This window comes from Campylobacter concisus (genome assembly GCF_002912895.1).
Classification (GTDB): Bacteria; Campylobacterota; Campylobacteria; order Campylobacterales; family Campylobacteraceae; genus Campylobacter_A; species Campylobacter_A concisus_G.
This window is the reverse complement of the sequence record NZ_POZX01000065.1, coordinates 1-83,281: the sequence shown is the minus strand read 5'-3', so window position 1 is coordinate 83,281 and position 83,281 is coordinate 1. Positions and strand designations below refer to the sequence as shown.

Below are 83,281 nucleotides of genomic sequence, written 5' to 3'. Positions count from 1 at the left end.
ATTTTGATTGATATTTCTTGTCAAAGAATTTTAAAAATAAGAAATTTTCTTTATTTGGCAATATTGCTATTATCTATTATAATTCATGAAGTAGCCGGGTTTTGGCTATTTCAAGTAAAACCTAATGGAATGTTCTTTTTAACGAGCATAAGGTAGAAGTTATAAATACATTTGTGGGCGAAAAATATATCCAGCACAATCCTGGCTTTAAAGATGGTATGGATATCATTTCTAATTTGTAAAAAAAGTAAAATTTTCAAATAAGTAAAAAATGCAAGTAAAGCGAAAAATATACAAATCTTTTCAATACGAGAAAATGAGACATAGCTTGCGAGCTAGATTGCCCTTTTTAGTCGTAGCAATCGTGATTTTAGCAATCGAAATTTATATCGCAGCTTTTGTTAAAGGTGGCTTTGTACGTCATTATTTGGGTGATGTGTTAGTTACGGTGATGCTTTACGCATTTGGACGAGCCGTGTTTAAAACCGCACCAAAAATTTTAGCGTTTGAAATATTTGCTTTCTCACTATTTATAGAAATTTTACAATACTTTAAAGTACTTGAAATTTTAGATATTCATAATTTAATAATACGCATAGTCTTTGGCGGAACATTTGACGTTAGCGACATCGTATGTTACGCGTTGGGCTGCTTGCTGGCTTATTTGGCTGATGCCATTTGCTTTTTACAAAAGTATAAAAATTCAAAGATGTAGCGATAAACTACTACTTTATTTTTAAGTATAAAGCAGGAGCTAATCATATTAAAAGCTCCAGCAAAATTTATCCGTTTATTTTAGCTCACCCCAGTTTTTAGCGATATTTAGCGATGTTTTAAGTGGCACATTTAGCGTGTAAATTTCCTCCATCGTCTTTTGCGTCGCCTTGCCAAATTCCTGCGCAAATTCGTCTTTTACTTCAAAAATCAGCTCGTCGTGGATCTGAAGCAACATTTTTGCATTTTCATCTAAATTTGCTCTAACTTTTACCATCGCCATCTTGACTAGATCTGCCGCAGAGCCTTGAAAGACCGTATTTACCGCCTCACGCTCAAACATGGCTATTTGCATAGGTGTGGCACTTTTAAAGTCAAAATAGCGTCTTCTGCCAAGAAGTGTTTGCACAAAGCCGTCATTTTTAGCTGAAATTTTTATGCTCTCCAAAAACTCCTTGATCGTCTCAAACGCCTTAAAATAGCGCTCTATATACTCTTTTGCCTCGGCTCTTGTGATATTTACTTGATTTGCCAGCTTGCTTGAGCCCATGCCGTAAATGAGGCCAAAATTTATACTCTTTGCCACGGCTCTATTTTGCCCGTCACTGCTACCAAATATGCTAATAGCCGTCCTTGCGTGGATATCCTCGTCATTTTTAAACGCCTCAAGCAGCGCAGGATCACGGCTAAAGTGAGCTAGCAGCCTAAGCTCGATCTGGCTGTAGTCAAGCCCCACAAAACTATACCCTTCGCGCGCCTCAAAGCACTCTCTAACATCCTTTGCGAGGCTGCCACGAGCTGGGATATTTTGTAAATTTGGATTTTTACTTGAAAGCCTGCCAGTACTCGTGCCAGTTTGTAAAAAGCTCGTGTAAATTCGTGAGCCCTCATCCTTTTTCGCAAGCGCTAAAAGCGGCTCGCAGTAGGTGCTTTGCAGTTTATATAGCTCCCTATAGGTTAAAATTTTCTCAATCACTGGATGAGCGTCTATGAGCTCAGCAAGCACGCTCTCATCAGTGCTGTATCCTGTTTTTGTCTTCTTTTTGGTTGGAAGCTTTAAGTGCTCAAAAAGTATTACGCCAAGCTGCTTGACTGAATTTATGTTGAAATTTTCGCCGCTTAGCTCGTAAATTTCACTTGTTAGCGCCTTTAGTTTGGTATCGTTTTCAAGGATGAGCTTTTGCATTTTAGCTTCGTTTATCTTGATGCCGTTTTGCTCCATGTCAAAGAGCGTGAGGATAAAAGGAAACTCGTGCGTATCGGCAAGGGCTAGTAAATTTTTATCAAGCGTATTTAAAAAAGTTTTATAAAATTTAAGCGTTATCCAAGCGTCCTCACTCGCGTATTTGGCTACATTTTCTAGAGGCACATCGCCAAAAGTTTGCCCCTTTTTGACCACATCTTCAAATTTTATCGTGTCGTAGTCATAGAGCCTCTTTGCCAGTGCGTCCATGCCGACACTTGAGTTTGGATCGCTAAGCCAAGCAAGTATCATCGTGTCTTTAAAATTTGCTGGGGGATTAAGTCCAAGGTTGTTTTTCACGATCTCAAAGTCGTACTTTAAATTTTGCCCGATCACGCAGCCTTTATAAATTTGCCCTACCGCCCAAGTGGCAAATTTTAGGTCTATTTGCTTTGGCGCGCCTAGGTAGTTGTGGGCTACTGGCACGTAGTAGGCGTCCTCATCGTTAAAGCAAAAGCTAAATCCAACGATCTTTGCACTCCTGCTATCAACGCCTGTGGTTTCGGTGTCGAAGGCGACGATGGTCTCTGGCGTGACGTCTGATAAGAGCTTTTCTATGCTAGCCTCATTAAGGAGTAAATTTGCTCTAAAGCCAAGCTTAAATTCAGCATTTTCCTCTTTTTGCAAGCTCTTAAGAAGCCTATTTAGATCGTACTCTTTTAAAATTTCTGAGATGTTTATCAAAGGATTTTGCTCTGGAAATTTGGACTGCTCTAGATCAAGCGAAGTGATCGCGTCATCAAAGAGCGTGGCTAGTTTTTTGCTCAAAAATGCCTCGTCCCTTGCAGCTGCTAGCATATTTTTGGTGCGCTCGTTTCTAAGAAGGGCTAAATTTTCATAAATTCCCTCTAAGCTACCATACTCGGCCAAAAGCTTCTTAGCTCCCACTGTACCGATACCTTTGACACCTGGGATGTTGTCCGAGCTATCGCCTGCGATCGCTAGAAAGTCCCTTACTTGTGCTGGATAAACTCCATACTTTTCAAAGCAGCTTGCACTATCATGATCGATCTTGCTTTGCGGGCTGTAGATGCTCACTTTGCCGTCCTCTATGAGCTGGTAAAGGTCTTTATCATGGGTGACTATTCGCACAAATATATCTTTGTCTTTACAAAATTTAACCGCACTTGCGATGATGTCATCGGCCTCGTAGCCCTCGCGGCTAAGGCTGTAAAGTCCCATTTTTTCTATCATATCTATGCAAACTGGAAGCTGTTCTTTTAGCTGAGCTGGTGGCTCGTTTCTGTTTGCTTTGTAATCACCTAAAATTTCGTGACGTAAGGTCTTGCCTTTGCTATCAAGTGCGAAGATAAGGTAGTCGCTTTGATACTCATCCTTAAGGCTTGCTATAAAATTTGCAAAGCCGCTCACCATTCCGCTTGGTTTGCCATCTCTGTTTTTAAGTCCGCTCATGGCGTAGTAGAGCCTAAAAAAGAAACCAAAAGTGTCAATAATCGTAAGTGTTTTCATTTTTATCCTTTGTGTAATTTTATGAAATTTAGGCAAAAAATAGGCTGATTTATAAAAATTTTTGATATTATGGCAGGCATTACAAATAAAAAATCACAAGAATAAAAAGCTTAAGGTCATGAAAAAAATAGTTTTTTTACGTATCAATCCAAATGCAGTCGGTGGTGCCGAACGCTATTTAAGAAGGCTTACCAAAGCCCTAAAAGACGTAGGTATAGACACATCTATACGCTCATATCTAGGAGAGGCTAGGATCTCGTCATGGAAAAAGGCTTTGAGATTTAACGCACAAGTAAAACGCCAAAAACAAAGCGATGAGGTATATTTTAGCTTGGAGCGAGTGAGCTGCGCAGATATTTATAGAGCAGGGGACGGCGTGCATAAAATTTATCGTGCCACAAAGCCATTTTGGTGGGTTAATCCTTTAAATTTTGTCTATCCATATCTAGAAAAACGCTGCTTTAAAAATTCTAAAAAGATAATCGCAAATTCAAACTACATAAGAGAGCAAATCATTTCAGCTTACGGTATCGATGAGTCAAAAATAGTTACCATTTACAACGGTATAAATTTACCGCAAAAAGTGGAAAAGGGTGAAGCAAAACTTAGCGTATGCGAAGAATTTGGACTCGATTACAATTTACCAATTGTGCTTTTTGTCGGAAATGGCTTTAAAAGAAAAGGAGCAAAGGACTTTTTGCTTCTTGTCTCAAAGCTAAAAACGCCAGTAAATGCACTAATAGTAGGCAAAGATAAAAATTTAAATTCATATAAGAAGCTAGCAAAAAAGCTAAAGATAAAGGCATTTTTTACAGGTGAGCAAAAAATGACTGCAAAATTTTATGAAGCAAGTGATATTTTTATATTTCCAACGCACTATGAACCATTTTCAAATGTCGTCCTAGAGGCGCTTAGCTTTAAAAATATTGTCTTTACAACCGCTCAAAACGGAGCAGCTGAAATTTTAGAAAATCGTTTTATCATGCGTGAACCAAACGATGAGAGCATACTGGAGCTAGTGGAGCAGGTGCTTAATGATAATGAGATGATGAGAGAGCTGCAAGAGAAGTCATTTTTACTTTCACAAAAATTTAGTATAGAAGAAAATGCAAGCAAAACTCTTGAAATCATAAACGAAGTGCTAAATTTGGAGCAAAAGTGAGAGTTTTTATAGAGCTTCCGACTTGGCTTGGAGATGCTGTGATGGCGAGTGCAGCGATAGAAAATTTAAGTAAAAATGCTAAAAATATTGTATTTTTTGGCTCTTATGTTGCCTGTGAGCTTTATAAGTCACATCCAAAGTGCGAAAAAATATTCATTGACGATAGTAAAAAGCAAAACTCAAGATATTTAAGTCTTATAAAAACGGCTAGAAAGCTTGGAAAATTTGATATCGCTATTAGTTTTAGAAGCTCATTTGCTAGTAAATTTTTGCTTTTTTTTCTAAAGGCAAAGCAAAAATTTTGCTTTAAAAAGAGTGGTGAAGGCTTGCATCAGGTACAAAAATATCTAAAATTTGTACAGCAAAGCCTAAATTTAAAAGAAATTTCAAGTGAACTAAAAATTTATTATGAAGCCAAAAAAAGCGAGCAAAAACTTCTCGTGCTAAATCCAGGTGCTAGCTACGGAAGTGCCAAAAGGTGGTATCCGCACTATTTTGCAGAGGTTGCACTGCATTTTAAAGATGAATTTGATGTAAAGATCACTGGCTCAAAAGCCGAGCTTGAAATTTGCAATGAAATCGAGCAAATGCTCTTACAAAATGGTATGAAATGTGAAAATTTAGCCGGAAAAACAAGCATAAAAGAGCTTTGTGAGGTTATAGGCTCTATAAAAAATGGTATCTTTTTGACAAACGATAGTGGTCCTATGCATATCGCAGCTGCTTATAAAGTGCCACTTGTGGCTCTTTTTGGACCGACTAAATTTAAAGAGACCAGCCCATGGCAAGATGAGAGTGCAAAGATAGTGCATTTAAATTTAGAGTGTATGCCATGCATGAAGCGAGTGTGTCCTATAAAAACACATGCCTGTATGAAGGAGCTTACGCCAAAAATAGTCATTACTGAAATAGAGCTGCTAAGAAAAAAATTAAATTTTTGAAATTCTAAACATAATTAAATATATACATACAAAATTAAAAATTTTAGTTTTTATTTGATTACATTTTTACTAAATATTTGACATTGGTTATCAATATAGCTATAATCACGCAAAAATTTTTACTAAGAAGGTATTATGGAGCTAATTAAACATCACATTGATCATGTAATTATTGCGATTTTAGGCATTATGAGTTTTTTTGTACTTTGGTATACGATTGAGCGTATTATTTTTTATTCACGCGTTGATATAAAAGGCTACAAAAGTATCGAATCGCTTGAAGAGGCACTAACCAAAAATTTAACCACACTTTACATTATCTACTCAAATGCACCATATGTAGGACTTCTTGGTACAGTTGCTGGAATTATGATCACATTTTATGATATGGGTATGGCAGGCGGAATCGATACTAAAAGCATAATGGTCGGTCTCTCTCTTGCGCTAAAAGCAACTGCTTTTGGACTACTTGTGGCGATACCAACTTTGATGATTTACAATGGTTTTGTTAGGAAAGTAGATGTAATGCTAAATAGATACAAGGCTGAAAATGCGTCTAAATAAAAAGGATGGGTTAAATATTGTCCCATTTATTGATATTATGCTTGTTTTACTTGCTATCGTGCTTAGTATTTCGACTTTTATTGCTCAAGGCAAGATAGCTATTGATCTTCCAAGTGCAAACAGTGCTGAGCAAAGCAAAGAGGATGATAAAAAGGTAAGCGTAGTAATTGATAAGGATAATAAATTTTTTATAGATGATGTAGAAATTTCTGAGAACGAACTCAAAGATAAGCTAAATGCGGTTAATATAAAGACATTGATCGAACTAAAAAGCGATAAAAATTCGAAATTTGATAGCTTTGTTAAAGTAATTGATATATTAAAAGAGAAGGGCCACGAAAATTTTGCAATCCAAACAATCTCTGAATAAAATTTCAAATTACAGCGGCTTAGCTGTTTCGCTTGTGGTGCATGGAGCAGCAGTATATTTTTTGCTTTCACATAATTTTGATGAGATAAAAATAGGTGAGCAAAAACCGATAAAAATAGCTCTTAATTCATTTACTCCAGTGCCACAAGTCTCAGCACCTCAAATAGCGGAGCAAATGCTTATCCCAGAGCCAACTCCACCAGCTCCACCGCCACCACCAGAGCCACCAAAACCTGAGCCAAAGCCAGAACCAAAACCTGAACCTAAAAAGGTGGAGAAACCAAAGCGTGAAATAAAAAAGGTAGAGCCTAAAAAAGAGAAAAAAATAGAGCCTAAGCCTGAACCGATAATTGCTCAGCCAGTGCAGCCTATTGTACCGCCAGCTAGTGTAAATACAAATTTGCCAGCCAATAACAAGTCTATCGCTGCAGCTCCAGCTCAAAATATAACACCTGAGCTAAATTTATCAAATTCACAAGGTGATGAAGATTTTACGAAGGTTATAATCGCAGTTAGGAGGCATAAAAGTTACCCAAATAATGCTAGACGTATGAAACATCAAGGAGTTGTAGAAGTTAGGTTTTTGCTCAAGCAAGACGGCAGCATAGATGAACTTAAAGTTAGTAAAAGCTCTGGTTTTGAGTCGCTTGATAATGGTGCTTTAGAAAATATTCAAAGAGCAAGCTCTGAGTTTCCAAAGCCTAAACAAGATCGTTATCTGCGCTTTCCTATTTCATATACACTAAAATAAATTACAAGCTTATTTAAGCCCGTAATTTATTTGCTTTGTAGAATTTCTTTTATATTTCAAGTCAAAATAGAAAAACATAGCTTATTTTATTTAAAAAGTGTGTATTTTAAACTTGCTTTAAATATTAAGCATGTATAATCTGACTTTCTTTAACGAGTGGTTGGATAGCTCAGTCGGTAGAGCAGCAGACTGAAAATCTGCGTGTCGGCAGTTCGATTCTGCCTCTAACCACCATTAACCTTTCCTTAAACATCAATCATTTTTTCCTTGGTTCTATTAAATTTCGTATTTATAAGACTTCTAGGTTATTTATAAAATTTAAATAAATTTTTATTATTAATAAATTTAAAATATAACAATGCTATTTTCATTTTATATATTCTAAGACAAATAATATCTTCAAGATCAAATAAAAAATTTGTAAGAGATAATCTTATAAATTTTATCCTAAATAAGCCTTCTTAATCAAAATGTTATATTTGTATCAAATCATCCTTAAAATATAAGTTTAATCTAAATCCATAAGAGATATAATCTTGATTAAATTTATATTAACTTAGGAGGTTTCATGGATTTTCTCATGAATTTAAGTGAAGGCATGCAGTTTGCTATCCAGCTTCTCATCGTCCTTATCTGTTTGTTCTACGGAGCTAAAAAAGGCGGTATCGCGCTTGGTATGCTAGGCGGTATTGGTCTTATAGTCCTCGTTTTTGGATTTAATATCGAGCCTGGTAAGCCAGCTATTGATGTTATGCTAACTATCCTTGCTGTCGTTGTAGCAAGTGCTACGCTTCAAGCTAGTGGTGGTCTTGATGTTATGCTTCAAATAGCAGAAACCATACTTAGAAAAAATCCAAAATATGTAAGTATCTTGGCTCCATTTGTAACATGTACGCTTACTATTTTATGCGGTACTGGACACGTTGTTTATACTGTGCTTCCTATCGTTTATGATATTGCTATCAAAAATGGTATCCGCCCAGAGCGACCAATGGCAGCAAGCTCAATAGCTTCACAAATGGGCATCATAGCAAGTCCAGTTTCAGTTGCTGTTGTAACTCTTACAAGCTTTCTTATTAATGCTAAAACTCACTTAGCTGGTTTTGATGGGTATTTAGATCTTTTAAAGATTACGATTCCATCAACATTTTGTGGCGTTTTGGTGGTAGGAATTTTTAGCTGGTTTAGAGGTAAAGATCTTGATAAAGACGAAGTCTTTCAAACAAAGCTTCAAGATCCTGAGTTTAAAAAATATGTTTATGGCGATAGTGCGACACTTTTAGGCAAAAAGCTTCCTGGCTATCAGTGGGCTGCAATGTGGATATTTTTAGGTTCTATCCTTGTAGTTGCACTTCTTGGATATTTTAAAGATCTTCGCCCAAGCTGGACTACTTACAAAGATGCAACAGTCGTTCAAGTAATAGCCAACCTCCCGACTGAACAAAAAGTCTTAAAAACCTTAAAAATAAAAGATGCTAGCATCCAAACAGAGGCGGCTGAGCTAAAAGTAGCAAACGATAAGCTAAATGCTAACCAAAAAGCTCAATCAGTCAAAATCATCGGCAAAGATGCAAATCAAACTCTTACTCGTACGGCTGATGGTGCAGTAACATATATAAATGAAAAAGGCGCAAAAGAAGAATTTCAAGGTGCTTACATCAATATAAGCAACAAACAAGCATCTTCAAAGAGCTTAAGCATGGTTCATGTTATCCAAATTTTCATGCTTTTAACTGGCGCTATCATTTTAATCTTTACACCAACAGATGCTAGCAAGATCGGTAAAAACGAGATATTTAGATCAGGCATGATCGCTCTTGTTGCAGTATTTGGTATCTCTTGGATGGCTGAGACTATGTTTGCAGTGCATACTCCGATGATGAAAGAGGCGCTAGGAAGCATCGTAAAAGAGCACCCTTGGACTTATGCGGTTATGCTTTTGATTATCTCAAAATTTGTAAATTCTCAAGCTGCAGCCTTGGTTGCGTTTGTGCCATTAGCTTTAAATATCGATGTTAATCCTGCTATCATTCTAGCTTTTGCGCCAGCTTGCTACGGATACTACATCCTGCCAACATATCCAAGCGACCTTGCAGCTATTCAGTTTGATAGAAGCGGTACGACACATATTGGTAAATTTGTTATCAATCACAGCTTTATCATTCCGGGTCTTATTGGTGTTATATCCTCTTGTATATTTGGCTATATTTTTGCAACTGCTTTTGGATATCTATAATAGATAAATTCTCTCTTGCTGCTAGTAATTTCTAGCGGCAAGAGCAGAATTTATCAAAGCTTATCTTTAAATTTTTGTTTATTGCTCATATAAACGAAGCTTAGCACTTCGGCCACGGCTCTAAAAAGATGTGCTGGTATCGTATCATCGACTTCACAAATTTTATAAAGCTCTCTTGCGAGTGGTGGGTTTTCATAAATTTGCACACCATTTTCAACTGCTATTTTTTTGATTTGCAATGCTAAAAAATCAACACCTTTGGCAAGTATTATCGGCGCCTCATCGCGACTTTTATCATATCTTATCGCCACGGCGTAGTGAGTAGGGTTTGTGATGACTACGTCAGCTTGTGGGATATTTTGCATCATTCGACGCTTGGCTGCACGCATTTGTGCTTGACGAATTCTGCCTTTTACCTGCGGATCTCCTTCCATTTGTTTATACTCATCTTTTATCTCTTGCTTGCTCATACGAAGGTCCTTAAAATATTGAAAACGCACGATGAGAAGGTCGATAAGGCCGACCACAAAAAGTATAAAAAGCATGACACTAACAAGAATAATGAGCTTTTCTTTTAGCCAAGCAAGCTGATCAAACATAGAAAAAAAGAGCGTGTGCGGAAGCTCTTTGATAAACTGCAAGAAAAAATAAAATCCAACACCAAAGACGATACTAACTTTTAGCACGATCTTAATGCTGTCTATCACTTTTTTCATCGAGAATAAATTTTTTAACCCTTTTAGTGGATTTATCTTGCCAAAATTTGGCATTATAGGCTTTGTGGTAAAGATAAATCCAAACTGCATTACATTTGCAATGACACCAGCGATCGCCACACAGATACAAACTGGAAGTATCATAAGAAGTGACCTTGCAAAGGTATTTACAACGATCATTTTTATAGTTGGCAAGGTCAGTGGCTGACCGATAAATTTTGAATAGTATATATAAAGTGAGATGATCTGTTCTTTCATAAAATTTAGCATCGAAAGTAGTACGCCAATAGCGATGACAAGGGTCACGAACCCAGCTAGATCCTGACTTTTGGGGACGTTGCCGTCTTTTTTGGCATCTTCTATCTTTTTGGGGGTCGCTTCTTCGGTTTTTTCCTGATCTTCGCCTGCCATCTTTATCCTGAGCTTGCTTAAATTTGGGGCGATTATAGCCAAAATGCGGTTAAACTATCCGCTAAAGCCACCTTTTGCACGTGAAAAATTAGGCCTTTTTGGCTAAAATTAGCAAAAAGAAGGAGACACAAAATGTCATTTTTAGAAGGCTTATTTAACATTTTTAGAGCCAAAAAACCATCAAAAAGCGATGAAGAGCTACTTTTAGACGAGTATGCTATGATTTACGCCGAGATAAAAGAGAAAAATTTAAACGAATACGACTTTTTGCGTGAGCTCATACGATTACTCTCTTTTTTAAGAGCTAGATGCTACGACATTTGCCTTGAAAAAGTACCTAGCTGATGGCGACGCTGAGGCGCTAAATGATCTTATTTTTCAATACGCTAAGCTAAATTTACTCCCAGGATGTAGCGGCGGATACGATCAGTGTGAGAGACTAATACTGGCATTTTTTGCTATCGCTTGTGGTGACACAGATAGTATGGCAAGCATCTTTCCAAAAGGTCTGCCACCTAGCAAAAACGGTTATAAATTTCTATGCGTGATGCATGATCTGCTCACTGCGATGCTTTGGCAAGATGAAAATTTACTCGCCCCTGCTCTTGAAAAAGCTCGCACCTTTGCAGAGTCCAAAAAGCCAGCAAATGAAAGAGAAGCGGTTAAATTTGTGCTTGCCTTACATGAAAAAGATACGACCGCTATGAGCGAGCATTTGCAGAAATTTTGCTCCACATTTGGCAGGACAGATGTGCCTAAATTTGAAAAAAGGCTTTATATTTTCGCACACGGACTTCACGCCTTAGCGCGCTACTTTTTGCCATTTAATCTTTTTAAGGAGATAAAGCTTCCAAAGAATGAAAATTTTAGTAAATTTTACGCGCAAAGGCTCTTTCAAGACAAAATTCCTAAGCTAAAACTTTACCTTACTTTACCGCCTGAGTTTGAACTGATAAATGTGATTTTAAATGCGCCAGTAGTCAAAACACTGATATATCAGCCATATTTGCCAAATGATAAGACATTTTTTCTGGATCACGATGCGATGATTAAAAATTTAGCCGATGAGATCATAAAATCAGGGGCATTAAAGTAAAATTTATAAACTTTTAGCTAACATTCACATCTTACAACCAACAAAGCTCCATAAATCTTTTGCAAAAAAAGTGCTTTTTGGTCTTACCAAATTTTAGAAAGGTAGAGTATGTCAAAATACGCTATATTTAAGCATGGCGGTAAGCAATATCGTGTTAGCGAGGGCGAGTACCTTAAGCTAGATCACTTTAGTGCTGAAACTAAATCAACCGTTGAGATTACAGAAGTTTTGGCTGTAAATGACGGCGAAGTAAAGGTAGGTGCGCCATTTGTGAAGGGTGCAAAAGTTGTTCTTGAGGTCGTTAATGAAGGTAAAGACAAAAAAGTAGTTATCTACAAAAAACGCAGACGTAAAGACTCAAAACTAAAACGCGGCTTTAGAAGACAATTTACACGTGTAAAAGTCGTAAGTATCGCAGCTTAAGGAGATAAGATATGGCACACAAAAAAGGTCAAGGTTCAACCCAAAATAACCGTGATAGTATCGGACGCCGATTAGGTGTTAAAAAATTTGGTGGTGAGTTCGTTCGTGCTGGAAATATAATCATCCGCCAAAGAGGAACAGCAACTCACGCTGGAAATAACGTAGGTCTTGGCAAAGACCACACAATTTTTGCATTAGTCGATGGCTTTGTAAAATTTGAAAGACTTGATAAAAACAGAAAAAAAGTATCTGTTTATCCAGCTGCATAATCTCAGGGGCAATCGCCCCCTTTCTTTCTTAAAATTATTCAAAAATCAAAATTTTTATTTAGTGTTTAGAATTTTTCAAATAGCTATTTGAGAGAAATTTTAAATCAACCATAACTTTATATTTTAGGCTTCATACTGATTATCTTTGCTTTATTTTAGACAAGATATTACGATTTAATTTCAGTAAAGTTGGATATAATCCAAATAAAAAATTTAAGGTAAAAAATGTTTATAGATAGTGCAAGATTGACTCTAAGTTCGGGGCATGGTGGAGCTGGAGCTGTGAGTTTTCGCCGTGAAAAACACGTCATTTTAGGTGGTCCTGATGGCGGAGATGGCGGAGATGGCGGAGATGTTTATTTTGTTTGTGACAACAATACCCATACTTTAGCAAATTATAAGGGTAAAAGAGCCATGAAAGCTGGCAATGGTGAAGCTGGCATGGGTAAGCGAATGACTGGCAAAAAGGGCGAAAATTTAGAACTCATAGTCCCTCCTGGCACAGCTGTTTATGACGCACAGACAAATGAACTACTCTGCGATATAGTTAGCGAGGGCCAAAAGACGCTATTTTTAAAGGGCGGTAAAGGCGGACTCGGAAATTTTCACTTTAAAAGCTCTATCAATCAAGCTCCAGAATACGCACAAAAAGGCATGCCTGAAGAGAGTATTGAAGTAAGGCTCGAGTTAAAGCTTATTGCTGATGTTGGTTTGGTGGGCTTTCCAAATGTTGGTAAATCAACTCTTATTTCAACAGTATCAAATGCCAAACCACAGATCGCAAACTACGAATTTACCACGCTTACGCCAAAGCTCGGACTTGTCGAGGTTGATGAGTTTAGCGGTTTTGTAATGGCTGATATCCCTGGCATCATTGAAGGAGCTAGCGACGGACGCGGCCTTGGCGTGCAGTTTTTAAAGCATATCGAGAGAAATAAAATTTTGCTTTTCATGATAGATAGTGCGAATTACAGAAGCATGAGTGAGCAGTTTAGCGTGCTAAAAGAGGAGGTGGCTAAATTTTCAAGCGTACTTGCTAGCAGGGACTATGCTATCGCTGTTACCAGAGTCGATGCGGCTGAAAATTTAGATGAAAATATAAATGAATTTATGAAAAGCATAAATTTAGAGCCAAATCAAGATGGTAAATTTGTCTATAAGCAAGATATTTACAGCTTTGACGCAAAAAAACCATACTTTGTTTTGTCGATCTCGTCAGCGACAAACGAGAACATTGACGAGCTTAAATTTGCACTGCTTGAGCTACTAAAAAAAGAGCTTTGAGTTGCGAATTTTTGGCACTTTGAGCATAGAAATTTAAGAAGATAAAATGAAGAAAGTTTTTTGCATTATGTTATTTTGCCTTGGTGCATATAGCTGTGATCCAGCGGATCCAATATATATGTTTTTGGATTTTAATGACAATAATCGCGACGGCACGCTAAATTTAGATGAGTGGACGTCCTGCAAAGTGCCATCAGCGCTAAAAATAGCACCAGATCTATGCACTAGTGAGGAATTTAAGAGGCTGGATCTTGATCGTAGTGGCAAAATTAGCATTAATGAGCTAGGAAGTTTGATATTTCAAAAGATTGACTGGCAGGAAGATCCATGCGCCTCTTGGCTGACTGGCAGTAAAAACGTAGATCAAAATAAAAGTCGTTGAAATTTAAAGGAAAGTGATGAATGTAGTTTTTATGGGGACGCCTGATTATGCCGTTAGGATACTTAGGCACCTAAAAGAAGCTGGCTTTAATATAAAAGCGGTCTTTACCCAGCCTGATAAGCCAGTTGGTAGAAAGCAAATTTTAACCCCAAGCGAGGTGAAAATTTACGCACAAAATGAGCTAGCAGGCGTGCCAGTCCTTACACCAAATACGCTAAAAGATGAGGCGGTTGTTGCCGAGCTAAAGGCATTTGAACCTAAATTTATCGTAGTGGCAGCTTATGGTAAAATTTTGCCTGGGAGTGTGCTTGAGGTGGCAACTTGTATAAATTTACACGCTTCAATCTTGCCAAAATATAGAGGTGCAAGCCCTATACAAAGCGCGATCCTAGCAGGCGAGAAGCAAACTGGCGTGACTGCAATGCTAATGGACGCTGGCCTTGATACTGGCGATATGCTGGACTTCATCTACACTCCTTGCGAGAGTAAGATGTCAAGCGAGCTTTTTAGTGAGCTAGGCGAGCTTGGCGGCGAGCTAATCGTAAAAGTGCTAAGAAATTTTGAAAATTTAAAGCCACAAAAGCAAGATGAGAGCAAGGCCACGCACTGCAAAAAGATAAGTAAAAGCGACGGGCTTTTTAGCTTTGATGAAGATGCGGGGCAAATTTATAATAAATTTCGTGCGCTCACACCTTGGCCAGGGATTTATTTGGCAAGTGGACTAAAAATTTTGTCGCTTGAGCTAAGCGACAAAAGTGGCAAAAGTGGAGAAATTTTAAGCATAGAAAAAGATCACGCTGTGGTTGCTTGCAAGGGTGGCGCGGTCAAAATTTACGAGCTTCAAGAGCCAAGTAAAAAGCCAACAAACGCAAAAGCATATATAAATGGTAAGCGTCTTAGTGTTGGCGACAAGATAGAGTAATAATCAAATTTAATAGGAGAAAATATGAAAAATGCACTAAGTATAGCAGGTGTTGATCCAAGCGGTGGAGCTGGAGTTTTAGCTGACATAAAGGTCTTTATAGCACACGGAGTATATGCGATGGGAGCGATCACGGCGGTCACTGCTCAAAATACAAAGGGTATCTTTGGCATGCAGCTAGTTGAACCAAAGCTCATCGAGGATCAGATCAAGGCGATATTTGATGATATAAGAGTTGATGTGATAAAAATAGGCGTTGTCCCAAGTGTCGAGATCATCAAAAGCGTCGCAAAAACATTAAGAGAGATCAAAAATTTACCGCCAGTCGTGCTTGATCCTGTAATGAGCTGTAAAAATGGCGACATCTGGCTAGAGGGTGCTGCAAAAGATGCGATCGTGGAGGAGCTTTTTCTGCTTGCGAGCGTGATCACGCCAAATATCTTTGAAGCTCGCGAAATTTTAAAGCGTGAGCTAAAAGGCGAGAGTGAGCTAAAAGAGGCTTGTAAGGAGCTTTTGAAATTTGGCACAAAGAGTGTCTATCTAAAATGTGGCGAGCTTGACGGCAAGTCGCTTGATATATTTTATGATGGCAGTGAATATGAAATTTTTAGCGATGAGCGCATAAAAACGACCGCTACTCACGGCTCAGGCTGCTCGCTATCAAGCGCGATCGCTTCAAATTTAGCAAATGGACATAGTCTAAAAGAAAGTGTAAAAAATGCGCATGATTATATCTTTAACGCTATCAAAAACGCGGTTATCATCGGTGGCGGACAAAATCCGGTAAATCACTTCTATAAATTTAAGGTGTGATTTGAAAGTAGAGTTTTTTCAAAGTCTGCCTTCGACACAGGAATTTTTGATAGACGCCCTAAAAAACGGCGAAATAAAAGCTCCGTATATGGTCGTGGCGTATAATCAAACAAAAGGGGTCGGCAGCCGCGGCAACAGCTGGGAAGGGCTTGGCGGAAATTTGTTTATGTCATTTTGCATAGGCGAAGATGAGCTGCCAAGCGACATACCTCCGCCATCGATCTCGATATATTTTTCTATGTTGATGCGTGAAGTCCTGAGCGAACTTGGCTCAAAGTGCTGGCTAAAATGGCCAAATGATTTTTACATAGATGACCGCAAGATAGGCGGCACTTTGACAAATAAAGTGGATGAAATTTACATTTGCGGTATGGGGATAAATTTAGCTAGTGCGCCCGAAAAAGCGGGCGTTTTAGATATCAAAACTAGCGTAGATGAGCTAGTTTGGGGCTTTGTTAGCATGCTTGATAAAAAGATTTTATGGAAGCCAATTTTTAGCAAATTTAGGATAGACTTTTGCAAGTCAAAAAGTTTTATTACGCATATTGCAAATAGAGCTGTTTCGCTTCAGGATGCTGAAATTTGCGATGATGGAGCGATCTTACTAAATGGGGAAAAGGTATATTCTTTAAGATGAGCGAGATAATAACAATAGCTAATCAAAAAGGCGGCGTTGGCAAGACCACAACAGCCGTAAATTTAGCCGCATCACTGGCGGTTGCTGAGAAAAAAGTATTATTAATAGATATCGATCCACAGGCAAATGCGACAACTGGACTTGGTTTTAGCAGAAGTGACTATGAGTTTAACATTTATCACGTCTTAACAGATAGAAAAAAGCTCTCGCAAATCGTATTAAAAACTGAGATCCCAACACTTTTTTTGGCTCCGTCAAATATAGGGCTTGTCGGTATTGAACAAGAATTTAACGATCAAAATAAGGACTATAAACTGATCCTTAAAAATAAAATTTCAGAAGTTGTAAACGACTATGATTTTATCATCATCGATAGTCCTCCAGCACTTGGTAGCATTACGATAAATGCTCTTAGTGCAAGTGATAGTGTTATCATCCCGATTCAATGTGAATTTTACGCACTTGAAGGCTTAGCTCAAATTTTAAATACGGTTAAGATTATTAAGAAGACGATAAATCCAAAGCTAAATATAAAGGGATTTTTACCGACCATGTTTAGTTCGCAAAATAATCTCTCAAAAGAGACAATTGCAAATTTAAAGCAGCATTTTGAAAATAAGCTCTTTAAGAGTAAGGACAGCAAAGAGGAATTTGTGGTCGTTCCAAGAAATGTGAAACTTGCTGAAAGCCCAAGTTTTGGCAAGCCAGTGATACTTTATGATATAAAATCGCCTGGCTCAATTGCGTATCAAAATTTGGCATATTGTATTTTAAACTAAAAAATAAGGAAAAAAATGGCTAAAAAAGGTGGATTAGGGCGAGGACTTAGTGCGATACTTGAAGATGTAGAGCAAGCCTACAGTAAAGAGATCGCAAATTTAAATGACTCTGAGATAGTCGAAGAGATAAATATAGATGAAATTTTACCAAACCCATACCAGCCAAGAACACATTTTGACGAGGAAGCTTTAAAAGAGCTAAGTGCCAGCATCAAAAGGCACGGATTGATCCAGCCAATAATCGTCATCAAAAAAGATGATGGCTACATGCTAATAGCTGGTGAGCGCAGATACCGCGCCACAAAGTTGCTTGGAGCAAGCAAGATAAAGGCGATCATCGCTGATATCAAGTCTCAAAATTTAAGAGAGCTTGCGCTTATCGAAAATATTCAGCGTGAAAATTTAAACCCAATCGAACTTGCAAAGTCGTATAAAGAGCTCATAAATGAGTATAAGATCACACAAGACGGCTTGGCAAATATCATTCATAAAAGTAGAACACAAATAACAAATACGATGAGGCTTTTACTTCTTAGTGATTATACGCAAAAACTTCTACAAGAAGACAAGCTCACACAAGGCCACGCTAAAGTTATAGTTGGGCTTAGCACTGAAGAAGAAAAGATGGTTGTTGATACGATCATTGGTCAAAAGCTAAGCGTTAGAGACACAGAAATTTTAGTAAAAAAGATAAAAAATAAGGAAGAGATAAAAACCAAAAAGCCAAAAATTTCTGAGGAAATGAGCAAAAAACTATCAAATTTACAAGAAATTTTTAAAAATTTAAAGATAAAGACAAAAGTAAAATCTAGCAATCTAGTTTTAGAATTTAATAATATTTCACAGGTAGAAGAATTTATTGCTAGGCTAAAATAGAATTACAAATTTATTTTTATTTTTAGTAATTTATTGTAAAATCAGACTTTAATTTGAATATTAAATAAAACTTAATGATAAAATAAGGAGAGTGGATGTTAGAAATAGATGTGCCATTGATGCTTTTAACGGCTGTCGTTTTCTTGGTATTGATCGCTATTTTGAATTCCTTGCTTTATAAGCCAATGCTCAAATTCATAGATGCCAGAAATGCCTCTATAAAAAATGATGAAGAGAGTACTAGTAAAAATGCAAGTGATCTAAGTGTTCATGAAAAAGAGATTGAAGAGATTATATTAAACGCAAGGACTGAGGCTAATAAAATAAGGCAAGAAGCCTTAAATTTGGCAAAAGAAGAGTCTTTAAAAGAAGTAAATGCTGTAAAAACTAGTTTAGAGGCTGATTACAATGAATTTTTAAAAGCTCTAAGATCTCAAAAAGATAACTTAAAGGCAGATATATCAGCTAAACTACCTGAACTTAGAGCGGCTTTAAATGCCAAGCTCTCTAAAATTTAAAGGAATTTTATGAAGATAAAAATTTTATTTTTTCTAGCACTTCCATTTCTAGCTTATGCTAGTGGGCATGGTGGAACAAATTACGATATAGTAGAGAGAACGCTAAACTTCTTACTTTTCTTTGCTATTTTGGTATATTTTGCAGCTAAGCCACTAAAAGCTCTTTATCAAAGCAGAATTGACAGGATCGCAAATAAGCTTGAAAGTATCCAAGAGAAGCTCCGCGATTCTAAAGCCAAAAAAGATGATGCTCTAAAACGTGTTGAGGAAGCTAAACAAAATGCAAATTCCTTAATCGAAACTGCTAAAAAAGAGGCTTTAAATTTAGCTGCTAAGGTTAAAAGCGATGCTCAAAATAATATAGCAAATCTTCAAAAGAGCTACAAAGAGCAAAAAGAATTTGAAGAGCGCAAGATGACAAAAGGCGTTGTAAATGAAATTTTGAGCGACATTTTCTCAAGCGATAGCCTAAAAGTCGATCAAAAAGAGCTTGTAAATATCATACTTAAAAAGGTTAGCTAATGAATGAAGTAGTAGCTAAAAAATACGTAAAAGCGATCTTAAGCGATGTAAAATCCAATGAACTTAATGCATTTGTTGAAAATTTATCAGAGCTAGCTGCTACTTTTGCTAGCGATAAATTTAAAAGCATTATAAGTTTGCCTACTTTAAAGGCTTCACAAAAGGTTGATTTTGTACTATCTTTGGTTAAAAATCAAGATGCTAAATTTGCAAATTTTATTAAACTTCTTGGCGCAAACAAAAGACTGGAGCTTATCCCAGCGATCTTAAACGAGATGAAGATAGAGCAATCTTTGCTTGAAAATACATATCGTGGCGAGGTTATTGGAAATTTTGACCTAAGCGCTGAGCAGCTGAAAGCTTTGGAAGAGAATTTCTCTAAGAAATTTAACTCTAAGATCAAGCTTGATGGCTCAAAGAGCGATTACAACGGCGTAAAAGTTGAGTTAGACGATTTAGGTGTCGAGGTAAATTTCTCTATCGATAGACTAAAAAGTCAAATGAGTGAATATATATTAAAAGCAATTTAAAAAGGAGTGAAAGAGTGAGTGCAAAAATTAAAGCTGACGAAATTAGCACGATAATCAAAGAGCGTATTGAAAATTTTGATTTAAGTGTTGATGTAGAAGAGACCGGTAAAGTCATCTCAGTCGCTGATGGCGTTGCTAACGTTTATGGTTTGAAAAACGTTATGGCTGGTGAGATGGTTGAGTTTGAAAGCGGCGAAAAGGGTATGGCTCTTAACCTTGAAGAGAGCAGTGTTGGTATAGTTATCCTTGGAAAAACTAGCGGTATCACAGAAGGAAGCTCTGTAAAAAGACTAAAAAAACTTCTACGTGTGCCAGTTGGCGACGCATTGATCGGCCGTGTTGTAAATTCACTAGGTGAGCCAATCGACGCAAAAGGCCCGGTTGAAGCTACCGAATCTCGCTTTGTTGAAGAAAAAGCAAAAGGTATCATGGCTAGAAAGAGTGTTCACGAGCCACTTCAAACAGGTATTAAAGCGATCGATGCACTTGTGCCAATCGGTAGAGGACAAAGAGAACTAATCATCGGCGACCGCCAAACTGGAAAAACAACAGTTGCTATCGATACTATCATAAACCAAAAGGGTCAAGATGTTATTTGTATCTATGTAGCTATCGGTCAAAAACAATCAACCGTTGCTCAAGTCGTTAAAAAACTTGAAGAGTACGGCGCTATGGACTATACGATAGTTGTAAATGCTGGCGCTAGTGATGCAGCTGCTCTTCAATACCTTGCTCCTTATGCTGGTGTAACAATGGGTGAATATTTTAGAGATAACTCTCGCCACGCATTAATCATCTATGATGACTTGTCAAAACATGCGGTTGCTTACCGCGAGATGTCTTTGATCTTAAGAAGACCACCAGGCCGTGAAGCTTACCCAGGCGACGTTTTCTATCTTCACTCAAGACTTCTAGAAAGAGCAAGTAAGCTAAATGACGCACTAGGTGCTGGATCTTTAACGGCTCTGCCTATTATCGAGACTCAAGCGGGTGACGTTTCAGCTTATATTCCAACAAACGTTATTTCTATTACAGATGGTCAAATTTTCCTTGAAAGTGACCTATTTAACTCAGGTATTCGCCCAGCGATCAACGTTGGTCTTTCTGTTTCTCGTGTTGGTGGTGCAGCTCAGATCAAAGCTATCAAACAAGTTTCTGGCACACTAAGACTAGACCTTGCTCAGTATCGCGAACTACAAGCGTTTGCTCAATTTGCAAGCGACCTTGATGAGAGCTCCAGAAAACAACTAGAGCGTGGTCAGAAGATGGTTGAAGTACTAAAACAACCTCCATATTCTCCACTTCCAGTTGAGAATCAAGTAGTTATAATATTTGCTGGTGCTAAGGGTTATTTAGATGATGTTGCAACTGCAAATGTAACAAAATTTGAGGCTGAGCTATATCCATATATTGAGGCAAAATACCCTGAAATTTTTGAGCAAATCAGAACTAAAAAGGTTCTTGATAAAGAAGTAGAAGAAATTTTACATAAAGCGTTGAAAGATTTTAAAGCGACTTTTGCCGCTAACTAGGGCTAAGATATGTCAAATTTAAAAGATATAAAACGAAAGATTAAGAGCGTCCAGAACACTCAAAAGACGACGCGTGCGATGAAGCTTGTCTCAACAGCAAAGCTTCGCAAAGCCGAAGAGGCTGCTCGCTACTCTAGAGTTTACGCTCTTAAGATCAATGAGGTTTTATCAGAGATAGCTTATAAGATCAATCAATATGTTTCAGTTATGGCTGAGAGTAAATTTTTTAACGCAACAAAGAGTGTAGAAAAGGTTGATATTATATTTGTTACCGCTGATAAAGGGCTTTGCGGTGGCTTTAATGTCCAGACTATAAAGACAGTTAGGCGCATGATTGATGAGCTAAAAGCCAAAAAGATCAAAGTAAGACTAAGAGCTGTTGGTAAAAAAGGTATAGAATTTTTCAATTTTCAAGGCGTTGAGCTACTTGAGACTTACGTCGGAGCTAGCTCTTCTCCTACATATGAAAAAGCTCAAAAAATTATAAAAGATGCCATCGATGACTTTACAAACGGCATAACTGATAAAGTCGTGCTAATACACAATGGTTATAAAAATATGATTTCTCAAGAGATTAGAGTAAATGATATTGTGCCTATTGAGCCGTCTAAGATAGTTGCTGTTGAGACAAATTCTTTGATGGAATTTGAGCCAGAAGATAATTATACTAAGATCATGGATGAATTGCTCAATAAATATTTTGAGTATAGTATGTATTATGCCTTGGTTGACTCTTTGGCGGCTGAGCACAGTGCTAGAATGCAAGCTATGGATAATGCAACAAATAATGCTAAACAACGCGTCAAACAGTTAAATCTTGCTTACAATAAAGCAAGACAAGAGTCTATTACCACTGAGCTTATTGAGATCATCAGTGGTGTTGAATCAATGAAATAAAAGGAGTATGAATGAAGGGTGTTATTAGTCAAGTTATGGGCCCTGTGGTCGATGTTGACTTTAATGACTACTTGCCGAAGATCAATGAAGCTATCGAAGTTTTCTTTGAGGTTGAGGGCAAGAAACATAAACTAATATTAGAAGTTGCTGCTCACCTAGGTGATAATAGAGTCAGAACTATTGCTATGGATATGAGCGAGGGTCTGACTCGTGGCTTAGAGGCTAAAGCACTTGGTGCACCTATTAGTGTGCCAGTTGGTGAAAAAGTTCTAGGTAGAATTTTTAACGTAGTTGGTGATTTGATCGACGAGGGCGAGGGTATAAATTTTGATAAGCATTGGTCTATCCACCGCGATCCTCCTCCATTTGAAGAGCAAAGCACAAAGAGTGAAATTTTTGAAACTGGTATCAAGGTAGTTGACCTTCTAGCTCCTTACGCAAAGGGTGGTAAAGTAGGCCTATTTGGTGGTGCTGGCGTTGGTAAAACGGTTATTATTATGGAGCTTATCCACAACGTTGCATTTAAACACAGCGGTTATTCTGTATTTGCTGGTGTTGGAGAGAGAACTCGTGAAGGAAACGACCTTTATCATGAAATGAAAGAAAGTAATGTTTTGGATAAAGTTGCCTTGTGCTATGGTCAAATGAATGAGCCACCAGGAGCAAGAAACCGTATCGCACTAACTGGTCTTACAATGGCTGAGTACTTCCGTGATGAGATGGGACTTGATGTTTTGATGTTTATCGATAATATCTTCCGTTTCTCTCAATCAGGTGCAGAGATGTCAGCTCTACTTGGACGTATCCCATCAGCTGTTGGTTACCAGCCAACTCTTGCAAGTGAGATGGGTAAATTCCAAGAGAGAATCACATCAACTAAAAAAGGTTCGATCACGTCTGTTCAGGCTGTTTATGTTCCTGCAGACGACCTTACAGACCCAGCTCCTGCAACTGTTTTTGCGCACCTTGATGCCACAACGGTTCTTAATAGATCTATTGCAGAAAAAGGTATTTATCCAGCTGTTGATCCGCTTGATTCAACGTCAAGAATGCTTGATCCTCAAATTTTAGGAGCAGATCACTATAAGGTAGCTCGCGGCGTTCAAGCTGTGCTTCAAAAATATAAAGATCTTCAAGATATCATCGCTATCCTTGGTATGGACGAACTTAGCGAAGAAGATAAGTTAACAGTTGATAGAGCAAGAAAGATCGAGAGATTTTTATCTCAGCCATTCTTTGTTGCTGAGGTATTTACAGGTAGCCCTGGTAAATATGTAAGTCTTGACGAAAATATAGCTGGCTTTAAGGGAATTTTAGAGGGTAAATATGATCACTTACCAGAAGCAGCATTTTATATGGTTGGAAATATAGATGAGGCTTTAGCCAAAGCTGAGAAACTTAAGGCTTAAATTTAAAAAGGAAGCGTAATGGATAAATTACATTTAGAGATCGTAACTCCTCAAGGTCAGATATTTAATGATGACGTGAGCAGTGTAGTGCTTCCAGGTAGCGAGGGTGAGTTTGGTGTTTTACCAAACCATGCCTCATTAATATCTCTTTTAAAAGCAGGTATTATAGATATAGAACATAAAAATAAAAAACATGATGTTGTTGCGATTAACTGGGGCTATGCAAAGATTGACGAAGGTAAGGTGGTAATACTTGCTGACGGTGCGGTTTACGTCTCTGGTGATAGTGAAAGTGAGCTTGCAAATTCATTGGAAGCTGCTAGAAATTTGATAGAGAGCATGAGCAGTGATACAAATGCTTTTGCAGCAACTATATCTAAAATGGAAAATGTAGTGAGAGCAAGATAAGTGGGCGGAATAGATTTATTTTTAAATTACATTCAAAGAAGTAGTTTTATTACAATTATTGTTTTAACTTGGCTGTCAATATATTTTATAGTTAGTTTCACAATTCTTTTTTCAAGAATGGCTGGTATTGGAGCTTGGCAAAAACGTGAGCAAAATGCACTTGAAGCACTGCTTATGGGTGCTAAAAATATTCCAAATGATTCGTCTTTGAGAAAATGTGCAAATGGAAGAATCTCAAGAGAAAAACTAAACGTATGTATAAGTATAGCCGAGAAAAATGCTACAAGTGGACTAACGTGGCTAAGTGTAATAGCATCTACTTCGCCTTTTATCGGTCTTTTTGGAACCGTTGTTTCTATTTTAGAGACATTTTCACAGCTTGGAAATGGTGGAGGTTCATCACTTGGTATTATCGCTCCAGCTATTTCAGAGGCACTTGTTGCAACTGGTTGCGGAATTTTTGTTGCTATCCCAGCATATACGTTTAACTTACTCATAAAAAGAAAAGCTTATGAATTAATGAGTGTTATTGAGCGTCAGGCTGATGTAATGATAGCACTTAAAAAAGATGATGAGATACTATAAATGGCCGTTAAATTTACCGATGAGACACCAGAACTAAATATAACTCCTCTTGTTGATATTATGCTTGTTTTACTAGCCATTTTAATGGTTACTATGCCAACCATAACATATCAAGAGGATATTACTCTTCCAGATGGTTCAAAGGCGAAAACTTCAACATCTAAGCAAAAAGACCTTATAGTATCTATAAATTCGCAGGGGCAAGTTAGAGTTGATCAAAGTACTATGAGCCTTGCTGAGTTTCCTGATAATATCGCATTAATGAGTACAAAATACGATAAAACCTCGCCTATCTATATAAAAGCTGACAAAAATTTAAAATACGATGATGTTATGTTTGTATTAAAGACTTTGAAAGGTGCTGGTTTTAATAAAGTAGCTTTAGAGACAAACGGTTAAAATGTCAAATAAAGTTAAATTTCCAACGCTTAGTTCGTTTCTTGTAGCATCTTGTATTTACGTTATTATTATACTTGTTTTGTTTATAAAGCTTACTTTTTTTGCAGAACCTCCTAAAAAATATACTGATGATAAAGATGCTATTATGGATGTGGTTATGGTTGATAGAGAAGTTGATCAAACCATTAAAGCTCCAAAACAAGCAGATGAAGTAGTTAAAGAGACAAAGCCTGAACCTAAAAAGGAGTCAGAAGAAGATAAACAAGAGACTACAAATAAGCCTGTTGTACCAGATGAACCATTGCCTACCCCAAGCTTGCCAACTCCTCCAAAAGAAGAGCCAAAGCCTGAGCCTAAAAAACCAGAACCAAAACCAGAAATTTTAAAACCAAGTGAAGAGCCTAAAGAAGATATTAAGCCAGAACCAAAACCTGAGCCTAAGCCTACACCAAAGCCAGTTGAAAAGCCAAAACCAAAAGAACCAAATATAAAAGACCTTTTTAGTGACATAGATCCTACGAAACTTAAAAAAGATGATGGTATAAAAAAGGCTGAGAATAAAGTACAAAGCCGCAAAAAAAGCGAGGCTTCTAGCTCAAAAGCTGCAAAAGAGGCTAGCGACATCATCAAGAGCCTAAAGATAGATCAAAATCCAACCGCACCAAAATCGCAAATGACGGGCACATACGATCCATTAAAGGGAGCCATAACAAAGCAAATTCAAAGAAGATGGCAAAGCTATAAAGCTGACTCTGCAAATATAGCTAAGGTGAAATTCATGATAGATCAAAGTGGAAATTTCAGCTATGAAATTTTAGAGCTATCATACAATGAAGAATTTAATGCAAAGGTAAAAGAGTGTCTAGAAAAGCTTACTGCAGAGAAATTTCCATTTAATCCAAACAAAAGCACTACTTTTGATTTAGATTTAGAAGATAGAATAGACCAAAAATTATAAATTTACGGAGTAGAGATGAAGAAAATTTTTCTTTTTTTATGCGTTGCTCTAGGGCTTTATGCTGCTGATGCGACCATATCTGTTGTAAACCAAGGTGTTGCTTTGCCAAAGATAGCTTTGCAAGATACAACAACTGCTGTTAGCGATGTGGGTTTTAAAGATAAATTCTTTAAGATCATGCTAGGTGACTTGAAAGTTAGCTCAGACTTTGAGGTTATCGAAGATCACGTGCCTTCAACCTATGATGGAACAGCAGCTACAAATACAATGAGCGACAAAGGTGTTGAGCTTATCTTTAGATATGCTCTTGAAGGTTCTATGGGCTCACCTCTTACTTTAAGAGTAAAACTCATCAATGCTAAAACTGCAACTACAAGGTATGAGAGAGTTTATAATATGCCAGATGGTGCGAAATATCCATTTTTGGCACATCAAAGTATAGTTGAGCTAACAAACGAGCTAAATTTACCACCAGTTGGCTGGATGGAAAAATTTATTATTCTTTCAAAATATACTTCAGCTCGCCAAAGCTCTATCATAGTTGCAGATTATACACTTACATATCAAAAGACCATAGTAAGTGGCGGACTAAATATTTTTCCTAAATGGGCTGGAGCTGATCAAAGTAAATTTTACTATACATCTTATGTGAATAATAAGCCAACTTTATTTAGATATGATCTAAATTCTGGTACAAAAACAAAGATAATTGATAGCATTGGCATGCTTATAGCCTCAGATGTTAGTAAAGATGGAAGTAAAATTCTATTAACCATGGCACCAAAAGATCAACCAGATATTTTTATCTATAATACAAATAGTAAAAATTTGACGCAGATTACTAATTATCCAGGCATAGATGTAAATGGAAATTTTGTAGATAATGATAGTAAGATAGTTTTTGTATCAGATAGGCTTGGTTATCCTAATGTTTTTGCAACTCCTGCGATTTCTGGCGGAAGCGTTGAACAAATGGTATTTCATGGTAAGAATAATAACTCTGTAAGCACATTTGAAAATTATGTTGTTTATTCAAGCAGGGAAGCAAGCGGTAGTTTTAATATATATCTAATTTCAACTCAAACGGATTTTATACGACAGCTTACAGCAAATGGCAAAAATAACTATCCAAGATTCTCAAGCGATGGGCAAAGTGTTGTCTTTATAAAAGAGCTTGGCGGTCAAAGTTCACTAGGTGTTGTTAGGCTAAATGAAAACAGAAGTTTTCAGTTTCCTTTAAAAGTAGGAAAAATTCAATCTATAGATTGGTAATATTCTGATAAAATTTAAGATTTTTGTGATATAATTCGACCAAATTTCTAAAAAAGGATAAGGAATGAAAAAAGTAGTTCTAGCAAGTGTTGCAGTTGCAACTTTATTGTTGAGCGGTTGTAGCTCAAAAAACCCTGAAGTTGATATGAATTCAAATTCAAATCAATCTGCAGACAATTCAGGTAGCATGAGCGATGCTGATAGATTAGCAGCTCTTATTGCTAACATCGAGAGTCAAGTTAAAAGTGTATACTTTGACTTTGATAAATTTAATATCAAAGCCGATCAACAAGGTGTTGTTAGCTCAAATGCATCAGTATTCAACCAAGCTGACGCTCAAGCTCTTTCTATAAAAGTAGAAGGTAACTGCGATGAGTGGGGTACAGATGAGTATAACTATGCTCTTGGTTTAAAACGTGCTAAAAGCGCTAAAGATGCTCTTGTAAGAAATGGCGTTAGTGCTGATAGAATCGCTGTAGTTAGCTTCGGCGAAAGCAATCCGGTTTGTACAGACAAAACAAAAGCTTGCGATGCTCAAAATAGACGTGCAGATTTCAAAGTACTTCCATAATTTATAATTAAATAATAATGAACAAAAAATTAATTATAGTGGCTCTGATGGGAGCCACTATCTCTATTACCTCCAGTCAAGAGATTTCAGCTTTTGATGCAGGCAATATGGATAGTGCTAATCCATACGGTCTAACTGACAATGAAAAAATTACCCTGAATAATAAGCGAAGTGTTCAAAACATTGAAGAGAATATGAATAGTGTTTTAGAACAACTTCAAGGTTTGCAAAGCTTGATTGAGAGCATGAGTGCTAGAATGAATAAGCTTGAGCAAAGAATAAATGATATAGAGACGAAGGTAAATGGTGGCATAAGTGATTCTGGTGTAAGTTTGACATCACTAAAGGCTTATGTTGATGAAACTAGAGATATACAAGACAAAAACTACAAAAATATTACTGCTGCCTTAAATAAATTAGGTGCAATAATGGATAAAAATGCTGCCCAACCAAAGCAAAATACAAATCCAAAACAACAAAGTAAGCCAACTTCAAATTTTAGTGGAAAAAGCGATAAAGATATTTTGGCTGATGGCATTAAACTTTTAAATTCTGGCAATAGCACAGAAGCAGCTGAATATTTTGAATATTTAAATAAAAAAGGCTATAAAACTGGTGCAACAAATTATTATTTAGGTGAAGTTGCTTACAGTCAAAAATCATACAGTACAGCTATACAATACTATAAAAAAAGCATACAGAACGAAGATAAGGCTGACTATACACCAAAACTTCTATATCACACAGCTATAAGCTTTGATAAGATAGCTGACACGCAAAGTGCAAATAGATTTTATAAGGCTTTAAAAGTCGGTTATCCAGATAGTAAAGAAGCCAAAGCCTCTCCCAATAGAAACTAAATTTTAATCTTTTTTAGATATAATCCCACATTAATCAAAAAACCAAATCTAAGGAGATTATTGTGAGTAAAGATCAAGTTATAACTATGTTTTACGAACTAAAAGATGCTAATACTGGTGAAATTTTAGAGTCAAACATGCAAGAAGGTGGCCAAATTTCTTTTATAACAGGGCATGGCCATATTATAGAAAAGCTTGAAGAAGAAGTAAGCAAATTAAAATCAGGCGAAAGAGCAACTATAAGCGTAAAGGCAGCAGAGGGTTGTGGTGAATATAATAACGAAGCCATTCAGTCGTTACCAAAAGAGCAGTTTGCTGGTATAGATTTACATGAAGGAATGGAACTTTTTGGTCAAAATGAGGATGGCTCAAGCGTTCGTGTTATTGTTAAAGAGATCAAAGATGACGAAGTAACAGTTGATTTTAATCACCCATATGCTGGTAAAGATTTGCTATTTAATGTTGAAGTTTTAGAAGTTAGAGATGCGACAGAAGATGAAAAAGCAACAGGCATGGTAGCTGGGGCTCATACTTGCGGTTGCGGTGGTCACGATCATGAGCATGAACATGAGTGCTGCGGAGGTCATGGACACGGACATGAGGATGGCGGTTGCGGTTGCGGTGGACACGGACATCACCATCACTAAGAAGCTAAAATGAAAAATTTTGCTTTTGTTTTTGCGGGCCAAGGCTCGCAAAGTATTGGTATGGGAAAAGACTTTTACGAAAATTTTTCTACTGCTAAGTTACTTTTAAATGATGCTTGTAATGACACTGGCATTGATTACAAAGAGCTTTTATTTACACAAAACGATAAGTTAGATAAAACAGAATTTACTCAGCCAGCTATCGTTTTAAACTCACTAATGACTTATTTGGCTTTTTCAAATTTTATTAAAGAAAAACCAGAATTTAGCCTTGGGCACTCACTTGGAGAATTTACTGCTCTTGCAGTTAGTGGAGCATTTAATTTTATTGATACGATTAGGCTTGTGAATTTACGTGGTAAATTTATGCAAGAAGCTTGTGTTGGTAAAGATGCCGGCATGATGGTAGTTCTTGGACTTAGTGATGAAGTGGTTGAAGAAATTTGTAAAAAAGCAAGAGAAGAAGGCTTACAAATTTATGCTGCAAACTACAACTGCGATGGACAAATCGTTGTCGCTGGTGTAAGAGCTGATCTTGCTAGCTATGAAGCAAAATTTAAAGAAGCTGGCGCAAAAAGAGCAATGCTTTTAAATATGTCAGTAGCTAGTCATTGTCCGATACTTGAGCCAGCTAGTGTTAGACTAGCAAGCGAGCTTGAGAGTACTTTGGCTACCAAATTTTCTCCTGTTGTCTCAAATGTAAATGCTAAAATTTATACCGATAAAAGTGAAGCGCTAGTCCTGCTAAAAGAGCAGCTAATAAAACCAGTTTGCTATAAACAAAGCATTAAAAACTATGAAAATGATGTTGATTGTTTTATCGAGCTTGGCGCTACGACGCTAAAGGGCATCAATAAAAAAATTACCGAAAAGCCAACTTATAGTATTACTGATATGGCAAGTCTTGAAGAAGTTGTGAAAATTTTGGAGGAGAGATGATAGCGATACTTGGAGCTATGCAAGAGGAGATAACACCGATCCTTGAAATAGTCGGTGAATATAAAACTGTTCAATATGCAAATAATAAATTTTACTTAGCAAACTATAAAGGAAAAGAGCTAGTCATTGCCTATTCAAAGATAGGCAAAGTAAATGCAGCTATAACGGCAACTTTAATGGTAGAAAAATTTAAGGCCTCAAAATTGCTCTTTACCGGCGTAGCTGGCTCACTTGATGAGAGTTTAAAAATAGGCGATATGCTTTATGCTACTAGCTTAGTGCAACATGATCTTGATATTACGGCTTTTGGCCATCCTTATGGCTATGTGCCAGGCACAAGTATCTTTGTTAAAAGCGATGAAGGGATAAACGAACTGGCAAAAAAGATAGCTGATAAAAAAGATATGAGCTTAAGCGCTGGTGTTATTGCGACCGGTGATCAGTTTATCTGCGATAATGAAAAGAAAGCTTGGATTAAAAAGATATTTAATGCGAGCGCTACCGAGATGGAAGGTGCTAGCGTTGCACTAGTTTGCGAAACACTAGGTGTGCCATTTTTTATACTAAGAGCTATCAGCGATGGAGCTGGTGATGCAGCAGAATTTGACTTTGATAAATTTTTGCAAGATTCAGCAAATGTTAGTGCAAAATTTATACTTGAAATGGTAGAAAGCTTATGATAGAGCTTAGTAAAAGGCTTCTTAGGCAAGTTGGTCAGACAAATGCCAGATACAAGATGATAGAGGGCGGAGATAAGATCTTGCTTGGTCTTAGCGGTGGTAAGGATAGCCTTGCACTCGCTCACGTACTAAAGCATATTCAAAACGTCACACCTGAAAAATTTGAGTTTAAAGCAGTAACGCTAAGCTACGGCATGGGTGAGGACTACGCTTATCTTACGAAGCATTGCAATGAGCACGGAATAGAGCATGAAGTGATAGATAGCTCAATCTTTGAAATTTCAAAAGAGAAAATCCGTAAGAATTCCAGTTTTTGTAGTTTCTTTTCTCGTATGAGAAGAGGTTATCTTTATACTTACGCTTTAAAGCATGGTTTTAATAAGCTTGCGATTGCTCATCATTTAGACGATGCAGCGGAGAGCTTTTTTATGAACTTTACATATAATGGTGCACTAAGGACGCTTGCTCCAAAATATATTGCAAAAAATGGAATCACGGTTATTAGGCCATTTATCTTCGTTCGCGAGAGACAGCTTCGCGAAAATGCTATCAAAAATGAATTAAGAGTTATCGGTGATGAAGCATGTCCTGCAATGAGATTTGACGTGAAGATGCCACATGCTAGATATGAAACCAAACAGCTTTTAGCGACTTTAGAAAAAGAAAATCCAAAACTTTTTACTTCGCTAAAAGCAGCATTTGAAAATATTCATACTGATACTTTTTTTGCTCTCAATAGCAGTAGTGAAGAGTAAAATTTTACTTGCTTTTTGGGACTAATCCCAAGAAGCAAGCTATAAATATTTCTATTTTAATTAGCTCGTATCAAAATAAATAAAAAAATGTATGAATAGATGAAATTCTTATACTTGCTAATAAATCAAAACTATCATATACAATAAAATACAAAAGCATTTAGTGCAAAAAAGCTACTGGTTAGAATTTTATAACTTAGAAAATTGAAGCTTAAAAAATAGCCATGTGCTTTAAGCATTAAGAAATAGCTATTTAAAATAGCAAGCTATAACTTAAAGTCCATCAAGTAAAATTTTATAAAGGCGGTTTATCTCATCGTCATTTAGCTCGATCGTACTTTTTGTATCAAACAAATTTTTGATCTTACCAGCGTCAAATTCGCTCCTATCAAGGCAGTGCTTGTGAGAGGGTAAAAAACCACGAGTTAAGCAAAGCTCGCTCTCTATCTCCTCGTCGCAGATAAAGCACTCAAGCTCGCTGTGAAGCCTACCTTCATACTCTAAAATTTTGACGTAGCTTTCGATGATAAGGCGTTTTGGATTTTGTAGCTGCATCTGTTTGGCACAGCGATCAAGCTCGTTAAAGTAAATTTCATCGAGCTGCTCGACCTCTTTTAGATGATCATAAAGTAGGCGCATGAACTGCTGCCAAATGATGAGCTTATCGCGCTCTAGCAGCCACTTAAAGCCAAGGTGAAGTATGTTTCTAAGCTTTGGTAGAAATTTCGCCTCTTGCTCTAGTTCAAAGTCGATCTTGTAGCCAGTCATGATGTTTGAGTGACGAGCGCCAAAAAATCTATACGACTTTACGAGCAAATTTGGCGTTAGCACAAAGACTAAAAGGTCCTCGTCTCTGACCTTTTGCACGCGCAGGATGTAGCCTTGCATCTAGGCAAAAAACTCCCTTATGCGCTCTCTCATCGCTGTCGCGTCTTTGATGAAATTTATATCGTTTCTAAAGGTTGTTGCACCGTCGATACCCTTGCTGTACTGATGCAAATGCTTTCTAAATATGCAAAGTCCATGCTCTCCGTAGTGCTCGATCATCGCATCAAAGTGAGCTAGGATGATCTTTTGTTTTAGCGCCTTATCTACGCTAGTTTTGGTTTTTATCTCGTGAAATATCCAAGGATTGCCGATGCTTGCTCTGCCGATCATTAGGGCGTCGCACTTTGTAAGGTTTAAAATTTCATCTGCATTTTGCGCATTTATATCGCCATTTGCGATGACTGGGATTTTTACGCTCGCTTTTACTCTAGCGATCGCTTCGTAATCAACCTTTGCGCTGTATCCGCCAGCTCTGGTGCGCCCATGCACCGCGATGTAGTCTGAGCCGGCTTCTTCGCAGGCTTTTGCTATCTTTTCTTCATTTTTATCGTTAAAGCCAAGTCTAAATTTAACACTCAGGCTCTCTTTGTTTGAGATGCTTTTTATAGCTGAGATTATGCTTTGAATTTTGTCAAGATCGTTTAACAAAGCCGATCCCGCACCTTGTCTAACGATCTTTGGCACAGGGCAGCCGCAGTTTAGATCGAGCCCATAAATTCCATCAAATTTATTGATTATCTGCACGGCTTTTTTTATATTTTCTATATCGCTACCAGCTATTTGAACGACGTAGGGCTCTTCGTTCGGGGATTTTTTAAGCATTTCAAGCGTTTTGTCACTGCTCTCATAGACCAAGGCATTTGCGCTGATCATTTCGCTAACAGTGACATCACAGCCAAATTTCTTAACTACGCTTCTTAGTGGCAAGTCAGAAAAGCCAGCAAGTGGTGCTAAGAAAAGTGGCTTTTTGCTAAAGTCTATCATTTAAAAAATAACGAGCTAGGCACCATTTTGCCGTTATCTCGTAAAAACAGCAAGACCTTTATCTCTTTAAACTCATCTGGGTCGCTACCTTCGATAGCCTCTCTTACTTTATCAAGCATCTGAAGCTCAAATAGCGCATATACGTAAGCCTCATCAGCATCAGCATGGATGCTTTTTAGTTTTTCAAAGATACCGATAAATGCATCTGGTTTTAGCTTATTTTTAAGCATTATGGCTACTTTGTCATATTGTGCTTTTGTCACTTTTGCGTTGTTTAAAAGATCAAAAATTTCATCACTACTTAGATCGATCTCGTCATTTACAAAGCGGGTAATAATAAGCATTATATCTTCACTTGCTAGCTCAAAATTTAATCTTTTGATCTCGCTAAAAGAAGCTACTTTTATGAGTTTATCAAATGCAGCTTTTTTAAGGCTCTCATTTTGATCTTGGTTTTTAAGTATGTCAAGATAATAAGTAGGTAGTTGCTCGATTTTATTTAGCTCATTTAGGATATTTAACTTGCTATCTTTTGCTAGTCTAAATTTCTTTAGATCGACGATCTCTTTATTTTTTATACTTTTTATAGTTTGTAAGATATTGTTTATTTCAGCATCATCTACACCGACATCTTTAAGCTCGCCTACTGGTGAGATAGAGCGAGTAATCTGTGAGGCGATCTTGTAAGTATCGGTTTTGAAGTCTTTATTGCTCTCAAAGCCAAGAAGCGTCTCTTTGGCTAAATCTTTATAAAGCTGGCTATCTTTTTTGATCCATTTTTTATATCTATAAAAAGCATATCCATGATAAGTGATATGAAGTAGGGCAAGAAGTGCTAAAACAGCTACTGGAAGAGCGACCCAAATAGCAATTGGCAAAGTTATAGTTTGGCCTAAAAGCTCAAATGTGTAATCAGAACTATTAAGAGAATAAGCAAGTCCTGCAACAACTACTATGTAGATTATGCAATAGACGAGAAATTTTCTAGTTTTCATGTTTTCTCCTTAGTTTTTTGCTGTTTTTTCGATTATTTCACGGCAAGTTATGCAGTATTTTGCATGCGGTTTTACCTTTAGTCGCGGTATGCTGATCTCCTCCTCACACATATCACAAATTCCGTAAGTTTTATTTGCTATCTTCTCTAGTGCTTCATCTATCTCTGATAGCTCCGCTCTTTGTTGTGTCGAGATCGAATGCTCGATTAGCTGGTCTGTATTTACTGAGGCTATATCAAACTCATCGCTTACACCACTATCTCTTAAGCCATTTACTTCAACAGATGAATCATAGATATTTTTTTTGATCTGTAATTTTCTTTCTTCAAGTAATTTTTTAAAAAAATTTAGCTCGTTTTGAGTCATTTTATATTCCTTTATTTGTGGTATGGGTGGTTTGCATTTATGCAAAGTGCTCTAAAAATTTGCTCAAAAAGTACAAGCTTGGCAACCTTATGAGCCATCGTCATCTTGCTCAAGCTTATGATTTTTTGCGCTTTATTCTTTAAATTTTGGCTAAGGCCGTAAGCTCCACCTATGAAAAAGTTAATTTGTGAATTTGAGTTTAAAATTTGTGCGAATTCTTGGCTGTCAAGTTGCAAGCCATTTTCATCAAGCATTACGCAAAATCCTTTTAAATTTGGCTCGTAAATTTCATCATAAGCTCTTAGCGCATCGCTTCTGCCACTACTTTGAGCTTTTGCTATTTTTTCATTGAAAAAGACTTTATCGCTTATCTTGGCAAATTTTGCACTCATTTTTATATATTCTTGTATTTCGTTTTCAAAGTTGTCACGTGATGATTTTTGAATGCTAAAAACTGAAATTTCCAAATTTAGCCTTTGGTTTTTAGCTTTAGTTCAAAGTTGTTTTCACTCTCGTCTTGTTTATCTTTTTGATGTATCATCTTATTATTTGTGAGAAATTTAACCATATCACTTATATATTTTTTATGTTCGCTTCTTGGCACAATGGCATCGATTAAGCCATGCTCTAATAAAAACTCAGCTCTTTGAAATCCCTCTGGAAGGTCAGCACCAATGGTTTGTTTGATGACCCTTTGACCAGCAAAGCCTATCAATGCGCCAGGTTCAGCGATTATTAGATCTCCAAGCCAAGCAAAAGAGGCACTAACACCACCCATCGTCGGATCAGTAAGTATTGAGATATAAGGTAATTTTGCTTCATCAAGTAGTTTTAAAGCAGCTGATGTCTTTGACATTTGCATCAAAGAGAATGTACTCTCTTGCATTCTAGCTCCACCTGAAGCACTCACTATGACTAAAGCTTGGCGTTTTTCTATCGCTCGTTTTATCGCTCTTACGATCTTTTCGCCCTCAACCGAAGCTAGTGAACCGCCCATGAAGCCAAAGTCAAAGACAACTAGCTGGATCTCTTGCCCGTCGCATTTACCTTCGCCACATATCACTGAGCTTGTGCGTCCTGTTTTTTCTTTATTCTCTGTGATTCTTTTTTTATATGATTTTTTATCAACAAAATTTAATGGATCAACTGGCTTTAAATTTGCATCAAATTCAATAAAGCTACCTTCGTCGCAGATCAAATTTATACGATCGGTAGCTTTTAATCTCATATGATAGCCGCATTTTGGGCATACATTAAAACAAGCTTCAACTTCTTTGTAGTACATCAGTGAGTGACAATTATCGCATTTTACCCAGTGTGTAGGCGCTTCTTCTGGACGAGGTTGAGCTTTTCTTATCTTTGAAAAAATATCGGAGAAATTCATATTTTTACCCACTTATATTAAAAATTGTGGGATTATATCTAATGTTTGCCTTGCTTTTTCTTATATGACTTAAAGTTTGTTTATTTGTGGAGGTTTAAAGGGGCAAGTTAGCCCCTTTAAAGTATCTTATTAGAATCGTCTTCCAATAGTAAATTCAAATGTATTTGTATCATCACCCTCTTTAGGTTTAAGAGCTTTTGCAAAGATTAGTTGAAGTGGTCCGATCGGAGTTATCCACTCGATACCAGTGCCAACTGATGATCTGTTTATCATTTTATTTTTATTTTGCTCGTCTTTTCCAACAGTGCCATAATCATAGAATACAACACCACGCATTTTGACACGATCTATTATAGGGAAGCTTATTTCAGCTGAATTATTAAACGAAGTTTCGCCGCCATATTCGTAGTAGTCGCCATTATATTTTACCTTTGGAGATACGGTTCTACTCTCGTAACCACGTAAGCTTCTTATACCGCCAAGGTAAAGTCTTTCGTTGATAGGAGTATAGCCTCTCTCCCAAATTTTGCCAAAGCTTGCTTTGTATCTTAAGATAAGATCGTAGTCTATGTACTCTCTAAGACCTAGATAGTAGTTGAAATTCGTGCGGTTTTTAACAAAGTCCATATCACCGCCAAGTCCTGCTATTTCAAATGATGTGCTAGCTATGATACCGCGTCTTGGCAAGTAGTAATCATCAGTGCTATTATATGTCAAAGCTGGAGTTATAGCGCTTTTTATAGCCTTGCCTTCTCTATAAATTTCTTTTCCTGTGTCTTTATTTATATTTCTTAGTTCGTCATCTTTTAGAGTAACTTTACTTTGCTCGATATTATAAGTAATTGATGCGCTTAAATTTCTAGTTAATTTTCTACCAAGTGTTGTGCTAAAGCCATAGCTTCTCTCTTTATATGTTCTCCAGTCATAGTCATTTGCATAGAGTGTTCCGCCAAGACTATACTCTGAGTCAAAAATTCTTGGATTTGTAAGACTTATCTGACCTGAAAGCTCTCTATCGCTCTTATCTACGCTTACTTGTCCTTGAAGGCCAGAGCCAAAGATGTTTGTGTCAGAAAGAGCAGCATTTAGTAGCAAGCCATCGCTACTTCCATATCCGATACCGCCACTTATCGAACCAGTTGAAGCCTCTTTTACTTTTACTTTTAGATCAACTGTATTTTTATCAACTGGATCTTCTTCTATCTCAACATCATCAAAGTAGCTTGTTCTTTTTAGCGCATCTTTTGAGTCTTGAAGGTCAGTTCTACTATATAAATTTCCTTCAGTTAGATAAAGTTCGCGTCTTACAACGCGGTCAACGGTCCTATCGTTTCCTGAAATTTGAACATTTCTTATATATACTTTTTCGCCAGGATCTACTTCATAATCAATATCGACAGTTTTATTTTCATCAAATTTATCAGTCTTTGGATAGACCTTCACAAACGCATAACCTTTATCAGCAACCATATCATCGAGCTTTTTCATATCTTGGCGAAGTCTTGCTGAGTTCATCGTATCGCCAGCCTCAAGCCTAAAGTCATCTATGATCTTTTTAGTGTCAAGCTCCAGCTCTTCAGGTGCTGTAATGCTTACATTTGAAACCTTATAAGGCTCACCTTCATGAACATAATAAGTAAGATCAGCTGTGTAATTATCAAACGATGAATTTAAATAAGGTGACGAAATAGTCGCGTCTAAATAGCCTTTTTGGAAATATTTGTCTTGTATTCTTGCTGGATCATTTTCAAGCTCGAAAAGTTTAACTTTACCGTCATTTCTACCCCAAAGCCAGCCCATAAATTCTCTACTTTTGTTTGCAACTACTGGCTCAATGTCGTCATAATCAAACTCTTTTGCACCGACCAAATTTACATTTTTGATTATCATATTTTCGCCACGGTTTATATTGAGTGTTATAAAAAGTGAGCTGTCATTATCTGCAACTGGTTGTTTTTCTACGTCTACAACGGTATCAAAATAACCCTTTGACTCATAATACTGACGAATTCTCTCTTTAGTTTTTTCTATTGTAAGCTCATCATACATATTGCCTGGTTTGATGTTGATTAGCGACTCGATCGCAGTTTTATCATTTGTTACAACACCTTTTAGATCAACTCTCGCAACACTTGGCTTCTCTTTTACAGCTACTAAAAGATTACCATTGCCTGTATCTTCTATGTAGATATCGTCGAAATAATTTTGTTTGTATAAATTTGTGATCGCCTTATCGCTAAGCTTTGGAGTCAAATCCTGACCGACTTTTAGGCCCATTATTTGGCTTGCTACTTCAGGCGAAAGGTGAATTAGGCCTTTAAAATTTATTGACTGGATTGTTTGTGCGCTTAGGCCACTGAAAGCTAATGCTAATAAAAATAATTTCTTTTTCATTAAATTTAACCTAGAGTTTTAGTATAAGTGCGTATAATATCATATTTTATTTTTAATAAATTTAAATTTTATAATTTTGAAGGTTTTTTATGAAAATAGGTATCATCGGACTTGGTCTTATGGGCGGCTCACTTGGTCTTGCACTAAAAGATGAAAAATTAATCTCTTGTGTTAGCGGATACGATAAAGACGAAAATCATAGCAAAAAGGCCTTAGAGCTTGGCTTGGTGCATGAAATTTTAAGCATTGACGAGATGAAAAAGAAGTGTGACATCATCTTTTTAGCTGTGCCAGTCGAGGCTATCGTGAGTATCGTGCAAAATTTAACTGATATCAGCGAAGATACAACTATTATTGATTTTGGCTCAACCAAACAAAAGATAATAGAAGCCGTGCCAGAAAAAATTCGTAAAAATTTCATCCCAGCTCACCCGATGGCAGGTACTGAGTATTCTGGTCCAGAGGCTGCTTTCAAATCACTTTACACAGGGGCAACTGTTATCGTTTGTGACTTTGCAGAAAGTGCAGAAAAACATGTAAAAAGAAGCGTTGAGCTATTTTCTTGCCTTGGTATGAAGATTATTTTTATGAGTGCGAAAGAACATGATCATCACGTGGGTCTTATTTCGCATTTGCCTCATGCGATTGCATTTTCTCTAGCGAGTGGAATTTTAAAAGAAGAGGATAAAAGGCATATCGTTGCGCTTGGCGGACCTACATTTAAGGGTATGATACGTGTCGCAAAGAGTTCGCCTTTTATGTGGAGCGATATCTTTAAGCAAAATAAAAATAATGTTGTTGAAGCTATAAATATGTTTGAAGAAGAGCTAAATTTGTGCAAAGATCTCATCAAAGATGAACGCTGGGACGAACTTTTTGCCTGGATGAGCGACGCTAGGGCTGTAAGAGAAATTTTGTAATTAACTAAAAATTTATTGATTAAATGTAAAATTTCGCAAATAAAATTTAAGGTAAAAATATATGTATAGACGTGGAATTGGTGGTTTTGGTATTGTTGTGCTTTTGCTAATTTTAATTTTAGCCGGTGGTTTTGGCTATGCTTTGATGTCAAAAGATTTTGAGCGAAATGAGCCGATAATCGGTGTTTCTGATAAGGTTTATTGGAATCTTAGAACCCCAATGAATATCAAATTTAAAGACGATAGCGGTATAAAATTTGTACGAATTAGTATGAATGATGGGAAAAATGATCTAAATTTATTAAATCAAATCATACAAAATCCAAGTACCGAGCTTGATGTAAATTTAACCTTTCCAAAGACTGGCTTTTTTGCTCAAAAAGATACCTATGAGATGAATATCGAAGCTGTAGATACTAGTAAATGGAGCTTTTTTACTGGCAACAAAGCTAGCAAAAAGGTTGAAGTGGTACTTGATACTTCAAAACCTGATCTTTACGTGCTTTCACAGTCTTATTCTATCTCGAAAGGTGGTAGCGCGGTTGTGGTCTTTAGAGCAACTGATAATCAGCTAAAAGAGGTCTATGTCCAGACAAATTTTGGTAAGAAATTTAAGGCAGTGCCATTTTATAAAGAGGGCTTTTATGCAGCACTCGTTGCTTGGCCAGTTCAGGTTGAAAATTTTAGTGCAGAAGTTATTGCTAGGGACTTTGCAGGCAACGAAAGTAAGTCACATGTTAGGTATTTTTACGAAAATGTAAAGTATAAAACTTCAACTATTGCATTAAACGATAGATTTTTAGATGGTAAGATAGTTGATTTAACAGATCAATATGCAAAAGATCCAAGCGCACTTTCAAGGCTTGAAAAAATGAGATTTGTCAATGAAACGCTTAGAAATTCAAACGAAGAAAAAATAACAGCACTTACTACAAATCCTGGTGATGAGATGTTAACTGGCTTTAGTGTGACACCATTTTATCCACTAAGAAATGGTAAAAAAGTGGCTGACTTCGCCGATCACCGATACTATACATATAATAACGAGCAAGTAAGCGAATCATGGCATATGGGAATAGACTTTGCAAGTGTGGCCGCAGCTCCTATTATAGCTAGCAATGCTGGTCGTGTTGTGCTAGCATCTGAAAATGGAATTTATGGATTAAATATTGTGATCGATCATGGATTTGGGCTTTATTCGCTTTATGGACACTGCTCAAGCACTAGAGTAAAAGAGGGCGATATGGTGGCAGCTGGCGATCAGATAGGTACTACTGGAACTAGTGGTCTTGCACTTGGTGATCACCTTCACTTTGGAATTTTGGTCCAAGGCGAAGAGGTGAGACCACAACAATGGATGGATAAAAAGTGGATAAAAGACAATATAACAAGTGTTTTAGATGCTGCAAAAGCGATGATAGACAAGAACTAAAAAATTTGCAAAATTGATTTTTTAGTGCTATCATAAGCGGATTAAAAATATAAGGAAAATTCTTGAAACAAACTACTATCGCAAGACGCGTTGAGACTGTTGGTATAGGGCTTCATAAAGGTGAGCCGATAAGACTTATACTAGAACCTCTTGATGCAAATTCTGGTATTATTTTGCACCGCGAAGATCTTGGAATTAGTTTTAAAGCTGAACCTAAAAATGTTATAAATACGCAGATGGCAACCGTTGTTGGCAATGAAAAGGGCTTTATTAGTACGATTGAGCATCTAATGTCAGCCATAAATGGTTATGGCATTGATAATATTAGAATCTCTGTTGATGCAAATGAAATTCCAGTGATGGATGGTAGTGCAATAAGCTTTTGTATACTACTTGATGAAGCTGGTATAAGATATCTTGATGCTGGCAAAAAAGTAATTCTTGTCCGCCGTGAAGTTGAGGTTGTTGAGGGTTCTAAATTTGTGCGAACTTCACCTTCAAGAAGTCCAAAATTTGACTATACGATAAAATTTGATCATCCAGTTATTGGTGAACAAAGATATGTTTTTGATTTTAGTAAAAGCTCGTTTATAAAAAATATAGCTCGTGCTAGAACTTTTGGATTTTTGAAAGATTTACAGCGTTTGCAAGCTCAAAATTTAGCCCTTGGTGCATCACTTGATAATGCCGTGGCAATCGATGATACGCATATCCTAAATCCAGAAGGCTTGAGATTTGAAAATGAGTTTGTAAGGCACAAAATTTTAGATGCGATTGGTGATTTGAGCTTGCTTGGAGCGCCTTTGTTGGGCGATTATACAGCATTTGCTGGAAGCCATGACCTAAATCACAAATTAACTCTTGCTTTGATGTCCGATGAGAAAAACTACGAGATCGCAACTCTAAATGGTGAACTTCTAAAAGAGTATCAAAAGGTATTTGCATAGAAAATATTGAAATTTTAGTTGTCTCTTTATCTACTCCGCTTTTAGTTGGAGTATATAAAGACGGCGTAAAATTTGATGAAATTACGACTGATGAACATGTCAGTGAAGCTTTGATAAAAATCTTAGAAAATTTATCCTCTAAATTTAATATCACAAAAATTATCTATGCAAATACGCCTGGAAGCTTCATGGGGCTAAAGGTGGCCTATGTAATATTAAAAACATTTTCTTTGGCTAAAGGCTGCAAATTTTACGCCGTTAGTGGCTTTAGTTTAAATGGTCACCAAGCTATAAGAGCAAATAAAAATTTAAGTTTTGTTTTAAAAGATGGCAAAATTTCACTTGAAAAAGTGGAGCCAGTAGGATTTAGGTTGCCTTTAAATTTAGATGAATTAAAACTAAATTCAGATACACTTCCAGATTATATCATCCAAGCAGTTTAGGAGAAATTTTGAACATCTTAGTCCCTGCAACAAGTGCGAATTTGGGCCCTGGTTTTGATGCTTTGGGGCTTAGTTTGAAGCTTTTTAATAGCGTGAAAATCGAGCCAGCAAAATTTAGCTCAGTGTCGATAAACGGCGAAGGCAGTGAAAGTGTAAATTTAAAAAGAAATAATATATTCTTAAGTATTTTTAATGAAATTTTTTTTGAGCTAACTGGTAAAAATGAAAATTTTAGAGTCGTTTTTGAAAATAATATCCCATTTTCAAGGGGGCTTGGCAGTAGCTCCGCTGTTATCGTTGGAGCCATTGCTTCAGCATACGAAATAGCTGGTTTTAAGGCAAGTAAAGATACAGTTTTGAATAAAGCTATCATCTACGAAACCCATCCTGATAATATCTCGCCAGCAGTTCACGGCGGATTTATCAGTGCGATTGTAAAAAATGGCAATGTTTACGCAAATAAAATAAGTTTAAGCGACGAGATAAAGGCGGTAGTTGTTATCCCAAATAAGCCAATGAGTACATCCTCGTCAAGACAAATTTTACCAAAGAACTATACGATGAAAGAGTGTGTAAATAACTTATCTCATGCCGCTTTTTTAACGTCTTGTTTTTATGAAAAAAAGTATGATCTCTTAAAAGTAGCAAGCAAAGATTTGATGCATGAAGAGCGTAGAATGCACGCTTTAGAAGAACTTTTTGAAGTTAGAAAAGTAGCTTATGAAAATGGTGCTTTAATGAGCACGCTTTCGGGCTCAGGCTCAAGTTTTTTAAATATCGCTTACAAAGATGACGCTAAAAATTTACGAGATATTTTAAAGAGTAAATTTGGTGATTTTAGGGTTGAGGTTTTTTCATTTGATAACGATGGATACGAAATTACGCAAAGCTAAAAACAAGTTTAAAAAGATATAATGAACAAAAATAATCCTGTAAGGACATGTGTCGCTTGTAAAATTAAAATTTCTCAGAGCTTGCTAAAAAGATACCGCTTGGTAGGTAAGAATTTAGAGCATGGCAAAGGAAATGGTCGTAGCTTTTATCTGTGTGACAAATGTATACAAAAAGATATAAAAATTTTAAAAAAAATAATTGATAAACAAACTAAAGGTGCTTTTATTTGTGATGCACCGAAGTTAAAGGAGATACTCTTAAATGAGCAATGTTAGGATTTCAGAGATCGCAAACGAGCTTGGCTATCCAAGTAAAGAGATAGTAGAAAAAGCTCAAGAGTTAGGATTAAAAGTCAAAACTCACTCAAATGCAGTTAGCCTTGAAGAGGCCGAAGCTATATATGAATATGTTCAAACTGGCGTGATACCAGATAAATTTAAAAAGAAAAAGAGTGAACCTAAACCAAAAAAAGAGTCTAAAAAAGAAGTAGAAAAAGAGTCAGTAAAAAAAGAAGAAAAGCAAAAGAGTGAACCTAAAAAAGCTACTACTAAAACTGAGTCAAAGTCGGTAAAAGCTGAGCCTAAGAAAGAGGCACAAATTTTAGAAGAAAAACAAAAAATTGAGCCTAAAAAAGAAGAAATCAAAGTAGAGCAAAAACAAGTCGAAGCTCCAAGACCAAAAGAGAGCTTGGCCGATGTGACTCAAAAAAGACGTGGCCTTGTGATAGTAAAAAAGAAAAAAGACTATGAAGCGCCAATTGCTACAAAAGAAGAGAAAAAGCCTGAACCAAGCATAGCTAATATAAGCGATTTTAAAAGTATGTTTTCAGCAAATGATGAAAATTTAGCTAAGAAAAAGAAAAAAGATAAAAAAGTAGTTGTTGCAAGTAAAAAGGATAACACTCAGAAGATGGATCTACTTGGCGGAAGTGACTTTGGTGACATAGTGCTAGAAGATGAAGATGTAGTTGTTCTTCCTGATTTTAGTTTTAAAACCCCAACACCAACGCCAGCTCAAAAGACAAAACAGCCAAATGTTATGAGAACCACAGTCAATAATACGATAAATTCTTTTGGCGAGGGTGGCATTCAAAGAAGAGCTAGAAAAAAACACAAAAAGCCTGAAAATAAACAAAACAACGAAGCTGTGACATCTATAAATATTCCAAAAGAAATTCGTGTTTATGAATTTGCTGAAAAGCTAAATAAGCAGCCAAGTGAGATCATTGGTAAGCTTTTTATGCTAGGTATGATGACAACTAAAAATGACTTTTTGGATGAAGATGCGATCGAAATTTTGGCTGATGAGTTTAATGTAGAGGTTAATATCATCGACGATCAAAAAGAATTTGACTACGTAGCAGCCTATGAAGAAGAGATAAAAGACGATGAAAATCTCCAGCCAAGAGCACCAGTCATAACCATCATGGGTCACGTTGATCATGGTAAAACTTCATTACTTGATTACATAAGAAAATCACGTGTAGCAGCAGGAGAGGCTGGTGGTATCACTCAGCATGTTGGTGCTTACATGGTAAATAAAAACGGCAAAAATATCACATTTATCGACACTCCAGGTCACGAAGCGTTTACTGCTATGCGTGCAAGAGGTGCTGGCGTGACTGACATAGTTATCATCGTAGTTGCAGCAGATGATGGCGTAAAACCACAAACAAAAGAGGCGGTCAGCCACGCAAAAGCCGCAGGCGTACCGATAATCATCGCTATAAACAAAATGGATAAAGAGTCAGCAAATCCTGACCTAGTAAAGACTGGTCTTGCCGAGCTTGATATCATGCCAACAGAGTGGGGCGGAAAATATGAATTTGTGCCAATCTCTGCAAAAACAGGCATGGGTATAGATGATCTGCTTGAGATTGTACTTTTACAAGCTGATCTTTTAGAGCTAAAAGCAAATCCAAAGGCAAACGCAAAAGCAACTGTCATCGAGAGCTCACTTCAAAAAGGTCGTGGCCCAGTAGCTACTATTATCGTTGAAAATGGCACGCTTCATGTTGGAGATACTGTCGTAGCTGGAGTTGCGTATGGAAAGATAAGAAGCTTGCTTGATGACCAAGGTAAGCCTTTGCAAGATATAAAACCAGGCGAATGCGGTGTGATAGTAGGTCTTAGCGAGATAGCAGAGGCAGGCGAGACATTAATAGGCGTAAAAACTGATAAAGAGGCTCGTGAATACGCGCAGAAAAAGGCTGAATATATCCGCCAAAAAGAGCTTAGTAAGAGTACAAAAGTTAGTATTGACGAGCTTAGCGCTAAGATTGCTGAGGGTGAGTTAAAGACGCTTCCAGTCATCATCAAAGCTGACGTTGGTGGTTCACTTGAGGCACTAAAAGCAAGCCTAGAAAAACTAGCAAATGATGAGATCAGAGTAAATGTCATCCACTCTGGTGTTGGTGGCATCACGCAAAGCGACGTAGCACTTGCTAGTGCGAGCGAAGACTGTATAATCCTTGGTTTCAACATAAGACCAACTGGCGAGATAAAAGAAAAGGCAAAAGAGAGCGGCGTTGAGATTAAAACTTACAACGTTATTTATAATCTAATCGACGACGTGAAAGCGATTTTAGGCGGACTAATGTCACCGATAATTAGAGAAGAGCAGCTTGGTCAAGCTCAGGTTCGCCAAGTGATCCATGTGCCAAAAGTTGGAACTATTGCTGGATGTATCGTTACTGAAGGTACGATAAACAGAGGAGCAAAAATTCGCCTTATTAGAGAAGGTGTGGTCGTTTACGAGGGCTCGGTAAGCTCATTAAAACGCTTTAAAGATGATGTCAAAGAGGTTGCTAAAGGCTACGAGTGTGGCGTTGGTATCGAAAATTTCAACGACATCAGAGAAAATGACTACATCGAAAGCTTCAAAGAAGTCAAGGAGAAAGCTACTCTATGAACGCTAACGAAATAAAGCGTATGAGAACAGAGAGTGTGCTAAAAGAGCTCATACCAGAGGCTCTAGCCACTCTTGAAGATGGCATTTTAAAGGGGCTTTGCGTCACTGATGTCGAGTGCAAAAAGGGCAGATATGACGCCTTTGTCTATCTTGACAAGATGATGTTTGATGAGCGCGAGCAAGAGTATATTTTGGGGCATTTGAAGCGAGTTTGTAGGCATTTGCAAAACCACTGCATGGCAGCTGAGGGCTGGTATAGATGTCCAAATTTTCACTTTAAATTTGACGATAGATTAGAGTATCAAAACCATATGGATAAGTTGTTTGATAAAATTTCAAAGGATTTAAACAAAAATGGATAATTTAGACAAACTAGTACGTGAATGCGGCGTCGAGCTTTACGACAGCGAGATCGCAAATGAAAATGGCAGGGCTATTTTTAGAGTTTATATCACGAAAAATGGTGGAGTGAGCCTTGATGACTGCGAAAAAGTGAGTCGATTGCTCTCGCCTATTTTTGACGTGACACCGCCAGTTAGCGGGGATTATAACCTCGAAGTTAGCTCACCTGGCCTTGAGAGAAAGCTTAGTAAGCCATCTCATTTTAAAGCGAGCGTTGGCGAGCTTGTAAAAGTTCAAACAGAGGCTGAAAAATTTGCTGGAAGGCTTGTAAAAGCGGACGAAGAGAGCATCGCAGTAGAAAACGAAGAGGGAATTTTTGAGATCAACATCAGTGAGATAAAAAAAGCAAAAACATATTTGGAGTGGTAAAATGCTAAGCGACATAGAGATAACTCACCAAACAAAACTAGAACACATCAGTAGAGTTGCCGCAAGACTAGGCTTAAACGAAGACGAGCTTGAGCTTTACGGCAAATTTAAGGCTAAAATTTCCCCTAGACTTGAGCCATCAAACTCAAAGCTAATCTTAGTCACCGCGACTAATCCAACACCATACGGCGAGGGCAAAACGACTATGTCGATCGGTCTAGCCGACGCACTAAATTCACTTAATAAAAAGGTTTGTCTAGCACTTCGCGAGCCATCTCTTGGACCAGTTTTTGGTATAAAGGGTGGAGCAGCAGGTGGTGGCTACTCGCAGCTTGCGCCGATGGAGGATCTAAATTTACACTTCACTGGTGATTTTCATGCTATAACATCGGCAAATAATCTTATCTCGGCGATGATAGATAATAGCCTCTATCAAGAAAATCCACTCAAAATAGAGAAAATTTTATGGAAACGCTGTATGGATATGAACGACCGCGCACTAAGATTTGTCACTGTGGGTCAGGGCGGCAGAACGGACGGCGTCCCAAGAGAAGATGGCTTTAACATCACTGCAGCAAGCGAGATCATGGCTGTGCTTTGTCTGGCTACGAGCCTTTCTGATCTAAAAGAGCGCGTGGCAAACATCATGGTTGCCTATGATAGCAACAAAAAGCCTATCTATGTGCGTGATCTAGGTTGCGAGGACGCTGTTTGTATACTTTTAAAAGATGCTATCAAGCCAAATTTATTTCAAACACTTGAACATACACCTACGCTCGTGCATGGTGGTCCATTTGCAAACATCGCACACGGCTGCAACTCGGTCATCGCGACAAAAACAGCTCTAAATTTAGCAGACTATGTCATCACTGAAGCTGGTTTTGGCTCGGAGCTTGGTGCGGAGAAATTTTTAGATATAAAATGCAGGGTTGCTGACATTAAGCCAAGCGCTGTAGTGCTTGTAAGTACGATCAGATCGCTAAAATATAACGGTGAAGCAAATAAAGATGAGATCACAAAACCAGATATGAACGCCCTTAAAAAAGGCATCGAAAACCTTGGTGGACACATCGAAAATTTAAAAGGAAAATTTGGACAAAACGTAGTTGTGGCGCTTAATAAATTTGGCTTTGACACCGATGAAGAGATAAATTTCGTAAAAGAGTACTGCCGTGAGCTCGGTGTAGAAGTGGCAATTTGTGAGAATTTCTTAAAAGGTGGCAAAGGTGCGATTGAGCTTGCCGAGCTAGTTTTAAAAGCGTGCGATAAGCCAAGTAAGATAAATTTCACATACGAGATGAGTGATGATATGAGAACTAAAATAGAAAAGATCGCTAAGGAAATTTATGGAGCTGGTGAGGTGGTCTTTGAGGAAGCCGCTCTTAAAAAGATTGAGATGATAAAAGAGCTCAATTTGAGTCATTTGCCAGTTTGTATCGCAAAAACTCAGTATTCATTTAGCGACGATGCGAAGCTTTTGGGTAGAGCAAAGGGCTTTATATTTAGCGTAAAAGACCTTGACATTAGAACGGGAGCTGGCTTTATCGTCGCAGTTTGCGGTAAGATCATGCTAATGCCAGGACTTCCAAAAGTGCCAGCTGCTGTCAATATGAAGATAGATGCAGACGGCAAGATTGACGGCTTATCGTAAATTTATAAAAAACACACCGGCACTTGCTAGTGTGTTTTTGTTTAAGAGGCTCGGATGAATGAAGAATTTTACATGGATCTTGCTTTAAGCGAGGCTTGGAAATTTCAAATATTAACCTATCCAAATCCAGCCGTTGGATGCCTTATCCTTGATGAAAATGGGCAAATTCTATCTTGCAAAGCTCATGAAAAAGCTGGATATTTACACGCTGAACCGACAGCGATACTCTTTGCGCTTTGCAAAAAAAGTGAAAAATTTAAAGATGATTTTATAAAAGCTTATAACGATAAATTTAGCTCTAATATAAAAGAGGGCGAATTTAGCCTTTTAGAGTCAAAATTTACCTATGAATTTATACTAAAAAATCACTCAAATTTATTAAAAAATGCAAAAGCTTATGTCACACTTGAGCCTTGCTTGCATCATGGTAAAACGCCACCTTGTGCAAATTTGCTAAAAGAACTTGGTTTTAGAGAGGTGATAATAGGCAGCCACGATGAAAATAAAATAGCAAGTGGCGGTGGAAATTTACTTCAAAGTGCTGGGCTGAAAGTTAAATTTGGCGTTTTAAAAGAGCGTTGTGATAAGCTACTTGAGCCATTTTTGGCCTATCAAAATGGTGGTTTTAGTTTTTTAAAAATCGCTCTTAGTAAAAACGGCGTGGCAAGTGGCGGCATCATCACAAATGAACTTAGCCGTACACACGTCCACAAACTTAGAAGCGTCATAGATACGCTAGTGATCGGTGGCAATACAGTGCGAACAGACCGGTCAAAGCTTGACAGCAGGTTGGTGGGCAGCGGTAAAAACCCAGACGTTATAATCTACTCAAGAAGTGATAAATTTGATGAAACGATACCGCTTTTTAGTGTGCCATATCGCAAAGTGAGCGTGCAAAAAGAGCTAAATTTAAAAGGGCTTACTATGTTTGAAGGTGCTGGTGAGTTTTTAAAACTTGCAAAAGATGGCAAACTAGCAAACGTAAAATGGCTACTTATCTATCAAAGCTCAAATTTTAAGGATGGTAAAAATTTAAGCCTTGATCTAAATTTAAAGCCACTATTTAGTGGGAATTTTGGAGACGATAGCTACACTTGGTATGAAATTTTGGATTAAATATCTAGGCCAAAATAGTGCTTGACTAAAAAGCCAATGCCAAATGAAATGATCGCAACACCAAAAGTTATCACACACATTTCAATCACTCTTGGCAAAAATTTAAGCTCTTTTGCCACGCTTATGTAAAAGTTGTAAGTGATAATGGCAACAAAGGCAAAGAAAAACATCGACAAGACAGCGTAAACACCACTTGAAAAGATGAAAAATGGAAGTATCAAAAACGCCGTTGTTATGATGTACGAACCACCTGTGTAGAGCGAATAGGTAAGCGGTTTGATCTCGTCACTTGGATTTTCTTTTGACTCGAGATAGGCTGACCCTGCCATAGAAAGAGCAGCTGCAATGCCCATGATAAGGCCCGTTGCACCAACTGATTTTGTATTTGAAAAAGCTAGAGCAATGCCACTTAGCGTGCCAGTTAGCTCAACTAATGCGTCATTCATACCAAGAACGATACCACCGGCATTGACTAGTTTCGTGTCTTTTAGCATAGAGATTAAATTATTTTCATGATTTACTTCTTCATTATAAATATCTCTAGCTTCAGGATACTCATCAACAATACCAAGATAAAATTGCTCTGCGTCTTCTTCACGTGACTCCATAAATTTTAAAGTAAAAGATGTACCAAAAATTTTAACAAGTATCGTATAGAAGATGACTTTGAATAAATTTGCAGTTCTGCTCTCACCTGTTATCTTTTGGCAAAAAGCATAATGTCGTTTTTCCTCAGTGATTAATTTACGAAGTATTTTTTTATTTTCTTCATTTTTTTCACTAGCTTCAAGTAACGTATAGATAGCGGTATCATCTGCTTCATTTTGTAGCTGTTTTAAAGCACGCTTTTTATCTAGCATAAATTCCCCTTTTTAAATTTTGTAAGATTTTGAATTTTGAAGTGTAAGATTAGATGGTGCGATCAGCGAGACTCGAACTCGCACACCTAACGGCACTACCCCCTCAAGATAGCGTGTCTACCAATTCCACCATGATCGCAAAAAAAGAACAAAAGCCCCAAAAAGGGGCTAAATTTAAGCTTTACGCTTAGCCAAGCATTGGGTTTGCGTAAAGAACGATAAGTGTAATAACAAGTGCGTAGATAACTTGTGCTTCGATCATCGCAAGAGCGATAAACATTGTAGTCATAAGTTTGCTACCAACACCTGGGTTTCTAGCTGTTCCGCTGATAGTTGCAGCAGCTGTGTTTCCCATACCTATAGCACCGCCAAGAGCTGCAAGGCCAAGGCCGATACCGCCAGCGATAACTGAATATGATTTGATCATCTCGCCATCAGCGCCAAATGCGAATGCAGCAAGACCAAGAATTAAAAACACGATCTTTTTCATCGTTGCTCCTTTAAATTTTTAAAGCTCTTTCGGATCTGCCCCCTACTAAAACTTTATAAGCCGTAATATTACAAAAACAAAACTTTGTTTCAAATAAAAACACTAAAAATTTAAATTGCCTATAAAAAATTCTTGGCTTAGAAAAATAAAAGTTTTTTTATGCTATCTTTGAAAAATTTAATTTATTCTTAATCTTAGGTAATCAATGATAAATGAAAAATTTTCAAAAATAGGCTTTGTTCTTGCGATGGCTGGTTCTGCTGTGGGTCTTGGTAATGCCTGGAAATTCCCTACAATGGTGGGAAATAACGGCGGTTCGGCATTTATAATTTTATATTTGCTCCTTACATTTGCTATCGCATTTGTGGCGTTTTTAGCGGAGCTTAGTATAGGAAAGCTCGGTGAAAGCGACGTCGTAAGCTCTCTTTACAAACTCGCTCCAAAAAATAAAAAAGCGTGGTCTCTCTCTGGCTTTTTCATGATCGGCGCGATTTTGATAGCTTCATTTTATATGGTAGTTATTGGCTGGATTTTAAAGTATATCTATCTTAGTTTTTCGCCACTTTTGGCTGATACAAAAGAGGCTGCACAACAGTTTAATATCCTTTTAGCAAATGACTTAACTAGTAGTGTGCTTTGCTTTAGCTTAGTCTTTTTGATGGTGTTTTTTGCCGTTTCAAAAGGCGTAAAAAGCGGCATAGAAAAGCTAAATATATGGATGATGCCAAGTCTTTTTGTTTTGCTTGTTTGTATGCTTTTTTACGCGCTTAGCATGGGAGATGGCTTTGTGAAGGCGGCTAAATTTTTATTTGTACCAAATTTTAGCGCGATCACGCCAGACGTGATTTTACAGGCTCTTGGACTTGCGTTTTTCTCGCTATCTATGGGCGTTGGCGTCATACCGACATACGCTGCAAATTTACCAGAGCGTACAAATTTAATAAAATCAACACTTTCTATAATTTTTATAAATATATTAATAGGCATTATGATGGGGCTTGTCGTATTTACATTTATATTTGCTTATGGAGCTGATAGCACGGCAAGTGGCCCAGGTCTTATCTTTATCTCGCTTGTCACGCTTTTTGCAAAGCTTGGCGTCGTTGGCAACGTCATGGCGATTGCGTTTTTTGTATCGCTTTTGTTTGCAGGTATCACGAGTGCGGTTTCGATGATCGAGCCCTTTGCTTATTATTTGGTCAGAAAATTTGAAATTTCACGTAAGGCAGCACTTCTTTATATAGGCGCTTTTGTCTATGTTTTGGGAATTTTTTGTATATTTTCATACTACTCTGATACAGCCAGCACATTTAGTATATTTGGCAAGCCAGTATTTGACGCACTCGACTTTCTTACATCAAATATTATGATGCCAATAGGTGCTATCATATTTAGCTTTTTTGTGGGCTACAAGCTCAAAAAAGAGAGTTTGCATCTACTTTTTGGCGAATTTATGGGAAAAGCGTTTTTTGAAATTTGGTATTTTGCTTTAAGATACATCGTACCAATCGCAATTTGCGCCATCATGATCTATCAAATAGCAGGTAAATGATGGATAGATTTAGTAAAGTTGGTTTTATACTTTCCATTATTGGAGCTGCTATCGGACTTGGCAACGCGTGGAAATTTCCATATATGGTCGGTAGTAACGGTGGTTCAGCATTTATTCTTATATATCTATTTTTTGCTTTTGTTGTTGGACTTAGTATATTTTTTGCTGAGATGGCAATGGGTAAAATTTCACGCCTTGACACGGTTGGAGCATTTAAAAGTCTAGCTACAAAGGGGGCAAATTCTTGGAAATTTGCTGGTGTTGTGATGGTGACAGGGCTATTCATCGCATCTTTTTACACGCTTATTATCGGCTGGGTTTTAAAATACGTTATCTTAAGTCTTGGCGAGCTTCCAAAAGATATGGCAAGCTCAGAAGCGCTTTTTGTAAATTTTACTTCAAAGGGCATAGAGGAGCAAATTTTATATTTTAGCATCGCCTTTTTTGCCTACTTTTTTATACTTACAAAAGGTATAAAAAGTGGAATAGAGCGTATAAATGTATATCTTATTCCAGCACTTTTTATTTTACTTTTGCTTATGCTTGGCTACTCTTTTGGTATGAATGGATTTGATGAGGCGGCTAAATTTTTACTAGTACCTGATTTTTCAAAGATAGATCAAGGCGCTATCTTAAATGCTCTTGGATTAGCTTTTTTTACGATGTGTATTGGCATTGGCTGCATTTTAACCTACTCATCAAGCCTAGGCAATGATACAAATTTATTCACTTCATCACTTTATGTAGTCTTTGCAAATATAATTATTAGCGTAATTATAGGGCTTATAGTTTTTACATTCACCTATGAATTTGGCTCAGAGCCATCAAAGGGTGCAGGGTTAGCATTTATCTCACTTCCAACGCTTTTTGCAAAGCTTGGTTTGCTTGGAAATTTCTTGGCTTTTGCATTTTTTACATCTTTATTTTTTGCTGGTATAACATCGGTTATTTCGCTAGTCGAGCCATTTATATTTTTCTTAAATAAAAGCTTGGGATTTAGTAGAAATAGATCAATTATTATTGTTGGCGCCATAGTTTATGTTTTAGGGATTTTATGTGCATTAAGCGGTATTGGTGATTTTAAAGAAGCACTTACATTTTTTGGTAAGAGCTTTTTTGATTTGCTTGATTATCTTAGCTCAAACATTATGCTCCCACTTGGTGGCATTATATTTGCCATTTTTGTTGGGTACTTTATGAAATTTGAGCTTTTAAAAGAACTATTTTTGCCTTATATGGGTGAGATTGTTTTTAAAATTTGGTATTTTTTAATAAGGTTTGTGGCACCAGTTCTAGTTTTTGTGGTGTTAGTAAGGGAGATTGCATAATGGCAAAAGAACAGTTTTCTAAAATAGGTTATGTTTTAGCAGTTGCAGGGTCAGCTGTTGGACTTGGCAATGCATGGAAATTTCCATACATGGTCGGTGAAAATGGCGGATCAGCATTTGTTATTTTATATCTTTTGATAACGTTTTTAGTTGGCATACCTATCTTTATGGCAGAGCTAAGTATTGGCAAGCTTAGCGAAAGTGATAGTGTAAATGCCTTTAGAAAGTTGGCGAATAAAAATAAAAATTTATGGCAACTGGTTGGAATTTTAGCTATGGTAACCGCAGCTATAATCTCATCTTATTATATTGTGATCATCGGCTGGGTCTTTAAGTATTTCACACTATCTTTTACCGGTCTTCCAAACGATATAGAAAGTTCAAAGGTAATATTTAACGAGCTTCTTACGCATGGTCTTGGCGAGCAGATGCTTTATTTTGTTATTGCATTTGTAGCTTGCTTTTTTATCCTTTCAAAAGGTGTGAAAAGTGGCATTGAAAAGCTAAATGTTTGGATGATGCCAAGCCTATTTATCATGGTTTTAATCATGCTTATCTTTTCTATGACAATGAATGGCTTTACAAAATCGGCTGAGTTTTTACTTGTTCCTGATTTTAGTAAAATTTCATTTAACTCGCTCTTGCTTGCTCTTGGGCTTGCTTTTTGGACACTATCTCTTGGTATGGCAGCTATCATTACATATTCAGCTAGCTTAAGTGATGATACAAATTTAGCTACTTCTACGCTAAGTATCGTTTTTATAAACATCGTCCTAGCCATTATGATGGGTCTTGTTATCTTTACATTTATATTTGAATTTGGCGCAGAGCCGTCTCAAGGACCAGGACTTGTCTTTATCTCGCTTCCAACGCTCTTTGCTAAGCTTGGTGTGATAGGTCAAATTTTAGCTGTAGCATTTTTTGCAGCGCTTATCTTTGCTGGCATTACTTCAGCTATCTCTATCGTAGAGCCGTTTGTATTTTTCTTGATCAGAGAGTATGGCATTAGCAGGATAAAAGCTCTTAGCATAGTTGGAGCCGGTGTTTTTGTATTGGGATTTTTATGTCTTTTATCAAATATAGAAAATGTTGGCGACAAATTTATGCTCTTTGGTAAAAATTTCTTTGATTTTCTTGATTTTACCGCTTCAAATGTTCTGCTTCCAATTAGTGGTATTGGTGGAGCGATATTCGTTGGATATTTTATGAAAAGAGAAGCACTTTATGTGCTATTTAGTCCATATATGAGCGACTTTGTATTTAGTGCGTGGTATTTTTTATTAAGATATGTGGCGCCAGTTTGCGTCTTTATCATCATGATAAATAAATTGTTTTTTTAAGGGTTGTTTATGCAAAAAGTTGAGAAATTTTTTGATAAGGTAGGCGATATAGTCGGCTATATTTGCATGTTTATTATGGCTTTGATGATAATAGACGTCTTTTTTAACGTTGTGGCAAGATATTTTTTCTCTTATGGAAATGTCGCATTTCAGGAGCTTGAGTGGCATTTTTTTGCTGTAATATTTTTGCTTGGCATGAGCTATGCATTAAAAGAAGATGCACATGTTAGAGTTGATATCTTTTATGCTAAATTTTCACCAAAAAATAAAGCTCTTGTAAATATGATAGGAACTGTTATTTTTGTAATCCCATTTGCACTTCTGGTTTCAAATTTATCGTTTGAATTTGTGAGTGACGCTTATACTTCAGTTGAAGCTAGTGCGGATCCAGGCGGCCTTACTCACAGATGGATCATAAAAGCACTTATTCCTTTTTCTTTTTATCTACTTGTATTTTTTGCGATTGGCTTTTTTATAAGAAATTTTAATCTTTACAAAAAAGCTAAAAAGGGGGAATAATGGCTGGTTTGATAATGTTTATAGCTGCACTTTTGATGCTAGGCATTGGCTTTCCAGTAGCCTTTACCTTTGGTGCGGTTTCGATGATATTTGGCATGATTGGTAGTATTGTTGAGAGTATTGGAGACGGAGACGGGCTGCTTGGAAGTATCGAAGTCTTCAAAGATATGTTTAACTTCATGCCTTATAGAATTTTCTCTATCATGGAGAGTAGAATTTTTATAGCAGTTCCACTTTTTGTCTTTATGGGCGTTGTGCTTCAAAAGTCAAAACTAGCTGAGAGGTTACTTGAGAGCATGGGCATGCTTTTTGGAGAAATTCGTGGAGGTATTGCTATTAGCACTATCTTGGTTGGAGCACTTCTTGCAGCTTCAACTGGTGTTGTTGGTGCAAGTGTCGTTGCAATGGGCGTTATAAGCTTGCCTGTTATGTTAAAGTATAAATACGACCAAGCGCTAGGTTGTGGCACTATATGTGCTGCTGGTACGCTTGGACAGATCATTCCACCTTCTATCGTGCTGATTATTTTGGGTGATATATTTTCAGTGCCAGTTGGTGAGCTTTTTCATCAAGCCATCATCCCAGGACTCACGCTAGTAGCAGTTTATATCATTTATATTTTGATTGTTGCTTATTTGAAACCAGATACAGCACCGGTAGTAAAAGATGAGAGCGGTGTTAGTAAATTTAAGCAGATTATGAGAGCACTAATCGCTATCTTTCCACCGCTTTTGCTGGTTATTTGTGTATTGGGTTCTATATTTGCAGGTATCGCTACACCAACTGAAAGTTCAGCTTTTGGCTGCGTTGGAGCCATTATTTTAGCTATTTTTTATAGGACATTTTCATTTTCTATGATAAAAGAGGCATTGGCAGAAAGCGTAAAAACCACAGCACTTGTCTTTGCCATACTTGTTGGTGCAACAGCCTTTTCTATGGTATTTAGTTACACTGGTGGCGATGAGATTGTTGAAAAATTTATGACAAATTTGCCAGGCGAGAAGTGGGGCTTTATTATTTTTAGTATGGTTGTCATCTTTGTGCTTGGCTTTTTTATCGACTTTGTTGAAATTTCATACATTGTGCTTCCTATCTTGGTGCCAATAGCTGCAAAGCTTGGTATAAATCCAATTTATCTAGCAATCTTAGTTGCGATGAATTTGCAAACTTCATTCCTAACGCCGCCATTTGGATTTAGCTTATTTTTCCTAAGGTCAGTCGCACCAGCTGAGATAAAAACGACTGCTATTTATAAAGGCGTTGTGCCTTATATTTTTATTCAGCTTGCTGTGCTTGTATTTTTCTGCGTCTTTTTAATGGAATTAAAGCCAATGCTTGATGCGAGCCACGGCGGATTATTAAACTTCTTGCTCTCACTTTTTAAATGATATAAAAGTTTTTGGTTGTAAAATACCAAAAAAAAGCAAAATGGCTAATTTGAGTTTCTTACCAATTTAGCCATTTTTTATGACCGCTTTTTAGTAAATTTATAAATTTAATGAGGTGAAATATGGCGAAGAAATTTATCGATGTTATGGATACGACCTTTAGAGATGGCTTTCAGTCAGTTTATGGTGCTAGAGTGCTTATGAATGACTTTTTGCCTGCGCTTGAAGCAGCTAAAGAGGCTGGCATAGAGCATTTTGAATTTGGTGGAGGAGCAAGATTTCAAAGCCTTTATTTTTACCTAAATGAAGATGCTTTTGCGATGATGGATAAATTTAGAAGCATCGTAGGACCAAAAGCAAACCTTCAAACCCTAAGCAGGGGCGTAAATACCGTCACACTTGACACTGGTAGCCGCGAGCTAATCGACCTTCACGCAAAACTTTTCAAAAAACACGGAACTACTACTATTAGAAATTTTGACGCGCTAAATGATGTTGAAAATTTAAAATATTCAGGCGAGAGGATCGCTCATCACGGGCTAAAACACGAAGTCGTCGTTACTATGATGGACTTACCAAGTGGCTGTGTGGGAGCTCATGATGTTAAATTTTATGAGAAAATTTTAAGAGAAATTTTAGATGCAAATATCCCATACCACAGCGTTTGCTTTAAAGATGCAAGCGGCACAAGTAGCCCACAAAAGGTCTATGAAACCATAAAAATGGCTAGAAAACTACTCCCAGAAAAAACTCACATCAGACTTCACACACATGAAACCGCAGGCGTAAGTGTGGCTTGCTATCTTGCAGCGCTTGAGGCCGGCGTTGATGGAATAGATCTAGCCGCAAGCCCAGTAAGTGGTGGTACAAGTCAGCCAGATATCTTAACTATGCTTCACGCAGTAAAAGGCAAAAACTACGATCTTGGCGGACTTGACGTGGAGAAAATTTTAAAATATGAAAGCGTTTTGAATGATTGCTTAAAAGAGTATTTCTTGCCACCTGAGGCCGTACAAGTAAGCCCACTCATACCATTTTCACCGATGCCTGGTGGCGCACTCACTGCAAATACCCAGATGATGAGAGATAACAACATCTTGGATAAATTTCCAGAGGTCATCCTTGCGATGCGTGAAGTGGTACAAAAGGGTGGATACGGTACTTCAGTGACCCCTGTTAGTCAGTTTTACTTCCAACAAGCATTTAATAATGTAATGTTTGGCAAGTGGAAGAAGATTGCCGAGGGATACGGCAAAATGGTGCTTGGCTATTTTGGTAAAACTCCAGTTACGCCTGATAAAGAGATCATCAAGCTTGCAAGCGAGCAACTAGGCTTAAAACCAACTACAAAACACGCAGTTGATATAGCTGATAAAGATGAGAGCAAGTCGCTTGATCATGTAAAAGAAATTCTAAAGCAAAACAATATAAAAACTACCGAAGAAAATATATTTATAGCAGCAGCTTGTAAAGAAAAGGGTATTGCATTTTTAAAAGGCGAAGCCAAAGTAAATGTAAGAAAAATCGATCCAAACGCTAAGACAAACGAGGGCAGACAAACTCAAAGTGGCAGATATAGTGTCGTCGTAAATGGTAGCCGCTACAATGTCGAAGTAAGCGAAGGCTTTAACGATAGCATCCAAGTAAAATCGATCACTGAAGTTGAAGGCAAGAGCGTAAAAAATGCTAAAAGTGCAGCAGCAGGCGCAACAGCAAATGATATCGTTGCTAGCTTGCCGGGCGCTGTGCATAAAATTTTAGTAAGTCCTGGCGATCAAGTAAAAAAAGGGCAAGCTGTAGTCGTGCTTGAAGCAATGAAGATGGAGATAGAGGTCAAAGCTCCAAAAGATGGTGTGATAGGCTCTATTGAAGTTAGCAAAGGTCAAAGCGTCGCAAACAATCAAGTGGTGGCTAAATTTAAATAAATTTGCCCATTTTAAAAAGAGAGTGTTAAGCGAAATTTGATTAACATTTTGATGACTTTTAGGTCAGAATTTATAAAAAATGAAAATTTTAAAAGGAAACAACATGATAAATAAACTAGACGAGCTAGGTCTAAAAGAGATCAAAAAGATAAATCACAATCTAAGCTACGATGAGCTTTTTGAGCTTGAAAAGGCAAACAACGAAGGCAGGGTTTCAAGCAACGGCACATTTATGGTTGATACTGGAATTTTTACTGGAAGAAGCCCAAAAGATAAGTACTTTGTCAAACAAGATCCAAGTCAGAAGTATATCGCTTGGGGCAAGATAAATCAGCCTATTACAAAAGAGCTTTTTGACAAGCTTCTTAAAAAAGCAAAAGAGCAGCTAAGCGGCAAGGAAATTTTTATCCAAGACGCATTTTGTGGAGCTAGCAAAAAGAGCCAAAAATCAGTCCGCTTTGTCACTGAAGTAGCGTGGCAAGCGCACTTTGTAAAAAATATGTTTATCCGTCCAAGCAAGGAAGAGCTAGCTAAATTTGAGCCTGATTTTGTAGTATATAACGCTTGTAAGACAAAAAATGAGGACTACAAGGCTGATGGGCTACACTCAGATGTCTTTGTTATCTTTAATGTCGAGGAAAATGTTGCAGTGATCGGTGGCACATGGTACGGCGGCGAGATGAAAAAGGGCATTTTTTCTATGATGAACTACTGGTTGCCACTTGAAGGAAAGCTAAGTATGCACTGCTCTGCAAACGTAGGCGAGAAGGGCGATACAGCGCTATTTTTTGGTCTATCTGGCACTGGTAAAACGACACTTTCAACTGATCCAAAACGCAAGTTAATAGGTGATGATGAGCACGGCTGGGACGATGATGGCGTGTTTAATTTTGAGGGCGGCTGCTACGCAAAATGTATCAACCTTGATCCAAGCAGCGAGCCAGAAATTTACGCAGCGATTAGGCGTGATGCGCTACTTGAAAACGTCGTGGCTGACGAAAAGGGCGTGGTTGATTACAAAGACGGCTCAAAGACTGAAAACACACGCGTGAGCTATCCGATCTATCACATCGACAACTACGAGCCAAGCTCAAGCGCTGGCCATCCAAAAAACATCATCTTTTTAAGTGCTGACGCTTTTGGCGTGCTTCCTCCAGTTGCAAAGCTGACAAAAGAGCAGGCGATGTATTATTTCTTAAGTGGCTACACAGCAAAAGTTGCTGGCACAGAGCGCGGTATAACTGAGCCTGTTGCTACTTTTAGCGCTTGCTTTGGCGAGCCATTTATGCCGCTTCACCCAACTGTCTATGCAAAACTACTTGGTGAGAAGATCGATAAGCATGGCGTTAATGTCTATCTTGTAAATACAGGCTGGAGCGGTGGTGCTTACGGCGTTGGCAAGCGTATGAGCATAAAAGCAACACGTGCTTGCATAAATGCGATCCTTGATGGTAGTATCACAAAATGCGAATTTGAAAATTTTGATAAATTTAACTTCGCTATCCCAAAAGAGCTTGATGGTGTCGAGACAAAACTACTAAATCCAATAAACACATGGACAAATCCGGCTGAGTATAACGCTTCACGTGATAAGCTCGCTAAAATGTTTGTTGAAAATTTCAAACGATATGAAGATGTAAAAGAGGGCGTTGAATACGCTAAAGCTGGTCCAAAAGCTTAATTTATATATAGCCTTGCAAAGAGTTTGCAAGGCTGTTCCTAATATCTTACAAGAATTTTTAGTTGGTATTTTTGATATGGCTAAATTTAAAGTATCTCTCTTCCAAATTCCAAGCTCAAGTATTACATTTGTAAATTTATTCTAGTAAGTAACAAAATATTAGATATTGCCAAATATATGAGTTACTAATAAAATTTTCCTATTACAATTAGCCTCTAGTTTTTCTTTTTGTGCTTGAACCAGTTATCAAATATCATTTATTGCGATGCTGTTTTTAAAAATTTTTATAGGTTTGAGGAGGAGATATATCGCATTAAATTTAGAATAAAAAAACTATAAGGGCAAAGTTGCCCTTATAGTTATAAATGTATATTATGAGTGAAAGTGAAATTCTTCTGGATGATCTAGTGCGTATCTAAATTTCTCCATATCAACCTTTTTGTCCCAGATAGATACGATCATGCAGCCAACGGCATTGCCGCAAAGGTTACCAACAGCACGCATCTCTGACATAAATTTATCAACGCCAAGTAGCACAGCTACGGTGACTACTGGTATGCCAGTGCTTGGAAGTGCGCTTAGTGTGCCAGCAAGGACGACAAAGCCTGAGCCTGTAACGCCAACAGCGCCTTTACTTGTGATCATTAGCACGATTAGTATGCTTATTAGGTGTTCAAAACTTAGCGGGATATTAAATGCTTGAGCCAAGAAGATAACGCTTAAACTTAGATAGATGTTGGTGCAGTCAAGGTTAAATGAGTAGCCAGTTGGGATGATAAGGCCAACTGCGCCTCTATTTATACCAGCTGCTTCTAGCTTTTGCATAAGTGGTGCAAGAGCTGTTTCGCTCGAGCTTGTCGCAAAAACGACCAAGACCTCTTTTGAGATAAAGCGCATAAATTTAAAGACATTGACTTTGGCAAAGTAGCAAATGACGCCAAGCACGACAAAGATGAAAAAGCAGCTTGCAAGCGCCATAACTACAAGAAGCTCCATCATGCCAAGAAGCGTTCCGATGCCAAATTTACCGATCAAGTAAGCCATCGCTGAAAAGGCCGCCACTGGGCTAAATAACATAAGCCAAGTAAGAAGCTTTAAGACGTAGTGCTGGATAAATTCAAGCGGTTTTAGACAAGCTTGCTTTTTATCATGAGCAAGTAGTGAAAGCACGATGGCAACGACAATCGCCATGAAAAGCACTTGAAGTGTGTTTGATTTTATAAATGGATCAAGTATATGCACGTACGGGAAGATGTCATCTACTGGTACAGCGCCTCTTAAAAGATGAAGCGTGTGTGCTAAAAAGCCACTATTTGCATCCATATTTCCAGCTTGAGATGTAAATTTAGCCACACTTGAGGCGTCAAGCTGGGTGTAGTCAAGGTTCATGCCATGTCCTGGACGAAGTGTCTCGCCAAAGATGATACCAACAGCAAGAGCAAGCGTGCTAACTATCTCAAAGTAGATAAACGCCTTAAGCCCGATGGTGCCAAGATCTTTTAGGCTCTCAAGTCCGACGATGCCTGAAACGATCGTTAAAAAGATGATAGGGCCGATTAAAATTTTAAGGGCTTTTATAAAATAATCAATGCCTGGCTTGCTCGCTATGCCAAGCTCAGGTGCGACCATACCGACGATAACACCGCCAACTATACCTATCACAACCCAAATGGCGAGATTGGTAAATAGCCTCACAAAGAGACTTTTTTGCGTTTTTGCACTATCCATAAATTCCCCTTTTATAGGCTCTGCTTGATCTCTGCTGAGAGGATCTTGTCGCCTTGCCTGATAGCATCAAGTACCTTTAAGCTCTCATCGTCAGCGCACTTTCCAAAGACTGTATGCACGCCGTCAAGATGAGGTTGCTTGCTGTGGCAGATGAAAAACTGTGATCCGCCAGTGTCGCGACCTGCGTGAGCCATGCTAAGGCTGCCACGCTCGTGCTTTGCCTTTTGATTGTCGCATTCGCATTTTATCCTCCAGCCAGGACCGCCTGTACCTGTGCCATTTGGGCAGCCGCCTTGGATGACGAAATTTGGTATAACTCTGTGAAAATTTAGGCCATTGTAAAAGCCTGTTTTTATCAAATGGACAAAATTTGCAACAGTTTGCAGTGCATCCTCGGCAAAAAGCTCAAGTTTGATATCGCCTTTTTCTGTCTTTAAAACCGCAAATTTATCTTTTTTTAGTTCGTCTAAATTTATATCATAAACTTTTAACTCATCAAAACGCATGTTGCTCCTTTTTACTCGATATTTGTATAAACTGCTTGGACGTCATCGTCGTCTTCTAGCTTGTCAAGAAGCCTCTCAATCTCAAGCATTTGCTCTTCATCTAGGCTCACGGTTTGATTTGGCAAGTACTGAAGTGAAGCTTTTTTAACTACTAAATTTAACTTCTCTATCCCTTCATGCAGCGTGCCAAAATTTGCGTAATCACCATAAACAAATAGTGCGTTTTCGTCTTCTTCGATGTCACTTAGTCCATAATCAATCAGCTCAAGCTCAATCTCTTCGATATCTGCGCTTGGTTTTTCAAGCTCAAAAACGCTCTTTCTTGTAAACATAAAGCTAAGGCTGCCACTTGGCAAAATTTCTCCGCCATTTTTGCTAAATATCGCTTTTACATTTGCAACTGTTCTTGTTGGGTTGTCAGTAGCGCACTCGACGATGATTTGCACGCCGTGAGCTGCTTTGCCGTCGTAAAAGATAGTCTTGATATCAGCGCTATCTTTGCCATTTGCTCTTTTTATAGCTGCATCGATGTTATCTTTTGGCATATTTTCAGCTTTTGCCGCTGCGATAGCTGCACGAAGTTTTGGGTTCATATCCGGATCACATCCGCCATCTTTTGCCGCTACTGTTATAGCCTTTGCAAGTTTTGGAAATACCTTGCTCATCTTATCCCATCTAGCTTCTTTTGCTGCTCTTCGGTACTCAAATGCTCGTCCCATAAATATCCTTAAATAAATTTTTTACGGATTATAACTAAAAAAATTTTATACTTTTTTAAAACATTTTTAGTTTGCCTGCTAAAGCGCCTGATTTGCAAATTTGAAAATAATATTTGGTAAAAATTTAAGCTAAAGGCATATAATCATACTCATGATAAAAAATGCTCAAAAACAAGATGCAAAAAGCTGCATAAAACTACTAAATTTAGCGATGGAGGATATCGCCTACAAGCTAAGTGGCTACGACGATCCTATTAAAAGTAATGAAATTTTAGAAATTTTTTTCAAAAGTGAGACAAATAGACTTAGCTATAAAAATGTCTTTGTTTATAAAAATAACGAGGAAATTATCGCAGCGATGTGTGCTTACTTTGGTGGCGATGCAGCAATGCTTGATAGAGAAATTTCACAGCATCTAAAAGCTCTTGGCAAAGATGACAAGGTAGAAAAAGAGTGTTTTGATGATGAGTTTTATATAGATAGTATCGCTGTTGATGAAAATTTTAGAGGCCAAGGGCTTGCAAAAGAGCTCATAAGGCATTCATTTGTCAAGGCAAAAGAGCTAGGGCATAAAAAGGTTTCATTGATAGTAGATACAAATAAGCCAAAAGTTCGTAAATTTTACGAGAGTTTGGGCTTTAAATTTAATGTCAAGAAAATTATAAATTTACATGAATACGACCATATGATAAAGGAGATAATATGAAAACATTTGAAGCAAACAATATCCACTGCCAAAACTGCGCAAACACTATAAAAAACGCACTTGAAGATGACTTTGGCGAGATAAAAGTCGATCTTAGCAAAGAGCCAAGACAAGTAAGCGTCGATATAAAAGATGGCGATGTAGAGAAATTTAAATCAGAAATGGCTGATCTTGGATTTGACGTTATAAAGGAACTTTGATATGCCTTTAAAAGTCAAACTAAATATAGCTGGAATGAGCTGCGTAAATTGCTCAAACGCTATCGAGAAAGTTTCTAAAAAGATAGATGGGGTGCTTGAAGCAAATGTAAATTTTGCAAATGCAAGCGGCGAATTTGTCCTAAAAGACGCTAGCGTGCGTGAAGTTTTAGAGCAAAAGATAAAGAAGCTTGGCTATTTTGTGGCGACAAATATTGATGAATTTGAAGCCAAAAGAGACGAGCATATAACTGCGATCAGAAATAAATTTATATTTGCATTTCTAGCGAGCATGGTCATCATGGCGCTTGAGATGTTTGTAAGGCCTAGCGTGGTTGTAAATTTAGCCATTTTAGCGCTTGGCTTTTTGGTGCTAGCTTTTAGTGGCAAAGACTTCTTTGCTCACGCCATAGAGGCTGTTAAAAACAAAAACTACGATATGAACGTGCTTGTAGCTCTTGGAAGCGGCAGTGCATTTTTATACTCGCTTTTTGTTGTGATCTTTTCAGATTTCATCCCAGATGATCTAAAAAATGTCTATGTCTCGGGCGCAGCGATGATAATAGCCTTTGTTTTGCTAGGTAAGTATCTTGAAGAGCGCTCAAAGGCAAAGGCAGGCGACTACCTAAAGACGCTACTTAAAATTTCGCCAAAGACCGCCTTTTTGGTCATGCCAGATGGACATAGTAAAGAGGTAAATGTAAATGAGCTAAAAGTAGGCGACATCGTCATCGTAAAAAATGGCTACAACATTCCAAGTGATGGCGTGATAGTTCAAGGTGGCGCTGAGATAGATGCTTCTATGCTTACAGGAGAGAGCTTGCCAGTTTATAAAGAGGTGGGAGATGGCGTATTTGCCGGCACTCTAAACACAAATGGCTACATAAGCGTCAAGGTGACAAAGAGCTCTTACGAGAGCTTGCTATCTCAAATTTTAAACCTACTAAGCGACGCTAGCTCTAAAAAGATGCCTATCGGACGGCTGGCTGACAAGATAGCAAACATCTTTGTGCCAAGTGTCGTGGCGATCTCAGTTCTTACATTTTTAATATGGATAATTTTTAGTGGAAATTTCGCCTATGCGATCTCTAGCGCGATCTGCGTTTTAATAATCTCATGTCCATGCGCTCTTGGACTTGCTACGCCAATAGCAATAGTAAGCTCGCTTGCACGTGGTGCAAAAGCTGGAATTTTAGTAAAAAATCCAGAAGTTTTAGAGCTAATAAAAGATGCTAAATTCGTAGCATTTGACAAAACAGGCACACTTAGTAAAGGGCAAATCAGCGTCAAAAGCTCAAATTTAAGCGAGCAAGATTTAGCTCTTATCGCTTCTGCTGAAAATTTAAGTGAGCATCTCATCTCAAAAGCTATCGTTAGATATGCAAAACAAAAATGTATAGATTTACAAAAGCTAAATGGAAAATTTCAAAATGTTGTCGGGCAAGGCATCATCTATGAGGATGAGAATAATCAGATAATAATCGGAAACGAAAAGCTGCTTTTGGCAAATGAAGTGAGTTTAAATCCGGATGAAAGTAACGCTATAAAAGAGGCTACAAACGATGAAAGCGGCGTCATACTTTGTGCTATAAATAAAAAATTTGTTGGTTTTTTAACGCTTAGTGATGAGCTAAAAGACGAGGCAAGTGATGTTATAAACGAGCTTACAAGTCTAAATTTACAAAGTGTGATCCTTTCAGGCGATGATGAGAAGGTGGTTGCAAGTATTGCCAAGAAGCTAAATGTGAGTAAATATCACGCAAGTATGCTGCCTGAAGATAAATTTAATGAGATAAAAGAGCTTACAAATCATGGTGGCGTTATCTTTGTTGGAGATGGCGTAAACGACTCACCATCACTTAAAGAGGCAAGTGTTGGTATCGCTATGAACTCGGGCTCAGATATAGCAAAAGGTGCTGGAGATATCGTGCTTATTAAAAATGATTTGCGTGGAGTGACTGGACTAGTTAGATTAGCAAATGCTACTATGGCAAATATAAAAGAAAATTTATTTTGGGCATTTATGTATAACGCGATTTGTATCCCAGTGGCTGCAGGCGTGCTCTACCCGGTCTTTGGGCTACTTTTAAGCCCAGTTTATGGCTCAATGGCGATGTGTCTTAGCTCTGTTACTGTCGTTTTAAACGCACTTAGACTTAGATATCTACGACTTAAGGATTAAAATTTGAAACTTGGAGAACTTTATAGCGTTGTAGCGGCTGCGCTTGCTGCAAATTTTAGTGGCATTTTGGATGTTTCATCTTTTATGCGTATCAAAAAGACAAATGCGTGGATAACGCAGACTAATAGCGAAGCAAATAAAAAAGGCAATGAGCTTTATACCAAATTTATCAAAGATGAAAGTAGTGCTGCTTTATGTGACGATTTTGTCATTTTAAAGTCAAAATTTGAGGCAAGTTACTATTTTTCGTCTGCAAAAGATGATCTAGCTCAATTTTATAAGGCTATAAATTTTCAGCCAAAGATGGGCGAGGTTGATAGCATCTCAAATCAGCTAATTTTAATAGCAAATATTTTAAAAAGCGAAGCATCTAATGAGTCTATGAAACTTCTTGCAGCTTTTAGTGTCTCATTTTTCTTGCCTTATGCTAAACAGCTTTCAAGAGATATCCAAAAAGACGCAACTAGCAATTTTTATAAATCAATGGGATATTTTTTAGAGGATTTTTGCTTAGTTTTAGAAACTATTATTGGTAAGGCTTAGTTTTAAGCCTGTGCCATTTCTATCATTTGAGTTTTAATATTTAAAATGTTATTTTGAATGGCTGACTGCTCTAAATTTAAGTAATGAAGCATTTGCATAGAGTTACGATCTTTTAGGCTTTGGATGCTTGAAATTTGATGCGAAATATCTAGCTTTTGATCTTGTAATTTTTCTAAGTCTTTTTGTAACTGTATGGCACTTGCTTTATTAATAATTATAGAGGAAATTTTAGCATCTTCTCTTTGTTCTACATGTACTTCATTGCTTCTAATAATATCTTTCTTGTCATAGCCAGAAGATACTAACATGCTTGTTTTTGAGCTATTTGAAGAGATAGATGTATAGCCATCATGATAGAAAATATTTGAGTTCATGTTCGCATCTATTTGCATATCATCCTTCCTCTTATAGATTATTTTTATTTTAAACTATCTCAATAGAAAATTAAAATAGTTTTTAAAAAGTTATATTTTGAATTATATTTCTATATCCTTAAAGATAAATTATATTTATAACTTTTTTGCAACTTTATAGTTAAAATACCCAGTTAAGTGCTATTTTGTTAAAATCACGCAAAACTAATTAAAGGTAAAGCTATGAAAGAAGAGAGAAACGCACATAAAAAGATGTGGGAGGGTAGATTTAGCGAGGCTAGCTCGAAGCTACTTGAGGAATTTAATGCCTCTATAAATTTTGATAAAAATCTTTTTGAAGAAGATATTGCCGGGAGTAAGGCTCACGCAAAGATGCTTGGAATTTGTGGAATTTTGAAAAAAGATGAGCCAGAGGCGATTATAAGGGGGCTTGATGAGGTTTTGGCTGAGATAAGAGCTGGTAAATTTACTTTTAAGATAGAGGATGAAGATATACATATGGCAGTTGAGAAGCGCCTTAGCCAGATCATCGGCGCCGAGCTTGGTGGCAGACTGCACACAGCTAGAAGTAGAAATGACCAAGTTGCCCTTGATTTTAAATTTTACGTATTGAAGAAAAATTTAGAAATTTCTTCATGTATAAAAGAGCTTATCGCCACACTTACAAATTTGGCAAAAAACCACAAAGATACGCTAATGCCAGGCTACACACATCTTCAACACGCTCAGCCAGTAAGCCTTAGCTATCACTTGCTAGCATATGCATTTATGTTTAAAAGAGATTTCGAGCGTTTTGTTAGCTCATATGAGCGAAACAACCTAAGTCCGCTTGGTTCAGCAGCCCTTGCAGGCACTCCTCATAAGATAGATAGAACTATCGTTGCAAGTGAGCTTGGCTTTGTAGGTTGCACGCAAAATGCGATGGATAGCGTGAGTGACCGCGACTTTGCGCTTGAGATTTTATTTAACATTAGCGTTTTCATGACGCACGCTTCTAGGCTTTGCGAGGAGCTCATACTTTGGAGTTCGCAAGAATTTGGCTTTGTAAGCATCAGTGACGCTTATAGCACAGGCAGCTCAATCATGCCACAGAAGAAAAACCCTGATGTTGCCGAACTCATACGCGGTAAAACTGGACGCGTAAATGGAAATTTAGTAGCACTGCTAACTACGATGAAAGGTCTGCCACTTGCTTATAATAAAGATATGCAAGAAGATAAAGAGGGTGTTTTTGACAGCGTCTCAACCATTTTAAGCTCGGCTACTATCCTAAACGAGATGATAAAAACAGCTAAATTTAATAAAAAAAATATGCTAAAAGCAACAAAAACCGGGCATCTAAGTGCCACTGATCTGGCTGATTATCTAGTGCGTGAAAAAAATATTCCATTTAGAACAGCACATTTTATTACAGGTAAAGCTGTTGCAAAGGCTGAAAGTTTAGGACTTGATTTGAGTGAATTAAATGAAGAGCAGCTAAAAAGTGTCGATGAAAATTTAGATGAAAATGCTATTAAATTTCTAGATCTTCACGCTTCAAAAGAGGCTCGCAATTCAAAAGGCGGCACGGCAAATAAAAGCGTTGAAGAGCAAATTAAAATTTTAGACGATTGGCTTAAGTAAAAAGAGTTATAATTACGCGTAATTTACAAATTTTAAAGGATGAAAAATGTTTTTTGATGGCAAGAATAAAGAGCTTTCTAGTAAAAATGAAGCTTTAGAGAGAGAAAATGAAGCTTTAAAGGCTGAAATTTTAACACTTAAAGAGGAGCTAAAAAACGTTAAAACTTGTGAGCCAAAAGAGCAAGCTAAGGATAAGCAAGAGGCTGTAAATTTATTGCTTTCAAGTTATCAAGATGGTATAAATTTCTTGCAATTAACAATGGAAGAAAATCTAAAAATGCTTGAAAGTATAAATGGACTAAATGAAAAAACTTTCAAAGAGACGGGCGAACTCAAGTCCCAAACGGCTGAAATTTTAAACTCGATCGAGCAAGTAAGCCAGATGAGCAATGACCTTTCAAATGACGCTTCTTCGCTTAATGGAAGCGTAAATTCGATTGCTGAGATTATAAATTTAATTAAAGACATCTCAGATCAGACAAATTTGCTAGCTCTAAATGCTGCGATCGAGGCGGCCCGTGCTGGTGAGCATGGACGAGGTTTTGCAGTCGTGGCAGATGAGGTTAGAAAGCTTGCTGAGCGTACTCAAAAAGCGACACTTGAAGTAGAAGTGAATATAAATGGCCTTAAGCAAAGTGCGAATACGATGATCGAAATGAGTGAGAATTTCTCAAAAATTTCTGCAAATGCTATGAAGATTTTAGGTGGATTTGAAGGAAATATCTCAAGCGTAAACGCAAATACGCAAAATATCCTAAATCAGGCTTTAAATGTTACAAATGAAGTCTATGTAAGCAATGGAAAAATAGATCATATAAATATGAAGCTAAATGGATATAGAGGCGTACTTTTAAATGAGTTTAATAAGATTCAAGATGTTCATGAGTGTAGATTTGGCAAATGGTATGAAAAAGATGTGAAAAATACTCTTGTAAAAGATGCCAAAATTCTCTCAAGTATCGCAGCTCATCATGAAAATGTTCATCATGGACTAGAAAAAGCGATGGTTATTTTTGCTGATAAAGACAAAGGAAATCTACCTGGCGTTGAAATATTAAAAGATGTCGAAAACTCAAGTAAAGTAGGTTTTGAAGAGTTGCTTGAAGCTATTAAGTCTGCAAGAAAATAAAATTTTAGACTCATGCTTTGAGTCTAAAATTTAGAAGTTATTAAAATGTGCTTTGTGGATCAGCTACGCCTTCGCTCCAGCCAAGCTTAGCTCCACCAAGCAGGTGAAAATGTAGATGCATAACTTCTTGACCGCCGTTTTCACCGCAGTTTGTTATAAGGCGGTATCCGCTCTTATCAACGCCCATTAAGGTCGCCACTTCTTGGATAAATTTTGTCATCTCTCCCATTAAAATCGGATCCATCTCTTGGAAATTTTTATAGTGTTTTTTTGGGATGATTAGGATGTGGATCGGCGCTTTTGGATTAATGTCGTTAAAAGCTAGAAATTTCTCGCTTTCAAGCACTTTGTTGCAAGGGATTTCACCAGCTACGATCTTTTCAAATATGGTCATTTTAGCTCCTTTGAAATTTTGCAAAATTATATCAAAGTGTGCTTAAATTTCGTGCTCTTTATCTTGATTTTAACTCTTTTTCTATAAAATCGACTCAAAAATTTATAAAGGCAAAAAATTGCAAGATTTCGTTAATAAAATCAAAAATGAAATTTCAACGCTTGATGATTTGGAAAAAGTCAGGGTAGAAATTTTTGGCAAAAAGGGCATCTTGGCGCAAGGCTTTGCAAAGCTAAAAGAGCTTGGCGAGGACGAGAAAAAGGAATTTGCAGCAAATTTAAATAAGCAAAGAGATGAGCTTGGCGCGCTAATAGAAGCTAAAAAGGCTGAGCTTAGCGAGCAAGAGATAGATAACAAGATGAAAAAAGAAGCCGCTGATATCACGCTATTTAATGAGCCTATTGCTAGCGGGGCACTTCATCCTGTGATGGCTACGATGGATAAGATAATTGAATACTTTTTAGCTCTAAATTTCTCGCTCGAGACTGGACCACTAATAGAAGATGATTTTCACAACTTTGAGGCGCTAAATTTACCAAAATATCACCCAGCAAGAGATATGCAAGATACATTTTATCTAGATGATTTTAGACTTTTAAGGACGCATACGAGCCCAGTTCAGGTGCGAACTATGCTAAATCAAAAGCCACCTATTCGCATGATAGCGCCAGGCACCGTCTTTAGACGCGATATGGATTTAACGCATACACCGATGTTTCACCAGGTCGAGGCCCTTGTGGTGGAGGATGCTGAGAAAGTTAGCTTTGCAAATTTAAAATCAATGCTAGAAGGCTTTTTAAAGCACATGTTTGGCGATGTTGAAGTGCGTTTTCGCCCTAGCTTTTTCCCATTTACGGAGCCTAGCGCAGAGGTTGATATCAGTTGTATATTCTGCCACGGCAAGGGCTGCAGAGTATGCAAGCAGACTACTTGGCTTGAGGTACTTGGATGCGGAGTCGTTGATCCAAATGTATTTAAGGCGGTTGGCTATAAAAATGTAAGTGGATATGCCTTTGGCCTTGGCGTTGAGAGATTTGCAATGTTGCTTCATAGAGTGCCTGATCTAAGGTCGCTTTTTGAGGGAGATTTAAGATTGTTGGAGCAGTTTAAATGATAATTTCAAAGCATTGGTTAAACGAGTGGATCGACCTTAGCGAGGTTAGTGGCGAGACACTTTCAAAGACATTAAATTCTATTGGGCTAGAGGTTGATAGTTATAAAGAGATAAATTTGCCAAAGAGTATCGTGGTTGGCTACATAAAAAGTAGAGAAAAGCACCCAGATGCCGATAAGCTAAGCGTTTGTCAAGTGGATGTTGGTGGAGAGACGCTTCAGATCGTGTGTGGGGCTAAAAACGTTGAAGCTGGCCAGTTTGTGCCAGTTGCACTTATTGGCACGACTATGCCAAATGGTCTTGAGATAAAAAAAGCAAAGCTAAGAGGTATCGAGTCAAGTGGCATGATCTGCTCTTCAAGTGAGCTGGGACTTCCAAAGGTAAACGATGGAATTTTACCACTTGATGAGAGCATCGGCAAGCTAAAACTTGGTACAAGTCTTAGCGAATTTGAGATATTTAAAGATACGATAATCGAAGTTGATGTCACAGCAAACAGAGGCGATTGCCAAAATTTACATGGCATCGCAAGAGAAATTTGTACAGCGCTTGATCTAAATATGAAAGATAGTCACGAAGACGATGAGAGCGAAAATTTACTAGGTATTGGCAGAATAGCTTCTGTGCGAGCAGAGGATAAAGTAAGTGGGTCATTTTTGTATAAGGCTTTTGAGCTAAAAGAGGGACTATATGAAAATCTAATAACTCGCATGCGTCTAGCATTAATAGAGTGTCAAAAGACAAATTTAGTTGAGAGACTGCTTGAATACGCGACATTTTGCACGGGTGTTTTATTTAGGGCTTATGATCACGCTAAACTTGTAAGTGAAGGCGAAAAGGCTGTTTTTGATATAAAAAATGGCGAAAATGGCGAATGTGTCGTTTATTGCGAGGATAAAAATTTAGGCATTGCTGGAATTTACCAAAGTGACGTAGCAAGGGTAGATGAGAAGTCAAAAGTGATCCTAGTAGAAGCTAGCTATGTAAAGCCAGATGTAGTTTCAAAAGCTATTTTTGAAAATAAAAATTTACCAAAGGGTGATCAAATTTATCGCTCAAGTCGTGGTAGCGAGCCAAATTTAGCTTATGGAGCGGATTATTTATTTAAAAGACTTGCTAGTTTTAAAGATGCTCTAAATCTCTTTGCTGGCTCACAGCAGTCGCTTTTAAACACCGAGCCTATAACACTAAGTATCTCTCTTTTTGAGCTTAAAAATATGATCGGTCAAGATATTGCTAGAAATGACGTCGTTAAAATTTTAAAGAAACTTGGCTTTGAGATCGCAGTAAATGTTGAGCAAGAAAGCTTTAATGTAAAAGTGCCGTTATTTCGCCACGATATAGTAAATTCTCACGATGTTTGTGAGGAGATCGTAAGGATAGTAGGCATAGACAATATCGCCTCAAAACCACTAAATTTCTCTGAGAAAAATAGGCTAAATAAGACATATTTTGACTATAAAAACGCCCTAAATTTAAGACGCCGTGCAGCTGATAATGGCTTTTTTGAAAGTGTGCACTATGTCTTTGATAGTGAGGACGAGCTTAGCGAGCTAAATTTTAAGCCATGCAAAGTCAAGATACTAAATCCTATAAATAATGAGTTAAACACGCTTAGACCGACACTTGTTAATCACCTTCTAAGCTCAAGCGAGAAAAATATCAAAAACTCGAAACGCTCAGTTAGACTTTTTGAGCTTGGAGAAATTTTTGATGAAAATGCAAATCGGGGCTTAAATTTAGGCTTTGTTGTGTCTGGACTTTTAAAAGAGCCAACACTGATAAACGGTGCAAAAGGCGAGGAGGCAAATTTCTATGCATTTGCATCGATGGTGCAAAATGTCATAGGTAAATTTGAGCTAAAGCCTTGCCAGGGTATCTCATATCTTAGCCCATACGAACAAGCACACATCTATCAAAATGGCGAAAATATCGGATATATTGGTAGGATTGATGCAAGAGTAGAGGCAAAGAGAGATCTGCCAAGAACATATGTTTGCGAGATTGATTTTGCTAAGCTTAAATTTGAGCCAATTTTGGCAGTGCCTTACTCTAAATTTCAAAGTACAACAAGGGATCTTAGCCTTATTGTGCCTGAAAATTTCGAGGCTGGACAAATTTATGAGTGCATAAGAGGGCTAAATCTAAAAGAGCTAAAAGAATTTTTACCAGTTGATATCTACAAAGATGCAAAGCTAAATGGCTCGATCAGTCTTAGCCTTAAATTTACATTCCAAGATATGGAAAAAACACTCGAGGATGACGATATAAACGCACTTATGGATAAAATTTTAAGTGAGCTAAAAGAGAAACTAAATATCGGAATAAGATGAGAATTTATCCATTAGAAAAAAGTCTAAATTTAACTATTGACGACATCGCAGCGGATAAGTCCATCTCGCATAGATGCGCGATTTTTTCGCTTTTAAGTGATAAGCCTTCTCGCATTAGAAACTATCTAAGAGCAGGCGATACACTAAATACCTTAAAAATAGTCCAGCTTTTAGGTGCAAAAGTTGAGGACAATGGTTCTGAAATAGCGATCATGCCGCCACAAAAGATAAAAGAGCCAAATGAAATTTTAGAGTGTGGTAACTCTGGTACGGCGATGAGGCTTTTTATGGGGCTACTTGCTGCGCAGGAGGGCTTTTTCGTGCTAAGTGGTGATAGATATTTAAACTCACGTCCAATGGCTAGAATAGCAAAACCTCTAAATGATATGGGCGCAAAGATAGATGGTGTAAACAACGCAAATAACGCTCCGCTTTGCATAAGAGGGAGTAAATTTGAAAGATTTAGTTTTGAGGGCAAGATCGCCTCAGCTCAGGTAAAAAGTGCGCTTTTACTAGCGGCTCTTTACTCAAATGGCTGCAAATTTAGTGAGCCAGAGCTAAGTAGAGATCATACTGAGCGTATGCTTGCTGGTATGGGAGCTGATATAAAGCGTGACGACCTAGAGATCACTTTAGAGCCGATGAAAGCTCCACTTGCGCCACTTGATATAGACGTGCCAAATGATCCAAGTTCTGCATTTTTCTTTGCGGTCGCAGCACTTATCATTCCGGGCTCACACATTATTTTAAAAAATATTTTGCTAAATAAAACTCGCATCGAAGCTTATAAAATTCTAGAAAAAATGGGAGCTGAGATAAAATTTCACAAAACCTCAAGCAAATATGAAGATATCGGTGATATCGAGGTTAGATACTCGCCAAATTTAAAAGGCGTAGAGGTTAGTGAAAATATCTCGTGGCTCATCGATGAAGCCCCGGCTTTAGCCATTGCATTTGCCTGCGCTAAAGGCCAAAGTAAGCTGATAAATGCCAAAGAGCTTCGTGTAAAAGAGAGTGATAGGATAGCCGTCACGATAAATGCGTTAAAGCAGTGCGGCGTTGATGCTAGCGAGCTTGAAGATGGCTTTATCATAAATGGTTCAGAGGCTAAATTTGCCACGATCGATAGTCACGGAGATCATAGGATTGCGATGAGCTTTGCTGTGCTTGGACTAAAGTGCGGCATGCAGATAGAAAAGAGCGAATTTATCGCTACTTCGTTTCCAAATTTTGCTGAAATTTTAAAGAAAATGGGAGCTAGAGTTGAAGATCGAGCTTGCTAGTAGTTATGGCTTTTGCTTTGGCGTAAAAAGAGCGATAAAGATAGCTGAAAATGCTGGAGATGCCGCAACTATCGGCCCGCTCATCCATAACAACGAAGAGATAAGTAGGCTTGAAAAAAACTACAATGTAAAGACTCTTGAGGGTATAAATGAGCTAAAAGATGAGAAAAAAGCAATCATACGCACTCATGGCATTACTAAAAACGACCTAGCTGAGCTAAAAAAGACGGACATAAAAGTGATCGATGCAACTTGCCCATTTGTGACAAAACCACAACAAATTTGTGAAAAAATGAGTGAAGAGGGCTATGATGTGGTGATCTATGGCGACATGCACCACCCTGAGGTAAAAGGCGTGAAGTCATACGCTAAGGGCAACGTCTATGTTGTGCTTGAAGAGAGCGAGCTAGAGGGTATTAAATTTAAGCAAAAGGTCGCTCTTGTTAGCCAAACGACTAGAAAAGTTGAGAAATTTATGCAGATCGCAAATTATTTAATGCTTCATGTAAAAGAGGTGCGCGTTTTTAACACGATCTGCAACGCAACATTTGAAAACCAAGAGGCCGCTAAAAATTTAGCAAAAAGGGCTGACGTGATGATAATCATCGGCGGAAAAAACAGCTCAAACACAAAACAACTCTACCTAATATCTAAAAATTTCTGCGAAGATAGCTACCTTATTGAAAGCGAAGAAGAGCTTGAAAGATCATGGTTTGACGGTAAAAATTTGTGTGGTATAAGTGCGGGTGCTAGCACACCTGACTGGATCATACAAAAAGTTGTTGATAGAATCAAAAAAGTATAAAATTTATCCTAGCTAAAGCCACAATTAACTATAATAAGCCGATTTGCCTCTACTGGCATAATAAAATTTAAAGGATCAAGATGGCTGTGAACAAAAGTGTTCAATTAGGAAAAGCAAAAGACGAAGATATCGAAGATATTGATTTTGCTGCGATGTTAGAGGAGTCTTTTAAAAAGACTGAAGAAGATAGTGACGCAAAGATCGTCAGTATCAATGGCGATGAGGTTTTAATCGATGTTGGCAAGAAGTCAGAAGGTATTTTGAATCTTTCTGAAATCACTGACGCAAACGGCAACCTGACGCATAAAGTTGGCGATACGATCAAAGTTGTAATAACTGGATCAAGAAATGGAAGACCTATAGTGTCGCACAAAAAAGCACTTAGAAAAGAGAAAGTTAAAGCTTTCATAGAAGCTTACGATCCTGAAAATTCTGATGAAATCGAAGTAAAAGTAATCGGAAAAAATAAAGGTGGTTTTATCACTCAAGACGCAAATGGCGTAGAATTTTTCTTACCAAGAACACACAGCGGATTTAAAAACGCTGAGGGCGTAGTTGGAAAATCATACAAAGTAAGAGTTATAAAAGTCGATAAAGAAGAGAATAGCATCGTTGTCTCAAGAAAGAAAATTTTAGATGACGACCGCAAAAAACGCAAAGAAGCCCTATCAAGCATAGTAGAAAACGATAGCGTTATAGAGGGTACAGTTAAAAAGATCACAACTTATGGTATGTTTGTCGATGTTGGCGGCGTAGATGGACTTGTGCATTACAGCGAGATAAGCTACAAAGGCCCAGTAAATCCTAGCTCTTTATATAAAGAAGGCGATAAAGTTTTAGTTAAAGTTATCAGCTATGACAACGAAAAACGCCATCTATCTCTATCTATCAAGGCAGCTACCCCAGATCCTTGGGAAGAGATCATAAGCGATGGCCTAGAAGTTGGCGACACTATAAAAGTAACAGTTAGCAACATCGAGCCTTATGGCGCATTTGTCGATCTTGGAAATGATATTGAAGGTTTTTTACATATATCTGAAATTTCATGGGACAAAAATATCAAAAATCCAAAAGATCACATCAGCGAAGGTCAAGAGATCGATGTTGAGGTTATCGAAATAGACGCAAAAGGACATCGCTTAAGAGTGAGCCTTAAAAATTTACTTCCAAAGCCATTTGATGAATTTAAAGCAAAATTTAAAGAGGGCGACGTAGTAAAAGGCGTTGTAACAACTATCACAAATTTTGGTGCATTTGTTAGAGTAGGCTGCGTTGAGGGCTTGCTACACAATGAAGACGCTTCTTGGGATAGAAATGATAAGTGCAAAGATATGTTCAAGGCTGGTGACGAGCTAGAAGTAAAAATCATCAAAATAGACAGCGCTGAGCAAAAAATTTCTCTAAGCCTAAAAGATCTAAAACAAAGTCCAGTTCAAGCATTTGCTAATAAATTTAGTGTAGGCGACATCGTAAAAGGAACGATCCGTGACATTAAAGAGTTTGGCGTATTTGTTGAGCTTGGCGATAATGTCGATGCGCTAATCCGCAAAGAAGATCTAGGTAGTGTAGATGCTAGCACGTTAAAGATCGGCGATGAGATCGAGGCTGCTATCGCATTTATCGATGAGAAGAAAAATAGAATTCGCCTAAGCATACGCCGTTTAGCAAAACAAAAAGAGCGTGAAGTGTTAAATGAGATCAATGACAACGATGACAAAGTAACACTTGGCGACATTATAAAAGAACAATTACGCTAGTATAAATGGGCAGACGCGTACTTTTATTAGTAGTTGTCCTGCTATTTGTAATATTGGGATTGGTTGGAATTTCTCTTGTTAAATTTGCAAGTGTAAATTTCAGCCAGATACATGAAGAAAATATCACAAATGAGCAAAATTTAACCAAAAATACAACCAGCAATACTAGCTGGATGAGTGAACTAGCAACTATTAGAAAAAGAGATTATGTGCTGTCCGTAAATGAAATTTTTATAGAATACAACCGACCCAAAATAGAAAAACCAAAGATTACTGCATATGAGCTTTTGATAGATAAAAATGATATCTATTCAATGTTTTGTTTGATGCAGACTTTAAGAAAAAGCGAGGTCGATTTTACTGTTGTAAAAGATGGTGCAAAAAGCCAGATATTTTTAAATACTCAAGACTCTAAACTTCTACAAAATATCATTTTAGAACTAAGAGTTTATGATATCCACTCAAGTGTGAGAGAGGTAAAATTATGAAAACTATCATTGTTTGCGATGCGATACATCCAGTAGGTTTTGAACTTTTAAAAAAAGAGCAAGATATAAACGTAATAGATGCAGTTAATACTCCCAAAGATGAACTTTTAAAAATTTTAGGTGAGGCGGATGTTGCTATAACAAGAAGCTCAACTGAAGTAAACGAGGCCTTTTTAAACGCTGGTAAAAAACTAAAAGCTATTGTTAGAGCTGGTGTTGGTGTAGATAATGTCGATATAGAAGGGTGCTCAAGGCGTGGCATAATAGCTATGAACGTTCCAACTGCAAATACTATTGCAGCAGTTGAGCTAACAATGGCTCATATGCTAGCTTCAGCTAGATCTCTTGAATATGCTCATAATGATCTAAAGCTAGATAGAATTTGGAAGCGTGAGAAGTGGTATGGGGTTGAGCTTTTTAAGAAAAAGCTTGGTGTGATCGGCTTTGGCAATATTGGCTCAAGGGTAGCTGTTCGTGCAAAAGCTTTTGGTATGGAGATCATCGCTTATGATCCATATATTGACCCATCTAAAGTCATAGATATGGGCGGTACTTATACTAAAAATTTTGATGATATTTTAGCATGTGATTTTATCACGATACATACGCCAAAAACTAAAGAGACAACCAATATGATAGGCGCTAAAGAGATCGCAAAAATGAAAGATGGCGTAAGACTTATAAACTGCGCTAGAGGCGGTCTTTATAACGAAGAAGCGCTTTATGAAGGACTAAAAAGTGGCAAGATAGCATTTGCCGGTATTGATGTTTTTACAAAAGAGCCAGCAACTGATCATCCACTTCTTGATCTAAATAATGTAAGTGTCACCCCACACCTTGGAGCAAATACGCTTGAATCACAGCGAAATATCGCAGTAGAGGCGGTCGAGCAAGCTATTTTAGCAGCTCGCGGCATAAGCTATCCAAATGCGTTAAATTTACCTATAAAAACAGAAGATCTACCGCCATTTGTTGAGCCTTATATCGATCTTACAAGCAAGATGGCATTTCTTGCTGCACAGATCAATAAAAGCGCGATCAAGGCTATCCGCATAGAGACTCATGGGCAGATTAGCGAATATGCAAATTCAATGCTAACATTTGCAATCGTAGGAGCTTTAAAAGAGAGTCTTGGTGATGCGATAAATTATGTAAATGCTAAATTTTTATGCGATGAAAAAGGTATAGTGACCGAAACTAGCCTTGGTGGAGATAGCATTTTTAAAAATAAAATTACCGTTCGCTTAACTACTGAAAATGGCATTGTAACCGTTGGCGGAACGGTATTTGGTGAAAATCAGCAACGCATCGTAACGATAAATGGCTTTAAGACCGACTTTAAGCCAAAAGGTAAGATGATCATCTTTAAAAATCATGACGTGCCAGGCGTTATCGCTCAGATTAGTAAAATTTTGGCTGATGAAAAGATTAATATCGCAGACTTCCGCCTTGGTAGAGATGATCACAATATGGCACTTGCTGTCATCTTGGTTGATGAACATATAAAAGCAGAAACGTTAGAGAGACTAAACGCACTTGAAGCTTGCGTTTGGGCTCAATACGCAGTTATATAAAATTTTGAAAGGATAAAAAATGGCTTCATATTCAATGGGCGATCTAAAAAAGGGACTAAAGATCGAGATCGACGGCGTTCCTTATAAAATCGTAGAATATCAACACGTTAAACCGGGCAAAGGTGCAGCTTTTGTTCGTGCGAAAATCAAATCTTTTATCGACGGAAAAGTGCTTGAAAAAACTTTTCACGCAGGCGATAAATGCGAGCAACCACATCTTGAAGAAAAAGAGATGCAGTATCTTTATGATGATGGTGAGTATTGTCAGTTTATGGATACGGTTACTTATGAACAAGTTGCTATTAGCGATGAGGATGTGGGTGATGTTAAAAAATGGATGATCGATGGCATGATGGTTGAAATTTTATTTCACAATGGCAATGCGATCGGCGTTGAAGTGCCACAAGTAGTTGAGCTAAAGATAGTTGAGACCCCACCAAATTTCAAGGGTGATACACAAGGTGGTAAAAAGCCAGCTACTCTTGAGAGTGGTGCGGTAGTTCAGATACCATTTCACGTACTTGAGGGCGAGGTTATCCGTGTGGATACTGTTCGTGGCGAGTATATCGAGCGTGCAAATAAATAAAGCAGCTTAATCTTTCTTACTAAATTTGCGTTTAGTAAGCTCAATGCTTAGCTAAAGTCACTATTTAAAAAGTATTGGCTTTAGCAAAAACTTCATTTCTACATTGTAAAATTTCAAACAGTGTTAGCTTAGAATACACAAAATTTTTATATTTTATAAAAATCCAAATATAGCCAAATATCAGCTCATAAAATCTTCAAAAATCAAAAAAATATATAAAATAATGAAAATTCTTAGCGAGATAAGCAAATGTTTTAACTGTAAAATTTTATATTAGGATAGTAGAACCGTAAGTCAAAAATAGGGGAAAAACGAGACGGTTTCCCGTCTCGGTAGCTAGCATTAAGCTGACTTTTCTTTAAGATATTTATTTATAAGAGTTGTGATCTCTTCACCGTGAGGAAATCTCGCTTCATCATTTCCGATGCGATCTTTCTTAGAAAATATAACATCTCCATCAACCTCGACGATGAAATTTCCACCATCACCTATAGCTAGTTCAACTCTTGCATCACTAAAGTTCGTTTTTATTTCATCTTCTACACGAGAAGCTACCGGACGATAGTTTCAAGAGTTGCAGTAAATAATTTTTACTTGCATGCTCTGTCCTTTCTTGTGAAATAAGCCAAAATTATATAGAATTTTAATTAACAAACAGGCAATACTACTTCAAAGGAAAAGTCATGAAAAAAATAGCTGTGATTTTGGCTGACGGATTTGAGGAGATAGAGGCGCTAACTTCTGTTGATGTTTTGCGTAGAGCTGGAGCGATAGCTTCTATTGTCGGGCTAAATGATGTAAATATCAAGGGATGTCACAATATATACGTAAAAGCCGATGTGACACTTCGTGAAATGAGAGAGCTAGACTATGATGCGATCATCCTTCCTGGTGGACTCCCAGGAGCTAGCAATCTAGCAAACGATACAAGGCTCAAAGCAATTTTGCAAAATTTTGATAAAAGTAATAAGCTTATTTGTGCCATTTGTGCTGCTCCTATGGTGCTTGAGGGTGCTGGTGTACTAAAGGATCATTTTGTTTGTTATCCAGGATTTGAAGAAAATGTAAGAAGTAATAAAAGGGGCTATGATAACGGCAAGAGTGTATTGAAAGATAAAAATATTATTACAGCAAAAGGTCCTGCTTTTTCAATGGAATTTGCACTTTTTATAGTTAAAAATTTACTTGGCGATGAATCATATCTTAAAGTAAAGAATGATTTACTTTATAAATAGCTTATAAAGATAAAATAATTTTTTATTTAATTATTCTTTTTAAACTTAAGATTAGATTTTGTTTAGTGATAGTTATAAAAGTTCTATATATACGAGCTTGTAGCTTTTAAGAATATTTTTCAAAAAAATATAATAAATTTTTGATTTTTTACATCTTTTTGACGAAAATTAGCTATTATCACACTAACCGAATAAATCGGTAATTTTTTTAAGGAACACTCCTGTGAATATTTATGTAGGAAATTTGTCGTATAGAACGACAGAGGCAGAATTAAAGGAAGCCTTTGCACAATTCGGTGAAGTAAGGCGAGCAAAAATAGTAAAAGATAGAGAAACTGACCGTTCAAAAGGCTTTGGCTTTGTTGAAATGGACGATGCAAATGAGGGACAAAAAGCTATAGACGCACTAAATGAAAAAGAACTAGGCGGACGTACTTTAAGGGTAAATGAGGCCAGACCAAGGGATTAATGACTATTTGCCACCAAATGGTGGCATAGCATCCCGCATAGCTCCTACGCCTAGTGGGTTTTTGCATGCTGGCAATGCTTATAACTTCATCCTGACTTATCTTTTGACACGTTCGGCAAATGGCGTTTTGCACTTGCGTATTGATGATTATGATCTTAGTAGATACCGACAAGAATTTGTTCAAAATATCTTTGATGTTTTAGAATTTTTGGAGCTTGAATACGATAAAGGTCCAATTAGTGTAAGTGACTTTGAGCGTAATTTTAGCTTTAAAACGAGATCGCAAAGATATGAAAATGTGCTAAAAAAGCTTAATGAAATTTATATCTGTGAATGTTCAAGGACTACAAAAAATGCCTACATAAACGGCATTTACACTAAAATTTGTAAAAATAAAAATCTAAAATTTATAAAAGACAAGACCGCTATTAGACTAAGCGTGGATGAGGGTGATCCTCTTGGTAAGCTTGTGGCAGAGCAAATGGGCGATTTTGTGATTTACAAAAAAGATTTTACTCCTGCTTACAACTTTGCAAGCGTGATAGATGACGAGGATATGGGTATAAATTTGGTTGTTAGAGGTGAGGATTTAAAGGCTTGCACGCTAGCTCAAAGATACCTTGCAAAAAGGCTAAATTTTGGATTTTTTAATGCTAATTTTATTCATCATAAGCTACTTTTAAAAGATGTCAAAAAGCTCTCAAAAAGCTCAAAATCACCACCAATTAATCTAAAAGATAGCCCGCAAATTTATTACAAAATATTATCAAATGATCTTGGTTTAGATATAAAATCAGCAGACAAAATCCAAAATCTACTTTATGAGTTTAAGCTAAAAAATATTGCAAAATTTTAGCATTTGACTTGACTAAAAGGG

General features: G+C 37.3%; 87 protein-coding genes, 2 tRNA genes and 1 pseudogene. 72 read left to right on the top strand and 18 right to left on the bottom strand.

Going from position 1 to position 83,281, the window contains the following annotated elements; genetic code table 11:
• Positions 1 to 316 precede the first annotated feature (316 nt).
• The gene (locus tag CYP51_RS07965; protein WP_258032827.1) at positions 317 to 715 is read left to right on the top strand and encodes a DUF2809 domain-containing protein; all 399 of its coding nucleotides are present in this window, start codon (positions 317 to 319) and stop codon (positions 713 to 715) included.
• 75 nt (positions 716 to 790) lie between these two features.
• On the opposite strand, the gene polA is transcribed toward CYP51_RS07965, so the two are convergent.
• Positions 791 to 3,427, bottom strand: coding sequence for a DNA polymerase I (gene polA / locus CYP51_RS07960; protein WP_103625030.1), 2,637 nt, complete (start codon positions 3,425 to 3,427; stop codon positions 791 to 793).
• Positions 3,428 to 3,545: 118 nt separating this feature from the next.
• Between polA and CYP51_RS07955 the strand changes: the two genes are divergently transcribed.
• From CYP51_RS07955 to CYP51_RS07925, 7 genes are all read left to right on the top strand, one after another.
• Positions 3,546 to 4,589, top strand: a complete 1,044-nt coding sequence (locus CYP51_RS07955) for a glycosyltransferase family 4 protein (protein WP_103625029.1) — start codon at positions 3,546 to 3,548, stop codon at positions 4,587 to 4,589.
• Positions 4,586 to 5,530, top strand: a complete 945-nt coding sequence (gene waaF, locus CYP51_RS07950) for a lipopolysaccharide heptosyltransferase II (RefSeq protein WP_103625028.1) — start codon at positions 4,586 to 4,588, stop codon at positions 5,528 to 5,530. The genes CYP51_RS07955 and waaF overlap by 4 nt, the downstream gene beginning before the upstream one ends.
• 135 nt (positions 5,531 to 5,665) lie before the next feature.
• Positions 5,666 to 6,094 carry a TonB-system energizer ExbB gene (gene exbB / locus CYP51_RS07945; protein WP_054196205.1) on the top strand — a complete coding sequence of 143 codons (429 nt, stop codon included), beginning with the start codon at positions 5,666 to 5,668 and terminating at the stop codon, positions 6,092 to 6,094.
• Positions 6,081 to 6,464 (top strand): TonB system transport protein ExbD, encoded by a 384-nt coding sequence (gene exbD / locus CYP51_RS07940; protein ID WP_103625027.1) that lies wholly within the window; start codon positions 6,081 to 6,083, stop codon positions 6,462 to 6,464. Before exbB ends, exbD begins: the two co-directional genes overlap by 14 nt.
• Positions 6,439 to 7,215: an energy transducer TonB gene (locus CYP51_RS07935; RefSeq protein ID WP_103625026.1), complete on the top strand. Its 777-nt coding sequence runs from the start codon at positions 6,439 to 6,441 to the stop codon at positions 7,213 to 7,215. Before exbD ends, CYP51_RS07935 begins: the two co-directional genes overlap by 26 nt.
• Positions 7,216 to 7,373: 158 nt before the next feature.
• A tRNA-Phe gene (locus tag CYP51_RS07930) sits at positions 7,374 to 7,449 on the top strand.
• 334 nt (positions 7,450 to 7,783) lie between these two features.
• The gene (locus CYP51_RS07925; RefSeq protein WP_103580387.1) at positions 7,784 to 9,451 is read left to right on the top strand and encodes an anaerobic C4-dicarboxylate transporter; all 1,668 of its coding nucleotides are present in this window, start codon (positions 7,784 to 7,786) and stop codon (positions 9,449 to 9,451) included.
• 53 nt (positions 9,452 to 9,504) lie between these two features.
• Here the strand turns inward: CYP51_RS07925 and flhB are convergent, their stop codons facing one another.
• On the bottom strand, positions 9,505 to 10,578 hold the full coding sequence (gene flhB, locus CYP51_RS07920; RefSeq protein WP_103625034.1) for a flagellar biosynthesis protein FlhB: 1,074 nt from the start codon (positions 10,576 to 10,578) through the stop codon (positions 9,505 to 9,507).
• A gap of 132 nt (positions 10,579 to 10,710) precedes the next feature.
• Here flhB and CYP51_RS10090 point away from each other — a divergent pair, with 132 nt between their 5' ends.
• The 28 genes from CYP51_RS10090 to CYP51_RS07785 all read left to right on the top strand — a co-directional run bounded on the left by CYP51_RS10090 (position 10,711) and on the right by CYP51_RS07785 (position 31,541).
• Complete coding sequence (locus CYP51_RS10090) at positions 10,711 to 10,923, top strand: hypothetical protein (RefSeq protein WP_258032826.1); 213 nt, start codon at positions 10,711 to 10,713, stop codon at positions 10,921 to 10,923.
• Entirely contained in the window at positions 10,904 to 11,674 is a 771-nt protein-coding gene (locus tag CYP51_RS07915) for a hypothetical protein (RefSeq protein ID WP_258032825.1), read from the top strand. The genes CYP51_RS10090 and CYP51_RS07915 overlap by 20 nt, the downstream gene beginning before the upstream one ends.
• Before the next feature lie 108 nt (positions 11,675 to 11,782).
• Positions 11,783 to 12,097, top strand: a complete 315-nt coding sequence (gene rplU, locus CYP51_RS07910) for a 50S ribosomal protein L21 (RefSeq protein ID WP_103625025.1) — start codon at positions 11,783 to 11,785, stop codon at positions 12,095 to 12,097.
• Positions 12,098 to 12,108: 11 nt separating this feature from the next.
• A complete protein-coding gene (gene rpmA / locus CYP51_RS07905; protein ID WP_002942569.1) occupies positions 12,109 to 12,366 on the top strand; it encodes a 50S ribosomal protein L27 in 258 nt (85 codons plus the stop codon).
• A gap of 225 nt (positions 12,367 to 12,591) precedes the next feature.
• Complete coding sequence (gene obgE, locus CYP51_RS07900; RefSeq protein WP_103625024.1) at positions 12,592 to 13,650, top strand: GTPase ObgE; 1,059 nt, start codon at positions 12,592 to 12,594, stop codon at positions 13,648 to 13,650.
• A gap of 46 nt (positions 13,651 to 13,696) precedes the next feature.
• Positions 13,697 to 14,032, top strand: coding sequence for a GDP-mannose dehydrogenase (locus tag CYP51_RS07895; RefSeq protein ID WP_103625023.1), 336 nt, complete (start codon positions 13,697 to 13,699; stop codon positions 14,030 to 14,032).
• Positions 14,033 to 14,048: 16 nt separating this feature from the next.
• Positions 14,049 to 14,954, top strand: coding sequence for a methionyl-tRNA formyltransferase (gene fmt / locus CYP51_RS07890; RefSeq protein WP_103625022.1), 906 nt, complete (start codon positions 14,049 to 14,051; stop codon positions 14,952 to 14,954).
• Between the two features lie 24 nt (positions 14,955 to 14,978).
• Positions 14,979 to 15,767 (top strand): bifunctional hydroxymethylpyrimidine kinase/phosphomethylpyrimidine kinase, encoded by a 789-nt coding sequence (gene thiD, locus CYP51_RS07885; RefSeq protein ID WP_103625021.1) that lies wholly within the window; start codon positions 14,979 to 14,981, stop codon positions 15,765 to 15,767.
• 1 nt (position 15,768) lies between these two features.
• Positions 15,769 to 16,404, top strand: a complete 636-nt coding sequence (locus CYP51_RS07880; protein ID WP_103625020.1) for a biotin--[acetyl-CoA-carboxylase] ligase — start codon at positions 15,769 to 15,771, stop codon at positions 16,402 to 16,404.
• Entirely contained in the window at positions 16,401 to 17,183 is a 783-nt protein-coding gene (locus CYP51_RS07875; RefSeq protein WP_021090449.1) for a ParA family protein, read from the top strand. The genes CYP51_RS07880 and CYP51_RS07875 overlap by 4 nt, the downstream gene beginning before the upstream one ends.
• 15 nt (positions 17,184 to 17,198) lie before the next feature.
• Positions 17,199 to 18,059, top strand: a complete 861-nt coding sequence (locus tag CYP51_RS07870; RefSeq protein WP_103625019.1) for a ParB/RepB/Spo0J family partition protein — start codon at positions 17,199 to 17,201, stop codon at positions 18,057 to 18,059.
• Positions 18,060 to 18,154: 95 nt separating this feature from the next.
• Positions 18,155 to 18,577: a FoF1 ATP synthase subunit B' gene (locus CYP51_RS07865; protein ID WP_103625018.1), complete on the top strand. Its 423-nt coding sequence runs from the start codon at positions 18,155 to 18,157 to the stop codon at positions 18,575 to 18,577.
• Between the two features lie 9 nt (positions 18,578 to 18,586).
• Positions 18,587 to 19,099: a F0F1 ATP synthase subunit B gene (locus CYP51_RS07860; protein WP_103625017.1), complete on the top strand. Its 513-nt coding sequence runs from the start codon at positions 18,587 to 18,589 to the stop codon at positions 19,097 to 19,099.
• The gene (locus CYP51_RS07855; protein ID WP_103625016.1) at positions 19,099 to 19,629 is read left to right on the top strand and encodes a F0F1 ATP synthase subunit delta; all 531 of its coding nucleotides are present in this window, start codon (positions 19,099 to 19,101) and stop codon (positions 19,627 to 19,629) included. The genes CYP51_RS07860 and CYP51_RS07855 overlap by 1 nt, the downstream gene beginning before the upstream one ends.
• Positions 19,630 to 19,643: 14 nt before the next feature.
• Positions 19,644 to 21,161, top strand: a complete 1,518-nt coding sequence (gene atpA / locus CYP51_RS07850; RefSeq protein WP_103625015.1) for a F0F1 ATP synthase subunit alpha — start codon at positions 19,644 to 19,646, stop codon at positions 21,159 to 21,161.
• 9 nt (positions 21,162 to 21,170) lie between these two features.
• Complete coding sequence (gene atpG, locus CYP51_RS07845) at positions 21,171 to 22,058, top strand: ATP synthase F1 subunit gamma (RefSeq protein ID WP_103625014.1); 888 nt, start codon at positions 21,171 to 21,173, stop codon at positions 22,056 to 22,058.
• A gap of 11 nt (positions 22,059 to 22,069) precedes the next feature.
• Positions 22,070 to 23,467, top strand: a complete 1,398-nt coding sequence (gene atpD / locus CYP51_RS07840) for a F0F1 ATP synthase subunit beta (RefSeq protein WP_002939420.1) — start codon at positions 22,070 to 22,072, stop codon at positions 23,465 to 23,467.
• Between the two features lie 18 nt (positions 23,468 to 23,485).
• Positions 23,486 to 23,875 (top strand): ATP synthase F1 subunit epsilon, encoded by a 390-nt coding sequence (gene atpC, locus CYP51_RS07835; RefSeq protein ID WP_054196221.1) that lies wholly within the window; start codon positions 23,486 to 23,488, stop codon positions 23,873 to 23,875.
• On the top strand, positions 23,876 to 24,460 hold the full coding sequence (locus CYP51_RS07830) for a MotA/TolQ/ExbB proton channel family protein (RefSeq protein ID WP_051288435.1): 585 nt from the start codon (positions 23,876 to 23,878) through the stop codon (positions 24,458 to 24,460). It abuts the gene before it with no gap.
• On the top strand, positions 24,461 to 24,859 hold the full coding sequence (locus CYP51_RS07825) for a biopolymer transporter ExbD (RefSeq protein ID WP_021090535.1): 399 nt from the start codon (positions 24,461 to 24,463) through the stop codon (positions 24,857 to 24,859).
• Position 24,860: 1 nt separating this feature from the next.
• Positions 24,861 to 25,817: a TonB C-terminal domain-containing protein gene (locus tag CYP51_RS07820; protein ID WP_103625013.1), complete on the top strand. Its 957-nt coding sequence runs from the start codon at positions 24,861 to 24,863 to the stop codon at positions 25,815 to 25,817.
• Between the two features lie 15 nt (positions 25,818 to 25,832).
• Positions 25,833 to 27,089: a Tol-Pal system protein TolB gene (tolB, locus tag CYP51_RS07815; RefSeq protein WP_103625012.1), complete on the top strand. Its 1,257-nt coding sequence runs from the start codon at positions 25,833 to 25,835 to the stop codon at positions 27,087 to 27,089.
• Positions 27,090 to 27,153: 64 nt separating this feature from the next.
• Positions 27,154 to 27,660 (top strand): OmpA family protein, encoded by a 507-nt coding sequence (locus CYP51_RS07810; RefSeq protein ID WP_021090913.1) that lies wholly within the window; start codon positions 27,154 to 27,156, stop codon positions 27,658 to 27,660.
• A 17-nt stretch (positions 27,661 to 27,677) separates the two neighbouring features.
• Positions 27,678 to 28,520: a tetratricopeptide repeat protein gene (locus tag CYP51_RS07805; protein WP_103625011.1), complete on the top strand. Its 843-nt coding sequence runs from the start codon at positions 27,678 to 27,680 to the stop codon at positions 28,518 to 28,520.
• A 56-nt stretch (positions 28,521 to 28,576) separates the two neighbouring features.
• Positions 28,577 to 29,167: an FKBP-type peptidyl-prolyl cis-trans isomerase gene (locus CYP51_RS07800; protein ID WP_223155480.1), complete on the top strand. Its 591-nt coding sequence runs from the start codon at positions 28,577 to 28,579 to the stop codon at positions 29,165 to 29,167.
• Between the two features lie 9 nt (positions 29,168 to 29,176).
• Positions 29,177 to 30,106, top strand: coding sequence for an ACP S-malonyltransferase (fabD, locus tag CYP51_RS07795; protein ID WP_103625010.1), 930 nt, complete (start codon positions 29,177 to 29,179; stop codon positions 30,104 to 30,106).
• Positions 30,103 to 30,786 (top strand): 5'-methylthioadenosine/adenosylhomocysteine nucleosidase, encoded by a 684-nt coding sequence (locus CYP51_RS07790; protein WP_103625009.1) that lies wholly within the window; start codon positions 30,103 to 30,105, stop codon positions 30,784 to 30,786. The genes fabD and CYP51_RS07790 overlap by 4 nt, the downstream gene beginning before the upstream one ends.
• Positions 30,783 to 31,541 (top strand): tRNA 2-thiocytidine biosynthesis TtcA family protein, encoded by a 759-nt coding sequence (locus CYP51_RS07785; protein ID WP_103625008.1) that lies wholly within the window; start codon positions 30,783 to 30,785, stop codon positions 31,539 to 31,541. Before CYP51_RS07790 ends, CYP51_RS07785 begins: the two co-directional genes overlap by 4 nt.
• A gap of 273 nt (positions 31,542 to 31,814) precedes the next feature.
• Here the strand turns inward: CYP51_RS07785 and recO are convergent, their stop codons facing one another.
• The 7 genes from recO to bamA all read right to left on the bottom strand — a co-directional run bounded on the left by recO (position 31,815) and on the right by bamA (position 38,492).
• Positions 31,815 to 32,429 (bottom strand): recombination protein RecO, encoded by a 615-nt coding sequence (recO, locus tag CYP51_RS07780; RefSeq protein ID WP_103625007.1) that lies wholly within the window; start codon positions 32,427 to 32,429, stop codon positions 31,815 to 31,817.
• On the bottom strand, positions 32,430 to 33,353 hold the full coding sequence (locus CYP51_RS07775) for a tRNA dihydrouridine synthase (protein WP_103625006.1): 924 nt from the start codon (positions 33,351 to 33,353) through the stop codon (positions 32,430 to 32,432).
• Complete coding sequence (locus tag CYP51_RS07770; protein WP_103625005.1) at positions 33,350 to 34,348, bottom strand: uroporphyrinogen III synthase HEM4; 999 nt, start codon at positions 34,346 to 34,348, stop codon at positions 33,350 to 33,352. Before CYP51_RS07770 ends, CYP51_RS07775 begins: the two co-directional genes overlap by 4 nt.
• 9 nt (positions 34,349 to 34,357) lie before the next feature.
• The gene (gene dksA, locus CYP51_RS07765; protein ID WP_103625004.1) at positions 34,358 to 34,714 is read right to left on the bottom strand and encodes an RNA polymerase-binding protein DksA; all 357 of its coding nucleotides are present in this window, start codon (positions 34,712 to 34,714) and stop codon (positions 34,358 to 34,360) included.
• Between the two features lie 11 nt (positions 34,715 to 34,725).
• On the bottom strand, positions 34,726 to 35,181 hold the full coding sequence (locus tag CYP51_RS07760; RefSeq protein WP_103625003.1) for a 23S rRNA (pseudouridine(1915)-N(3))-methyltransferase RlmH: 456 nt from the start codon (positions 35,179 to 35,181) through the stop codon (positions 34,726 to 34,728).
• Between the two features lie 2 nt (positions 35,182 to 35,183).
• Positions 35,184 to 36,098 (bottom strand): acetyl-CoA carboxylase, carboxyltransferase subunit beta, encoded by a 915-nt coding sequence (gene accD, locus CYP51_RS07755; protein WP_103625033.1) that lies wholly within the window; start codon positions 36,096 to 36,098, stop codon positions 35,184 to 35,186.
• A 129-nt stretch (positions 36,099 to 36,227) separates the two neighbouring features.
• Positions 36,228 to 38,492 (bottom strand): outer membrane protein assembly factor BamA, encoded by a 2,265-nt coding sequence (gene bamA, locus CYP51_RS07750; protein WP_103625002.1) that lies wholly within the window; start codon positions 38,490 to 38,492, stop codon positions 36,228 to 36,230.
• Positions 38,493 to 38,581: 89 nt separating this feature from the next.
• Between bamA and CYP51_RS07745 the strand changes: the two genes are divergently transcribed.
• From CYP51_RS07745 to ribD, 11 genes are all read left to right on the top strand, one after another.
• Positions 38,582 to 39,412 carry a prephenate dehydrogenase gene (locus tag CYP51_RS07745; RefSeq protein WP_103625001.1) on the top strand — a complete coding sequence of 277 codons (831 nt, stop codon included), beginning with the start codon at positions 38,582 to 38,584 and terminating at the stop codon, positions 39,410 to 39,412.
• 61 nt (positions 39,413 to 39,473) lie between these two features.
• Positions 39,474 to 40,844, top strand: coding sequence for a M23 family metallopeptidase (locus CYP51_RS07740; protein WP_103625000.1), 1,371 nt, complete (start codon positions 39,474 to 39,476; stop codon positions 40,842 to 40,844).
• Positions 40,845 to 40,906: 62 nt separating this feature from the next.
• Positions 40,907 to 41,791 carry a UDP-3-O-acyl-N-acetylglucosamine deacetylase gene (gene lpxC, locus CYP51_RS07735; protein WP_103624999.1) on the top strand — a complete coding sequence of 295 codons (885 nt, stop codon included), beginning with the start codon at positions 40,907 to 40,909 and terminating at the stop codon, positions 41,789 to 41,791.
• An 80-nt stretch (positions 41,792 to 41,871) separates the two neighbouring features.
• Positions 41,872 to 42,234, top strand: coding sequence for a glycoprotease (locus tag CYP51_RS07730; RefSeq protein WP_180997755.1), 363 nt, complete (start codon positions 41,872 to 41,874; stop codon positions 42,232 to 42,234).
• An 8-nt stretch (positions 42,235 to 42,242) separates the two neighbouring features.
• Positions 42,243 to 43,127: a homoserine kinase gene (thrB, locus tag CYP51_RS07725; RefSeq protein WP_103624997.1), complete on the top strand. Its 885-nt coding sequence runs from the start codon at positions 42,243 to 42,245 to the stop codon at positions 43,125 to 43,127.
• A gap of 21 nt (positions 43,128 to 43,148) precedes the next feature.
• A complete protein-coding gene (locus CYP51_RS07720) occupies positions 43,149 to 43,403 on the top strand; it encodes a hypothetical protein (RefSeq protein ID WP_084108762.1) in 255 nt (84 codons plus the stop codon).
• A complete protein-coding gene (gene infB, locus CYP51_RS07715; protein ID WP_103624996.1) occupies positions 43,390 to 46,038 on the top strand; it encodes a translation initiation factor IF-2 in 2,649 nt (882 codons plus the stop codon). Before CYP51_RS07720 ends, infB begins: the two co-directional genes overlap by 14 nt.
• Positions 46,035 to 46,400, top strand: coding sequence for a 30S ribosome-binding factor RbfA (gene rbfA / locus CYP51_RS07710; RefSeq protein WP_087581121.1), 366 nt, complete (start codon positions 46,035 to 46,037; stop codon positions 46,398 to 46,400). Before infB ends, rbfA begins: the two co-directional genes overlap by 4 nt.
• Positions 46,393 to 46,809 carry a ribosome maturation factor RimP gene (rimP, locus tag CYP51_RS07705; RefSeq protein ID WP_103624995.1) on the top strand — a complete coding sequence of 139 codons (417 nt, stop codon included), beginning with the start codon at positions 46,393 to 46,395 and terminating at the stop codon, positions 46,807 to 46,809. The genes rbfA and rimP overlap by 8 nt, the downstream gene beginning before the upstream one ends.
• A gap of 1 nt (position 46,810) precedes the next feature.
• Positions 46,811 to 48,460, top strand: a complete 1,650-nt coding sequence (locus CYP51_RS07700) for a formate--tetrahydrofolate ligase (RefSeq protein WP_103624994.1) — start codon at positions 46,811 to 46,813, stop codon at positions 48,458 to 48,460.
• A 54-nt stretch (positions 48,461 to 48,514) separates the two neighbouring features.
• Positions 48,515 to 49,576, top strand: a complete 1,062-nt coding sequence (gene ribD, locus CYP51_RS07695) for a bifunctional diaminohydroxyphosphoribosylaminopyrimidine deaminase/5-amino-6-(5-phosphoribosylamino)uracil reductase RibD (protein ID WP_103624993.1) — start codon at positions 48,515 to 48,517, stop codon at positions 49,574 to 49,576.
• Here ribD and CYP51_RS07690 read toward each other — a convergent pair.
• From CYP51_RS07690 to CYP51_RS07680, 3 genes are all read right to left on the bottom strand, one after another.
• Positions 49,573 to 50,436, bottom strand: a complete 864-nt coding sequence (locus CYP51_RS07690; protein WP_103604248.1) for a VIT1/CCC1 transporter family protein — start codon at positions 50,434 to 50,436, stop codon at positions 49,573 to 49,575. The genes ribD and CYP51_RS07690 overlap by 4 nt on opposite strands.
• A gap of 54 nt (positions 50,437 to 50,490) precedes the next feature.
• Positions 50,491 to 50,575 (bottom strand) — tRNA-Leu (locus CYP51_RS07685).
• 48 nt (positions 50,576 to 50,623) lie between these two features.
• Positions 50,624 to 50,926: a F0F1 ATP synthase subunit C gene (locus CYP51_RS07680; RefSeq protein WP_087579689.1), complete on the bottom strand. Its 303-nt coding sequence runs from the start codon at positions 50,924 to 50,926 to the stop codon at positions 50,624 to 50,626.
• Between the two features lie 205 nt (positions 50,927 to 51,131).
• Here CYP51_RS07680 and CYP51_RS07675 point away from each other — a divergent pair, with 205 nt between their 5' ends.
• The 7 genes from CYP51_RS07675 (at position 51,132) to pckA (ending at position 60,659) form a co-directional block, all read left to right on the top strand.
• The gene (locus CYP51_RS07675) at positions 51,132 to 52,478 is read left to right on the top strand and encodes a sodium-dependent transporter (RefSeq protein ID WP_103624992.1); all 1,347 of its coding nucleotides are present in this window, start codon (positions 51,132 to 51,134) and stop codon (positions 52,476 to 52,478) included.
• Positions 52,475 to 53,806, top strand: coding sequence for a sodium-dependent transporter (locus CYP51_RS07670; protein ID WP_103624991.1), 1,332 nt, complete (start codon positions 52,475 to 52,477; stop codon positions 53,804 to 53,806). The genes CYP51_RS07675 and CYP51_RS07670 overlap by 4 nt, the downstream gene beginning before the upstream one ends.
• Positions 53,806 to 55,146, top strand: a complete 1,341-nt coding sequence (locus CYP51_RS07665; RefSeq protein ID WP_103582448.1) for a sodium-dependent transporter — start codon at positions 53,806 to 53,808, stop codon at positions 55,144 to 55,146. The genes CYP51_RS07670 and CYP51_RS07665 overlap by 1 nt, the downstream gene beginning before the upstream one ends.
• Before the next feature lie 9 nt (positions 55,147 to 55,155).
• Positions 55,156 to 55,665, top strand: coding sequence for a TRAP transporter small permease subunit (locus tag CYP51_RS07660; RefSeq protein ID WP_103624990.1), 510 nt, complete (start codon positions 55,156 to 55,158; stop codon positions 55,663 to 55,665).
• Positions 55,665 to 57,053 (top strand): TRAP transporter large permease, encoded by a 1,389-nt coding sequence (locus CYP51_RS07655; protein WP_054196248.1) that lies wholly within the window; start codon positions 55,665 to 55,667, stop codon positions 57,051 to 57,053. Before CYP51_RS07660 ends, CYP51_RS07655 begins: the two co-directional genes overlap by 1 nt.
• Before the next feature lie 122 nt (positions 57,054 to 57,175).
• Positions 57,176 to 58,978, top strand: coding sequence for a biotin/lipoyl-containing protein (locus CYP51_RS07650; protein WP_103624989.1), 1,803 nt, complete (start codon positions 57,176 to 57,178; stop codon positions 58,976 to 58,978).
• A 106-nt stretch (positions 58,979 to 59,084) separates the two neighbouring features.
• On the top strand, positions 59,085 to 60,659 hold the full coding sequence (gene pckA / locus CYP51_RS07645; RefSeq protein WP_180997754.1) for a phosphoenolpyruvate carboxykinase (ATP): 1,575 nt from the start codon (positions 59,085 to 59,087) through the stop codon (positions 60,657 to 60,659).
• 372 nt (positions 60,660 to 61,031) lie between these two features.
• Here pckA and CYP51_RS07640 read toward each other — a convergent pair whose 3' ends face one another.
• Genes CYP51_RS07640 through CYP51_RS07630 form a run of 3 tightly spaced genes read right to left on the bottom strand, consistent with a single transcriptional unit; the run spans position 61,032 to position 63,612 of the window.
• Positions 61,032 to 62,387: a cation:dicarboxylate symporter family transporter gene (locus tag CYP51_RS07640; protein ID WP_103624987.1), complete on the bottom strand. Its 1,356-nt coding sequence runs from the start codon at positions 62,385 to 62,387 to the stop codon at positions 61,032 to 61,034.
• Positions 62,388 to 62,398: 11 nt separating this feature from the next.
• On the bottom strand, positions 62,399 to 62,893 hold the full coding sequence (locus CYP51_RS07635) for a peptidylprolyl isomerase (RefSeq protein ID WP_103624986.1): 495 nt from the start codon (positions 62,891 to 62,893) through the stop codon (positions 62,399 to 62,401).
• An 11-nt stretch (positions 62,894 to 62,904) separates the two neighbouring features.
• A complete protein-coding gene (locus CYP51_RS07630) occupies positions 62,905 to 63,612 on the bottom strand; it encodes a YebC/PmpR family DNA-binding transcriptional regulator (RefSeq protein ID WP_021087573.1) in 708 nt (235 codons plus the stop codon).
• 151 nt (positions 63,613 to 63,763) lie between these two features.
• Here CYP51_RS07630 and CYP51_RS07625 point away from each other — a divergent pair, with 151 nt between their 5' ends.
• The 4 genes from CYP51_RS07625 to CYP51_RS07610 are packed head-to-tail and all read left to right on the top strand — an operon-like array spanning position 63,764 to position 67,240.
• Positions 63,764 to 64,318, top strand: a complete 555-nt coding sequence (locus CYP51_RS07625) for a GNAT family N-acetyltransferase (RefSeq protein ID WP_103624985.1) — start codon at positions 63,764 to 63,766, stop codon at positions 64,316 to 64,318.
• Positions 64,315 to 64,518: a heavy-metal-associated domain-containing protein gene (locus CYP51_RS07620; protein ID WP_103624984.1), complete on the top strand. Its 204-nt coding sequence runs from the start codon at positions 64,315 to 64,317 to the stop codon at positions 64,516 to 64,518. Before CYP51_RS07625 ends, CYP51_RS07620 begins: the two co-directional genes overlap by 4 nt.
• Position 64,519: 1 nt before the next feature.
• Entirely contained in the window at positions 64,520 to 66,697 is a 2,178-nt protein-coding gene (locus CYP51_RS07615) for a heavy metal translocating P-type ATPase (protein WP_103624983.1), read from the top strand.
• A gap of 3 nt (positions 66,698 to 66,700) precedes the next feature.
• On the top strand, positions 66,701 to 67,240 hold the full coding sequence (locus CYP51_RS07610; protein WP_103624982.1) for an oxidoreductase: 540 nt from the start codon (positions 66,701 to 66,703) through the stop codon (positions 67,238 to 67,240).
• A 2-nt stretch (positions 67,241 to 67,242) separates the two neighbouring features.
• Here CYP51_RS07610 and CYP51_RS07605 read toward each other — a convergent pair whose 3' ends face one another.
• Positions 67,243 to 67,632: a hypothetical protein gene (locus CYP51_RS07605; RefSeq protein WP_103624981.1), complete on the bottom strand. Its 390-nt coding sequence runs from the start codon at positions 67,630 to 67,632 to the stop codon at positions 67,243 to 67,245.
• Between the two features lie 204 nt (positions 67,633 to 67,836).
• On the opposite strand from CYP51_RS07605, the gene argH reads away from it, so the two are divergent.
• The 3 genes and pseudogenes from argH (at position 67,837) to CYP51_RS10295 (ending at position 70,366) form a co-directional block, all read left to right on the top strand.
• Positions 67,837 to 69,237, top strand: a complete 1,401-nt coding sequence (argH, locus tag CYP51_RS07600; RefSeq protein WP_103624980.1) for an argininosuccinate lyase — start codon at positions 67,837 to 67,839, stop codon at positions 69,235 to 69,237.
• 457 nt (positions 69,238 to 69,694) lie between these two features.
• Positions 69,695 to 69,973: pseudogene (locus tag CYP51_RS10300) on the top strand (methyl-accepting chemotaxis protein); the annotation flags it as partial.
• Between the two features lie 84 nt (positions 69,974 to 70,057).
• Positions 70,058 to 70,366 carry a CZB domain-containing protein gene (locus CYP51_RS10295; RefSeq protein ID WP_374048490.1) on the top strand — a complete coding sequence of 103 codons (309 nt, stop codon included), beginning with the start codon at positions 70,058 to 70,060 and terminating at the stop codon, positions 70,364 to 70,366.
• Between the two features lie 40 nt (positions 70,367 to 70,406).
• Here CYP51_RS10295 and CYP51_RS07590 read toward each other — a convergent pair whose 3' ends face one another.
• A complete protein-coding gene (locus CYP51_RS07590) occupies positions 70,407 to 70,760 on the bottom strand; it encodes a histidine triad nucleotide-binding protein (RefSeq protein ID WP_072594719.1) in 354 nt (117 codons plus the stop codon).
• 118 nt (positions 70,761 to 70,878) lie between these two features.
• On the opposite strand from CYP51_RS07590, the gene pheS reads away from it, so the two are divergent.
• From pheS to efp, 8 genes are all read left to right on the top strand, one after another.
• Entirely contained in the window at positions 70,879 to 71,874 is a 996-nt protein-coding gene (gene pheS / locus CYP51_RS07585) for a phenylalanine--tRNA ligase subunit alpha (protein ID WP_103624978.1), read from the top strand.
• On the top strand, positions 71,871 to 74,207 hold the full coding sequence (gene pheT / locus CYP51_RS07580) for a phenylalanine--tRNA ligase subunit beta (protein WP_103624977.1): 2,337 nt from the start codon (positions 71,871 to 71,873) through the stop codon (positions 74,205 to 74,207). Before pheS ends, pheT begins: the two co-directional genes overlap by 4 nt.
• Positions 74,204 to 75,490, top strand: coding sequence for a 3-phosphoshikimate 1-carboxyvinyltransferase (gene aroA, locus CYP51_RS07575; protein ID WP_103624976.1), 1,287 nt, complete (start codon positions 74,204 to 74,206; stop codon positions 75,488 to 75,490). Before pheT ends, aroA begins: the two co-directional genes overlap by 4 nt.
• Complete coding sequence (locus CYP51_RS07570; RefSeq protein ID WP_103624975.1) at positions 75,471 to 76,295, top strand: 4-hydroxy-3-methylbut-2-enyl diphosphate reductase; 825 nt, start codon at positions 75,471 to 75,473, stop codon at positions 76,293 to 76,295. Before aroA ends, CYP51_RS07570 begins: the two co-directional genes overlap by 20 nt.
• 80 nt (positions 76,296 to 76,375) lie before the next feature.
• On the top strand, positions 76,376 to 78,052 hold the full coding sequence (locus tag CYP51_RS07565; protein ID WP_103624974.1) for a 30S ribosomal protein S1: 1,677 nt from the start codon (positions 76,376 to 76,378) through the stop codon (positions 78,050 to 78,052).
• 5 nt (positions 78,053 to 78,057) lie between these two features.
• Positions 78,058 to 78,540: a hypothetical protein gene (locus tag CYP51_RS07560; RefSeq protein WP_103624973.1), complete on the top strand. Its 483-nt coding sequence runs from the start codon at positions 78,058 to 78,060 to the stop codon at positions 78,538 to 78,540.
• Positions 78,534 to 80,114 carry a phosphoglycerate dehydrogenase gene (gene serA, locus CYP51_RS07555; protein ID WP_258032828.1) on the top strand — a complete coding sequence of 527 codons (1,581 nt, stop codon included), beginning with the start codon at positions 78,534 to 78,536 and terminating at the stop codon, positions 80,112 to 80,114. The genes CYP51_RS07560 and serA overlap by 7 nt, the downstream gene beginning before the upstream one ends.
• Before the next feature lie 19 nt (positions 80,115 to 80,133).
• Entirely contained in the window at positions 80,134 to 80,700 is a 567-nt protein-coding gene (gene efp, locus CYP51_RS07550) for an elongation factor P (protein WP_021090997.1), read from the top strand.
• Positions 80,701 to 81,042: 342 nt separating this feature from the next.
• Here efp and CYP51_RS07545 read toward each other — a convergent pair whose 3' ends face one another.
• A complete protein-coding gene (locus CYP51_RS07545) occupies positions 81,043 to 81,300 on the bottom strand; it encodes a SelT/SelW/SelH family (seleno)protein (RefSeq protein WP_258032824.1) in 258 nt (85 codons plus the stop codon).
• A gap of 83 nt (positions 81,301 to 81,383) precedes the next feature.
• Between CYP51_RS07545 and CYP51_RS07540 the strand changes: the two genes are divergently transcribed.
• From CYP51_RS07540 to CYP51_RS07530, 3 genes are all read left to right on the top strand, one after another.
• Positions 81,384 to 81,935, top strand: a complete 552-nt coding sequence (locus tag CYP51_RS07540; RefSeq protein WP_103624971.1) for a DJ-1 family glyoxalase III — start codon at positions 81,384 to 81,386, stop codon at positions 81,933 to 81,935.
• A gap of 223 nt (positions 81,936 to 82,158) precedes the next feature.
• Positions 82,159 to 82,404 carry an RNA recognition motif domain-containing protein gene (locus tag CYP51_RS07535; RefSeq protein WP_009294719.1) on the top strand — a complete coding sequence of 82 codons (246 nt, stop codon included), beginning with the start codon at positions 82,159 to 82,161 and terminating at the stop codon, positions 82,402 to 82,404.
• Positions 82,382 to 83,260 carry a glutamate--tRNA ligase family protein gene (locus CYP51_RS07530; RefSeq protein WP_103624970.1) on the top strand — a complete coding sequence of 293 codons (879 nt, stop codon included), beginning with the start codon at positions 82,382 to 82,384 and terminating at the stop codon, positions 83,258 to 83,260. Before CYP51_RS07535 ends, CYP51_RS07530 begins: the two co-directional genes overlap by 23 nt.
• Positions 83,261 to 83,281 lie beyond the last annotated feature (21 nt).

Excerpts from the sequence above, each read along its gene's own strand:
- CYP51_RS07965 (WP_258032827.1), top strand. The coding sequence starts at position 317 with ATGAGACATAGCTTGCGAGCTAGATTGCCCTTTTTAGTCGTAGCAATC.
- polA (WP_103625030.1), bottom strand. The coding sequence starts at position 3,427 with ATGAAAACACTTACGATTATTGACACTTTTGGTTTCTTTTTTAGGCTC.
- CYP51_RS07955 (WP_103625029.1), top strand. The coding sequence starts at position 3,546 with ATGAAAAAAATAGTTTTTTTACGTATCAATCCAAATGCAGTCGGTGGT.
- exbB (WP_054196205.1), top strand. The coding sequence starts at position 5,666 with ATGGAGCTAATTAAACATCACATTGATCATGTAATTATTGCGATTTTA.
- exbD (WP_103625027.1), top strand. The coding sequence starts at position 6,081 with ATGCGTCTAAATAAAAAGGATGGGTTAAATATTGTCCCATTTATTGAT.
- CYP51_RS07925 (WP_103580387.1), top strand. The coding sequence starts at position 7,784 with ATGGATTTTCTCATGAATTTAAGTGAAGGCATGCAGTTTGCTATCCAG.
- flhB (WP_103625034.1), bottom strand. The coding sequence starts at position 10,578 with ATGGCAGGCGAAGATCAGGAAAAAACCGAAGAAGCGACCCCCAAAAAG.
- CYP51_RS10090 (WP_258032826.1), top strand. The coding sequence starts at position 10,711 with ATGTCATTTTTAGAAGGCTTATTTAACATTTTTAGAGCCAAAAAACCA.
- rplU (WP_103625025.1), top strand. The coding sequence starts at position 11,783 with ATGTCAAAATACGCTATATTTAAGCATGGCGGTAAGCAATATCGTGTT.
- rpmA (WP_002942569.1), top strand. The coding sequence starts at position 12,109 with ATGGCACACAAAAAAGGTCAAGGTTCAACCCAAAATAACCGTGATAGT.
- obgE (WP_103625024.1), top strand. The coding sequence starts at position 12,592 with ATGTTTATAGATAGTGCAAGATTGACTCTAAGTTCGGGGCATGGTGGA.
- CYP51_RS07895 (WP_103625023.1), top strand. The coding sequence starts at position 13,697 with ATGAAGAAAGTTTTTTGCATTATGTTATTTTGCCTTGGTGCATATAGC.
- fmt (WP_103625022.1), top strand. The coding sequence starts at position 14,049 with ATGAATGTAGTTTTTATGGGGACGCCTGATTATGCCGTTAGGATACTT.
- thiD (WP_103625021.1), top strand. The coding sequence starts at position 14,979 with ATGAAAAATGCACTAAGTATAGCAGGTGTTGATCCAAGCGGTGGAGCT.
- CYP51_RS07875 (WP_021090449.1), top strand. The coding sequence starts at position 16,401 with ATGAGCGAGATAATAACAATAGCTAATCAAAAAGGCGGCGTTGGCAAG.
- CYP51_RS07870 (WP_103625019.1), top strand. The coding sequence starts at position 17,199 with ATGGCTAAAAAAGGTGGATTAGGGCGAGGACTTAGTGCGATACTTGAA.
- CYP51_RS07865 (WP_103625018.1), top strand. The coding sequence starts at position 18,155 with ATGTTAGAAATAGATGTGCCATTGATGCTTTTAACGGCTGTCGTTTTC.
- CYP51_RS07860 (WP_103625017.1), top strand. The coding sequence starts at position 18,587 with ATGAAGATAAAAATTTTATTTTTTCTAGCACTTCCATTTCTAGCTTAT.
- CYP51_RS07855 (WP_103625016.1), top strand. The coding sequence starts at position 19,099 with ATGAATGAAGTAGTAGCTAAAAAATACGTAAAAGCGATCTTAAGCGAT.
- atpG (WP_103625014.1), top strand. The coding sequence starts at position 21,171 with ATGTCAAATTTAAAAGATATAAAACGAAAGATTAAGAGCGTCCAGAAC.
- atpD (WP_002939420.1), top strand. The coding sequence starts at position 22,070 with ATGAAGGGTGTTATTAGTCAAGTTATGGGCCCTGTGGTCGATGTTGAC.
- atpC (WP_054196221.1), top strand. The coding sequence starts at position 23,486 with ATGGATAAATTACATTTAGAGATCGTAACTCCTCAAGGTCAGATATTT.
- CYP51_RS07825 (WP_021090535.1), top strand. The coding sequence starts at position 24,461 with ATGGCCGTTAAATTTACCGATGAGACACCAGAACTAAATATAACTCCT.
- CYP51_RS07820 (WP_103625013.1), top strand. The coding sequence starts at position 24,861 with ATGTCAAATAAAGTTAAATTTCCAACGCTTAGTTCGTTTCTTGTAGCA.
- tolB (WP_103625012.1), top strand. The coding sequence starts at position 25,833 with ATGAAGAAAATTTTTCTTTTTTTATGCGTTGCTCTAGGGCTTTATGCT.
- CYP51_RS07810 (WP_021090913.1), top strand. The coding sequence starts at position 27,154 with ATGAAAAAAGTAGTTCTAGCAAGTGTTGCAGTTGCAACTTTATTGTTG.
- CYP51_RS07805 (WP_103625011.1), top strand. The coding sequence starts at position 27,678 with ATGAACAAAAAATTAATTATAGTGGCTCTGATGGGAGCCACTATCTCT.
- fabD (WP_103625010.1), top strand. The coding sequence starts at position 29,177 with ATGAAAAATTTTGCTTTTGTTTTTGCGGGCCAAGGCTCGCAAAGTATT.
- CYP51_RS07790 (WP_103625009.1), top strand. The coding sequence starts at position 30,103 with ATGATAGCGATACTTGGAGCTATGCAAGAGGAGATAACACCGATCCTT.
- CYP51_RS07785 (WP_103625008.1), top strand. The coding sequence starts at position 30,783 with ATGATAGAGCTTAGTAAAAGGCTTCTTAGGCAAGTTGGTCAGACAAAT.
- recO (WP_103625007.1), bottom strand. The coding sequence starts at position 32,429 with ATGCAAGGCTACATCCTGCGCGTGCAAAAGGTCAGAGACGAGGACCTT.
- CYP51_RS07775 (WP_103625006.1), bottom strand. The coding sequence starts at position 33,353 with ATGATAGACTTTAGCAAAAAGCCACTTTTCTTAGCACCACTTGCTGGC.
- CYP51_RS07770 (WP_103625005.1), bottom strand. The coding sequence starts at position 34,348 with ATGAAAACTAGAAAATTTCTCGTCTATTGCATAATCTACATAGTAGTT.
- dksA (WP_103625004.1), bottom strand. The coding sequence starts at position 34,714 with ATGACTCAAAACGAGCTAAATTTTTTTAAAAAATTACTTGAAGAAAGA.
- accD (WP_103625033.1), bottom strand. The coding sequence starts at position 36,098 with ATGAATTTCTCCGATATTTTTTCAAAGATAAGAAAAGCTCAACCTCGT.
- bamA (WP_103625002.1), bottom strand. The coding sequence starts at position 38,492 with ATGAAAAAGAAATTATTTTTATTAGCATTAGCTTTCAGTGGCCTAAGC.
- CYP51_RS07745 (WP_103625001.1), top strand. The coding sequence starts at position 38,582 with ATGAAAATAGGTATCATCGGACTTGGTCTTATGGGCGGCTCACTTGGT.
- CYP51_RS07740 (WP_103625000.1), top strand. The coding sequence starts at position 39,474 with ATGTATAGACGTGGAATTGGTGGTTTTGGTATTGTTGTGCTTTTGCTA.
- CYP51_RS07720 (WP_084108762.1), top strand. The coding sequence starts at position 43,149 with ATGAACAAAAATAATCCTGTAAGGACATGTGTCGCTTGTAAAATTAAA.
- infB (WP_103624996.1), top strand. The coding sequence starts at position 43,390 with ATGAGCAATGTTAGGATTTCAGAGATCGCAAACGAGCTTGGCTATCCA.
- rbfA (WP_087581121.1), top strand. The coding sequence starts at position 46,035 with ATGAACGCTAACGAAATAAAGCGTATGAGAACAGAGAGTGTGCTAAAA.
- rimP (WP_103624995.1), top strand. The coding sequence starts at position 46,393 with ATGGATAATTTAGACAAACTAGTACGTGAATGCGGCGTCGAGCTTTAC.
- CYP51_RS07700 (WP_103624994.1), top strand. The coding sequence starts at position 46,811 with ATGCTAAGCGACATAGAGATAACTCACCAAACAAAACTAGAACACATC.
- ribD (WP_103624993.1), top strand. The coding sequence starts at position 48,515 with ATGAATGAAGAATTTTACATGGATCTTGCTTTAAGCGAGGCTTGGAAA.
- CYP51_RS07690 (WP_103604248.1), bottom strand. The coding sequence starts at position 50,436 with ATGCTAGATAAAAAGCGTGCTTTAAAACAGCTACAAAATGAAGCAGAT.
- CYP51_RS07680 (WP_087579689.1), bottom strand. The coding sequence starts at position 50,926 with ATGAAAAAGATCGTGTTTTTAATTCTTGGTCTTGCTGCATTCGCATTT.
- CYP51_RS07675 (WP_103624992.1), top strand. The coding sequence starts at position 51,132 with ATGATAAATGAAAAATTTTCAAAAATAGGCTTTGTTCTTGCGATGGCT.
- CYP51_RS07670 (WP_103624991.1), top strand. The coding sequence starts at position 52,475 with ATGATGGATAGATTTAGTAAAGTTGGTTTTATACTTTCCATTATTGGA.
- CYP51_RS07665 (WP_103582448.1), top strand. The coding sequence starts at position 53,806 with ATGGCAAAAGAACAGTTTTCTAAAATAGGTTATGTTTTAGCAGTTGCA.
- CYP51_RS07660 (WP_103624990.1), top strand. The coding sequence starts at position 55,156 with ATGCAAAAAGTTGAGAAATTTTTTGATAAGGTAGGCGATATAGTCGGC.
- CYP51_RS07655 (WP_054196248.1), top strand. The coding sequence starts at position 55,665 with ATGGCTGGTTTGATAATGTTTATAGCTGCACTTTTGATGCTAGGCATT.
- CYP51_RS07650 (WP_103624989.1), top strand. The coding sequence starts at position 57,176 with ATGGCGAAGAAATTTATCGATGTTATGGATACGACCTTTAGAGATGGC.
- CYP51_RS07640 (WP_103624987.1), bottom strand. The coding sequence starts at position 62,387 with ATGGATAGTGCAAAAACGCAAAAAAGTCTCTTTGTGAGGCTATTTACC.
- CYP51_RS07635 (WP_103624986.1), bottom strand. The coding sequence starts at position 62,893 with ATGCGTTTTGATGAGTTAAAAGTTTATGATATAAATTTAGACGAACTA.
- CYP51_RS07630 (WP_021087573.1), bottom strand. The coding sequence starts at position 63,612 with ATGGGACGAGCATTTGAGTACCGAAGAGCAGCAAAAGAAGCTAGATGG.
- CYP51_RS07625 (WP_103624985.1), top strand. The coding sequence starts at position 63,764 with ATGATAAAAAATGCTCAAAAACAAGATGCAAAAAGCTGCATAAAACTA.
- CYP51_RS07620 (WP_103624984.1), top strand. The coding sequence starts at position 64,315 with ATGAAAACATTTGAAGCAAACAATATCCACTGCCAAAACTGCGCAAAC.
- CYP51_RS07615 (WP_103624983.1), top strand. The coding sequence starts at position 64,520 with ATGCCTTTAAAAGTCAAACTAAATATAGCTGGAATGAGCTGCGTAAAT.
- CYP51_RS07605 (WP_103624981.1), bottom strand. The coding sequence starts at position 67,632 with ATGCAAATAGATGCGAACATGAACTCAAATATTTTCTATCATGATGGC.
- argH (WP_103624980.1), top strand. The coding sequence starts at position 67,837 with ATGAAAGAAGAGAGAAACGCACATAAAAAGATGTGGGAGGGTAGATTT.
- CYP51_RS10295 (WP_374048490.1), top strand. The coding sequence starts at position 70,058 with ATGAAGCTAAATGGATATAGAGGCGTACTTTTAAATGAGTTTAATAAG.
- CYP51_RS07590 (WP_072594719.1), bottom strand. The coding sequence starts at position 70,760 with ATGACCATATTTGAAAAGATCGTAGCTGGTGAAATCCCTTGCAACAAA.
- pheT (WP_103624977.1), top strand. The coding sequence starts at position 71,871 with ATGATAATTTCAAAGCATTGGTTAAACGAGTGGATCGACCTTAGCGAG.
- aroA (WP_103624976.1), top strand. The coding sequence starts at position 74,204 with ATGAGAATTTATCCATTAGAAAAAAGTCTAAATTTAACTATTGACGAC.
- CYP51_RS07565 (WP_103624974.1), top strand. The coding sequence starts at position 76,376 with ATGGCTGTGAACAAAAGTGTTCAATTAGGAAAAGCAAAAGACGAAGAT.
- CYP51_RS07560 (WP_103624973.1), top strand. The coding sequence starts at position 78,058 with ATGGGCAGACGCGTACTTTTATTAGTAGTTGTCCTGCTATTTGTAATA.
- efp (WP_021090997.1), top strand. The coding sequence starts at position 80,134 with ATGGCTTCATATTCAATGGGCGATCTAAAAAAGGGACTAAAGATCGAG.
- CYP51_RS07540 (WP_103624971.1), top strand. The coding sequence starts at position 81,384 with ATGAAAAAAATAGCTGTGATTTTGGCTGACGGATTTGAGGAGATAGAG.
- CYP51_RS07530 (WP_103624970.1), top strand. The coding sequence starts at position 82,382 with ATGAGGCCAGACCAAGGGATTAATGACTATTTGCCACCAAATGGTGGC.